Raw genomic sequence first — 111,735 nt, 5'->3', positions numbered from 1 at the left:
TCTGCCAGCCTGGCAACAGGTCTTGAGCGAAGCCGCCGAAGCCGGCTATCACGGCATCGAACTGGGCCCTTACGGCTATTTGCCGCTGGACGCCGAACGTGTTGGCCGTGAATTACACGCCAACAACCTGAAAGTCGTGGCCGGGACCATCTTCGATAACCTGGTAGCACCGGCCAATCTGGCCAATCTGCTGCAACAAACCCATGACATCTGCGCCCTGCTCAAGCAGTTGCCGCAGGTGGCGCCCGAACCCGGCCAGCGCTATGCAACGCCCTATCTGGTGGTCATCGACTGGGGCCATGAAGCCCGCGATTACGCCGCCGGGCATTCGGACCGGGCACAGCGCCTGTCGCCTGAAGCGTGGCAAACGATGATCGGCCATATCCGCGCTATCGCTGAACTGTCATGGCGCGAATACGGCGTGCGCACCGTGGTGCATCCGCATGCCGGCGGGCATATCGAGTTCGCCGATGAGCTGGCGCAACTGGTGCAGGACATTCCCGCCGACGTGGCCGGCCTGTGTCTGGACACCGGGCACCTGTACTACGCCGGTATGGACCCGGTGGCGACCCTGCGCCAATACGCGGCGCGCCTGGATTACATCCACTTCAAGGACATTGACCAGACGGTATTCGATCAGGTGCTGAACGAGCGCATTCGCTTTTTCGACGCCTGCGGCAAGGGTGTGATGTGCCCGATCGGGCGCGGGGTCATCGACTACCCGGCGTTGCACGCGCTGATCGAAGAGATCGGCTACCAGGGCTATATCACCGTCGAGCAGGAGCGCGACCCGCGCAATGCCGGCGGCAGCCTTCAAGACGTCGCCGCCAGCCGCGCTTATCTGGCCAGCAGCGGGTTCTGAATCCCCTTTCGATCATCCAAGGACATCTCCCATGATTAACGGCAGCAAACGCATTGCCTCCCCTATCCGCTGGGCCATGGTCGGCGGCGGCATCCAGAGTCAGATCGGCTATATCCATCGTTCGGCCGCCCTGCGCGACCAGAATTTCGTGCTGGTGGCCGGCGCCTTCGATATCGACCCCGAGCGCTGCCGCCGCTTCGGCGAGCAACTGGGGGTCGACCCCGAACGCTGCTATGCCGACTACCTGAGCCTGTTCGAACAAGAAGCACAGCGCGAAGACGGTATCCAGGCAGTATCGATCGCCACGCCCAACGGCACCCATTACGCGATCACCAAGGCGGCGCTGGAGGCCGGCCTGCATGTGGTGTGCGAAAAACCACTGTGTTTCACCCTCGTCGAAGCCGAATCGCTGCGGGCGCTGGCCACTGCCAGGTCGCGCATCGTCGGCGTCACTTACGGCTATGCCGGTCATCAATTGATCGAGCAGGCGCGGGCCATGATTGCCGCCGGCGACCTGGGCGATATCCGCATGGTGCACATGCAGTTTGCCCACGGCTTTCATAGCGCCCCGGTCGAGGCCCAGAGCCAGGCCACGCAATGGCGCGTCGACCCGCGTCAGGCCGGCCCCAGCTATGTGCTGGGCGATGTCGGCACGCACCCGCTGTACCTCTCGGAGGTGATGCTGCCGAACCTGAAGATCAAGCGCCTGATGTGCAGCCGGCAAAGTTTCGTCGCCAGCCGGGCGCCACTGGAAGATAACGCCTACACCTTGATGGAGTACGAAGGCGGCGCCATGGGTATGGTCTGGTCGAGCGCGGTCAATGCCGGCTCCATGCACGGCCAGAAGATCCGTGTGATCGGCTCGCGCGCCAGCCTGGAATGGTGGGACGAACGTCCCAACCAGTTGAGTTTTGAAGTGCAGGGTCAGCCGGCCCAAGTACTGGAGCGCGGCATGGGCTACCTGCACGCTGACGCCTTGCTGGACGACCGCATCGGCGGTGGCCACCCCGAGGGTTTGTTCGAAGCCTGGTCAAACCTGTACTACCGATTTGCCCTGGCCATGGACGCCGCCACCCGTGGCGACAAGGCTGCGCTGGCCGCCGTGCGCTACCCGGACATCGATGCCGGTGTCGAGGGCGTGCGCTGGGTCGAGCGCTGTGTGGCGTCTGCCGACCAGGACTCAGCCTGGGTCGCTTATTGATTGCGCGTTAACTTTTAATCTGGAGAACAATAATGAAAATAGCCATCGACCCTTACATGCAACGCCACCTGAGCCTGCCAGAACTGTGCCGCAGCACCGCCGAGCAGGGTTTCGAATATCTGGAAATGTCACCACGCGAGGATTTTCTGCCGTGGTGGGTGCACCCGCGCGCACACAAGGAGCGCATCGCCGAGTTCAAGAAAGCGCTGCGCGACCATAACCTGCAACTGGCCTCCATCTTGCCGATGTACCGCTGGGCCAGCCCTCACGAAGACGAACGCCTGACCGCCGTGGAGCACTGGAAAAAAGCCATCGAGGTGGCGGTGGAAATGGGCTGCACGACCATGAACTCCGAATTTGGCCGCGGCCCCTCGCCCGACCGCGGGCACAAGGTCAGTTGCTGTGGCGGCTCCCACAGCCACGAGTCCAGCGAAGCGGCCTGGTGGCGCACGATGGAAGTGCTGGTGCCGATTCTGGAGCGCGAGGGCATCACCCTCAACGTCGAACCGCACCCCGACGACTGGTGCGAAACGCTGAATCCGGCCGTCGACATGCTCAAGACGCTTGGCTCGGACAACGTCAAATTTCTCTATTGCGCGCCGCACACTTTCTACTTTGGCGACGACATGGCGAAGATGATCAGCGATGCAGGCTCGATGATCGGCCACGTGCACATTGCCGACACCTGGAACCACAAGGCCTCGTCAGGGCTGCGCTACATCATCAACCCGCCCGGCGCGAAGGTCTCGGTACACCAGCACATGGAGATGTATCAGGGCGAGATCGACTGGGATCTGTTCTTCAGCTCACTGGCAAAAACCGGTTTCGACGGTATCGTGACGTCGTGCGTGTTCGGCTGGGAAGAACGCGCCGAAGCCTCGGGCAAGTTCATGCGTGAGGAAATCCAGAAGTACGTGGACCGGTATTTCAAGTAATCGGTAACAGCCGGCCCAACGCAATATCCGCGTCTTAAATCCCTTCTACTATGATGATCTCCGCCTTGGCCACGCCCTGGCGGTGACTCATGGCTTCCTGATACTGCGGCGAGTTGTAGCAGGCCAGTGCCTGTTCATAGGACTCGAACTCGATTACCACAGTGCGCTGCGGCGTCTCACGGCCTTCGATGGCTTCGGAGCGGCCGCCGCGTGCCATGAATTTGCCACCAAATAATTTGAACGCTTCGGGTGCGCGCTGGGTATATTCGCTGTACTGCTGAGGGTCAGTCACATCGACGTGGGCAATCCAATAGGCTTTCATCACGATCTCACTGTTTCATTGATAGGGACTTCATGAAATATTCTGTCTTATGGTATACCACGTTTTATTCATCCATAAAACCGAGATCCTGAGCATGCCATTCGACCGTATCGAAGACATCATTGACGACTATCGCCAAGGCAAGATGGTCTTGCTGGTCGATGACGAAGACCGGGAAAACGAAGGCGATCTGCTGTTGGCCGCCGACCGTTGTACCCCGCAGGCAATCAGTTTCATGGCCTGCGAAGCGCGCGGCCTGATCTGCCTGACCCTCACCGATGAACACTGCCAGCGCCTGGGCCTGGAACAAATGGTGCCCAGCAACGGCAGCGTGTTCGCCACCGCCTTTACCATCTCTATCGAAGCCGCCACCGGGGTCACCACCGGCATCAGCGCCGCCGACCGCGCACGCACCGTGCAAGCCGCCGTGGCCGCGAATGCCACGGCCGAAGACCTGGTGCAGCCGGGGCATATCTTTCCGCTGCGCGCCCGCGAAGGCGGCGTGCTGACCCGCGCCGGGCACACCGAGGCCGGTTGCGATCTGGCGCGGCTGGCCGGTTTCAGCCCGGCGTCGGTGATTGTCGAAGTGATGAACGACGACGGCACCATGGCCCGTCGCCCGGACCTTGAAACCTTCGCCGCCAAACACGGCATCCGCATCGGCACCATCGCCGACCTGATCCACTACCGCCTGAGCACCGAACACACGGTCGAGCGCATCGGTGAACGTGAACTGCCGACAGTACATGGCACCTTCCGTCTGTTTACCTATGAAGACCGCATCGAAGGCGGCGTGCACATGGCCATGGTGATGGGCGATATCAAGCGCGACGAGCCGACGCTGGTACGAGTGCATGTCGTCGACCCGCTGCGCGACCTGGTCGGCGCCGAATACACCGGCCCCGCCAACTGGACCCTCTGGGCAGCCTTGCAAAAGGTCGCCGAAGAAGGCCACGGCGTGGTCGTGGTGCTGGCCAATCATGAGTCCTCGCAAGCGCTGCTTGAGCGCGTGCCCCAGCTGACCAAGCCGCCACGCCAGTACACCCGCTCGCAATCGCGCATCTATTCCGAGGTCGGCACCGGAGCGCAGATTCTTCAGGACCTGGGCGTCGGCAAGCTGCGTCACCTGGGCGCACCGCTGAAATACGCGGGCCTGACAGGTTACGACCTTGAGGTCGTGGAGAGCATTCCTTTCACCGGTTAAGCCCGCTTTTCACGGGTAAAGACCGCGCATAAAAAAACGTCGAATGGAGGGGGCCTGAAGCAGGCAAAACGCTTGCAGAAAGTTTGGAATACCATAATATGATATCCCGTAGACCGAGAGTTTTGTCAGAGGCACGCGTCAACACGTAGCCCAATAACAACAGTCCCTGACACGGTCGCCCAGTTTCAAAAGGTCCACTTGGACCTACTGCTCCGAATACGCGGGCGAAAACACAAGCCCGCTCAAAACACAACAAATGAGGGCGTGAAAATGGTGTTGAACAAACGTGCAACTGCAGTGCTGGCCGCTGGTGTGTTGGCATTCTCGAGTGTTGCCGCCATGGCCGCCGAGAGCGTTAACTTCGTCAGTTGGGGCGGCTCGACCCAGGACGCCCAGAAACAGGCGTGGGCCGTACCCTTCCAGAAAACCAGCGGGATCACCGTCGTGCAGGACGGCCCCACTGACTACGGTAAACTCAAGGCCATGGTCGAAAGCGGCAACGTCCAGTGGGACGTGGTTGACGTAGAGGCTGACTTCGCCCTGCGCGCTGCCGCCGAGGGCCTGCTGGAACCGCTGGACTTCAACACGATCAAGCGCGACAAGATCGACCCGCGCTTCGTCTCCGACCATGGCGCCGGCTCGTTCTTCTTCTCCTTCGTGCTGGGCTACAACGAAGGCAAAGTGGGCAAGAGCACCCCGGAAAACTGGTCCGCCCTGTTCGACACCAAAACCTACCCCGGCAAACGCGCCCTGTACAAATGGCCAAGCCCTGGCGTGCTGGAACTGGCCCTGCTGGCCGACGGCGTAGAAAAAGACAAGCTCTATCCGCTGGACCTGGACCGTGCGTTCAAGAAACTCGACACCATCAAGAAAGACATCGTCTGGTGGGGCGGCGGTGCCCAGTCGCAGCAACTGCTGGCCTCAGGTGAAGCGTCGATGGGCCAGATGTGGAACGGCCGCGTCTACGCCCTGCAGCAAGACGGCGCACCGGTTGGCGTGAGCTGGAAACAGAACCTGGTCATGGCCGATTTCCTGGTCGTGCCAAAAGGCGCCAAGAACAAAGACGCCGCGATGAAGTTCATTGCCGAAGCCACCAGCGCCAAAGGCCAGGCCGACTTCTCCAACCTCAGCGCCTATGCCCCGGTCAACACTGACAGCGTGGCCCGCCTGGATTCGACCCTGGCGAAAAACCTGCCGACCAACTACGCCTCCGAGCAGATCACCCTGGACTTCGCCTACTGGGCGAAAAACGGTCCTGACATCGCTACACGGTGGAACGAATGGCTGGTCAAGTAAAAATGGCGGCCACGCTACCCGGCCAACCCTCTGCGTCCGGTGGTGCCTCGCGCACCGCCGGCGCGGTTCACGCCCCGGCCCAGACCTTGCGAGCGAACATGACTATCAAGCCTTCCCTGGCCCAACGCTGGCGCGGCAGCCGCAACCTGTTGCCGGCGCTGCTGTTTCTCGGCGTGTTCTTCTTCGCCCCGCTGATCGGCCTGCTGCTGCGCGGCTTTCTGGAGCCGGTTCCGGGGCTGGGCAACTACGAACAATTGTTTGCCAACTCCGCTTATTCGCGCGTGCTGTTCAACACCTTTTCGGTCGCAGGCCTGGTGACGCTGTTCAGCGTGCTGCTGGGCTTCCCGCTGGCCTGGGCCATTACCCTGGTGCCCCGAGGCTGGGGCCGCTGGCTGCTTAACGTGGTCCTGCTGTCGATGTGGACCAGCCTGCTGGCACGCACCTATTCCTGGCTGGTGTTGCTGCAGGCTTCAGGCGTCATCAACAAGGCCTTGATGGGCATGGGCCTTATCGATCAACCGCTGGAGATGGTGCATAACCTTACCGGCGTGGTGATCGGCATGACCTACATCATGATTCCGTTCATCGTCCTGCCCTTGCAGGCGACCATGCAGGCCATCGACCCGATGGTGTTGCAAGCCGGCTCCATCTGCGGCGCAAGCCCATGGACCAACTTCTTCCGGGTGTTCCTGCCGCTGTGCCGGCCGGGGCTGTTTTCCGGCGCACTGATGGTATTTGTGATGTCGCTCGGTTACTACGTCACGCCAGCCCTGCTGGGCGGTGCGCAGAACATGATGTTGCCCGAGTTCATCGTCCAGCAGGTGCAGTCGTTCCTCAACTGGGGCCTGGCCAGCGCCGCCGCTGCGCTGTTGGTCGCCATCACCCTGGTGATGTTCTATTTCTACCTGAAGCTCCAGCCGGAATCCCCGGTAGGCGCCAGCAACGCGAGGTAAGCGATCATGCTCCTGACCCCCAACGCGATGGGCTCGCGGCTACGGATTGGCCTGTACACCGTCACTGGATTGATCGCCCTGTTTCTCCTGTTGCCCATTGTCTTTATCGTGCTGTTGTCGTTCGGTTCTTCCCAGTGGCTGGTATTCCCGCCACCGGGCTGGACGCTTAAATGGTACGAGCAGTTCTTCTCCAACCCCGACTGGATGGCGGCGGCGATGTCGAGCTTCAAGGTCGCCATCCTGACCACGATCTTCGCCGTCGCGCTGGGACTGCCCACCGCCTTTGCTCTGGTGCGCGGGCGCTTTCCCGGCCGGGACATGCTCTACGGGCTGTTCACCCTGCCGATGATCGTGCCGCTGGTGATCATTGCCGTGGCGGTTTATGCGCTGTTTCTCAAGCTGGGCTACACCGGCACGCTGTTTTCGTTTGTGGTCAGCCATGTGATCGTTGCGTTGCCGTTCACGATCATCTCGATCATCAACTCGCTGAAACTGTTCGACCAGTCCATCGAAGACGCCGCCGTCATTTGCGGCGCCTCGCGGCTGCAGGCGATCTACAAGGTGACCTTTCCGGGCATTCGCCCCGGCATGATCGCCGGCGCCCTGTTCGCCTTTCTGGTTTCGTGGGATGAAGTGGTGCTGAGCGTGATGATGGCCAGCCCCACCCTGCAAACCCTGCCCGTGAAAATGTGGACCACCCTGCGCCAGGACCTGACCCCGGTCATTGCTGTCGCCTCGACCCTGCTGATCGGCCTGTCGGTGCTGGTCATGTTCATCGCCGCGACCCTGCGTCGCCGTAACGAAGCCCGGAGTACCTCATGAGCGCCGTGATCAAAGATTCCGAAACCGCCGGCCAGCCCCTGGTGCGCCTGCGCAACCTGAACAAGCACTACGGCGACTTCGCTGCGGTGGACAATATCGACCTGGATATCAAGGACGGCGAGTTCCTGACCTTTCTGGGTTCCAGCGGCTCGGGCAAGAGCACCACGCTGTCGATGCTGGCCGGTTTTGAAACCCCGAGCAGCGGCGAGATTCTGGTCAATGGCAAATCGCTGATCAACGTGCCGCCGCACAAGCGCGGCATCGGCATGGTGTTTCAGCGCTATTCGCTGTTTCCGCACCTGAACGTGCGCGACAACATCGCCTTCCCGCTCAATATCCGCAAGATGTCGGCCGCCGAGCGCGACAAGAAGGTCGACGCGATGCTCAAGCTGGTGCAACTCGACCAGTTCGCTCATCGTCGCCCGTCGCAAATGTCCGGTGGCCAGCAACAGCGCGTGGCCATCGCCCGTGCCCTGGTCTACGAGCCACGCATCCTGCTGATGGACGAACCGCTGGGGGCGCTCGACAAGAAGCTGCGTGAAGACCTGCAGGACGAGCTGCGCCAGCTGCATCGCCGCTTGGGCATCACCATCGTCTATGTGACCCACGATCAGGAAGAAGCCATGCGCCTGAGCCAGCGCATCGCGATTTTCAGCCACGGCAAGATCGTCGGCCTGGGCACCGGTTACGACCTTTACCAGAACCCGCCGAACGCGTTTGTCGCCTCGTTTCTGGGCAACTCCAACTTCCTGCGCCTCAAGGCCCAGGGCAATGCGGTGGCGACCTTCGAGGGCAAGCCCTTGTCGATTCGCCTGACCGCAGGCCTGAAGACCGATCAGGACATCCTGTTGATGGTCCGCCCGGAAAAAGCCCAGGCCCTGAGCGTCGGCCAGGCCTTGAGCACACCGTTGGCCGAGGGCTGGAACGAAGTCACCGCCAAGGTCACCGAAGTGCTGTTTCTCGGCGAAAGCCAGACCTGCGCGGTGGTCACCGACAGCGGCACGGCCATGACCGTCAAGGCGCTTTCAGCCACCGGCATGCCGCTGCAGGCAGGTGATACGGTAAAAGTCCGCTGGGCTACGGCGGATGCCTGCATCTACACCGAATGGGCCGACGGCGACCTGAACAAGGCCGCTGGCGGGCACTGATTTACCGCCCGTAATTCGTAGGAGATCACTCGCCGCCTTGGCGCAGCGCTGTCGCGCAGCAAACATGGGATCGTAGGAGGGGGCTCTGCCGGAATGCCGGACCACCGCGATCGGCTGCGTTAGCAGTCGTAAAATGTCAGCGTTTCAGAAATTTCTGTGAGCGCTTCGCGCTCAATCGCCAGCAGAGCTGCCTCCTACAGATTGTTGTTTTTAATTCAATAAAATCAATAAGTTATTTTATGTTTGATGAGAGATCACCCGCCGCCATGGCGCCGATGTAGGAGGGAGCTCTGCTCGCGATCGGCTGCACTAGCAGTCGTAAAATGTCAGCGTTTCAGAAATTTCTGTGAGCGCTTCGCGCTCAATCACCAGCAGAGACGGATCGCCGCCCGCTCCCTCCTACAAGTGGTATTTTCAATTCAATAAAATCAATAACTTATTTTATGTTTGATGAGAGATCGCCCGTCGCCACGGCGCCGCGCTGTCGCGCAGCAAACATGGGACCTGTAGGAGGGGGCTCTGCCGGAATGCCGGACCACCGCGATCTGCTGCGCAGCAGTCGTAGATTTGCAGCGTTTAGACGATTTCTGTGAGCGCTTTGCGCTCAATCGCCAGCAGAGCTGCCTCCTACAAGTGGTGTTTTCAATTCAATAAAATCAATAACTTATTTTATGTTTGATGAGAGTGAGGCGGATGGCCGCCCCCTTAGCTCGCGAATGCTGACGATCAGTCACCAAATGGGGTGAAATTGCTGGCCTCTTCGCGAGCTAACGCTCGCTCCTATGGGTTTAGCGTGAAGGCAAACTTGCGCAATTTACCGCCCGGCGCGCCATCTTCGGCAGCATGACACTGACCAATCCCAGCAACGCCATGCCCGCGCCCACCCACAACGGCGCGCGCAGGCCATAGCCGGCCTCGATGGCGGCGCCGCCCGCCCAACTGCCGAACGCCAGCCCTGCGGTGATCACCGAGGTGTGCAAAGTATTGACCAGCGCACCGGGCTCGGCCGCCCTCATTACCCGTGCCACCATGGCCGGGTTCAGCGCCACGCCGGTCAGGCCCAGCGCGATGAAACACGCAAGACTCAGCCAGTGCTGCTCGCCCGACAGGGCAAAACCCGCCAGTGCCAGTACCATCACCGCCAGGCCTGCGCGCAACGCGGTAAACGTATGGCTGTCGGCGATGCGGCCAATGAGCATGTTGCCCAGCAGGTTGGCCACGCCATACAGCGCCAGCAACGGCGCCACCTGGCCGGGCGATATACCCACCTCTTCGATCAGGATTGGTGTGCAATAGCTGAAGGCGGCAAAGGTCGCGCCGATGATCAGCCCACTGGTGATATAGGCGCCCCACAAGCTGCGACTTTTCAAGGTCGCCCACTGCCGCGCCAGCGCCGGTTCGCTGCCGGCCTTGCTGCTCGGCAGGCGCGTGGCGGCCAGTGCGGTGCAGATCAGCGCCAGCCCGACCACCAGCCAGGAACTGGCACGCCAGCCGTAATGATGCTCGACCCAGGCGGTCATCGGCACACCAGCCACCGGCGACAGCATCAGCCCGGCCAGCACCACGGACACCGCCTGGCCACGGCGCTCCAGCGGCACCAGCCCTGCGCACACGGTCATGCACAGGCCGATACAGGCCGCACTGGAAATACCCATGATGATTCGTGCCAGCGCCAGCACCGGATAGCTCGGCGCCACAGCGGCCAGTACACCGGCCGCCACATAGACCGCCAGCAGCCCGACCAGTGCCTGCTTGTTACCAATGCCGCGCGACAGCAGCAACACCGTGACCGGCGGGCCACCCAAGGCCATGCCCAGGGCATAGAAGGCGATGAGATTGCCCACCTGCGCCAGGCTTACCGAGAACGCTTCGGCCAAGGCGGGCATCATACCGGCGACCATGAACTCGGCAGTGACCAGCGAAAAGATGGTCAAGCCCAGCAGGTAGACGGTCGGGGGCAGTTTAGAGCGGTCAGTCATGAGGGTCTCAGGCAGAAAAACGGCCACACACCCTAAGGATTGTTGAACGCCCGGTCAAATAATCATTAGCACATGTTTCAGCATTGCAGCGCTTAAACGCTGTCAAAGTCCCAGCTTTTGCTTGAGTTGAACCTCGCTCCAGACACCGCTGGTCGGGCCGCCCGGCAAGCCATCGTTGGCCCGCGCCAAGGGTAAAAGCACCGGTACAAAGCCTGCATCACGCACCAACCGCGCGCCCATTTCACGGGCCTGGGCATCGTCGGCAAAGGTGGCAATCGCCTTGCCCTTGCCAGACTGGCTGTTCATCGAGGCATAACCGATGGCGTTGAACGCCCGAACCAGATGCACACCTGGCAGATACTGCTGGTCCGCCAGCGCAACGCCTTGCGCCAGCGCCTGGCGACCGACCTCGGCATCGCGGCCGCTGAACGGGTTGCTGGCACTGAGCACCACCTTGCCCGCCAGCACATCCTTGATCTGACTGGACAGCGCCGGTATCGCACCATAGGGCACGCTCAGCACAATCACATCACCCCACGCTGCCGCCTCGCTGACCGAACCTGCCCGTGCAGTGGGCCCGGCGCTCTTGACCAGATCGGTCAACTCCTCGGGATGGCGCGATGAAAACATCACCGAATGGCCGGCCTTGACCCACAAGGTGCCCAGCGTACCGCCGACCTTGCCGGCGCCAATGACACTGATTTTCAGGGGATCGGCCATGGCCTGGCTGGTACACAGGAGCATGGCGGCGAGGAAGACAAACAGGGTTCTGGGCATGTACTGCGCTCCTGGGTCGGGAAAGGGTCCGGTTAGCAACCGTAGTAGAGCTTGCCTTGAAAGGAAAGGGCTGACCCGGCAAGCGCTTTGCCCGGGGCATGCAGTGATAAGCTTGCGACGCCTGCGTCCCCGATGCCCGTTTGCCTGTACCAGAAGGTTGATCAATGTCTTTGAAGGCCCTGCGTTCTCTTGTTGCCATTGCCCGATACGGCAGCTTTGTCAAAGCCGCCGATAGCCTCAGCCTGACCCCCTCCGCGATCAGCCTGCAAATCAAGTCACTGGAAGACGAGCTGCGTGTCAGCCTGTTTGATCGCAGCAGACGCCAGGTCACGCTGACCGAAGCAGGTCAACTGGCGTTGGCGCAGGCTGAAACCATCCTTGCGCAGTACGATGACCTGGCCAACCAGTTGTATTCAGGACCGGGGCTGAGCGGCAAACTCAAGATCGGCGCCATTCAGACAGCCTTGGCAGGCCCTTTGCCTGAAGCTCTGGTCTGGATCAAACAGCACCATCCGCACCTGCACATCAGCGTGGTTTCCGGGATGTCATCGGAACTGGCACGGCGGGTTCAAGACGGCGAACTCGACGCCGCAATCACCACCGAGCCGGTCAAGCCCTTTCCCTCGGGCCTGCACGTCACCCCCCTTTACCATGATCATTTCTGGGCCGTTGCCGCCGAACATCTGCAAGGGCAAAGCCTGCTCGAGCTTTTGACCGACCAACCCTTCTTGCGCTTCGACAAGCGCGCCTGGGCAGGCAGGGTCATTGAGCAAGAACTTAATCGGATAGGTATCGCGGTCACCGAGGCAATGGAGCTCGATAGCCAGGAAGCACTGTCACGCATGGCATCACACGGCCTGGGCGTGGCGGTGGTGCCGATGTCGGATGAAGATCTGCTGAAACTCGAAGGCGTCACCCTGGTGCCCTTTGGCGATCCACAACTCATGCGCCGCGTGGTGCTGCTGGAGCACGAGAAAAGCAGCCGGCGACACCTGAACAGCGTGCTGGTCAGGGCACTGGGCATCTATTGATTTTTTCTCAATCATCCGGTTAAAACACCTCGTTTTTATTTATTAAAGACGTTCATTACTTTGTCTGCACCCTCCAGACAAGGTCCTCCCGATGAGCATTGCACTTGCTTCACCCTCCCCTATTCTGGCCATGGCCAGGCGCGCAGCCGAGCTGAAGGCTGCCGGACACGACATTATCGACCTGACTCTGGGAGAGCCGAATTTCAATCCCCCCGCGCATGTCATGCAGGCCGCTCATGCCGCGCTACAGACACGAAAGCTGGGCTATTCGCCCGCCAACGGTTTACCGGAACTGCGTAACGCTATCGTTGATGCTTTTGAGCGCGACCGGGGTATACGCTATGACGCGAACCAGATTGCTGTCGGTTGCGGTGCGAAACAGATCATTTTCAACGCCTTCCTGGCCACGATCGGGCACGCAGACGAAGTGGTCATCCCCACGCCCTACTGGGCTTCCTATCCCGACATGGTCAATGCCTGCGGTGGCCGGCCCGTCATTGTGCCCTGCCGTCAGGCGCAAGGGTTTCGCCTGACGGCAGGGCAACTTGAAGCGGCGATCACCGAACGAACCCGCTGGCTGATCATCAATGCGCCCGGCAACCCGAGCGGGGTGACCTACAGCGTCGAGGATCTTGAGGCACTGGGCGCGGTGCTGCTCAAACACCCGCACGTCATGATCATGTCAGACGATATTTATGCGCATATCCACTTCCAGGATAACGGCCAACCCTTGCGCACTCTGCTGAGTGTCGTGCCGCCGCTCAAGGAGCGAACACTGACAGTGGACGGCGTCTCGAAAGCCTACGCCATGACTGGCTGGCGAGTCGGCTGGGGCGCAGGCCCCCGGCACCTGATCGAGCGGATAAATGCCGTGCAGTCCCAGAACTGCACGCAAACCTCAACCCTGAGCCAGATTGCCGCTGTGGCTGCGTTACAGGGCCCGCAACAGTGCTTGCGCGAACGCAACGAGATTTATCGCGACCGACGGGACGCCGCATTATCGGTACTGCGGTCATCGAGCGGGCTGACGATCAATAAGCCTCAGGGCGCCTTTTACCTTTTCCCAAGCCTGACGGGTGCCCACAGCGATGGCGATGCCGTGGCGCATCGGTTGCTTCATGACTATGGCGTGGCCGTGGTACCAGGATCGGCCTTTGGCGTGCAAAACGCACTGCGCTTGTCTTTTGCGACAGAGAAAACTGCGCTGATCGAGGGCTGCAAGCGCATCAAGGATTGCCTGGGAGCAATCCGGCCATGATCGCTCTGGTGCTCTCGACCCTTTTCCCGATCATGTTACTGATTGCGCTCGGAGGGCTGATCAAGAACAAACGCCTGGTGCCCGACAATTACTGGCAGGGCGCGGAACGCCTGGGCTATTACCTGTTTCTTCCCGCCTTGTTCTTTTACAGCATGGCCACCGCCGACCTGAAAACAGTGCCCATAAAAGAGATGGCTGGAGTATTACTGGCTTCGACCCTGGTCTGCGCCGCCATCCTGTACCTCCTGGGCCTGCGAACCATTGCGCAGGGCCCAGCCTTTACCTCGGTCTTTCAAGGCGGTATCCGCTTCAACAACTTTATTGGCGTTACGGTAGCGGCTGGGCTGTTTGGCAGCTCGGGCGTGGCAATGGCGGCAGTGGCCAATGCCATTATCGTTCCCACCGTGAACATTCTGTGTGTAGTGGTATTTGCCAAATGTGCAACGGGCGATAAAGCCTTCAACAGCCTGATCAAGTCGATCCTGACCAATCCCCTGTTGTTGTCCTGCCTGTTCGGCGTGGTGTTTCGACTCACTGGCTGGGCGTTGCCGGTTTATCTGTCGCCCATGATCGAGTCATTGGGGCACGCCGCACTGCCATTGGGATTACTGTGCGTCGGCGCCGCCTTGAACCTGCAATCGCTCGGGCTGCACATCAAACCGATTGCCGGCGCATCGCTGTTCAAGTTTCTGCTCATGCCGGCCATGACCTATGCCGCCTGCCGCGCATCGGGGTTTGGCGGTGAAGCCGCCGCCGTGGCCGTGATTTTCCAGGCACTGCCCACCGCTTCTTCGTCTTACATCATGGCCAGGCAAATGGGCGGCGATGCCTTGTTGATGGCCAATATCATTGCCGTTCAAACCGTGTCGGCAGCGGTGGTATTGCCCGTCATCATGGTGTTTGCACTGGGTCTTTAGCATCGACAGCCTGATGCTGATTCTCAAGGTGCTGCGCCAGATACTCGCGCATGAACTCCACCGTCACTCGCACCTTGGCCGAGTTGATCAAGGGCGAGGTGTACACCGCCCAGATATCGGCGTCCTGCCGGTAACCGGCAAGCACCTGCACCAGCCGGCCTGCGGCCAGGTCGGCCTGCACATCCCAGCGTGAACGCAACAGCACGCCGCGCCCGTCGAGGCACCACTGGCGGGCGATTTCGCCGTGGTTGGTGGACAGGCTGCCGGTCACCTTCACGGTTTCCTGGCCCTGCGGGCCTTCCAGATGCCAGATGCCGAACGGCCGGTCGCGCTCCTTGATCAGCAGGCAGTCGTGGCTGCTCAGTTCTGCCAGGTGGGCCGGCGTACCGCGGCGTTGCAGGTACTCGGGGCTGGCACACAGCACCCGCCAGTTGGACGCCAGGTGCCGGGCGCGCAAGTGCGGCGAGATCTCGTTACCGACGCGGATGTCGAGATCGACGCCTTCGTCGAGCAGGTCCACCAGCCGGTCCTGAATATCCAGGCGGATATCCAGCTGTGGGTAACGGACCGCCAGCGCCGACAACGCCGGCGCCACAAAACGCCGGCCGAAACCCTGGCTGCTGACCACGCGCAATACACCGCTGGGTTCACCGTGCAACGCGGCGACCTCATCGCCCATCTGCTGCACCGACTCCAGAATGTTCCTGGCCCAGTCGTAGACCCGCTCGCCATCCTCGGTAATCGACACCTGGCGGGTCGAACGATGCAACAACTGCACGCCCATGCCCTGCTCCAGCAACTTGATGCGCTTACTGATATAGGCCGCCGACATGCCCAACTCATTGGCGGCGGCGACAAAACTGGAACGCCGCGCCACATGCACAAAGACATTGAGGTCATCCAGGCTGGGCAGATTATTCACAGTTCGTGATCCTGTAATTCATAAAGCCGCTAATTATCTTCCAATCGTAAGCCTTATAGCATCCTGTTCACCTCAACCTGAACCCGGAGACGCCACCATGAATAATAAAACCCTGCGCATTGCCGCCATCGCCGGCGACGGTATCGGCCTGGAAGTACTGCCCGAAGGCGTGCGCGTGGTGCAGGCCGCTGCCGAGCGCCATGGCGTGGACATAAGTTTCGAATACTTTGAATGGGCCAGTTGCGACTACTACCTCGCGCACGGGCAAATGATGCCGGACAACTGGCGCGAGCAACTCTCCAGCTTCGACGCGATCTTTTTCGGCGCCGTGGGCTGGCCCGACAAGGTGCCCGATCACATCTCGCTGTGGGGCTCGCTGCTCAAGTTTCGTCGCGAGTTCGACCAGTACGTAAACCTGCGCCCGGTGCGCCTGTTCCCTGGCGTGCCCTGCCCGCTGGCCGGTCGCAAGCCGGGCGACATCGACTTCATGGTGGTGCGCGAGAACACCGAAGGCGAATACTCCTCGGTGGGCGGCATCATGTTCGAGAACACTGAACACGAACTGGTGCTGCAAGAGTCGGTGTTCACCCGTCGCGGTGTGGACCGCATCCTCAAGTACGCTTTCGAGCTGGCCAGCACCCGTCCGCGCCAGCACGTGACCTCGGCGACCAAATCCAACGGCATGGCGATCAGCATGCCGTACTGGGACAAACGCACCGAAGCCATGGCCGCGCAGTATCCGCACATCAGTTGGGACAAGCAGCACATCGACATTCTCTGCGCACGCTTTGTGCTGCAACCTGAGCGCTTCGACGTGGTAGTGGCTTCCAACCTGTTCGGCGACATCCTCAGCGACCTGGGCCCGGCGTGCACCGGCACCATCGGCATCGCGCCCTCGGCCAACCTCAACCCGGAGCGCACCTTTCCGTCACTGTTCGAACCGGTGCACGGCTCGGCCCCGGACATCGCCGGGCGCAACATCGCCAACCCGATCGCGATGATCTGGTCGGGCGCGATGATGCTCGACTTCCTCGGTTGCCGTGGCGCCCATGACGATATTCTGGCGGCTATCGAACAGGTGATCGCTAGTGGTGAGGTCACGCCGGACCTTGGCGGCAAGGCCTCGACCCAGGCGGTGGGTGATGCCATTGCACGCGTTGTGGCACTGAACGGATAAGCCGTCAGGGCGCCTCTTCGCAACTCGGGCTGCCACAGCCCTGCTGGCATAACTGGTTAGCCTTGCTCATGTTTTCGACATCGTTACAGGCATAGACGTTGAACCAGTTTTGCTTGGCAACCCGGCACGCCTCGGTCTTGTAGGGCACGCTGACGCTCTTGGCCGGCTCGTCCGGGCCACACCGGTAGCTGAACTCTTGGGTCTTCATGCCACCGTCGGCGGCCACCTTGCGTACGATGTCGTCCAGTTCCTTGCTGCGCTGGGCCTGGGCGGCACCGTTGGCAACGCCCATGCCGGCCATGTTCTTCAGGCTTTGGTTCAAGGCATCGGCCTCGTTGCGGCTACCTACCGCAGAACTGCCCTTGAGCCCGGCCTGATTGCCCATGCTCGCGCCTTGCAGATTGTGCTGCGCCGTGGCGATGCCGTTGGCCTTGCCGTCGGTGAGAATGTCGGCGGCCATGCCGGTGATCATCTGGTTGCGAATGGTGCTGGAAACACCCGACACCGAACTCACCGCCCCCGCACCAATGCCGATCGCTACCACCTTGCCAAACAGGTCGCCGCTGCCCGCTTCGGCCTGAGCCTGTTGCTGACGTTGAGCGGCCGCTTGCTGGCGGGCCAATTGTTGAGCCTGTTGCGCCTGCTGTTGCTGGCTGGCAGCAATGTCACTGCGCAGACGGTCGTTTTCCAGTCGGGTCTTGTACAGCGCATCGACCCGTTCGCCGGTCAGGTATTCACAGCGCTCGCGGCTGCCGTTGACAGTGCAGATGCCGTTACCGTTGGGGGCAAAACCACTCATCTCGCCTTCATACACCAACGCGCCGCCGACACTGACTTTGGCTTGCGTAAAGCCCAGTGCGCCGTCGCGGGCGATCATGTTGCCCTTCACTTCCAGGTTTGAATCGAACCGTGCCCAACTGACGATGCCGCTGGGCACACCTTTCTCAAAAGTACCGGTGATGCGCTCCTGCCCAGTCGCGTCGTAAGCGTCCACCTCGCCCGACCAGGTGTTCTGCTCGCAGCGGCCACTGACAATCCGCCAGCCGGCAAAACCACAGGCCTGGCCACTGTTGGCCACCTGCGACGCCGCCAGATGCCTGGCCCCAAGCTGACCATCACGAACCTGCGCCACCGACACCTTGCCGTCGGGCGAGGTGATTTTCACCGGCCCGTCGTCCGGTTGCCCCTGATCAAACGTGCCCTCGATCTGCTCGCCGTTGGCCATGCGCATCACTCCCGGACCATTGGCCAGGGTGAAATTGACAATGCCGGCGGCGACAAAGCGGATGACGGTGGGATACGCCTCCAGCCCTGGCAAGTTGTATTTGTAGCCGTCGTAAGTGATGTTCACGTGCTTTGAACGCGTCGGCAGGTTGCACACCCCCGTCCAGGTTTTGCCCTGCGGATCGCCCAATGTGCAGGTGCCGCCCGGCAGCAGCGACACGCCAGCCGTGAAGGACACCATCACGAACTTGTCACTGCGCACCGTCCAGCCGGTGGGCGAGGTGTACACACCGCTAGAGCCGGCCATGCAGCCGCTGCCCATGATCAACGAGCCGATCAGATCGCCTTGAAACAACACACTGCCATCGGGTCGGTAGATTTCCCCCTTGCCGGCCAGGGATGCCGGATAAGGCGTGGTGAAATCGCCCTTGCACGACGCGATGAGTTTTCCAGTGCTGTCATAGTCACGCCCCACACCCTGGCCATTGGGGGAGCTGTTTTTCCACGCCCCCGTGTATTCAAAGGCGCTGAAGTCGGTTTGATAACGATGGAAGTTCTGCCCGTCCGGAATATGGGTTGGAATCGACGCACCGCCTCCGGCGCACCCGGCGAGCAACAGGCAGGCGCCAGACACGCCGGCAAAGGGTTTGAATCGAAAAGTGCGCGCTGTAGCAAACAGGCCCATAGACAGGTAAATCCGGAAAAAAAGCCGAAGGACGCCCGCTCGTGGTCGGCATCCAGAAAGGGGACGACGACGGCAAAGGACGATGAGGATTGGTTAACGCCAGGAATCAGCAATGATTGCACATAGCCACATCGGTTGTATTCAACCAATACAGGGCTTTGGTGGTTTTTGTCGGATAGCGCACGTTATGAAAATTGGCGGAGCTGGTACGTCCTTGTAGGCATTCATAAGAACACACAAGGATCAAAGGAATGGTTTTCACTCGCTGGATAAAAGCGGCAGTACCAGGCAGTACTAGGCGTGTCGATAGCATTGCTGTGCGCAGCGGCCTTTTATCTGGGCGGTATGTTGAATTCGTTTTCCGTACACGATTGCTACGCTCAGGTACTGCTCGATGTGTCTGGCGATGTACAAAACGCTGCCGCCTCACAGGATGCGGCCACGGTGAAGGCGCTGAGCAAGCGGCTGCAGAGGCTGCCGTTACGCGGGTATGAATCGGACTGCCAAAGTATTCTCGCGGCGATTCGCGACAAATAATGACCGACTGGTTTAAAATGCAGCGCTGCTCTTTGTGGCCTGCCTGACACTAGTTCCAAGGCTGCAAAGGATGTCTCTGATGCTTCGTCGTTTCTGCTACTGGCTGGGCGGTATTGTGCTGGCGCTTGTTGTGTTGGTGCTGCTCTCGCCCATGATGATTTATTGGGTGGGTTTACACGGTATTTCGCGCCTTCCCGAACCGCCGACCGAGGTGCTGTCAACTGCGCAGCGGGACTGGGTATGGCGGCTTACCAAAAGCCCGGGCGAACCGGTCATTGAAAAGCGCAATCCCTACAGCTACGTCTACCTCTTTTACATGATGGCTAACACGGACGACGTGGCCAACCTTAAGCAAAGCCTTGGTGGCGACAGAGTTGTGCATTGGATCACTCGCGATTATTTACACACTCTGGAGGCGAGGCCTTCCAACACGTGGTGGCAACTTTCAAATGCTTCACTAAGCATCTGGTTAACGCGCCACTGGACGCAGGAGCAAATCTTCGCGGCGTCATTCAAGGCGCTGCATAACATGCGCGAGGTGTATGACGGCAGTCAATAAATCGAACACAGTTTCATTACAACCCCAGCAAGTCATCATTCACGACATTGCGCACCGCCACACATTTGATCTCCACCAGCAAACCCGGTCTTGCCAGCTCGCTGACGCCAATGCATGTCCATGCGCACGTGTTTCGGGGAAAGACCTTATCCTTGACGATTCTGAACAGCGGCATATGGCGTTGCAGGTCGATGTGATAGGTCGTCATATCCACCACATTTTCAAAACTGCAACCGCCCGCTTGCAGGACAACGCGCAGGTTTTCCCAGGCAGCGAAAAATTGCTGTTCGGGGTCTTCGATCACGTGGAGTTCGGGCGTGCGACCTACCTGCCCTGCGCAATAGAGTGTGGTGCCGACCTTAATGGCGGGCGCGTAGCCGGCACGCTCGGCGAGTAATTTCATGCTGTCCGGGACGATAATCTGACGGTCGCTCATGGTTGTTGAAGCTCAACGATTGATCGGACAAGCAACCTATCCCATGCCCGCCTGTTCAACCAGCCATTCAATCAGCACCTGTAGCCGCCGGGGCAATGTTGCGTGCGGCGGATGAACCAGGTAGTAACCGTGGCCGGTCACTTCCCTGAAGCCACCGAACGGCAGCACCAGTTCGCCGCTGTCGATGTGCCGGCGAACCAGTTGCTCGCGCCCTATCGCCACGCCGGCATGATTGATCGCTGCCAGTGTGCTCAGGTCGGAGCGGTCGAAGGTCATGAAGCGGGCCGGCAGTTCACGGGCAGTGCCTACCGCTTCCAGCCATGAGCGCCATTCGGCATCGAACGCCATGTTTTCCCACGCGGCAACGTCATGCAGCACCGTGCAGTGCGGCAGACATTCGGGATGCGCCATCAGGCCGTGTGCCTCGGCATACTGCGGGCTGCACACCGGTGCGATTCTCTCCGGCATCAGGCGCAGGCTTGCAAGCCCCGGATAGTCGCCATTGGAATAGCACAGCATCAGGTCGATGCGCCGGGTCCGGAAGTCAATCGGCTCGTTACCGACACGAATATCGAGTTGAATGGCGGGATAACGCGCCGTGAAATCGGCCAGTCTTGGCACCAGCCAGCCTTGCGCGACCGAAGGCCTGACGTAAAAGCTCAACTGCCCTTCGATCTGCGCATGCGAACGTTCTTGTACCGCCTCCGACAGCGTATCCATGGTCTGCTGCATGACCTTGAAAATCCGCTCGCCATCGTCGGTGAGTTCGACTTTTCGCGGCAGCCGATGGAACAGTTTGAGCGACAGTTCCTCTTCCAGGCGCGCGATCCGGTGACTGACCGCACTGGCGGTCAGGCATAACTCATCGGCGGCGCGGGCGAAGCTCAAGTGCCGGGCGGCCACTAGAAACGTATGCAGATTGGACAGATGCGCACCATTAAGCCTGGGCGCCGATGCGGGCATGACTGCACTCCTGTTGTATGGTTGTGCGTTCGGGTCAGTGCGCAGGATGTTGCAGCACACGACCCTTTTCAAGGTAGTCCGCGAACTCTGCCACAGGCACCATGCTGCCGCCGGTTCCCCAGATCAGGTGTGTGGCATTGGCCAACCGGGCCGCCGAAATACCCATGCGTTGCAGATACGCCTCGTTGCCAAGCACCCGCACGATACCCGGCGCACCGGCCAGTGCTGAAGGCTCCAGTTTTACCTGCTCAAGTTCATGGGCCAGAAACATCAGGCGATAAAGCTCTTCGTCCGTGACGGTGTAATAACCATCGATAAGCCGTTGCATGGCCCGCCCGACGAAACCGGAGGGGCGCCCTACGGCCAGGCCATCGGCAGCGGTGACGTTGTCGATGCCAAACTCCTGAACACTCACCTCGTCATGCAAACCGGTATAGACCCCGAGCAGCATGCACGGCGAATGGGTCGGTTCGGCAAAGACACAATGCACCGCATCGCCAAACGCGAGCTTCAAGCCAAACGCCACACCGCCTGGACCGCCGCCGACACCGCAGGGCAGATAAACGAACAGTGGATGATCGACGTCCACCTTAACGTTGGCCTGCTCGAACTGCACAGCCAGACGTTCGGCGGCGACGGCATAGCCCAGAAACAAGTGCGGCGAGTTTTCATCGTCGATGAAGTAACACGCCGGATCGCTGAGTGCCTGCAAGCGACCGTTTTCGACCGCCACGCTGTAGTCGGACTCGTACTCGACAACCGTCACGCCACTGGCGCGCAATTTGTCCTTCTTCCACTGGCGGGCATCGGCGGACATATGCACCGTGGCCTGAAACCCCAATGTTGCACTCATGATGCCGATGGATAAGCCAAGGTTGCCGGTAGAACCCACAGCAATCTTGTAGCGACTGAAAAACGCCCGTGCGCTATCACTGGCCAACACTTCATAGTTGTCATCCAGCGTGATCAACCCGGCGTGCAGCGCCAAATCTTCAGCATGCTTGAGCACCTCGTGAATACCGCCACGCGCCTTGATCGAACCGGAGATCGGCAACTCGCTGTCTTTTTTCAGCCACAGCGAACCGCTATTGGTCATACCGGCTTCACTCAACAGCCGTTGCTGCAACGCTTTTAGTGGAACAATCCCGGACTCGATGATGCCGCCCGCTGCCGCTGTTTCCGGGGACACCTTGGCGATGTAAGGCGCGAAGCGGCGCAGGCGTTCACTGGCTGCTTTGACATCGTCGGCTGTGAGACCAACATCGGCCAGTGCCTGTGAGACCGGCGCAATCGCCGGGTTGAACCAGGTGGTTTCCTGCAATGAAACCAGGTCCTGGATAATCGGGTGGCTTTGATACCAGGCGTCGAGTGTTTTGCCGTGGAGCATATGAACGACCTGTCGCGAGAACGTGTGCATGGATTAGAGTTCAAGCTTTTCACGTTCACAAACGATCATTCGTCAGGCGATGGATGACGCCTGTTCACGTATCCTTCACGCCGGCTGCGCCACCGGCTTTGCCGCAGCCGCCGCAGGTGCCGGCGTGATCGACAACACCAGCAATGCCGCGATCAGGCACAACAGCCCCGCAACAAAGAACGCGGGCAGGTAAGTCGCCAGATTCGTCCGTGTCCAGCCAGCGCCGTAGGCCGCACACGCCGCCCCCAACTGGTGGCCGGCAAAGATCCAGCCGAAGACGATATTGGCGCGTTCCGGCCCAAACCGCTGCGCGGTCAGTTTGACGGTGGGTGGCACGGTGGCGATCCAGTCCAGGCCGTACAGCAAGGCAAAGATCGACAGGCCGAACAGGGTGAAGTCCGAAAACGGCAGCAACATCAGGGCAACGCCGCGCAACCCGTAATACCAGAACAGCAGCCAGCGGTTATCAAAGCGGTCCGAAAGCCAGCCGGAGCCCACGGTGCCGATGAAGTCGAAGATGCCCATCATCGCCAGCACCCCGGCGGCGGTGGTCGCGACGATGCCGTAGTCGCCGCACAGGCTGACGAAGTGGGTCTGGATCAGACCGTTGGTGCTGGCGCCGCAGATGAAAAACGTCAGGAACAGCACCCAGAAGGTCCAGCTGAAACTGACCTCGACCAGCACCTTGAGCGGGCTGGCCAGCATCTGCGCCATGCTCGCGGTACGCGCGGTGGGAGGCTCAGGCTTTTCGCCGCCGTAGGCCGGCAGATCAAGATCGGCGGGGTGATTGCGCATCAGCAGAAACACCGCCAGCGCCACCAGCGCAATCGCTACACCGATGTAACCCAGCGCCACGCGCCAGCCGTACGCCTCGGTCAGGCCAGCCATGATGGGCATGAACACCAGTTGCCCGGTGGCCGAGCTGGCCGCCAGCAGTCCTAGCGCCAGCCCGCGTCGCTGGCTGAACCAGCGCGTGGCGACCGTGGCGCCGAGCACCATGGCGGTCAGCCCGGTGCCGAAACCGACCAGCAGCCCCCAGAGCACCACCAATTGCCAGAACTGGGTCATGAATAGCGACAACCCCAACCCGGTGGCGACGATGCCCAGCGCCGTCAGCATGACCCGGCGCACGCCGTAGTAATTCATGAACACCGCCGCGAACGGCCCGATCAGCCCGAACAAGGCAAAGCGCAGCGCCAGCGCGGCCGAGATATCGGCGGTGTCCCAGCCGAACTCCATGCGCAGCGGTGTGATCAACACGCCCGGCGCGCCGATGGCACCGGCCATTACCAGCATGGTCAGGAAGGTAACGGTCAGGGCGACCCAACTGTAGTGGATCTTGCGGCGGGCCAGTGAGGTCGCCAGAGCGGTCGAGAGCATGATGACGGTTCCATTATGTGTGTAATTGCACAGTTAAAAGCAAAAAAATCAATCGACGGCCGAAACCTGCAACGACTCACGAATCGAAACGGCACGTTCCGCGCCCACAAGGTCTTCGTACTCCTGCTGCGCCGCCAGCCAGAACGGCCGGGCCTCTTTGACCTTGAGCCCCCCCTGCTCCGACAGCGACAGCCGCAGCGCGGCACGCGGTCCTTCGGCGCGGCTGTGAATCAATCCCTCGGCCTGCAACGGCTTGAGCGCCCGGACCAGCGTGGTTCTTTCCATGACCATCGCCTCGGCCAGTTCGGCAATGGCGATGTCCGGGTTCCTGCTGACCTGCACCAGGATGGAGAACTGCGAGATCGAGAGGTTGGCGACAGACAAATGCCGGTCGTACAGCCGGGTCAGGAAACGCGCATGGCGCCTGACGGCATGACAGTGGCAGAGCCCGGTAGCTTGAGGTGTATTCATGGGCTGAATCATATGTGCAATTACACAGATGTCAAGATCGATATGACTTCGCCCCATCCTGCCAGCTCGCACAATCGCTGCGCAGAATATCGATCAGCTCACGCAAGCCCGGCGGCATCTGTCGACGGCCTGGGTAATAGAGCAAAAACGGTGGTTCGGTCGGTGCCCAGTCCGGCAGCACTACTTGCAACTGGCCGCGTTGCAGGTAATCGCTGATTCGTGCTTCAAGGCAGTAGGTGATGCCGCGTCCTGCCAGCGCCATCTCGATACCAAGCTGGGTTTCGTTGACGCACAACTGGCCAGGCACCTCAATGGCCCGGTGCTCGCCGGCCTTCTCGAAGTCCCAGCGGTAAATCAGCCCGTAGCCAGTACGGATCTGGATGCAATTATGGTGTTTCAAGTCTTCCGGTACGACAAGGCGTGGCGTGCGCTTCAGATAGTCCGGCGAGGCGGCGGCCACCCAGCGCAGCCGGTCACTGATTGGCACGGCAATCAAGTCTTCAGCGATGGTTCCGCCATAGCGGATTCCGGCGTCGAAACCGGCCGCGAGAATATCGACGATGCGGTCATCGACCGCCACCTCGACCGACATGTCCGGATAAGCGTCCAGAAAGCGCGGCAGCCAGCGGGTGAACAGCAAGCGCGCACCATCGCCCAGCACATTGATACGCAACCGCCCGGCAGGCCGGTCGCGATGCCGGTCGACCTCGGCCAGCGCCGCGCCGATCTCTTGAAAACCACTGGCCAGCCCTTTGGCCAGGGTGGTGCCTGCATCGGTCGGCGAAACCGTGCGGCTGGTGCGGTTGAGCAGCCTGACACCCAGACGGTTTTCCAGATTGCGCACGCTGTGACTGAGCGCCGAGGTGGTAACGCCCAGCTCGACAGCAGCTCTGGAAAAGCTGCGGTGATTTTCGACGGCCAGAAAGGCATTCAGATCGGCCAGGTCGGCGCGAGACAATTTGGTGGTTGGAAGCACCGGCAAAACTGCATCTCCAGCGTTGAGTAATATTCAATAGTCGGTTGAATCAAGCTAAACAAACAGGCAGCGCGCAGAGATTAACATGAGCCGCTATTGCCCTGACGGCGCCATTTTTCTGCGAGTGATCACTGTGTTTAACCTCAATATCCTGGGTTCCATGTAATGGGCTGCTTCGTTTTTGTACGGCTGTGGGCCGAAATCACCGAAATAACCCTGCACACGGGTGCGCAGCGATGAGCGCTGTCACGCCGCCCCATGGCACGACCGCTGCGATCCTGACCCTTGCGCTGGGCGGCCTGTTCATCGGCACCGGCGAGTTTGTGTCGATGAGCCTGCTACCCGAGCTTGCGCACAGTACCGGTGTGTCGATCCCCAGCGCAGGCAACTACATCAGCGCCTACGCCCTTGGCGTGGTGGTCGGTGCGCCGTTGATTGCCATTCTGGCCGCGCGCTGGCCGAGAAAGACCCTGCTGCTCGCCTTGCTGGTGCTGTTCGTGCTCGGCTATGCCGCCAGCGCAGTGGCCAGCAGTCACAGCAGTCTGCTGGCTGCACGTTTCGTTGCCGGCTTGCCACACGGCGCCTATTACGGCGTGGCCTGCCTGGTCGCGGCGGCTATGGCGGGCAAAGGGCGTCAGGCCCAGGCCGCCGGCTACGTGATGGCCGGGCTGGCCGCCGCCAACGTGATCGGCGTGCCGCTGGCGACCTGGATCGGGCACCTGTCTGGCTGGCGAACCACCTTCGCCGCGCTGAGTGTGGCCGGCCTGACCGCGTTGCTGTTGTTCTGGCGTTATGTGCCCGCAATGCCGGCCGACCCGCAGGCCAGCCCTGAAGCCGAACTCGGCGGCCTGAAACGTCCACAGATCTGGCTGACCCTGGCCACCGCCTCGATCGGCTTTGGCGGCATGTTCGCGGTGTACAGCTACATTACCCCGACGCTGACCGAGGTCAGCGGCTTCAATGTCGATCAAGTGCCCATGGTGCTGGCGGTCTGGGGCGCCGGCATGATCGTCGGCAATCTGGTCGGTGGCTGGCTGGCCGACCGCAACCTGCTGCGTGCCATCTTTGTGATCATGGGCTGGAACGTCGTCGTGCTGGCCTTGTTTTCTGTGTTCGCCAGCTCAGCGATGGCAACGCTGGTTGTGCTGTTTCTGGTCGGTACAGGTTTTGCGTTGGTACCCGCCTTGCAGGTACGACTGATGAGCGTTGCAGGCGGCGCGCAGACCCTGGCCGCCGCCCTCAATCACAGCGCCTTCAATATTTCCAACGCCGTGGGCGCCAGCCTGGGTGGTGCTTCCATCGCCATGGGCATGGGCTGGGCGTCGACCGGTTGGGTCGGCAGTCTGCTCGCTACACTGGGCATCGGCATGATGACGCTGTCTGTGCTGTTGCAAAAAATGCAATTGACCAGGCATCAAAAAACCCAGGAAGGTCTCGGTCCTTCCTGCCCAACCCCTAAGTGAGCTTTTCATGACCCAATCCATCATCGACCTGTCCGACGGCAAACAAATCCCGCAACTGGGCCTTGGCGTCTGGCAAGCCAGCCCGGAACAGGCGCGCACCGCCGTCAACCAGGCCTTGCAAATCGGCTACCGGCACATCGACACGGCAGCCATCTACGGCAACGAAGAAGGCGTCGGGGCCGGTATCCGCGACGCCGGCCTCAACCGTGATCAGGTGTTCGTCACCACCAAGGTCTGGAACGCCGATCAAGGCTTCGAGGCCGCAGGCCTGGCGCTGGAACAAAGCCTGACGCGCCTGCAACTGGACTATGTCGACCTGCTGCTGATCCACTGGCCGACGCCGGCCAAAGATCGCTACGTTGACACTTGGCGCGCGCTGATCAAAGCACAGGAGCAAGGCAAGGTGCGCTCCATCGGTGTGTCGAACTTCACCGCTGAACACCTGCAACGGCTGATCGACGAAACCGGCGTCGCCCCGGTGTTGAACCAGATCGAACTGCACCCGTCGCTGCAGCAACGCGAGCTGCGCCGCGTTCACGAACAACTGGGCATCCGCACCCAATCGTGGAGCCCGCTGGGCCAGGGCAAGGCGCTGGATAACCCGGTGATCAAGAAAATCGCCGCCCGGCACAACCGTAGCAGCGCCCAGGTGATCATTCGCTGGCACCTGCAACTGGGGCTGATCGCCATTCCCAAATCGGTGACCGAATCGCGGATTCGGGAAAACGTTCAGGTGTTCGATTTCCAGCTCGATGCCGAGGACCTGGCAGCCATTGCGACGCTCGACAACGGCGAGCGCTTGGGGCCGGATCCTGAGACGTTGAACTGAGTTTCAGAGCGGCAACGGCCGATCCGCGATGACCTGTTTCATCACCAGCGTCGAGGTCAGCCGTTGCACATTGGGCAGGCTGGTCAGGCGCTCGTCATACAGCCGCTGAAAGGCCGGTAAATCCTTGCTGACCACATGCAGCAGGTAATCCGGATCGCCAAACAGCCGCTGCGCCTCGACCACTTGCGCGATGTCTTGCAGCGCTGCTTCAAAGGCAATAACCGCTTCGCTGTTGCCTTCGCGCATGGTCACGAAGACCAAGGCAGAAAAATTCAGGCCTACCGCCTCAGGCGCCAGGTGAGCGCGGTAGCCCTTGATCACCCCGCCCTCTTCCAGCGCCCGTAATCGACGGTGACACGGCGACAGGCTCAAGCCCACCCGCTCGGCCAGTTCGGTGACCGACAAGCGACCGTCAGCTTGCAGCTCGGCAAGAATCTTTCTGTCAGTACGATCCATAAGCAAGAATCTACCCTTTACACGGCTTTTGGCTGGAAGATTTGAAAGCCAATTCTAGCAGCATCTCTTTATCGTTCTTTCTCCATTCATGTTTGCCGGAGAAAGAACTCATGCCGATTTGCATTGCTGCTTTAGCCAACCGGGGTGCTTACAGATGAGCGCCAGTTTGTTGGCCGCATTCTGGGCGGTGTCATTGTTGTTCGTCATCACGCCGGGCGTCGACTGGGCCTACATGATCTCGGCCGGCATGCGCGGCAAGAGTGTGGTGCCGGCAGCCGGCGGGCTGTTATCGGGGCATCTGGCCGCCACGCTGGTGGTCGCCGCCGGGGTCGGCACGGTTGTGGCGGGCACGCCGATGGCGATGGCGGTGTTGACCCTCGCCGGTGCCGGCTACCTGTTGTGGCTGGGCGTCAACCTGCTGCTCAAGCCGGCAACGCCTGCGGCCGGTGATATACAAACATCCATGCCCTGGACGCACTGGACGCTGAAAGGCGCCTGCGTCAGTGGGCTGAATCCCAAGGTATTCCTGCTGTTTCTGGCGCTGTTGCCGCAATTCACCGACCCTGAGGGAAGCTGGCCGATACCGTTGCAGATCGTCGCCATGGGCCTGCTGCACCTATGCAGTTGCGCAGTGGTGTATCTGCTGGTCGGGTACAGCGCCCAGGCGGTGCTGCGGACTCGCCCGGCAGCGGCGCGGATCGTGGGGCGAGTCTCCGGTGCGGCGATGATCGGCATTGCGGCCGCCTTGTTGCTTGAACATCTGGCGGCTTGAACGCAGCCTGCCGTGATAGTGTTTCGCGCCGTGACCATTTCGAGGCGAAGCGCGTGAAGGATATTGCCGGTGTCGACAGTGACGGATTTATTACGATGGTACCGGCCAGGCAGGTTCAGCCTGAATTTACCGCGCTGGTCGAGGACGTCTGCAGCACGCTGACCCGTACGCTCGGCCCGCACGTGGACAGCATTTACCTGTACGGCAGCGTCGCCAACGGCCATGCGCTGCCAGGAGTTTCAGATCTGGATATCACGCTTGTGCTGCTCGACACCGGCGCTCAGGTACGCGAGCGACTGGCAGCCATCAGCGTCGACTTGCAACAACGGCACCCAGAAGTCACCAAGATCGATTTCGATACGGGTCATCGCGACGAGGTTCTGGCCGAAGATAACCGGTTCAGTTGGGGGTACTGGCTCAAGCATCATTGCCGCTGCATCTGGGGCTACGATCTGGGAACTCGCTTCGAACGCTTCAAGCCTTCCCGCGAGATAGCCTGGGCCGTCAACGGTGATTTCGAGACCGTGCTCAACCGCTATCTCGCCGCCTTGGCACAGGAAACCAGCCTTGCGCAGATTCGCCGCCTGCAACGCGAAGCCGCGCGCAAGCTGGTGCGCGCCACCAATATCCTGCGTGATGAATACGAACCTGGCTGGCCGCTGACGCTGGAAGATCATGCTGAGCAATTCATCCAGCGCGCGCCGCAGATGCAGGCGCACATCGATTTTTTTATGACTCAAGCCAGGCAGCCGGACGCGACAGTGGTCGCATTCGCTGCCCGGATGCAGCAGTTTGTCCGCTGGATGCTCGCCCAGACCGCGCCCACCTCTCGATCACGTGATGAATTATGATGGCCCTCCACCTCAAGGAGCCCTCATGGAACTCATCGACTGGCAGGATTTCACCAAGGTCCAACTGCGCGTCGGCCGCATCGTCTCCGCCGAACCGTTCGAGAAGGCGCGCAAGCCCGCCTATATCCTCCACGTCGATTTCGGCGAAGAACTGGGCATCAAAAAATCCAGCGCGCAAATCACCGACCACTATGCCGCTGACGCCCTGATCGGCAAGCTGGTGGTTGCGGTGGTGAACTTCCCCAGGAAGCAGATTGGCCCGATTCAGTCCGAATGCCTGGTCACCGGCTTTCATGACGAAAACGGCGCCGTGGCGTTGTGCGTGCCGGATTTGAATGTGCCGCTGGGTACGCGCTTGTTGTAATCACACCGTAGAATCGCTGACCACTCCACTCACAGGAAGGAAGACATGGCCGACAAACAGCACCACTACCCGGTTCAGGTCGTATGGACCGGCAATCAAGGCACCGGCACGGCTTCCTATCGTGGCTACAGTCGCAACCATGAGATCAAGGTCACCGGCAAGCAGACCCTTGAAGGTTCATCTGACCCCAGCTTTCGCGGCGATCCGACCCGTTGGAACCCTGAAGAACTGCTGGTTGCCTCGCTCTCGGCCTGTCACAAACTCTGGTACCTGGGCCTGTGCGCCGAAGCCGGGATTGTAGTGCTGGCCTACGAGGACAATGCGCACGGTGCCATGGTTGAGCAAGCCGATGGCGCAGGGCAATTCACCTCGGTGGTGTTGAGGCCAAAGGTAGTTCTGGCGCCAGGCTCGGACCTTGAAAAAGCGCGTGAGCTGCATCGGGTCGCTCATGAGAAATGCTTCATCGCCCGCTCGGTGAATTTTCCGGTCAGTCATGAACCTGAGTTGTCCGTGGGTACGACGTTTGCCCCACTCGGCACCGATGGAATATAAAAAATACGCCATGAAAAAAACGATAAGACTCGCCACCGAGACGGATATCAGCGCTATTTTTCATATTCGAACCAGTGTTCAGGAAAACCACCTGTCCCATGATCAGTTAGCCGAAATGGGCATTACACCTGAAACTATTCGGCAGGCGATATCAGAAGCTTCATGTATATGGGTCGCCGAGGTCGAGGGTGTCCCCGCCGGTTTTTCCATGGCGGATATTGAGGATGGTTGTGTGTTTGCCGCTTTCGTTCTTCCTGAATTCGAGGGGCACGGATTGGGGCGCAGACTGATGGATAAAGCAGAAGCTTTTCTGTTTCAACATCACCGGACGATATGGCTGGAAACCGCTGAAGCGAGCCGCGCGAGTGGCTTTTACCGACACCTCGGCTGGCAACCTGTGAAACATTTGCCAGAAGGTGATATTCGCTTTGAGAAGTGCCTGAGTGATAACTAGAACACTCTGCCGATCAGAGGCTTGCGCTTGAGTGGATGCTTACAATGCGGCTGCCAGACGCAACCCTGTTTTATCTACATCAAGGAGTCCCAGACATGGATGTTCAATGCCAATCGCTTGAAGACGTTCGCCAGAATATTGATCGCCTCGACCATGCAATCGTCACATTGCTGGCCGAGCGCGGGCAGTTCGTCAAACAGGCGGCGGCGTTCAAGACCACTCAGCAGGACGTCAGGGCACCGGCCCGCGTCGAACAGGTGATTGCCAAGGTCAAGGCTCTGTCGCATGAGGCCGGAGCCAACCCGCAGGTGGTCGAACAGGTTTACCGGGCCATGATCGCCGCATTTATCGAGGCGGAACTGGCCGAGCATGCAGCCCTTGCGAGCGGGCGCCAGGGCTGACCCCGGTCATTCAGGGCTTGCCCAGATACCCCGGCAGGCCTTCGACCCGTTGCAGCCAGCGGTTCACATGCGGGTAAGGCTGCAGGTCCACGCCGCCTTCCGACGCCAGCGCCACGTACGGGTACACTGCGCAGTCAGCAATGCTTGGCCTGCCGATGGCCAGCCAGTCGTGCTGTTGCAGATGAGCGTCTAGCACCGCCAGGGTTCGCACGGATTTTTCCAGTGCTGCCGCCTTGTCCAGCGCATAGCCGAACTTGTCGACCAGGCGGGCCGCGCACAGGCTGTGTTGCACTTCATTGGCGGCAAACGACAGCCACTGCACGATCTGCGCCTGGGCAGCCGCTTCGCCGGGCCACCAGGCAAGGCCGCCATAAGTGCCGGCAAGGTGTACCAGAATGGCCTGGGAGTCGCGCAGCACTGTTTTACCGTCGACCAGCACCGGCACTTGCGCCAGCGGATTAAGCTCGATAAAAGGCGCGCGCAAATGTTCGCCCGCCGCCAGGTCCACCGGCACGATGTCCAGTTCGATGCGTGCCAGGGCAGCGAGCAGCCGGACCTTGTAGCAGTTGCCGGACAATGTCAGGTCATAGAGTTTCATGCGTCTGCGCCTTCTGCGATCAGTTGATTGAATTCCAGTACATTGCCGTCCGGGTCGCGGATAAACAGCGCGATACGCCGTGGGCCGATGCGATGCGGGCCTTGAGTAATACGGATGCCCTGCTCACCCAGCCAGCCCTGCAAGGCGTCGAGGTCGTCGACGATAAAGGCCGGATGGGTAATGCCCGGCAGCTTGATCGCCGCGTCGAGCAATACGTTATGCGCGGCAGGCAACCGGGCGCCATTGAAGATCAGGTTGATGCGCACGCCGTCCGGGCTGAGCATTTCGTTGGCTTCATGCTCGACAAAGCGGGCGCTTTCGACAAAGCCGAGTGCCTGGTAGAAACTCAGGGCACGCGACTTGTCGCTGACCCGAATGCCGATATGGTCGTAGGCCAGGATTCGTGCCGGGTTGTGAATGGCGGTGTTGTGCATGATCAGGGGATGCTCCGTGGCAATGATTCACCGCCACAGTCTGGCGGCCGAACGCGCCCCCAGCTATGCCGCGCACCTGACAACACTTGTGCATTTACTGCACAGACACGCAGGCGAAAGTGCTCGCCAGTCAGCCTCCCCCTTACAGCAATCGCATCCGCTTGATGTCTCGCTGCGGCGGCTCGCCGAACAGCCGGCTGTATTCGCGACTGAACTGTGACGAGCTTTCGTAGCCCACCAGCCCGCCGGCGCTGCTGGCGTCGACATTCTGGCTGAGCATCATTTGCCGGGCCGCCTGCAGCCGGAGCTGCTTCTGGTACTGCAACGGGCTCATGCCAGTCACCGCCCGGAAGTGTTGTCGAAAGGTAGAGGGGCTCATGCACGCTGCGGTCGCCAGATCGTCAACCCTCAGCGCCTCGCGATAATTAAGCTTCAGCCACTCCAGCGACTTCGCAATATGATGACTGGGCGACCCGGCATTCACGATGTGCAGAAGCTGCGGGCCATGCGGGCCGTTCAGCAGACGGATCACGATCTCTTCGATGATCAGCGGGGCAAGGGTCGTAATCAGGCAGGGTTCGTCCAGCAGTCCGACAAGTCGCTCCAGGGCGTTGAGAATGCTGGCTTCAAGCGCATGCACCGTGACCGGTTTGAATGCCTTGTCTTTCATTCGCTGGGACAACCGCAGGCGCTCGGCGACCCGCACAACCATGGCACCGTCAAACTTCAGGATCATGCCGAGAAAGGGTTTGGTTGCGCTGGCCTTTGTCACGTTGGCGATGACAGGAATGTCGACACTTGTGACCATGGACTCTCCTGGTCCATAAGCCAGAACCTCCTCCCCCACCATGACCTGCTTGCCGCCTTGCAGGGTCAGGCCAAGCCCCAGAACATAGATGCAGTGCAGCGGCACTGTGACTGTGCTGCGCCGATGAAAACTGAGGCCCGGAATATCAGCGAAATGGTCACCATCGTTTCGGGCAATCCGGGCAACCCGTTCGGCCAGGCGGCCCGTGTCTGAGATGGCTAAAGGTTTTATAGAAACTGAGTTCATTAGCTCTTCCAAAGGCTCGGTGCTAAAGCGCATGTTTGCTGATGCCATTGCTCACACGAACAATATCGGCCATTACGGCCAGCGCAATTTCTGCGGGTGTCTTACTGCCAAGATTCAGCCCGATAGGCGCGTGAATACGCTTTACACGCTCATCATCCAGCGCGCCGATGCGCCTGACGCGTTCCAGGCGTTTTTCACTGGTTCGCCGCGACCCCATGGCGCCAATATAGAAGGCTGGCGTTCTGACCGCCTCCATCAGCGTCAGGTCATCCAGGCGAGGATCATGGGTCAATGCCACGACCGCCGTCGCTGCATGACAACCACCGTCTGCGATCCAGGATGCCGGATGCGTTTCAATCAGCGCAGCGCCCGCCACATGAAAACCCGACGTCAGCTCCGGGCGTGGATCACAGACGATGACTTCATACCCCAGCGCCACGGCAAAACCTGCGCAAAACTCCGCAACAGGCGACAGGCCGGCGATCAGCAGCCGTCGTGCGGCGCCGACACGCAGGCGTATTCGGTCAGCCTCGAGCGTGACCGCCGCACACTCCCCTGGCGCCTCTTCAATGCGCATCAGCCGCGTTGCCAATGTCACCTCACGCACAATCCAGCGGCGGCCCCGGAGTGCACTTTGCATCAAAGCGAAGTGCTCACGCGCCACGCAATCCGCTTCGAAATACTCGACCAGCACATCGAGCACCCCGCCACACGGCAGCTCCAGATTGGGCGCAAGCCCGCCCTGCCCATAGCGGATAACCTGATTGATGGGTGCAAACTCACGGCGACCGAGCCTGTCGAGAAAGTCCTCTTCGACGCAGCCGCCAGAGAGTGACCCGCAAAAATCTCCCCGCTCCAGCGCGACCAGCATGGCGCCGGGGCCGCGAGGTGCAGAGCCAAACGTTGAGAGGACCGTGCAGAGCCAGATACCCTGACCCTGCTCCAGCCACGTTGACGCTTGATCGATGACCTGCAGATCGAGACTGTTCATACGTCAGGCGAGCAACTTGTCCAGAGTGATCGGCAGATCCCTGATGCGCTTGCCTGTGGCGTGATAGACCGCATTGTTGATCGCGGCTGCCACGCCCACAATGCCGAGTTCGCCGACCGCCTTGCCGCCCAGAGCGCTGGCCTGAAGATCGGGGATACCGACATCGATGGTGATGATATCCGGCACGTCGGCATTAACCGGAACGACATAGTCCGCAAGGCTTGCATTAACGATGCGGCCATCCCGGCGATCGATGTGGCCCTCTTCGAAAAGCGCCTGGCCGATGCCCATGATCATCCCGCCCATCCACTGACTTTCCGCCAGCTTCGGGTTATAGACCCTGCCACTGTCGAAGGCGGCCACCATGCGCTTGACCTTGACCGTCCCAAAATCCTCATCCACACGCACTTCGACGAAATGCACGCCCCAGCTGTGAGCAGAGACGCCGCCGTGAGTCGCCGGCAGCATCTGGCTGAAACCGTGTGCGGCGGCGCTGCGATCCGCCTCGGTGGCGCCGGCGGTGAAGGTGTCGGTCGATATCTCGACTCGCTCCTTGCCAATGGCTTTGAGCAAGTCACCTAACGAGACGCCTTCGCCCGGGCGTTGCACAGGCTTGATCCGTCCGTTCCTGAATACCAGATGACTAATATCCATGCCGTTCAGAGGGGACCTGGGCTCAGTGACGGCTAACTTCAACAGTTCGCTACGGGCCAGCTTCGCAGCTTTGTAGACCGCACCGGTGAGGTTATTGGCGAGCTGTGAGCCGCCAGCGATGGGGGAACGAGGCAGGTCGGTATCGCCCAAGCTGACTGTCACCGAACGGGTAGGCACATCGAGCACTTCGGCAGCGGTTTGCGCAAGGATGGTGTAAGTGCCCGTGCCCAGATCAGTGCCTGCGCTGAGTACATGGATTCGCCCATCGCGATGGATAACGATTCTGGCCTCACCGGGCGTGCGCCAGATCGGATAAGTACCGGCAGCCATGCCCCAGCCGATCAGCTCGCGGCCTTCACGCATCGAACGAGGTTTCGGGTTGCGGGCGGACCAGCCAAAGGCGTTGGCACCTGCGATGTAACCTTCTCGCAGACGACGGGTTGTCCAGGGAATGTTGGCTTTCGGGTCTTTTGCCGCCCAGTTTCGCAGGCGCAATTCAACAGGATCCAGGCCAAGCTCATAGGCCAGCTCATCCATGGCGGTCTCCAGCGCATAGGTGCTGATACCCTCGCCGGGGGCGCGCATCCAGCCTGGATTGACCGTGTTCACCGGGATGATGCTATGCCGGGCCAGCATATTGGGCGTCGCGTACATCAGCGCCGTCACGCCGGTCGTCGGCTCCAGGTGGGTGTCGTCGATAGCGGTTTCGTTCCAGCCTTCATGCACCACAGACACGAGCATGCCTTCGCGGGTGGCGCCTAACGCCAGCCGTTGGCTGGTACGCGGCCGGCCGCCGTAGCCGGTAAACGTCTGCGGCCGGGTCAATGCCAGTTTCACCGGACGCCCCAGGGCCTTGGCAGCAGCACAGGCCATGGCGACATGAGGATGCGGCGCCACCTTGCAGCCAAACCCGCCACCAATGAACGGCGATACAACGCGCACCCTGGCCATATCTATACCCATCCACTGAGCGATGACATTACGCGCGCCGCCGACCCACTGGCTCGACTCATAAACGGTGAGCCTGTCTTCAATCCAGTGCGCGATACAGCCATGCGGCTCCATCGGCACGTTGTACTCACGGGGCGTGGTGTAGACCCCCTCTATCCTGACCGCCGCCGACGCCAGCGCGGCGGGCGCATCGCCCCATTTGGCTTGCAGATCATCAATAGGCTGCGGCCTGGCGCGCGGGTCATCAGGATCGATGATCGCCGTGCCTTGCTCGTAACTCACCACTAGCAGGCTTGCAGCCTCGGTGGCTTGTTCAAAGGTTTGTGCGACGACCAGGGCAATGTGCTGCCCGTTCCAGCGCACGTGATCGTCCTGCAGCGGGGTAAAGTTTTCAGTCGCCGCGCCGCCCTTGATAAAAGGCGTTGCCGGCTGAATGGCGAGCGGGTTCAGATGCGTATACACCGCAACCACCCCAGGCGCTTTTTCGGCGGCTGCCACATCAATGGCGGTAATGCGCCCTGCGGCAATGGTCGATTGCACGGCGACGCCATACAGCATGCCGTCAATCACGTGCTCGATGGCATAAGGGGCTTGCCCTCTTACCTTGAGACCACCGTCCTGGCGGGTGGCGCGTTCACCAAGGGATCCATTGCGCTCTTTCTCAATCAGGGGTGCCGCTTGGCCGGTCAGTGGATTCAAGGCCAGGCCTGTATAGGCGACCGCCGAGCCTGCTGCCGCTGTTTTCAACAAGGTCCGGCGATCGATTTTCGGGTTAAAAAGATCGTTCATGCCAGACCTCCAACGGTCATCAAGGCGCGTGCAATCACACGCGGTGCCAGCGTGATCTTGAAGCGGTTGTGCTCGCGGGCCTGAGCGCCATCGACAGCGCCGCGAGCCGCCTCGCGAATCGTCTGCTCGGTGAATGCCTTTCCAATCAACGCCTGCTCGACCGTCCGGGTTCGCCAAGGCCGGGGCCCCACGCCCCCCAGCGCAATGCGAATATCCTTGATGGTACGACCGTCCTCTTCGAGTTCGACGCCGACGGCCGCGCTGGCAGCCGCAAATTCATAGGACGCACGGTCCCGTACCTTGAGGTAATGCGAGCGTTTGAGGGCCGCCACCACCGGCACTTCAACGCCGATGATCATTTCGCCGGGCAACAGATCATGCTCAATGTCGGGACGCGCGCCCGGTAGCCGGTAGAATTCTTCGGCCAACACGCGTCGATCCGATGCCCCGCGTAGCAACACCGTGGCATCGAAAGCCACCAGCGCCACCGCCAGGTCGCCGGGATAAATCGCGATACAGCTCTCGCTGGTGCCCAATACCGCATGATTGCGGTTAATCCCGTTCAGCGCCGCACAGCCGGAACCGGGGTTACGTTTGTTGCAGGCAGCATAGGCACTCGGGTCGCGAAAATAGGTACACCGTGTGCGCTGCATGAGGTTGCCGCCAATCGAAGCCATATTGCGCAACTGCGGCGATGCGGCGCGCCACAGCGCTTCACTGATGACGGGGGCCTGTTCCTGAATACGCGCATGGGCCGCGACATGGCTCATTTTCGCCAACGCACCGATACGAATCTGCCGGGCGTTCACATCGATGCCATTCAGGCCTTGCAGATGACTGATATCGACCAGTCGAGACGGGCGCTCGACCCCGCATTTCATCAGGTCCAGCAATGTCGTGCCGCCCGCCAGGAAGCGGCTCTGGGGCATGGCCTGTTCCTGCCGGGCACTGGCGATATCGCTGGGGCGAATATAGTCGAACGCTCTCATGCTTTACCCTCCTGCAAACGTGCAGCGGCCGTGCGTACCGCCGTGACAATGTGCGGGTAAGCGCCGCAACGGCAGATATTGCCGCTCATGTATTCGCGGATTTCATCATCGGACCCTGTATGCCCCTCACGGATGCAGGCAACCGCCGACATGATCTGGCCTGGCGTGCAGTAGCCACACTGGAATGCATCGAATTCGACGAAGGCCGCCTGCACGGCGTGCAACGTACCGTCCGGTTGAGCCAAGCCTTCGATGGTGGTGACCGTGTGGCCTTCAACCTGAGCCGCAAGCGTCAGGCAGCTCAAGACGCGCTCACCGTCGACATGCACCGTGCAGGCACCACACTGCCCCTGATCACAGCCTTTCTTGGTGCCGGGCAGCGCTGCATGCTCGCGAAGCGCATCCAGCAATGTCGTACGCGGATCAAGCTCAAAAGCGCGTGTGGCGCCGTTGACGTTGAGTCGAAGTGTGTGACGGTCTGCCATGCTGGGCATCTCCAATGCTGTCCGACAGCGAGCGCTATGCTGCTCGCCAGTATGCTGTGGCCGTCATCATCAGCAATTGCCTGATCGGCGCTGTTTCTTGCCCAATCCAATGATCAGCCACCCCAGTTCTGCAACCAGTAGGCGTAAGGCGTCGGCAAGACCGAGGCAGGATCGGCAATCTTGAGCACCCGTGCGGCCTCGAAGGGCCAATGGGGATTGGCGAGCAGCGTTCGCGCAAAGCACACCAGGTCGAGTGCGCCGCTGCGGATGAAGGCGTCGGCCTCTTGAGCGTCGGTGATCATCCAGCTGGTGCCTACAGGCAGGCCTGTCTCGGTTCGCACCCGCTCAGCGAAGGGCACCATGAAATTGGGCCCCCAAGGCACAGACTCTCCGGGGACAGTGAGCGCCAGTGAACAGTCGATAAAATCGACGCCACCTTCCTTGAGCCATTTGAGCACCTGGATCGACTCGACCATCGACGCTTCCAGATCCTCATCGAAATCGACGGTGCCGAAACGTATCGTCAACGGCAGATGCTGTGGCCAGACCTGCTTGACCGCCGCGACGGTTTCCAGCAGGAAGCGAGCCCGGTCAGGCAGTGAACCACCGTATTGATCGGTGCGCACATTGGCCTTGGGAGACAGGAAGCTCTGGCCGAGAAACCCGTGGGCAAAATGCAGCTCCAGCCACTCGAATCCGGCACGGTGCGCACGTACAGCAGCGCTGACAAAATCGCCTTGTATCCGCGCAATCTCTTCGACCGTGAGTGCGTCTGGCACATAGGAGGCGTCAGGCACATAAGCCAGAGCGCTGGGTGCGACCGGTGTCCAGCCCTGGCCGTCTGCCTCAGCAATCGGATCGCCCCCGGTCCACGGAGGCGTGCATCCGGCCTTGCGCCCGGCATGGCCCAGCTGAATACCGGGAACGGCCCCCGCGTTGTTTATCAGTGAGGCAATGTCGGCGAAACCGGCGATGTGCTCATCACTCCAGAGACCGGCATCCCCCAACGTAATCCGGCCCTCGGAACTGACCGCGGTGGCTTCCACGACCACCAGGCCAGCGCCACCCTTTGCCAGGGTTTCATAGTGCGTTTTATGCCAGTTATTCAACCGGCCATCGACCGCCTGGTACTGACACATCGGCGACGCAACGATGCGGTTGCGCAGCGTGACGTCCTTCAAGCGGTAAGGCGAAAACAGCGAGGTCATGAGCGTATCCACTGAGTGATTCGAATGGATAAATTATGATCCCGAGCAACGGTGCGCTGGTTGCCTGATAAAAGCGAAACACTGCACAAAATGACGGGCTTTCGAAAATTCGTCATCGATTGGCAAGCACCCTGGCGAGATTCTGGATAGGCTGGCTGCCCTGATTTCAAGCGTCATTCTGGAGAGGATCAATGGACCGGCTCAAGGCCATGGCCAACTTCATACGCATTGTCGACAGCGGCAGCCTGAGCGCCGCCGCCGACAGTAGCGGGCAATCGGTGGCGTCCCTGGTGCGCTCGCTGGCGGCACTGGAGAAACACCTTGGCGTGCGCCTGCTCAACCGCAGCACCCGGCGCATGGCATTGACCGAGGAAGGCACCGAGTACCTGGCCTGGAGCCGGCGCATGCTTGCCGATTTCGATGCGATGGAGCAGCGGCTCGATGCCCGCCACGACTGCCCGGCCGGCCTGTTGCGGCTCACTGCGCCGGTGGAGTTCGGCCAGCGCTACATCGCCCCGCTGGTCAACGACTTTCTCAAGGCGCACGCCGACATGCGCATCGAGCTGACCCTGGATGACCGCATCGTTGACCTGCTCGACGATGGCCTGGACCTGGCGATCCGCATCGGCCGCCTGCCCGACTCGTCGATGGTCGCACGCAGCGTCGGGCGTACCCGGCTGGTTACCTGCGCCAGCCCCGATTATCTGCACAGCGCACCGCCGCTCGACAGCCCCGCAATGCTCTCGCAGCACGCCTGCATCGCCATCGCCGGTCAAGGCCGGCACTGGTACTTTCGCCAGGGTAAAGCCGAACACGTGCATACAGTGCAGCCGCGCCTGACCACCAACCAGACCCGCTCGACGCGCCTGGCCTGCGTGCAGGGCCTGGACATTGCGCGACTGTTGCACTATCAGGTCTGGGAAGAACTGCAAACCGGGCGTCTGCAACGGGTCTTGCAAGACTTCGAGCCCGAAGACCTGCCGGTGCAACTGGTCTACCCGCACGCGCAGATGCTGTCGCCACGGGTGCGGGCGTTTATCGACTGGGCGTGCCCACGATTGCAAACGCAGGCGCCGAACCCCGACCCAAGTGATAGCCAATAGACATCAACCCCTTCAATCTGCATCATGCGCGCCCGGATTAATGACTTTCAAAGGACGAAGCGATGATGTTGCGCAGTACCCTCCTGCTGCTGTTGGCCCTGTTTGCCGACACGGCCACCGCCACCAGCCTCGATTGCAGCCAGGCGGCCAGCTTTGCCGACAAGACGATCTGCCGTGATCAGGTGCTGAGCGAAATGAATGACGCCCTGAACCTGGTGTACCGCGAAGCCTTGCAGGTCATACGCAACCCGGCAGCCTTGCAAAGCGACCAGCAAAAGTGGCTGGCGGCGCAAAACGCCTGCACGGTTGCCAAGTGCGTTGACGACGGCATCACCTCACGCATGAGCGCCCTCAACCAGCTCATCCGTACCGAGCGCGCGCCGGTCAAGGTCAATACCAAAGCCAGCAACCCAGCCCCGGAAAAAGGCCTGTGGCAGCGCTTTGTCGATGGTCCGGCCTGGAAATACGCCATGACCCTGCTGGTGATCGGTGTCGTGGCCTGCGTGTTCCTGCATCGGCGCGAGACACTGACCGTCTATACCAATTTCACCGACGCGCTGGTCACCAACCTTGTGCCGCTTGGCGCGTTGATCGTCTGGGGCTTGCTGGCCTGGCTGGAATTGCCCTCGCCGATCCCGCAGGTCATCGCCGTCTTGATGTTGGTGCTGGCGGCGGTGTTCGCCTGGATCAGCTCATGGAACGCCAACGACGCGCTGTGGAAAGTCGTTGCGTCGTTTCTGTGCAAGATGATGCTGGTCAGCGTCTTTTATGCACTGGTGCTGTTCCTGCTGCTGTTGTTGATGCCGACCCGCAAAAAGGGTGAAACCCGCCGGGAAGCCGAGATTCGCAACTATAACCAGCAGGTTGTCGCTGACGTTGTCGTGCAAGAGATGAGCTACGCCTACACCTTCCTGAGTGTCTGGCTGTGCCGCTATGTCGAGTTCAGTTCCCTCTCGGATTGCATGACGCACTATGCGAGTTACCAAGAGGTTGAAGAACAGGTTTGAGCCCGAGCTGCGGCGTCAGCGATGGCGCAGCAGGTCGATCACCACACCCAGCGCCAGCGAGGGTTGCCGCCGGTTGGGGTAGTACAGGTGATAACCCGGAAACGGCTCGCACCAGTCGCCCAGTACCCTCAGCAAGCGGCCCTCGGCGATGTGTTCGGCGGCCATGTCGTCGGGAATATAAGCCAGGCCGCAGCCTGCCAGGGCGGCGCGCAGCAACGGGCTGCTGCTGTTGAAGGTCCACTGCCCTTGCACCCGCGCCCTGATCTCGCGGCCGTCCTTCTCGAACTCCCACTGCATCAGCCCGCCATAGGTGGGCAAACGCAGGTTGATGCAGCAATGCTCGGCCAGGTCGCCCGGTACTTGCGGTAACGAGCGACCTTCAAAATAAGCGGGTGACGCCACCACGGCCATGCGCATCGGCGCGCTGATGGGCACCGCGATCATGTCCTTGGCCACTTGTTCGCCCAAGCGCACGCCGGCGTCGTAACGCTGAGCGACGATGTCGGTGAGGGTGTAATCGACGCAGACCTCGACCCTGATATCGGGATAATCGGCCAGCCCTGCACTGAGTTTGGGCCACAGAATGTGATTGGCCGCGTGCTCGGAAGCCGTGAGGCGAATGCTGCCGGCCGGCTTGTCGCGAAATGCACTGACGGCCGCCAATTCCAGCTCGATTTCCTCGAAACGGGGCGCCATGGTCAGGTACAGCCGCTCCCCTGCTTCGGTGGGCGATACGCTGCGCGTGGTGCGGGTCAGCAGCCGTATGCCCAGGCGCGCTTCCAGGCCACGAATGGTGTGGCTCAGTGCCGATTGCGACACCCCAAGTTGCGCCGCCGCACGGGTAAAGCTGCCCTCGCGCGCGACAATCACGAACGCTTGCAGGTCGTTAAAGTTCTCTCGTGGCATTGATGAGCCTGTCTCATGATGGCATGCGGATTATTCCATCTAATCATGTAACGCCCGTCTCGGTACATTCCTCGCTTTACTCAGCGGGAGCCGACTATGCGCCAAGGCATCGAACCATCTCAATCCCATGCAGTTGCACGCCGATGAACACGATCATGACGGGGCGTCAGCGCGCAGTGCTGGCGTTGGTACTGGTCAGCTACCTGATCATCCTGCTCGATGTGTCGGTGATCATCACCGGCCTGCCACGCATCGAAGCCGAGCTGGGGTTCAGCCACACCGGCTTGTCGTGGGTGTCCAACGCCTACACCCTGGCCTTTGGCGGCTTGTTGCTGCTCGGTGCACGGGCCGGTGATCTGCTGGGCCGGCGGCGCATGTTTATCATCGGGGTGAGCGTATTTACGCTGGCCTCGGTGTCGATTGCCCTGTCGCCTTCGGCCGCGTGGATGGTCGTGAGCCGCGCCTTGCAGGGCGTGGGTGCGGCGATTCTGGCGCCCTCGACCCTGGCGTTGCTGCAAATGAGCTTTGCCGAAGGCCCACAGCGCACCAAGGCGCTGGCGTATTACGGCGCGACCGCCGGAATCGGCGCCAGTGCCGGCATGGTGCTGGGTGGGGTATTCGCCGACTGGCTGTCGTGGCGCCTGGGCTTTTTGATCAACCTGCCGATCGGCCTGGCGCTGATGTTCGGCGCCTGGCGTTACCTGAGCGAGACCGAACGGCACTCCGGTCGGCTGGACGTACTCGGCGCCCTGACCTCGACCTTCGGCATGTTTGCGCTGGTGTTCGGCATTGTCAGCGCCGCACAAGTGGGCTGGCACGACGGCGCGACCCTCACGGCGCTGGCACTGGGTTGCCTGGCGCTGGTCGGCTTTGTACTGCATGAGTCACGGGCCGCGCAGCCGATCATGCCGCTGCGCCTTTTTGCCAGCCGCGAGCGGGTCGGTGCCTGGCTGGCACGGCTGTTGTTCATCGGCTCCATGTTGGGATTCTGGTTTTTCACCACCCAGTTTCTGCAAGGCGTGTATGGCTTTGGTCCGTTGCAGGCGGGCCTGGCGTTCTTGCCCATGACCCTGGTGAATTTTGTCGTGGCCATGGCCGTGCCGCGCCTGACCCGGCGCTTCGGCAACGCCGCCCTGCTGGCCGCCGGTTTGAGCCTGACGGTGCTCGGCATGGCCTGGCTCACTCGACTGACACCGGACAGCGCCTACCTCAGCGGCATGGCGCTGCCGATGCTGCTGCTCGGCATCGGCCAGGGCCTGACCCTGAGCCCGCTCACCGCCGCAGGCGTCGCCGGCATCGAGCCGCGCGATGCCGGTGCGGCGGCGGGGCTGGTGAACGTGGCACACCAGATCGGCGGATCGCTGGGCTTGAGCGTACTCATCGTGGTGTTCGATGCCGCAGGCAGCTCGGCACGCGATGGCGTCGAGCGCCTGGCGATGCGCGTTGACGCCAGCCTGGAAGCCTCGGCAGTGCTTCTGCTGCTGGCGTTGCTGGTGGTCATGGCCCTGGTGGTACGCAGGCCATTAGCGGCAAAACAGCAGCACACCTGAAACCACCTCCGTCCTGTCGATCAAGGAAACCTCCATGCTGATGCATGCCGTACTCGTCGCCCTGCGACGGCCTTATACCTTTGTGGTCATGGCGCTGTTGATCATGATCGTGGGCGTGCTGGCGGCGTTGCGCACGCCAACCGACATCTTTCCGCAAATCCGTATTCCGGTGATTGCCATCGCCTGGCAGTACACCGGCTTGCCGCCGGACGAGATGGCCGGGCGCATCTCGACGGTGTTCCAGCGCACCCTGACCTCGACGGTCAACGACGTCGAGCACATCGAGGCCAATACCTACCCCGGCATCAGCGTGGTGAAGATTTTCTTCCAGCCGGGGGTCGATATCGCCGTGGCCAACGCCCAGGTGACGGCCGTATCGCAGGTCGCGCTGCGGCAAATGCCGGCCGGTATCCAGCCGCCGCTGATCCTCAACTACAACGCCGCCACGGTGCCCATCGTGCAACTGGCGATGTCCGGCCAGGGCCTCAGCGAGCAGAACCTGTTCGACCTGGCGATGAACACCGTGCGCACCCAGTTGATCACCGTGCCGGGGGCCGTGATTCCGCTGCCCTACGGCGGCAAACAACGACAGGTTCAGCTCGATGTGAACCCGCAAGCGCTGCAGGCGCGCGGGCTGTCGGCGCAGGATATTGCCACTGCGCTGGCGGCGCATAACGTGCTGACGCCGATCGGCACGCAGAAGATCGATGACCTGGAATACACCCTGCAACTCAACAGCGCGCCCGCCGCGCTGGACGACATCGGGCGGATTCCGGTCAAGGTGGTCGACGGGCGCACGATTTACCTGCGCGATGTCGTCGATGTGCGTGACGGTAACGCGCCGCAAAGCAATATCGTGCATGTCGACGGCGGCCGCTCGGTGCTGATGTCGGTGCTCAAGAACGGCTCGGCTTCGACCCTGGAAATCGTCGACGGCATTCGCAGCAAGGTCCCGGCCATGGGCGACTCATTGCCTGAAGCGCTGAAGGTGCTGCCGATCAACGACCAGTCGGTGTTCGTCCGGGCGGCGATCAAGGGCGTGGTGCTCGAAGGCGCCATCGCGGCGACCCTGACCAGCCTGATGATTCTGTTGTTTCTCGGCAGCTGGCGCTCGACGCTGATCATCGCGGTGTCGATTCCGCTGTCGATCCTCGGCTCGATCATCGCCCTGGCGCTGGTCGGCGAAACCCTCAACCTGATGACCCTCGGCGGGCTGGCTCTGGCCATCGGTATTCTGGTCGACGACGCCACGGTGACCGTCGAGAACGTCAACTGGCACCTGGAACAGGGCAAGGACGTCGAAAGCGCGATCATCGATGGCGCCCGGCAAATCGTCACGCCAGCGTTCGTGTCGCTGCTGTGCATCTGCATCGCTTTTGTGCCGATGTTCTTTCTTGAAGGCGTGTCGCGGTTTCTGTTCGTGCCGATGGCCGAGGCAGTGATTTTCGCCATGGTCTGCTCGTTCATGCTGTCACGCACCCTGGTGCCGACCCTTGCCAATTACCTGCTCAAGCCGCATCAGGCGCACGCCGACCACCCGCCTTCGCGCCATCCGCTGGTGCGTCTGCAACTGCGTTTCGAGGTGCGCTTCGAGCAGTTTCGCGCCGCTTACCAGCGCGCATTGACCCGCGCCTTGCAGCAGCCCAAGACGTTTATCGCAGGCTTTATGGCGGTAGTCGCGCTATCGTTCGGGCTGACGCCGTTTCTGGGCAGCAACTTCTTCCCCACCGTCGATTCGGGCCAGGTGTTGATGCACGTGCGCACGCCGGTCGGCACGCGGGTCGAAGAAACCGCCGTGCGCTTTGCCGACATCGAACAGGCGGTGCGGCGGATCATTCCCAGCGAGGAAATCGAAACGCTGGTCGACAACATCGGCCTGCCGGCCAGCCCGACCAACGTGACCTACAACAACACCGGGATGATGGGTTCGCAAGACGGTGACTTCCAGATCGCCCTGCGTGACGGCCACCGGCCCACCGCCGACTATGTGAGGCAACTGCGCGAAACCTTGCCGGCGCAGTTTCCGGACACCACCTTCTCTTTTCCGCCAGCAGACATCGTCAGCCAGATTCTCAACTTCGGCGCGCCAGCCCCCATCGACATTCAGGTGCGCGGCAGCAACCTTGAGGCCAACTACGCCTACGCCCGCGAACTGCTCAAACGCGTGCGTGCGGTGCCCGGCCTGGTCGATGCGCGCATCCAGCAGTCAGACAAGGCGCCGGTGTTCGATGTGCAGCTGGACCGCACCCAGGCCGGCTTGCTCGGCCTGACCACCCGCGATGTCACCAACAGCCTGGTGGTCAATCTGGCCGGCAGCAGCCAGGTGGCACCCACTTACTGGCTCAACCCGGCCAACGGCGTCAGCTACCCGATCGTGATGCAGACCCCGCAACACGCGCTCGACTCTCTGACCGCGCTGGCCAATCTTCCGGTCGGCAGCGGCACCCGCGCCGCCGACACCACGCTGGGCGGCGTGGCCAATGTGCAGCGGCGCACCGGCAATGCGCTGATCAGCCAGTACAACATCCAGCCGATGGTGCAGATTCACGCCGCCACCCAGAACCGCGACCTGGCGGCGGTCGCCGCCGACATTCGCAAGGTGCTGGCCGACACCGCCGACCTGGTACCCAAAGGCTCATCGGTGCATCTACTCGGCCAGGTGCAGACCATGGAGAAAGCCTTCGGCGGACTGCTGCTGGGTCTGCTCGGCGCGGTGGTGCTGATTTATCTGCTGATCGTGGTCAATTTCCAGTCGTGGCTGGACCCTGCGGTGATTGTCTCGGCGCTGTCGGCGGCACTGGCCGGCATCGTCTGGATGCTGTTCGCCACCGACACGCCGCTGTCGGTGCCGGCGCTGACCGGCGCGATTCTGTGCATGGGCGTGGCCACTGCCAACAGTGTGCTGGTGATCAGTTTTGCCCGCGAACGCCTGACCGAACTGGGTGACGCCACCGCAGCGGCGCTGGAAGCCGGATTCGTGCGCTTGCGCCCGGTATTGATGACCGCACTGGCGATGATGCTTGGCATGTTGCCCATGGCCCTGGGCATCGGCGAAGGCGGCGAGCAGAACGCGCCGCTGGGCCGCGCCGTGATCGGCGGCCTGTTGTTTGCCACCGTCGCCACCCTGATGTTCGTCCCGGTGTTGTTCAGCCTCGTCCACCGCCGCGCCGCACACGATTCAGCCCCTTATGCAGCCCCGGCACCACAGCCTGTTTCTGGAGTTTCCTGACATGCCCGACACCCCTTCGCGCTTACCCCGTCACACGCCTGCGCTGGCGATGCTGGGCCTGGCGGCCATCGTCGTCGGCCTGGGGCTCGACACGCGCAGCAGCCGCGCCGAACAACTGCAGCAAGACGCCGAGAAACACAGCATTCGCAGCGTCACGGTGATCTCGCCCACCCCGGTCGAAGGCACGCTGCTGGAACTGCCGGGGCGCATCGAGGCCTGGTCGCGCGCACCGATTCATGCGCGGGTCAGCGGCTACCTCAGCCGCTGGAATGTCGACATCGGCGCCCCGGTAAAGGCCGGACAAGTGCTGGCCGAAATCGAAACCCCGGACCTGGATCAGGAACTGCGTCAGGCCCGCGCCGAGCTGCAGCGGGCGCGGGCCGAGGCGGCACTGGCCGACACCACCGCACAACGCTGGCAATCTTTGCTGGCCAGCAATGCCGTGTCGCAACAGGAAGTCGCCGAACGCACCGGCGAGCAAGCCTCGCGGCGCGCCGCGGTCAACGGCCTGCAAGCCAATGTCGAGCGGGTGCAGGCGCTGCAACGCTTCAAGCAGCTGGTTGCACCGTTCGACGGCATCGTCACCGCGCGCAACACCGACGTCGGTGCCTTGATCAACGTCGGCATGACGCCGGGCAGCGAGCTGTTCGAAATCTGCGATGTGCGTCGCTTGCGGGTCTATGTCAACGTGCCGCAGCGGCAATTGGCAACGATCCGCACCGGTACCGTGGCGACCCTTAGCGTCCCGGAACGCCCAGGCAAAACCTGGACCGCCACAGTGCAGTCGCTGTCGCAGGCAATCGATGCGGATTCGGGCAGCATGCGCGTGCAACTGACCGTCGATAACAGCGCCGCCGAACTGCTGCCCGGCGCCTACGCCACGGTGAACTTTGCCGCCACCGGCGCAGGTGGCCTGGGCTTGCCGGCCAGCGCGCTGATCTTCGGGCGTAATGGCGTGCAGGTGGCGGTGGTCGACGCCCAAGGCCAGGCGCGGCTGAAACCGGTGTCGATTACCCGCGACCTGGGCCGCGTGATCGAACTGGGCCAGGGCGTGGCGAGCGATGACCGGGTGATCGACAGCCCGCCGGATGGCGTGGGCGATGGCGATCGGGTGCGGGTTATCGAGGGCTAGCCAAACACGTGCGAAGGCCTGCGCAGCACCGGGTCGAACGGGTTGACCCGCGCACCGATGGCCTTGGCCTCGCGCTTGAGCAATTCCACCACCGTGGGCATGCGCGCCGGACCCAGGCGGTCGCTGATGGTCGCCACACTCAGCGCCGCCACCGCATGGCCGTTGCGGTCCAGAATCGGCACGGCAAGACCGGCCATGCCATCGAGCACGCCGGTGTTGCGCCCGGCGTAACCCAGGCTGCGCACATTGTCGATTTCAGCGCGCAGCATGACTTCGTCGTAATGATGAAAATCCTTGAGCCGTGGCAGGTTGTAGCGGATCACTTCGTCGCGCTCCTCCTCAGGCAGAAACGCCAGAATCGCCAGGCTGCCCTGCCCCACGCCCAGTGCCACGCGCCCGCCGATGTCGCCGGTGAAGGTACGAATCGGGTACGGCCCTTCGCTGCGGTCCAGGCACACCGCATCAAAGCCTGAACGGGCCAGCAAAAACAGCGAATCACCCAACGATGCCGACAAGCGCAGCAGGCTGGGCCGCACCACGTCGCGCAAATTACCGGCTTGCCCGGCCTTGGCCGCCAGGGCAAAGAAATCCAGGCTCAGCCGATAGCGCTTGCTGGTCGCGCACTGGTCGACCATGCCTTCTTCAATCAGGCTGCGCAGCAAACGGTGGGTGGTGGGCTGCGCCAGGCCAACCCGTTGCGCCAGCTGGCTGACCTTCTCGCCCTCACCGCCGCAATCACCCAATGCCCGCAGCACGGCGAACAGGCGCGACACGGCACTGACGCCGACTTCCTTGACTTCACTATTTCGCTCAATGGAATCCATTTTTGATTAAGTCCATTAAAATTTCATTCAGTGGAATAATTTCAAAATAGCTGTCACTCAGTGAAATTATCGTCTTGTGACCATCCTAATCTTTGCCCTACTCTCCGGTCCATAGGGCGATACCACAACATCGGCCGCCGCCACAGAGCGAGCGCCAACGTCCGTCTAGCATTGCTTTTCGCCGTTGGCGCCTGCCCCCCTGAAAACTCCCGGTTTTTCCAATTCCGGTTCCGTTTGCGTTGGAGCACAGCCATGACCTTCCTGTTGATCGACAAACTCTGTAAGCGCTATGGCGCCATGGAGGCGGTAGCCAGCTCGACACTGGCCATCGAGAAAGGCGAATTCGTGTCCCTGCTCGGCCCCTCCGGCTGCGGCAAGACCACCACCCTGCAAATGATTGCAGGCTTCGTCGAAGTCACCAGCGGCAAGATCCTTCTCGACGGACGCGACATCACCCACAGCAAACCGGCCAGCCGCGGCCTGGGCGTGGTGTTCCAGAGTTACGCGCTGTTTCCGCACATGAGCGTGCGCGACAACGTCGCCTTCGGCCTGCAGATGCGCAAGGTGCCGCGCGCCGATATCGCCCAGCGCGTCGACCGTGCCCTGGCCCTGGTGCGCCTGACCCCACACGCCGAGCGCTACCCGCGAGAATTGTCCGGCGGCCAGCGCCAGCGCGTCGCCCTGGCCCGCGCGCTGGTGAACGAGCCGCCGGTGTTGCTGCTCGACGAGCCGCTGTCGAACCTCGACGCGCACTTGCGCGAAGAAATGCAGTTCGAGATCTGCCGCATCCAGAACGAAGTGGGCATCACCACGCTGATGGTCACCCACGACCAATCCGAAGCGCTGTCGATCAGCGACCGCGTGGTGGTCATGGAAGCCGGGCGCATCACCCAGGTCGACGACCCGTACAGCCTTTATGAGCACCCACGCACGCCGTTCATCTCCGACTTTGTCGGCAAGGCCAACCGCCTGCGCGGAGTGCGTGCGGCGGATGGAACTGCACAGGTCGCCGCCCAAGGCCCGCTGACCCTGAGCCTGCGCCCGGAAAAGATCACCCTGGTACCGGCCGGCAGCGGCAAGCTCGAAGGCACGGTCCGTTGCCGTTACTTTCTTGGCAGCCAGTGGCTGTACCGCATCCATACCGCATTGGGCGAAATCTCGGTGGTGCGTGCCAACGACGGCAGCACGCCGCTGGATGAAGGCCATGCCGTCAGCCTGAGCTGGGCCGATGAACTGCTGCGTGTGCTGGATGCCGGTGAGGTCGCAGCATGAACGACGCCAAACAGCGCAGCAGCGCATGGGGCTACGGCCTGAGCAGCCCGGCCCTGATTCTGTTTATCGCTCTGCTGGTGTTGCCGCTGGGGCTGACCCTGGTGTTGTCGTTCAATGAATTCGACTACGCCACCGGGATCAAGACCGGTGAATACACCCTCAGCCATTACCTGAGCCTGGTGACCGACACTTACTATTACGAAATTTTCTTTCGCACCTTCTGGATCAGCGCGCTGGTCACCGTGCTGTGCGTGCTGATCGGCATTCCCGAAGCCATGGTGCTCAGCCGCATGGGCGCACCGTGGCGCTCGATCTTTCTGATTCTGGTGCTGACCCCGCTGCTGATTTCCGTGGTGGTGCGCGCCTTCGGCTGGAGCCTGTTGCTCGGCGCCGATGGCTTGATCAACCAGGGCATCACCGCACTCGGCGGGCAATCGGTGAAACTGCTGTACACCCCGTTCGCGGTGATCATCGGCCTGGTACACGTGATGCTGCCGTTCATGATCATCCCGGTCTGGACCTCGCTGCAAAAGCTCGACCCTGCCGCTGAACAGGCCGCCCTGTCACTGGGCGCCAGCCAGTGGACGGTGTTCTGGCGCATCGTGCTGCCGCAGATCATGCCCGGCGTGTTGTCCGGCACGCTGATCGTCTTCGGCCTGGCCGCCAGCTCGTTCGCCATTCCCGGCCTGCTCGGCGGGCGACGCCTGAAGATGGTCGCGACCATGATCTACGACCAGTACCTGGCCGAACTCAACTGGCCGATGGGCGCCACCATCGCCGTCGCCCTGCTGCTGATCAACCTGTTGGTGATGCTCAGCTGGAACCGGCTGGTCGAACGCCGCTACAAACGCACCCTTGGAGTCTGATCCATGACCCGTAACGGCCCGTTGGCCCTGTCTTTTCATACCCTGGTGATGCTGTTCATGCTCGCCCCGCTGGTGGTGGTGTGCCTGGTGGCCTTCACACCGGAAAACACCTTGAGCCTGCCCACCAGCGGCTTTTCGCTGCGCTGGTTTACCGCCGTGTTCGAGCGCGCCGACTTTCTCGATGCGTTCTATAACAGCCTGCAACTGGCGGCCTTGTCGGCAACTCTTGCGACCTTGATCGCGGTGCCTGCGGGTCTTGCGATTACCCGCTACAGCTTTCCCGGCCAGGGCTTTCTCAATGGCCTGTTGCTGTCGCCGATCATCATTCCGCACCTGGTGCTGGGCGTGGCGATGCTGCGTCTGTTCGCCGTGCTGGGCGTCAACGGCAGCTTTACCTGGCTGGTACTGGCGCACGTGGTAGTGATTACCCCGTATGTGTTGCGCTTGGTACTGGCGGCCGCCATCGGTATCGACCGCAGCGCCGAGCAGGCCGCGCAAAGCCTCGGCGCCGGCCGGGTGACGCTGTTCTGCAAGATCACCCTGCCGATGATTCTGCCCGGTGTCGCCGGTGGCTGGCTGCTGGCGTTCATCAACAGTTTTGACGAAGTGACCCTGTCGATTTTCATCACCTCGCCAGCGACCCAGACCTTGCCGGTGCGCATGTACGTGTACGCCACCGAGTCCATCGACCCGATGATGGCCGCAGTGTCGGCGCTGGTGATCGCGGTAACGGCACTGACCATGATCGCCCTGGACCGCGTCTACGGTCTGGACCGGGTACTGGTGGGCAAACAATGAATGCCCCCACCCCATTGTTCAAACGCCTGGCCGAACATGACCGTGAACCGGTGGCCTTTATGCTGGATGGCCAGCCCGCTCAGGGCCTGGCCGGCGACACGCTGCTGACCGCCATTCTCACCTGCGAGCAACACCTGCGCGGTAGCGACTTCACGGCAGAACCACGTGCCGGGTTTTGCCTGATGGGTGCCTGCCAGGACTGCTGGGTGCGCCTGGACAACGGCCAGCGCGTGCGCGCCTGCTCGACCTATGTGCAACCGGGCCAGTGCGTCACCCGCGATCCGGGGCGCCGCGCATGAGTGAGATCGTCATCATCGGCGCCGGCCCTGCCGGTATCCGCGCCGCACACACCCTGGTCGCGCATGGCGTGCGCCCGGTGCTGCTGGATGAAGCCAGCCGTGGCGGCGGGCAGATTTACCGCCAGCAACCGGCCAACTTTCGCCGCAGCGCCAAGACCCTGTATGGCTTTGAATCCAGCAAGGCTCAGGCGCTGCATCAAACGCTGGATGAACTGCGCGGGCAGATCGACTACCGCCCCGACACGCTGGTATGGAACGCCGAGCACAAGCGTCTCGACACCCTGCAACAAGGCATTCGTGCCGGGCAGGTGGACTTCGCCAGGGTCATCGTTGCCACGGGCGCCACCGACCGCGTCTTGCCGATTCCAGGCTGGACACTGCCGGGCGTATACACCTTGGGGGCTGCGCAGATTGCGTTGAAATTCCAGGGCTGCGCGATTGGCGAGCGCGTGGTGCTGGCCGGCAGCGGGCCGCTGTTGTATCTGGTGGCTTATCAGTACGCCAAGGCCGGCGCGGCCGTGATGGCGGTACTCGACACCTCGCCCCTCAGCGCTCAGGTGCGTGCCCTGCCGGGGCTGCTGTTACAACCGGCTACTTTCGCCAAGGGCGTGTATTACCGCGCCTGGCTGACCTTCAAAGGCATCCCGGTACACCAAGGCGTCCACCTGCTGGGTATTGACGGTGAGCAACGGGTTTCCGGCATTCGCTGGAGCAAGGCCGGCAAGGAGCATGCGCTGAGCTGCGATGCCATAGCCTTCGCCCATGCCTTGCGCAGCGAAACGCAACTGGCCGACCTGCTCGGTTGCAGCTTTGCCTGGAGCCCGCTGAACCGTGCCTGGTTGCCGGCGCGTGACGACCAGGGCCGCGCCAGCGCCGAGGGCGTGTATCTGGCCGGCGACGGCGCCGGCATTCTCGGTGCCGACGGTGCAGAAATGACCGGCGAACTGACCGCCCTCGCCTTGTTGAGCGACATGGGCCAGCGCATCGACGTGCAGCGGCGCGAGCACCTGCAAAAACGCCTGGCCACCTTGCAGCGTTTTCGCCATGGGCTGGAGCAAGCCTTTCCGTTTCCAGAACACTGGGCGCGCCAGGCGCCGGATCACCTCACCGTGTGCCGTTGCGAGCAAGTCAGCGCCGGTGAAATCCGCGAAACCGTGCGCGCCGGCCATTGGGAAATCAACCGGGTCAAGGCCATGTGCAGGGTCGGTATGGGCCGCTGTCAGGGCCGTGTCTGCGGGGCAGCGGCGGTGGAACTGATCGCCTGCGAAAGCGGCCGGCCGGTCGATCAGGTCGGGCGCTTGCGCGGCCAGGCGCCAATCAAACCGCTGCCTTTTGACCTGGAGATCAGCCCATGACGGTCATTGAAGTGGACGCTGTGGTGGTCGGCGGCGGCATTGTCGGCAGCAGCGCGGCCCTCAATCTGGCGCGTGGCGGCCAGCGGGTCGCGTTGGTCGAGCGCGACTTTTGTGGCTCGCATTCCAGCGGTGTGAACTACGGCGGCGTGCGCCGTCAGGGCCGCACCCTGGTGCAATTACCGCTGTCGACCCGCGCCCATGAAATCTGGGGGCAACTGCGCGAGTGGATCGGCATCGACGGCGAATACACCCGTTCCGGGCACTTGAAGCTGGCACGCAGCGAGGCGGACTTTGCTGCCCTGCAAGCCTATGAACGCACAAGTCGCGAGTTTGGCCTGAACCTGCAACTGCTCGACCGTCGGGAACTGCGCGAGCGCTTCGCCTGGGTCGGCGATATCGCGGTCGGCGCCTCCTATTGCGCCGAAGACGGACATGCCAACCCGCGACTGGTATCGCCGGCGTTTGCCCTGGCGGCCAGGCGCTGCGGTGCGCAGATTTTCGAGCAATGCCAGGTGCTGGACGTCGCGCACGATGGCCAGCGCTTCACCGTGCAGTGCAGCAATGGCGTGACCCTGCGTGCGCCATGGCTGTTGAACTGCGCTGGCGCGTGGTCGGCACAACTGGCCGAGCGTTTTGGCGAACCGGTACCGCTGACCGCCGCGCACCCGGCCATGCTGGTCACCGAACCATTACCGCTGTTCATGACCGCCAGCACCGGCGTTGAAGGCGGCGGTATTTACGCCCGTCAGGTGGCGCGCGGCAACTGCGTGCTCGGCGGCGGGCGCGGCTTCGCCCTCGGCCCGACCACCGCCCGCCCCGGCCAGGCGGCGGTGCTCGATATCCTGCGCAACGCCACCGAACTGTACCCGGCACTGGCCGGCGCCCAGGCGATCAGAACCTGGAGCGGCACTGAAGGGTATTTGCCCGATGACGAACCGGTGATCGGCCCCAGCAGCACCCAGCCCGGCCTGCTGCACGGTTTCGGCTTTGCCGGCGCCGGCTTTCAGATCGGCCCGGCGGTCGGCGAAGCCCTGGCGCAATGCATTCTGCTCGGCGCACCACAGCACAGCCTGGCCGCCTTTTCGATTAGTCGTTTTCAAGCGTTCCCCACCCAGAAGGAAAACCTGTGATGACCCACAAGCACACGCTTCTCGCCTTGTTCTGCTGCCTGCCAGCAATGGCCATGGCCGAACCTACCCTGTACCTGGGCATGAACGGCGGCACCATGGAGCGGCTGTTCACCGACAACATCCTGCCGACATTCGAGAAGGCCAACGGCGTCAAAGTGGTGATCGTGCCCGGCACCTCGGCGGACATTCTGGCCAAGGTCCAGGCCACGCCGAACAAACCGGCCATCCACGTGATGGTGCTCGACGACGGCATCATGTATCGCGCCATCGGCATGGGCCTGTGCAGCACGCTGACGCCCAACCCGACGCTTTCGCAGTTGCCGGAAAAAGCGCTGATCAAGGACAAGGCCGCAGCGGTCAGCCTGGGCGTCACGGGCCTGGCCTACAACAGCCGGATGTTCAAGGAAAAAGGCTGGGCCGCGCCGACGTCCTGGAGTGACCTGGGCGATGTGCGCTTCAAGAACAAGGTGGTGTTCCAGTCGATGGCCTCGTCGACCTTCGGCCTGCACGGTTTTCTAATGTTCAACCGCCTGCACGGCGGCGACGAAACCAATGTCGACCCGGGCTTTACCGCGTGGCCGAAAGTGGTTGGCCCGAACGTGCTGGAATACATCCCCAACTCGGCCAAGCTCTCGGAAATGGTCCAGACCGACGAAGCAGCACTGTTCCCGCTGACGCCAACCCAGGTCACTGCGCTCAAGCTCAAGGGTATTCCGGTGGAGTACGCAGCCCCCAAGGAAGGCGCCGTAGTCCTCAACCAGGCCGAATGCGTGGTCGCCAACAACGACCAGCCAGAGCTGGCGCAAAAGCTCGCGCAATTTCTGCTCAGCCCCGAAGCCCAGGCCCCGGCGCTGGAACTGGGCGACCAGATCCCGTCCAACCCCACCACCCCGACCACCGAGAAGACCCGTGGTCAGGTCGAGGCCATGCAGACCTACCTGCAAACGGCGGTGACCATCAACTGGGATGACGTCAACAAACTGCGCCCGGAATGGAACGCCCGCTGGAATCGCCAGATCGAGCGCTAATTGCCCAATATGCATTCAAGTTCGATATTGGCACGGCACGGGCAGCGATCCTGATGGCAACGCATGGGAACATGACGCTGAAGCGCGTCATGTGGTGCAGGACGGTAAAGCCAAAGGTTTGTCGTTCGGGGTGCGGCAGGCGAGCTATCGTAGTCATGTCTGGAAATTCCCTTCTTGCATCACCGATAGCCTCAGTTGCACTTCACCGTCCAGAGCTGATCAAGCCGCGTCGTGTAGCTCTGGCTCATCATTTCGCGCTTCATGGCCCACTCCGGCTCAAGCGGCACACGGCCTAACCTGACGGTACCTCTTCCCCATCGACTGTTGATCTGGTTGACCACCTTCATCAGTTGATCCATTTCTGCAGTCTGCCGTTTGGCAAACAGATCACCCGTGAACTCACCAGGCTGTCGCAGATCGAGCAGCATCACTTCGGCCTTGCTGTAGCGATAGCCTTGGCGAAAGATCCGGTCGACCGCCTGGTCAGACATACGGGTCAGCAAAAGCGTGTCGTTGGTGAGGTAAGGCAGCTCCACCTGCACACCTTGTGCGTATTTCGCTTCATCCGGGTTGAACATGCCTGTGCGGATACTGATACGCATGCGTCGGCGGATCAGGCTCGCCCAGTTCCAGGCAAGCGGTGCCAGCAAGCTCGCAGCCAAATGGGGTCAGCTTATCGCGCATACTGGTCAGATCGGCAAAGGCCTCATCGATGTAAACCTCAATCGCCGGCACCTTTGATTCGATGATCGACGTCACGCGCTTGCTCATGTCGTCATTTACGTGCAATAGAAAATCAACGGGGATTGTTCGATAGCTGATATTTGAGCACGCAGGCTTGTGTATTCGCAGGCGGGCAGGCGAATGCATTGCCGCTTTCAGCTGGCGATTACGCGTATAAACTGCCAGGCAGCGAATCCCAGCAGGAAGAGGCCTGCGCTGCGGTCGATCCATTGCATGGCGCTAACTCCCAAGCGGTGACGGATACTGGACACCCCGAAACTGAGGGCCAGCCACCAGAGCGCAGAGCCGCAGAATATGCCCAGCACCATCACCAGCCCGTCCGCACCGGACAGTACCTCGCCGCCGGACAGGGTGGCAAAGATGGCAACGAAGGAAAGTATGGTCAGCGGGTTGCTCAGCGTCAGGAGGAACACCGAGGCGAATGCCGGCAGCGCGCGGGCTTGGTCGCTCGCACTGGCGGCTTGTTCCGGTGGTGTGGCGCGCAACATCTTCAATCCCATCCAGGCCAGAAACAGGGCGCCGAAGAGGGCAAGCGGGGTGACCAGCGTGACGAAGACACGGGTGATTGCACCGATGCCAAAGGCGCCCAGCGCACCATAGCAGGCATCCGCCGCCGCAGCGCCCAGGCCGCTGATAAAACCGATGCGCGCACCCTGCCCCAGGGTTCGCTGGATGCACAACAGACCAATGGGGCCAACAGGCGCTGCGATGGACAGGCCGATCAGGACGGATTTGAGAAACAGCAGGGTCGCCATGCGCAGACTCCGGGACAGTGGACATGGGCAATATTCTGCGTTGCAATGCATCGATCCTGAATACAGGGATTACGGTAGTTTCGTGTAATCGCCTGAATAAATTACGAATTTGGAATCGGATGCCTGAAAAAATGGAGCTGGATGCGAAATCCTGGAAAATACTTCAGATCGTACAACGTGAGGGACGTATTTCCCTGACAGATCTAGCACCAAGGGTGACCCTTTCGCTGCCGGCCACCTCCGAGCGCCTGAAGCGCCTGGAAGAGGCCGGAGTGATTGAGGCGTACTGCGCAACGGTGTCCGCCGAAAAGGCCGGTTACGGGGTGATGGCGCTGATCGGCATGACGACTGCGCAATTGAACAAGGCGCGGCTGATCGGCCAGTTGCAGCAGATGCCGGAGGTTCTGGAATGCCTGCACGTGACCGGGCAGGACTCCTTTATCCTGCGGGTGGTGACCCGCGATATTCGCCACCTGGAGCGTTTCGTCGGCAGCATCAACCACTTTGGCGAGACGCGTACGTCCATCGTCATGTCTGCACCCATTCCCATGCGCGGGGTGGCACCGCCACACGATTGATCACTCGAGTTGGACAGAACCTTGAATCGTCCCTGATTTCCTGGACCATTCGATAGACTGTTCAAGTCGTCTTCCGCCTGTGATGACCAGAAGCCAGAGGACTCCTTGTGCAGGTCATGGCCGCGAAACATGCTGGTCAGATCGAATGCAGATGGGGAGTCAAGTCAGTGCAATTTCCCACATCGAGCGAAAGTAAAGACTTCAATCCCGGACGCGTACTTTTCAGCTGCGAAAACCATAGCCGACTTTTTCGACACAGCCGGATAATTTCGGCCATTTGAGCTTCAGGTCGTGGCCAGTGTTGTGTTTCACAAATAGAGCATAAAACTATTTGCCCAATGCTTTTGCTGCACGAGCTACAGAACCCAGGATCTCGTCCGCTTTTTTGTGCCAGCAAGCCAGCCTTAGTCTACCCCGCTTGCTTTATCATGGCGTGGTTACGTAGATGACTGCCATCCTTTCCAGGTTGAGCTATTACTCCTGATACCTGATGCAAAGCCAAGTAGCGACTCAGCTTCAACTCTACCGGCTTGCCGTCTTTGTTCTGCAATTTTATACTGGAGAGCCTCAAGCCTTGTAGAAGGCCCCGCATCTACGGGATGAAAGTTTTTTTGCAAGGCACCCTGGACAGAAGTCTGCTCAGCAGAAAGGTGTCTTATTGACTTACGCTTTTCACTGAGCATTTGCTTTGTAGATTTAACATATCGCCGATGATGCTTAAGCAAATCTTTATATGATCCTTCCAGAAGATACAACTCGCGCGGGGTAGCAGCCAGCCGTTCCTCAGGCAACACTTTCAGTGAGGACGACTCATCCAGATTGGCAATAAGCCGCTGAGAAGCCCTATTGGCTTTAACAAAGCCAGGAGCCATACGAGTTAAACGTGGGGCAGAAACAACTGTACGCGGTTGACGACCTATCAGACCCAAAAACTTACTTGCAGCCTTGAGAACAACAGAAGAATACACATCTCCATCTGGATCCACACGGTTAACCGGGTCACCTCCGCAATATGCATAAGCATTCAACCCTCCACCGCCAAAAGGGCTCAGGCTGTCAGGGCTATTGAACCGCATCAAAACTGGATTAAATGCTCGATAGCCGTTTCCCAGCAAATAGTGCCCGGTGACATCATCAGCGCGCTCGCCATCAAATCGTAATAAACCACCAAAATCACTCGATGAAATATGATACCCATAAGGCATATATCTGAAGGCCTTGCCCGCCTTTGCCCTCAACGCACACAGCGTTGAACCCTGCCTGTCTGTCGCCATTAAAAAACTGTAGTTTTGCGCACCGTACTCTATATGCTCAGCCAACACATTTTTTTCATGCTGAAATACATTACATATTGAAGCTGCATGAACCTCACTGACCAACCGATTCTTTAGATAAAACCGCTGACGGTGTTTATCCAGCCCAACGCTGCTCAGTCTGTCCAAAGGGTCATAACAATATGTACACAGCACCTGATCGGATGCGTTGATTTTGGTGCTCATATGATCGCTCCACACAGCGACTTACCAGACAGTCCATCATCGCCCTGTCAACGTGTCCTGCCTACCTATCAGATTTGATAGGTATTGCGGCTCAAGGCGCTGACATTCGCCTGCAGCGCCCTCAACGCTGCCTGATCGGCAAGGATTACTGCCCGGATATCGAAAACACGACGTCCAACAGTAGCAGAGAGTTCGACGGTTCCTGCAGGGTCCACGCCGACGGTGCCAGTGGCTTCGGGCAATTGCCCGGTACCGCTATTGCAAGCTCCCGCGATGCGCAGCCGGCGAGTGCCTTCAGCAACAACGCGGCGCAGGGTTTCATGTTCGGTTCCCGGGTGTACTTGCGGTCTAGTGCAGCCAATGCCTGCTCGGTACGCTGCTGCATCACTAACGCCTGGCGGCCTGGACGGCCGCTGCTCGGTTACAACTGTGTCTTGAGGCTGCAGTTCGAGGCGAGTAATATTCCTCCCAAAATGGGAGAAACACCTTTTGAGAGTGATCGCACGAGGGACACTGCGAGCGTTTTGGGAAAGCAGCCCGGCCTATGCCGATGCTGAATCCCCTTTTGTGGAGTGGTACAGGCACATGGAGAAGGCAACGTACCGCACGCCTCAGGACCTGAAAGCCGAATTGCGCACCGCCAGCATCCTCAAGGGAGGCCGGGTGGTATTCAACATTGCGGGCAACAAGTATCGCGTCATACTTGGCATCGACTATGAAAGGCAGACTGCCTTTATCCGGTTTGTCGGTACCCATGCCCAATACGACAAAGTCGACGCGGAGACCGTTTAAAAATGGACATCAAACCTATTTACAGTGACGACGATTTGAACGCTGCCCTGGCACGGGTCGAGGTTTTGTGGGGTGCACCACGCCACACTCCCCAAGGTGACGAACTGGAAATACTTTGCATCCTGATCGAGAAGTACGAAGCCGAACGCTTCCCGATGCCCGCCTCCGACCCTATCGAGGCAATCAAGTTTTTGATGGACCAGCAAGGCCTCACCCCCACCGATCTTGAGCCTTATATCGGCACAAGCGGCCGCGTGTCTGAAGTGCTAAACCGTAAACGGAAGCTGAGTCTGGCCATGATCAAGCGCTTGCATGAAGGTCTGCGTATTCCTTACGAAAGTCTCCTGGCCGGCGCCCACTGATCGGCACACTGCCAAGCCGTGATTGAATCCGTCTTGGCAATAAGACCCGCGCAAGGTGGGCGAATACTGATTTGCAAAACTGCGGGATACCCGGTAACGCCAGCAACCCACACAGATAAGTGAGGGGTGACAACCTGAATACAGGATGACGTCGCGGATCAACTTGCAGAGACCAAGATCAGGGAACACATCACGTTTCCAGGCACAACGAAAAAACCCCGCAGACGTTAATCTGCGGGGTCTTTATAGTGGAGGCCGAGGTCGGAATCGAACCGGCGTAAGTGGATTTGCAATCCACGGCATAACCATTTTGCTACTCGGCCTCAAACGCTCGATGTCAATGAAACCAACATCAAACGCATCGTAAACTGGAGCGGGAAACGAGACTCGAACTCGCGACCCCGACCTTGGCAAGGTCGTGCTCTACCAACTGAGCTATTCCCGCGTCGTCTTGATGTGCGCCATTCTATACATTCAAAACTTTTCGTCAACACCTTGATTCTAAAAAAGTTATTTTTTTTCTACCGTGGTTTTCAGATGCGGCCAGGCGGCCTTGAGGTATTGCATCATCGACCACAGGGTCAGGCCCGCTGCGACCAGCAGCAAGGCGTAGCCCAGAAACACCCAGAAAGTCAGTGCCGGCGGGTTGGCCAGCAGGATGACCAGCGCAAGCATTTGCGCCGCTGTTTTCCATTTACCCATGCTGGACACCGCCACCTGGGCACGAGCACCTATTTCGGCCATCCATTCGCGCAGGGCTGAAATCACGATTTCGCGGCCGATGATGACGGCAGCCGGGAGGGTCAACCACAGGTTGGCGTGGGTTTGCACCAGCAACACCAGTGCGACTGCCACCATCAGTTTGTCTGCCACCGGGTCGAGGAAGGCACCAAATGGCGTGCTTTGCTCGAGCCTACGCGCCAGGTAACCGTCCAGCCAGTCAGTGGCCGCCGCAAAGGCGAACACCACACTGGCCGCCATATAGCTCCAGTAATAAGGCATATAGAACAGCAGAATGAAGATCGGAATCAGTAAAACGCGCAATACGGTGATCAGATTAGGGATATTCATCGGCACAACTGGCTACAAGGTGAGCGGGCATTCTACTCGCTATGCAGGTTGGCATAAATCGACTCTGCGAGCTTTTTGCTGATCCCCGGTGCCTTGGCGATTTCTTCGATGCTGGCGCGGGACAGCTCTTGCAGGCCGCCAAAATGCTTGAGCAGGTCGCGCCGCCGGGTCGGCCCCACGCCTGCCACGCCCTCCAGTGTCGATGTACGCCGTGTCTTGCCGCGCCGGGCGCGGTGGCCGGTAATTGCAAAACGGTGGGCTTCGTCGCGAATCTGCTGAATCAGGTGCAACGCCGGTGAGTCGCCGGGCAAGGTGAATTCATGCGCTACATCGTTGAGGTAGAGCGTTTCGAAACCGGCCTTGCGGGTAACGCCCTTGGCCACGCCTAACAGAATCAGGTCTGGAACAGCGAGCTCATCGAGGACCTCGCGCGCCATGTTCAACTGCCCCTTGCCGCCGTCGACCAGCAGGATATCGGGCAGCTTGCTTTCGCCGTCCTTGATCTTGCCGAAGCGCCGGGTCAAGGCCTGATGCATGGCTGCATAATCGTCGCCGGCGGTGACGCCTTCGATGTTGTAACGGCGGTAATCGGACTTGATCGGTCCTTCCGGCCCGAACACCACGCAGGAGGCCACGGTGGCTTCACCGCTGGAGTGGCTGATGTCATAGCATTCCAGGCGCTGCGGCGGCTCATCGAGGTCAAGCGCCTGTGCCAGCGCCTCGAAACGCGAAGCCACATGCAGGCGGTTGGCCAGACGCGCCGACAGTGCCTGCTCGGCATTGGTCACCGCTAATTGCTGCCAGCGCGCACGTGTGCCGCGCACCCGGTGACTGATGCTCAGCTCGCGCCCTCGGGACTCCTGAATCGCATCGATCAGGGTCGGGAAGTCTTCGTGCACCACATTGACGATAATTTCAGCAGGCAATTCGCGATCGACGCCGCCCAGAAAGTACTGAGCCAGGAATGCCGACATGACCTCACCCACCTCCTCTTCTATTCCCACCTGCGGGAAGAAGTTTTTGCTGCCCAGCACACGCCCGCCCCTGACGCTGATCAAGTGCACACAGGCGCCGCCCGGATTGACGAACGCGGCGACGACATCCACATCACCCGTGCCACCTTCCATACTCTGTTGATCCTGAACGCGGCGCAGCAGGGACACCTGGTCACGCAACTCGGCTGCCCGCTCGAAATTCAGCGCCATGGCAGCCTGCTCCATGGCGCTGTTGAGCTCATCGCTCAAGGCGTTGCTACGCCCTTCGAGAAACATCACCGAATGGCGTACATCTTCGGCGTAGACCTCAGGCTCGACCAGCCCGACACAAGGTGCCTTGCAGCGCTTGATCTGGTACTGCAGGCACGGGCGGGTCCGGTTTCTGTAGTAGCTGTCTTCGCACTGGCGTACCTGAAAGGTTTTTTGCAGCAGGCCCAGGCTTTCACGAATCGCGCCTGCGCTGGGATAGGGACCGAAATACCGGCCTTTGCCCTTCTTGGCACCACGATGAATGCTCAGCCGCGCGAAAGCGCCGTCCGACAAATAGACATAGGGGTAGGACTTATCATCGCGCAGCAGGATGTTGTACGGAGGACGGCTCTCTTTGATAAGCGTCTGTTCCAGCAACAGGGCTTCGGTTTCGTTGGCCGTGATAGTGGTTTCGATCTGCGCGATACGCGCCACCAAAGCACCGGTTTTAGGCGCATGGCCAGTCTTGCGGAAATAGCTGGCCAAGCGGTTCTTGAGGTTCTTGGCCTTGCCCACATAAAGCAATTGACCCTGCGCATCGAACATCCGGTAAACACCGGGACGACCGCTGCAGGTCGAAAGAAAAGCACTGTGATCAAACATTTGAGTCATATTCAGGTTCAGGCGCTGGCATCGACCATGCCGTGACGCACCGCCAGCAACGCCAGTTCGACATCACTGCTGATCGAAAGCTTTTCGAAGATACGATAACGGTAGGTGTTGACCGTTTTCGGCGACAGGCACAGCTTGTCGGAAATGGTCTGGACTTTCTGGCAGCCCACGATCATCAAGGCAATCTGGATCTCTCGTTCCGACAACAGATCGAACGGTGAGTTGCTTTGTTCGGGCTGGAATGACTTGAGCGCCAGTTGCTGGGCAATCTGCGGGCTCAGGTAGCGCTGACCGGCAAACACCAGGCGAATGGCCTGAACCATTTCGGTCAGTCCCGCGCCCTTGGTCATATAGCCGGCGGCCCCGGCCTGCAGCAAACGGGTCGGGAACGGATCTTCTTCACAGGCGGTCACGGCCACCACTTTCATCTCCGGGTGGCTGCGCAACAACTTGCGCGTTGCCTCAAGGCCGCCGATGCCTGGCATCTTGACGTCCATCAGCACCACATCAGGCTTCAGATCACGCGCCTTTTTCAACGACTCTTCGCCCGAATCTGCCTGGCCGACGACCTGCAGGCCGTCGATGTCGGCGAGCATGCGGGTGATGCCTGTACGCACGAGATCATGGTCATCGACAACTAGCACCTTAATCAAGGATCTACCTCGCGAAACAGTCATACATGGCGATGCCGGCCACCCTGGCAAAAAACGATGAGTCAGACCTGAACGGGGCATCAACAGGTTGGTACAGGGCAGTGCGGTAAGGATAGCCACCAGCGACGTGGCATAACAGGGTCGCACGACCCGCCACGGGCCCGACTCACCTTCGACAGGTGGATAGCGTTAGCAACAAGCTATCACTCATGTGGCCTGAGATCAGAGAAAAATATGCGATGACGTGCAAAATGCGCCCAATGGGCAGATTCGCCATCAGCTCTCGTCGAGAGCATCAAGTGGAGATTGGTCGGGCAACGACGGGTCGAGCGCAGGCTTGCCGAGCACATTAGTAGTGCACAGCTCGGCCATGGTAGTGGTCAAACGCCGGATTGCATCCTGATCCTCCTTATGCAGGCTTCTGTAGCTGCCCAGCACCTTCTCCTCAGCCACACTAAGATTATCGAGCGGGATGGGCGTCGGTCTTCCGGTCAGCACATAAAGAACATTGACACCTTTGGCCGCAACAGCGGCCAGGTAGTCGGCCTTGGGTGCGCGATCACCGCTTTCGTATTTGCCTTGAGCATTGGCTTCCACGCCACCGATTTCACCGAAGGCTCGCTGGGACAAGCCCAGTCGCTCGCGTTCTTTCCTCAATCGGTACCCTATTCCACTCATTTGAATGCACAACCCTATTGACCCCACCCTTACGAATGGTAAAATCCTGACGAAATTAAACTGACTTGAACGGTTTTGAACTATGCCCGTAATCCGCACCCCTGCACAAGCCAAGGCCTGGCTCGACCAGCAGGGGAAATCTGTTCAGCAATTCGCTCGGGAAAACAGTGTTGACCCGGCAACAACTTATCAGGTGTTGGCTGGCCGCAAGAAGGGACGCCGCGGAGAAGCGCATAAAGTGGCGGTTTTGCTGGGGATCAAGGTAGGCGTCATCCCCCCCGCTGAAGATGAGCCGGAATCGGTCAACGAGTAACCGCGTTTTCCTGATTGTGGGCATAAGAAAGACTTTCCCATTCTCAACGGCATAATCCAGTCATGCAGACCGGCTTTTTCTGACAACGCCTGTCGGCGGCTGAATGAAATTCTGGCAAAAATAGTGTCCTTTTGCCATCATCTAAAAAGCTATCAATTAAGTAAAGCCGATTTAATTCTTCAATTGCCGCGCCATCAAGGCTGAAGTAAGCTCGCTGGCATCAACGGAGACCTATCGATGCTGCATTCCACCCTCACCTTAGCTCAACCGCGTGCCGACGGCGCTTGCCCGGCCATGGTTATTACGGGTGCTATGGCTGAGGTATCTGTCTGCGTACCGGTCAACTTTTATTATGGGTATTGGTTTAGCCACTGGCGCGCCTGATACCCCACATCGGCGCCCTACTCCACGGGACGCCAACCAGAGATTTCCAAACCCCCGGTCGGCTCCCCGACCGGGGGTTTTGTTTTTCCGGCATCTGATAACCGCAAACCTATTTTTCGAGGACACACCCCATGACTTACTTCACTTATTACCGCAACGACTACGGCTTCAACTGGCGATTTAGCAACCTCCGTTCGGGACAACCTGCCGCCTCCGTTCGGTCACTGCCTGGTGGCATTGCGCTCAATACAACCGATACGACCCTTTGTCGAACACCTTTATAGCGGCGCACGCGGGAATTACCCGCCGCCCGGGAAGCCAGCACATGAATTCGTCCGTTGCGATCAAAAACCCTGATATTTCGTCCAGCACTGCCACCCATCTGGACAGCAGTCATTTCCCTCTTCGCTTGCCCAGCACGCTGGAACTCAAGCATCGTTTGCCTCTGACGCCCTCTCTGGCCGATCAGGTCGCCGCCCACCGTCGCGCCGTGCGCGCCATTCTTGACGGTAGCGACTCGCGCCTGCTGATGGTTGTCGGCCCCTGCTCGCTGCATGACCCGAAATCGGCGCTTGAATACGCCGAACGTCTTGCCCGCCTCGCCAGTGAAGTCAGCGACCAGATGCTGCTGGTCATGCGCGCCTATGTCGAGAAACCCCGCACTACGGTTGGCTGGAAAGGCCTGGCCTATGATCCGCACCTCGATGGCAGCGACGACATGGCCGCAGGCCTTACCCTGTCACGCCGATTGATGCGCGACATGCTGGAGATGGGCTTGCCGGTCGCTACCGAGCTGCTGCAGCCCATGGCCGCCGGCTACTTCGACGATGTGCTCAGTTGGGTCGCCATCGGTGCACGCACCACCGAATCACAGATTCACCGGGAAATGGCCAGCGGCCTGAACATGGCGGTCGGCTTCAAGAACGGTACCGACGGTGGCGTGGCGGTGGCGTGCGACGCGATTCGCTCGGCCGCCCACCCGCACCGCCACTTCGGCGTCGACCGCCAGGGTCACCCGGCGATCATCGAAACCCAGGGCAACCCGGACAGCCATATCGTATTGCGTGGCGGCCATCAGGGTCCGAACTACGCTGCCGAGCACGTCGCCAAGGTGCGTACGGCACTGGACAAACAGGGCATCGTCCCACGGATCATGGTCGACTGCAGCCACGCCAACAGCGGCAAGGACCCGTCCCGTCAGCCTCACGTATTGCGCGATGTGCTGGAACAGCGCCTGCAAGGCAACCATTCGTTGATCGGCATGATGCTCGAAAGCCATCTGTTCGACGGCAGCCAGGCGCTGGGTCCGAACCTCAAATACGGGGTGTCGGTGACCGATGGTTGCCTGGGCTGGTCAGCGACCGAGCAACTGCTGCTTGAGGCGGTGGATCGCCTGCGCTACCGCTGAAGGGTCAGGAACTTTCAGGGGAAATGCAGGCCACAATCGGGTAGCCTGTATTTTTTACCAAGAGGAGTATTGTTCCAATGGCTAAAGCCACTGCCCGTCACATCCTGGTTGCCAGCGAAGACAAGTGCAACGAACTCAAGGCCCAGATCGAAGGCGGCGCCGATTTCGCTGAAATCGCCAAGGCCAATTCGAGCTGCCCGTCGAGCCGTCAAGGCGGCGACCTGGGTTCTTTCGGTCCAGGCCAGATGGTCAAGGAATTCGACACCGTGGTGTTCAGCGCCCCGGTCAATGTCGTGCAAGGCCCGGTCAAGACCCAGTTTGGTTATCACCTGCTGGAAGTGACCAGCCGTCAGGACTGATCCTGCCGCGCCGATGACACAGCTCACCTTTATGGTGGGCTGTTTCGTTTTAGCACGTAGGAATATGCACCGTTTGCGCTTGGCGGCCCGTGGCTTTCCCTGTAGAAGGGCATGATCGTTCACCGCGCCTGGTTTGCTTATGGGTTTCGTTCGTTCATCGCTGTTTGTGGCGACACTGGCTTTACTGGCCGTAGTGCAACCCTTGTCCGCTGCCCCGCAGCACGCCTTGACTGTTTACGGTGAAGCGCCTCGCTACCCTGCCGACTTCAAACACTTCGACTACGTCAACCCGGATGCGCCCAAGGGCGGCAGCATGCGCCGTTCCGCGCAGGAAATCGGTCAGTTCGACCACCTTATCCCCTATGTCGACAAGGGCATGGGCGTGGCGCAGATCGAGAAGCTGCTGTATTCGCCGCTGGCGGTGCGCTCGCTGGATGAGCCCTGGACGGTATACGGCCTGATCGCGCAACGGATGGAGCGCGGTGCGGATGGCCTTTCGCTGCGCTTTTACCTCGATCCCGAGGCGCGCTTCGCCGATGGCACCCCGATCACCGCCAGCGATGTGAAGTACACCTTCGAGCTGCTGATGAGCCAGGGCAAGCTGGAATACCGCACTCAGTTCGAAGCGGTAAAACACGTAGAGATCGAATCGCCCACGCAGATTCGCTTCGACTTCAGCAATGCCGAAAACCGTACCTTGCCGCTGGAGCTGGCTTCGCTGCCGGTGCTGCCCGAGCACTGGTGGAAAAGCCGCGATTTTGCCGGTGGCGCAGGCTTCGAGATTCCGCCAGGCAGTGGCCCGTACAAAATTGCCAAGGTCGATGCCGGGCGCAGCATCACCTTCGAACGTGACCCGGACTGGTGGGGGCGCGACAAGCCGGTCAGTCGCGGGCTGTATAACTTCGACACCTTTCGCATCGAATACTTCGGCGACACCGACGTGGCGCGCCAGGTCCTGCTGGGCGGCGGTTACGACTACAACCGCGAATACTCGGCCACCGGCTACACCATCCGCTATAACGGCCAGGCTCTGACCGACGGTTTGTTGCAAAAGGCCCATCTGGCCAAGGGCGCCGTGCAGAACTCCCAAGGGTTTATCTTCAACCTCGACCGTCCAGTGTTTCAGGACCGCCGCGTGCGTCAGGCGCTGGCACTGCTGTGGGACTTCGAGTGGACCAATCGGCAGATGATGCGCAACATGTACATCCGCCAGAGCAGCTTCTTCTCCAACTCGCCGCTGGCCGCCACCGCACTGCCCTCGCCGCGCGAACTGGAAATTCTCGAACCGCTGCGCGGCAAAATTCCCGATGAAGCCTTCGATCAGGTTTTCGAGATACCGAAGACCGATGGCACCGGCTTTATCCGCGACAAACAATTGCAGGCTCTGGCCTTGCTCAAAGAGGCAGGCTGGACACCCAAGGGCGATCAGTTGGTCAATGCCCGTGGCGAGCCCCTGAGCTTTACCTTTCTCAATGCCCAGTCCGGCTTCGAGCGCCTGCTGTTACCGTTCAAGCGTAATCTGGCGCAGATCGGCATCCAGTTCGATATCCGCCGCATCGATGCCGCGCAGTACCTGAACCGGGTGATGGCCCGCGACTACGACATGATCGTCACCGGCTACACAGTCACCAACTCGCCGGGCATGGAGCTGTATAACAATTTCGGCTCGAAAGTCGCCCGCGACCCAGGATCCAACAATGTCATGGTGCTCCAGGACCCGGCAGTCGATGCACTGATCGAAGGGCTGGTCAAGGCTGGCAGCCAGGCCGACATGGTCAACCACGCGCGCTGCCTCGACCGGGTACTGCAATGGGGCTACTACTGGATTCCCAACTACTACCCGCCGGGCGCGTCGACCGTATGGTGGAACCGCTTCGGCATCCCTGCTGTACAGGCGCGCAACAACGAGGCCATCGAGACCTGGTGGGAAATCAGCCCCACGGCCCTGAGCAACGAAGCGTTCACTGCGCGCCGTGGCGCTTCGGCCCTGCCCTGGGAGATGCAGTAAATGCTCGGCTATATCGTAAGGCGCCTGCTGCTGATCATCCCGACGCTGCTGTGCATCCTGCTGGTCAACTTCTTCATTGTTCAGGCCGCGCCCGGTGGCCCGGTCGAGCAAGCGATTGCGCGCCTGCAGGGCATTGGCGGCGCCAGTGTCGGCAGTGCTCCGGCGGAAAGTGCCAGCGCTGGCCAGTCGCGCATTTCACGCGGCCTGGACCCCAAGCTGATCAAAGAGATCGAACGTCAGTACGGCTTCGACAAACCGTTGCACGAGCGGCTGTGGCTGATGCTCAGCAATTATGCACGGCTGGATTTCGGCAACAGCTTCTTTCGCGGCGCCTCGGTCACCGACCTGATCGTGCAAAAGCTGCCGGTGTCGCTGTCACTGGGTTTGTGGGCCACCTTGCTGACTTATCTGGTGTCGATCCCGCTGGGCATCCGCAAGGCGGTCAAGCACGGCAGTCACTTCGATGTCTGGAGCAGTACGGTGATCATCGTCGGCTATGCGATGCCGGCCTTTCTGGTCGCGATGCTGCTGGTGGTGATGTTCTGCGGCGGCACGTCCCTGCACTGGTTTCCGGTGCGCGGGCTGGTGTCGGAGGATTTTGCCCAGCTGTCGTTGACCGGCAAGGTCGCCGATTACTTCTGGCATCTGGTGCTGCCCGTCACCTCTCTGGTGATCGGCGGCTTTGCGGCCCTGACGCTGCTGACCAAGAACGCCTTCCTCAATGAAGTCACCCGCCAGTACGTGACCACCGCGCGGGCCAAAGGCATGACCGAGCGGCGCGTGCTGTACGGTCATGTGTTTCGCAACGCCATGCTGCTGGTGGTCGCCGGTATTCCCCAGGCGCTGATCAGCGTGTTTTTTGCAGGCTCGTTGCTGATCGAGGTGATCTTCTCGCTCGACGGCCTGGGGCGCCTGAGCTATGAGGCGGCGGTGTCACGCGATTACCCGGTGGTGTTCGGCTCGCTGTTCATCTTTACCCTGTTCGGCCTGCTGATCAAACTGGCCGGCGATGTCTGTTACACCCTGGTCGATCCGCGCATCGACTTCAGTGCGAGGAGTGCCTGATGGAGCGCCTGTCACCCGTGGCCCGGCGCCGCCTGGAGCGTTTTCGCAATCACCGCCGCGGCTGGTGGTCGCTATGGCTGTTCTGCGCCCTGTTCCTTGTGACCCTGGGCGGCGAACTGGTCGCCAACGACAAACCGCTGCTGCTCAGTTACAAGCACTCGCTGTATTTCCCGGTGTTCAAGCGCTACACCGAGCAGCAGTTCGGTGGCGAGCTACCGTTCCAGCCGGACTATCGCAGTGACTACGTACGCGGGCTGATCGACAAGGGCGACGGCTGGATGCTGTTCCCGCCCATTGCCTTTGGTGCCGATACGCCCAACTACGATCTCAAGGTCCCCGCCCCCAGCCCGCCGTCGGCGGAAAACTGGCTGGGCACCGACGACCAGGCTCGCGATGTATTGGCCCGCGTGATCTTCGGCACCCGCGTGTCGATTCTGTTTGCTCTGGCACTGACCTTCATCAGCGCGCTGATCGGCATCGCCGCCGGCGCGCTGCAGGGCTATTACGGCGGCTGGGTGGATCTGTTCGGTCAGCGTCTGCAGGAAGTCTGGTCCGGGTTACCGGTACTCTACCTGCTGATCATTCTTTCCGGCTTCGTCGAACCCGATTTCTGGTGGTTGCTGGGCATCATGGCGCTGTTCTCCTGGCTGGCGCTGGTGGATGTGGTGCGTGCCGAGTTTTTGCGCGGGCGCAAGCTGGAATACGTCAAGGCCGCCCGCGCGCTGGGGCTGAGCGACAGCAAGATGATTTTGCGGCACATCCTGCCCAATGCCATGAGCGCCACCCTGAGCTACCTGCCATTTGTGCTGACCGGCGCCATCACGACCCTCACCGCCCTGGATTTTCTCGGCTTCGGCATGCCGGCCGGCAGCGCGTCGCTGGGTGAGCTGATTGCTCAGGGCAAGACCAACCTGCAAGCCCCCTGGCTGGGCCTGACCGCCTTTTGCGCCCTGGCGCTGATTCTCACCTTGCTGGTGTTCATCGGCGAAGCCCTGCGCGATGCATTCGACCCGAGAGCCTGATATGCCGGACAACCTGATCGAAATTCGTAACCTGAGCATCGCCTTCAAGGGTCAGCAAGTGGTCAGCGACCTAAACCTGGACATTCGCGCCGGCGAATGCCTGGCACTGGTCGGTGAGTCTGGCTCGGGCAAGTCGGTGACCGCCCATTCGATCCTGCAACTGCTGCCGCAGGCCGGCACGACCAGCACCGGCAGCATCACCTGGCGCGGCCAGCAACTGCTCGGCGCCGATGCCAGGACACTGCGTCAGTTGCGTGGTAACCGCATCGCGATGATTTTTCAGGAGCCGATGACTTCGCTCAACCCGCTGCACACGGTCGCCAAACAGATCGGCGAAACCCTGCTGCTGCATCGCGGCATCGGCGGTCGTCAGGCTGAGCAGCGGACTCTCGAACTGCTGGAACTGGTCGGCATTCAGCAACCGCAAAAACGCCTCAAGGCCTACCCGCATGAGCTGTCCGGCGGCCAGCGCCAGCGGGTGATGATCGCCATGGCCCTGGCCTGCGAACCCGAACTGCTGATTGCCGACGAGCCCACCACCGCGCTGGATGTCACCGTGCAGCGCAAGATTCTGAAACTGCTCAAGGATTTGCAGCAACGCCTGAACATGTCGTTGCTGCTGATCAGCCACGACCTGAACCTGGTGCACAGCGTGGCCCAGAGGGTCTGCGTCATGCAGGCCGGAAAAATCGTCGAGCACAGCGACTGCCAGAGCCTGTTCAAGAATCCGCAACATCCTTACAGCCGCCTGCTGCTCGATGCAGAGCCGGCCGGCTTACCGGTGCCTCGCGCACCACGCGAAACACTGTTGCAGGTCGACAACCTGCGGGTCTGGTTCTCCCTGACCGGCGGCCTGCTGCGTCGTCACAGCGAATACCTCAAGGCGGTCGACGACATCAGCCTGAGCATCGAGCGCGGCAAGACCCTGGGCATCGTCGGCGAATCCGGCTCGGGCAAATCGACGCTGGGCCAAGCGATCCTGCGCCTGGTGGACTCCAGCGGTGCCATCCGCTTTCGCGGCCAGCCGCTGGACGGCCTGAGCCCACGACAGATGCGCCCCTGGCGCAAGGAAATGCAGGTGGTGTTTCAGGACCCATACGGTAGCCTCAGCCCGCGCATGTCGGTGGCGCAGATCATTGCCGAAGGCCTGGAGGTGCACAGCGAACTGGACGCCCGTCAATGCGACGAGCAGGTGATCCGGGCGCTGGAAGAAGTCGGCCTGGACCCGCAAAGCCGGCACCGCTACCCGCACGAATTTTCTGGCGGGCAACGCCAGCGCATCGCGATTGCCCGGGCGCTGGTGCTCAAACCTGCCTTTATCCTGCTCGACGAGCCGACCTCGGCACTCGATCGTACCGTTCAAAAGCAAGTGGTCGGCCTGTTGCGCCAGCTACAGGAAAAGCACGACCTGACTTACCTGTTCATCAGCCACGATCTGGCCGTGGTTCGCGCACTGGCGCATGACGTGATCGTGGTCAAGGATGGCAAGGTGGTCGAGCGCGGCAGCAACGAGGCGGTTTTCGACGCCCCGCAGCATCCCTATACCCGCGAACTGCTGGCGGCGGCACATCCGGGGTTTGCCTGACAATCGGCCTGTAACCGTCAGGACTGGATCGTCGGGTCCTTGTCGTCATCCTCGACCAACCCCCACTGGTTCATGTTCGGGCTGCTGACCCCGACCGGCGCAGCAGGCGCTTCGGTCGGTCCTGCGACCACCCTGCCTTCGCCGTGCAGCTTCAACCGCAAGCGCACGTTGTTCTTCGAGTCGGCATGCTTGAGGGCCTCTTCTTCGCTGATCGCGCCCTCGACCGCCAGGTTGAACAGCGCCGTATCGAAGGTCTGCATCCCCAGGTTGCCGGACTTCTCCATGATGTCCTTGAGACCGGTCAGCTCATTGCGCTGGATCAGGTCACGGATGGTCGGCGTGCCCATCATCACCTCGACCGCCGCCCGGCGCTTGCCGTCCGGAGTGCGCACCAGACGCTGGGAAACGAACGCCTTGAGGTTGTTACCCAGGTCGTGCAGCAACTGGGCACGGCGCTCTTCGGGGAAGAAGTTGATGATCCGGTCCAGCGCCTGGTTGGCATTGTTGGCGTGCAGCGTCGAGATCGCCAGGTGCCCGGTGTCGGCGAACGCCAGCGCGTGCTCCATGGTCTCGCGGTCACGGATTTCACCGATCAGGATCACGTCCGGCGCCTGGCGCAGGGTGTTCTTCAGCGCCGCATGAAAGCTGCGGGTGTCGACCCCCACTTCACGCTGATTGATGATCGATTTCTTGTGCCGGTGAATGAACTCCACCGGGTCTTCAATCGTGATGATATGGCCGCTGGCATTGCGGTTGCGGTAGTCGATCAACGCCGCCAGCGACGTTGACTTGCCGGAACCGGTAGCGCCCACGAACAGGACCAGGCCGTGCTTTTCCATGACCACATCGAGCAGGATCGGCGGCAGGTGCAAGTCTTCGAAGCGCGGAATATCCAGCTTGATGTTGCGCGCGACCAGCGAGACTTCGTTGCGCTGCATGAAGATATTGATCCGGAAACGACCGATCCCTGCCAGCGACACCGCAAGATTCATCTCCAGCTCGTGCTCAAAGACGCGTTGCTGCTCCGGGTCCATGATCGACTCGGCGATTTTTGCCACTTCGCCGGGCTTGAACGTTTCGCTGCCCAACGGCCTGAGCACGCCGTTGAACTTGGCGCATGGCGGCGCACCGGTGGACAGGTACAGGTCCGATCCATCCTGAGTGGCCAGGGTCTTGAGTAACGCCGGAAAATCCATATTCGACACCGCACACAGAAGGTAAAAATGGCAAATGCATCATTGACTGTAGATGACTGGCATAATGGCAGCCTTTTGCGACAGGTAGCATCGCGACATGAAAGCCCAAGCCCGCCATATTCTGGTCAAGACCGCCGAAGAAGCCGAGCGTCTCAAGCAGCGCATCGCTAAAGGCGAAGCCTTCGATGAACTGGCCAAAAAACACTCGACCTGCCCGTCCGGCAAACGTGGCGGCGATCTGGGTGAAGTCCGCCCCGGCCAGATGGTAGCTATCATCGACCAGGTGATCTTCAAGAAGCCGTTACGTACCGTGCACGGGCCGGTCAAGAGCAAGTTCGGCTATCACCTGGTTCAGGTGTTTTATCGCGATTAAGGCAGCCTGATCAAAGACAGGTGGCGACAGAGGCGCTTCTCAGCTTGAGCTGATTGCCGCCATTGGGGGCATAAAAGCGAACTTCGCTGCCGCCGCCCTGACGCAGGACGTCGACAAAGTAATGAGACTGAGTGGTAAACACCGTGAAGCCGCCGTCATCGAGACGATCAAGAAACACGTCGGCGGTGTCGCCAAACAGTTTCGTGTCTTGCCACGACACCTGTACGCACTGAGCGACTTCGGCGCTGGTTTTCTGGCTGGCCAACGTCTTGACCGGCCCACCGGAGCGCGCCGAACTCGACGGTGCCGCACAACCGGCCATCACTGCTGCGGCCATAAACAGAATGACAAATTTCATGACAGGCCCTTTTCCCTGAAAAGGGCCGAGTCTACCACTGCTGCGCGCTTTCAGCTTTCGGCCAATTGCTCTTTGAACTCTTTCAGATATTTGCCGGCCAACGCATCTTTCTGGCGATCGTCGAGCAGCTTGCCGGCGCTCTGGAAGAACTTCTGTTCTTCTTCCTTCAAGTGGTGATGAACCTTGTGGCTGAGTTTCTTCGCCGTTACCAGCCAGCTCGGGCTGGACATGTCAGTGGCATCGAGTTCCTCCATCAGCTCATCCATTTCATGGTGCTCGGCAATCGCGTGACGGCTCAGGTCGACGCCGTTGTCGTGCTCCATCAAAGGAATGTAAAAATGCCGCTCCTCGGCGGTTTCATGAGCCTGTAATTCGTCCTTGAGTAAACGGTAGGCTTCGGCGCGCTCTTCGCTGGCACCGTGGGTCTGCACCAGGACATCCGCGTAGTGACGTTGGCGGTCATGGCTTTCGCGCAGGGCTTCGAAAATATTCACGGTCATTCTCCCGATGGACAGGTTCAGCCGACAGCGGCTCTGAAAACCTAGACCTTGAGCGGCAGCCGGCAGTTCCAAAGATCTGTTGCTGCGTTAGACTTCCGCGCCTTGAGGACGACCTCACCCATGAAGGGACCGTAACCCGGGACGACCCGGTGCTTGATGCAAGGAGAGCCGCTGGATGGCTTGGGTTTATTTGATGTGCGCAGGCGTACTGGAAGTGGTCTGGGCATTCGCCATGAAACAATCCGAGGGCTTCACCCGCCCTGCCCCGACGATCATCACACTGGTCGCCATGATTGCCAGCTTTGCGCTGCTGTCGGTCGCCATGAAAACCTTGCCGCTGGGTACCGCCTATACGATCTGGACCGGTATCGGCGCAGTCGGAGCCTTTGTGATTGGAATCGGCGTACTGGGCGAACCACTGACCTTCCTGCGCGTACTGGCAGCAGTGCTGATTGTCAGCGGCCTGGTGTTGATGAAGATCGCATCGTGATCATTTCAATGACCGTTCAGGGCAATAGCGGAAATAAAAAATGAATTCCCTCGTCACCCCGCTACTCCAGTTCTATGTACAACGAACCATCTGACGAGGTAACAGCAATGACTATCGAAGCAGAGACCCTTGTGCAACTGACTGAAGCCCTGAAAAAACGCGGGCTGAAACGGGTAGCGGATATTACCTTCATTCGCGCCCCCTACCGGCACGATCACCGCTGGATTTGCAGCGTGAAATAATGTGTCTTTGCAGGTGCCCGGCCAGACGGCCAGGCACCTGTTCTTTTATATGAGTTTCAAACAACTCAATAATTAAATGGCGCCAGAAACAAGTCACCCCGTTGAATCATTGAACTTTTAATGCGCCTCGCCGTACAACTGTCATTGGGCAATGATATAAATGCAGCACGTCTGAAAAAATCAACAACCAAGGCACCGTGTCATGCTGGAAACCCTGCACAATATCAAAAGTGACCTTGAAACGACCGCCGCGCACCTGGAAAGTCTGTCGATGACCATCAGCGGTCATCTGACCTTTCTCAATCAACGCGGCGGTCATGTTGATGGCGTCGATGTGCTGGGTCATATTGCCTCGATCAACTCTTCAGTGCAGACCTTGCGCACCGTCGCCTCAAGGATTGATGAGGTGTGACAGCAATCAACCTGCACCGGCTGGAATACCGTCCTTGTTGAAGTCTTTCAGGCGCTCTTTTTCTTCCTCGGTCGAGTGCGCGGGAATATCGTTTTCTTTTTCCTGATCCTGCTGCTTCTCTTCGCTCATGGTGATGCCTTTTTCGAGTACATGAACAGATTGGGCAGCATCGCAAAGCATCGGTTCAGCGCAATCGTCAGGTGGCAGACCTGCCTATAGTTTCTTGCCAAGATAATAAAAGATGAGGAACTGCGCGGCCATCCAGCCGAGAAACAGCCAGGTGCGGGTTTCGTGATCGATGCCGGGCACCTCATAGGTCACCCAAGCCCCTACCATGATCAAGCCCAAGTGCATGAACAATGAAACCATTGTCCAGAAAAACATCCAGAACACGTGGACGACTTCGTCTTTAATGGACACCTTGAGTCACGCCTCCCTACTGAAAATGGTTTCGATCAGTACCAGCAAAAAGGGAGCGAGAGCGTATCGGCGACAAACGTAAAAGGCACATCAATGACACCCAGCGGCCCTACGCTTTTAATGAACACGGGTTCGTGCTTCATGCCGCCATAACAGGAGTAAGGCGTGAACGGGGTGGACACCGCTCCCGCCCAGGCGCATCCGGTCAGTGGTAATACGAGAAGCAGCAAAACAAGCGTGCGTGACATACAGCTGAATATCGTTCCCTTCGACCCGCTATCGTTCATAAGCACTCGGTTACCCTCATTAATCGTCACTCGGCACCATCCCCAATAGCGCCCGCAGCCGCCACAGGCGATCGGTCAACCATCCCTCGACAGGGCCGCTCGCCGGCCTTAGAGAAAGATCGAAGACCATCATGCGGCTGACGCTGTCCGACGTCCACTCTGTGGTATTGCCCGATATCGCGCCACCATAGAGTTGCAACATGGACAGGCTGGACACGCCACGTATTAAAGACGATCGGTCTCGAACGACGATCCAGCCGGGGGCGTCACTTGCGCTGCCCGGCAGCGCGAACCACATGGGCCGGCGACATACGCTGAGTGTCCACTGCCCGTCCGGGCTGGTTTCGGTCAGGTAAGGATGGTCGTCACACGCAAGCCTGCGCTCCGGAACCAGGGCAAGCACGAGCAGGAACACAGTCAGGCACAGAGCCGCAACCGTCCAGCGAGAGGTCTTCATTCGTACATTCCGACTGCCTGACTAGCGGTGATCCAGGCGAGCCTGGCCACACTCAGTTGTTACGGCTCAGTTGCACGTTTTGAGTAGTGCAATTGGTGTTACTGACAGTGCCCATGAAAGCGTTCATCTGCACAGCGCATTTCTCGATATTGAGACCGTTACGCCCATCACTGGAAATATTGGTGATGTAAGGTCCTGCTGTTGAGCATCCGGCCAATGCCGCAACCAGTAAAAGCAGGCTAATTTTCATTTTCATCGAATCCAATCCTTGTCCCGGCCCCATGCCGGGCTGACGTAATACCTCATCCACTCCCAATTTGCCACTATGCTACTCGGTGCGGATCTTGATACTGAGCCAGCTACGGCGCTTGGCCGGGTTGGCTAACATTCAGTGGCCGCGCAAGCTCATACACCCCTCTTTTTTCGAGAGGCCATCAAATCCTCGCACCTGTCGGATAGCTGTGGATGGATGATCGCAAGATAAGACAGCACCCGGGACATCTCATGCGCATCTGGAAACGGATAAACTTCAAGGCTTAATGCAACCATAAGCTTACGAATATCGCTCCCTTCGACCAGCCATTGCTCAGCAGTGCGGACTATTGATGCGCCATTATCCTCTGTCTGCCATGCCAGGAAGTCGAAGAGTCTGGCGATCTGCTGAAACCCCGTCGATGACGGGATTTCCTGAATCAAGCGTTCTGCCAAGTCGGCCTCTCCAAACTCGGTGACAATGTCTGCAACCGCGTCAAACGCATAATCGTATTGCGCTTGAGCGGACTCCGATTCAAGCAGTGCGAGAGCATGTTCAACTATTGGGTGCATGAGGCCGCCTGCAGGTGGCGCTAAAGATAAAGCGTTGCCAAGCGCAGCCTTTTTCTACTTCAGCTGCTTTTGGGTTTCCCTGGTAATTTCCTGAAGGCCAGCTTCTGTGATTTTCTTCCAGTCGCTCTCAGTGACCGCTTGCATACGCTCGTTTATGCGCGCTACAACCTTAAGATCGGGGGAGCCAAGGCTCTCAATTCTCAGTTGAGATTTGTTATTTACAGCCACCGACCAGAAGCCCGGAGAAAACCAGGACCAGAACTCAATAACATGAACATTGACCGCAATGGCATCGCTTGTACTTTTGTCTGTGACGACCTCATAACCGGCTTCTCTGTAGGCATTGGAAACGGCCTCTCCAACCAGTTGAGAGACGGTACGTCCGGACGGCAAAACCACATCGCCAAAGGCCTTTCCAAAGCCTCCACGCTTACGACCAATAGCACGTTCAGTCACTGATCTATCATTGATCTCGTCGTCCTTCAGAGAAGGAATATCAGCGCTGCGCGGATCAATCTCAAAGGTTCGCTCATCCGTAGCGCGTATCAACACTTTCTTGCCATTACTTGCGGCAGTCACTTGACCAGGGCTGGTGTGAACTGCATTCACGTCTACCTCTGATCGACCCGTTGCACAGCCGGCCAGCACCCCCAATAACAATATCCCTACCGCTATCCGATAACCTGTCACGCACTATCTCCTTATTGCCTTCATTGGCCTGATTCACTAAACATCAGACCCATCTTAACGAAAATCTGATTTTTTGCTGATTGATCCTCATTAGGAAACAGATGCCTGCGCAGGCGCGACCAATTGCCACGCCCTCTCAAAGCCCCCAGTCTTCGCAGCCTCTAGATCTCTGGAGATTGCCGCCCGGCAAAGGCGGGATGTGGATTCAGCAGTCAGGTGTTACAATCCGCGCCCTCAAACCTGTGCTCGAAGCCCTCGGTATTCAAAAGCGCCGTCGATATGACACGTGCCCTACCTGCGCAACCCTATGCCTGATGTCCGGGATGAACCCTGCGTTCATTGCTGGCCAGCTGGGTCATAGCGTCGAGAGGCTGCTTTCCACTTATGAAAATGGATCAGCTCACCCTCCGGATGGAGAGAGCTGGATAAGCTGGCAGCTCGCGCGTGATTGACCCGAATGTGGCCCAAATTTGGGTAAAGCCTGGCAATGACACAGAAATAAAGCTCTGAAACCCTACAGGACAAGCAATTGATTTCAACTGCGAATATCACCATGCAATTCGGCCCAAAACCCTTGTTCGAGAACGTCTCGGTCAAGTTTGGCGCCGGAAACCGTTACGGCCTGATCGGTGCCAACGGCTGTGGTAAATCCACTTTCATGAAGATCCTGGGCGGCGATCTGGAGCCTTCGGGCGGTCAGGTGATGCTCGAGCCGAACGTGCGCCTGGGCAAGCTGCGTCAGGATCAGTTCGCCTATGAAGAATTCACGGTGCTCGACACTGTGATCATGGGCCATGAGGAGCTGTGGAAGGTCAAGGCCGAGCGCGACCGCATCTACTCGCTGCCGGAAATGACCGAAGAAGATGGCATGGCCGTGGCCGAGCTGGAAACCGATTTCGCCGAGATGGACGGTTATACCGCCGAATCGCGCGCCGGCGAGTTGCTGCTGGGCCTGGGTATCGGCATCGAGCAGCACAATGGCCCGATGAGCGAGGTATCGCCCGGCTGGAAACTGCGTGTACTGCTGGCTCAGGCGCTGTTCTCGGACCCTGAAGTGCTGTTGCTCGACGAACCGACCAACCACCTGGACATCAACACCATCCGCTGGCTGGAAAACGTTCTGACCCAGCGCAACAGCCTGATGATCATCATCTCCCACGACCGTCACTTCCTGAACAGCGTGTGCACGCACATGGCTGACCTGGATTACGGCGAGCTGCGCCTGTTCCCTGGCAACTACGATGAGTACATGACCGTGGCGACCCAGTCACGTGAGCAGTTGCTGTCGGACAACGCCAAGAAGAAGGCGCAGATTTCCGAGCTGCAATCGTTCGTCAGCCGCTTCTCGGCGAACGCCTCGAAAGCCAAGCAGGCCACCTCGCGTGCCAAGCAGATCGACAAGATCCAGCTGGCCGAGGTCAAGCCTTCCAGCCGTGTCAGCCCGTTCATCCGTTTCGAACAGACCAAAAAGCTGCACCGTCAGGCCGTGGTCGTCGAGCGCATGGCCAAAGGCTTCGATGGCGTGACTTTGTTCAAAGACTTCAGCTTCACCATCGAAGCCGGCGAGCGCGTAGCGATCATCGGTCCTAACGGTATCGGCAAGACCACCCTGCTGCGCACCCTGGTCAGCGAGCTGGCCCCGGATGCCGGCAGCGTCAAATGGACCGATGCCGCAGAAATCGGCTACTACGCCCAGGACCACGCCCACGACTTCGAAGACGACAGCACGCTGTTCGACTGGATGGGGCAATGGACTCAGGGCGGCGAGCAACTGGTGCGCGGCACGCTGGGCCGCATGCTGTTCTCCAACGACGAGATCCTCAAGTCGGTGAAGGTGATTTCCGGTGGTGAGCAAGGCCGTATGCTGTTCGGCAAGCTGATCCTGCAAAAGCCCAACGTACTGGTGATGGACGAACCGACCAACCACCTGGACATGGAATCGATCGAGGCATTGAACCTGGCGCTGGAGAACTACCCCGGTACGCTGATTTTCGTCAGCCATGACCGCGAGTTCGTGTCGTCGCTGGCCACGCGCATCATCGAGCTGAGCGCCGATGGCGTGATCGACTTCAGCGGCACTTACGATGACTACCTGCGCAGCCAGGGCGTTACGTTCTGAGTCAATACCTCTGAGTCAATACCTCTGAGTCAATGCCAACCCCGCCTGCATGGCGGGGTTGGCGTTTCAGGTGTCAGGCGTCGGGCACCTGGACCATTTCGATCCACACCGCCCCTTTGCCTGACGGCGCCTCGCCTACCCGCTGCAGCGCCCCGTTCTCACCAATGGCATAGCTGCCAACGGTGTCACTCTTTTCTCCGGTTACCAGCAACCAGCGCCCGCTTGGCGCCACGGCAATGTTACGCGGCTGTTTTTCCTGCATTGCATAGTTGTTCAGGTAACTGACCTGGCCGCTGTCGGGTTCGACCTTGAACACCGATACCGTGCTGCTGGTGCGCTCACTGATGAACAGCAAGCGGCCATCCGGCGAGATACGAATATCTGCCGCCCAGATGCGTGGGGTCGGGTCGTCCTTGAGGTCGTTGTTGCGAGCATCGCGAACCTCGCCATGCGCCAGTTTCAAGCGTTCGGGAATGCCTTCGGCCTGGCCGACCTGAGTCAGCGCACCGCTGCTCTGATCGATGGCAAAGCCGGTCACCGTGCCGCTCATTTCACCCACCACATACAGAAACTTGCCGTTTGGTGAGAACGCCAGATGGCGTGGCCCGCTGTTGGCCGTCACGGCGACCTTGCCGGTGCCGATGGGTGTCAGGCTGCCCTGTTCTTTGTCGAGTCGATATTGCAGCACCTGATCGACGCCCAGGTTGCCAGCGTAAACGAAGCGGTTGCTCGCATCGGTACGCGCCGAGTGGGCGTGCAGGCCGGTCTTGTAGGTGTTGATCTGTGTGCTCTGGGTGGCATCCACCGGCTGTACGCTGAGCAGATCGCCGCCATAGGAGGCGCCGAGCAAGTATCGGTTGCTACGGTCGAGGGACAGGTAAGCCAGACTTTCGGCCAGCGGTGCTTCGGAGAGTGCCTGCAAATGACCACTGCCCGGCTCGATACGATAGCCCACGACCTTGTACGGCTTGACGCGCAAGGCGGCGTACAGTCGGCTGCCATCGTGCGCTGCGGCCAGCGGATTGACCTGATCACCGGCCCTGGTCTGGGTCACCAGACTCAGCGAACCATCGCTTTCATCGAGTCGATATTGCGAAATCAAGCCATCGGCAGGGCTGGAGATGTAGGCAAAGGTTGCCGCTTGAGCGCTGACACTCAGGCCTGCTGCAATGGCCAGTACGAGGGGTTTGATCATGGAGTCGCCTTTGTTGTTGTGGTTGTTATCAGTCATCCTATGACTATTCCCGGCGAGTCGGCAATAACTGCCCGGTAAAATAGATAGCCTGCTTTCATTTACCTCCATCACGCGCCATCATGAAGCACGCCCACCCCACCGCCCGTGGACCCACCTTATGTCTTTGAGCTCCAAACCCTCAGGTCCTTCCTCTGCCGTCGCTCAACCCGGTAACACCGCGATTACCCTGCAAATCGTCGGTATTGTCCTCTACACCTTCATTGCCTTTCTGTGCGTTGGTTTGCCGGTGGCCATCCTGCCGGGCTATATCCATGACCAGCTGGGATTCAGTGCCGTGGTGGCGGGCCTGGCGATTGGTGCGCAGTACCTGGCCACACTGATCAGCCGGCCCTTTGCGGGTCGGATAACCGATAACCTCGGCAGCAAGCGCGCCATCGTCTATGGGCTGGCGGGCTTTGTCATTGGCGGTGTGCTGACCCTGATCGGCACCTTGTGCGAAACGTTTCCAACGGCCAGCCTGACCCTGTTGATCGTCGCGCGGCTGTTCATGGGCGTAGCCCAAGGCTTCATCGGCGTCGGCACCATCAGTTGGTCGATTGCCAAGGTCGGCGTAGAACACACGGCCCGTTCGATTTCCTGGAACGGCATCGCCTCCTATGGCGCTATCGCCATCGGCGCGCCGCTGGGGGTCTGGATGATCGGCGAAGTCGGCTTCCATAGCCTGGGCATCGCCCTGGTTCTGCTGGCCGGCGCCGGCTTGCTGTTGATCCGGCACAAACCATCGGTGCCGGTGATCAAGGGCGAACGCATGCCTTACTGGTCAGTATTCGGCCGCGTCTCACCCTTTGGCCTGGCGCTGACCCTGGCGTCGATCGGCTACGGCACCCTGACCACCTTTATTACCCTGTTCTATATCAGCCGTGGCTGGGAAGGCGCAGCGTACTGCCTGACGCTGTTCGGGGTGTGCTTCATCGTTTCGCGCCTGTTGTTTATCGGCGCGATCAATCGCCTGGGCGGCTTTTTGGCTGCGATGGCGTGCATGGGCGTCGAAATCGTCGGCTTGGCACTGCTGTGGCTGGCGCCCAATACCGGTATTGCATTGATCGGCGCGGGCCTGACCGGGCTGGGCTTGTCGCTGGTTTATCCGGCGCTGGGCGTGGAGGCGATCAAGCGGGTGCCGGTCGCCAGTCGCTCGGCCGGGTTGAGTGCGTATGCGGTGTTCTTCGATCTGGCCATGGCGATTGCCGGACCGTTGATGGGCGCCATAGCCCTGGGTCAGGGCTATGGGCTGATCTTCTTCTACAGTGCGGTGTTGTCGCTGTTGGCCCTGGCGCTGACCTGGTGGCTGTCGCGCCGGCCACAGCCGGTCAGTGCGATCAACACCTGAGCCGCCACTACCTGGCTGCCATTACTTGGCGGCTTCACGTGAGGCTTGCAGCCATTGATCGAACTGCGCGCGGTGGGCGGCCACCCATTGCTGGGCATGGCGACGGATATCGGCGGGCTTGTTTTCACCCTGCTGCATCTTCAGGTTCTGCGCGCTTTCATCGGCGGTGGTGATTTGCATCACTGACAAAAACTTAAGCGCTGCCGGGTTCTTCTCGGCGAAGTCACGGTTCAGGACGGCCTCTACCTTGTCCACCGCAAAGCCCAGGTTCTTGCCCTTGTACAGCGTGTCGACATCGTTTTTACCGCCCGGCAGATCGGTCCTGGGCACCTCGAGCCAGACAACATCGCGGTCCTCGACCAGCACGCCGGCGATCCATTGCGGAACCCAGGTGTAATAGAGGATGGGTTTTCCTTCCTTGAAGCGGGCAATGGTGTCGGCCATCAGCGCAAAGTACGAACCACGGTTGGCAACCACGGTTTTTTCCAGATCATAGGCCTTGAGATGGTGATCGATCACCAGCTCGCAGCCCCAGCCCGGATTGCAACCGGTCAGGTCAGCCTTGCCATCGCCATTGGTGTCGAACAGCCTGGCGATTTCGGGCTTTTGCAGATCGGTCAGGTATTTGATGTTGTATTTGTCAGCGGTTTTCTTGTCGATCAGGTAACCCTGAAGCACGCCAGGCATGATGTCCCCGGCCTTGACCATGCTACGGTCGCCACCCGCTTTCTGATAGAAATCATCGTGCAGTTTGTCCCACAGGTTCACGGTGAAATCAGCATCGCCATAGGCGACCGCCAGCACCATCGTGGCGTACTCGGTTTCCTTGGGCTCCTGGACCTTGTAACCCAGCTCGCGCAGACCTGCCATGGCGATTTCTCCGCGAAACCGCTCTTCAGCGACCGAAGGAAAAATCCCGGTCACCTTGGTGCCATCCCCAGGCTTGTCAGCCGAAGCGCTGGCATACAGGGCTGTTACACCCAGCACCAAGGCCGAAGCACAGAGCATAAAACTACGAGCGAGCGTGTTCATCGTTGCATACCTTCTTCTGGTTTTTATCTTCAAGTACGGCAGATCGAGAAAAGGGATTGCTCAGGCGGTCTTGCGCCGCCCTGCAGGGTGTTTCGCGCCACAGGCACGCAGGACGACACCCACCGGGCCGGTCTGGTACCAGCGCAGGCTCGGGTCGGCGCCGGTGCGCTCGCCCATGGCCTGGGTCAGGCGGTCGAGGAAAATCGCTAGCAGCACCAGGCCGACGCCGCCCACGGTGGCCAGGCCCATGTCCAGGCGGCCGATGCCGCGCAGGACCATCTGGCCCAGACCGCCGACCGAAATCATTGAGGCGATGACCACCATCGACAGCGACAGCATCAAGGTCTGGTTCAGGCCGGCCATGATGGTCGAGGTGGCCAGCGGCAACTGCACGCGCTTGAGCATCTGCCACGGCGTGCAGCCAAAGGCGCGGGCGGCTTCTATCTTGTCTTCCGGCACCTGGCGAATGCCCAGGTTGGTCAGGCGTACCAGCGGCGGCAAAGCAAACACGATCGTGACCAGTACGCCGGGCACGTTACCGATGCCGAACAGCATCACCACCGGCACCAGATAAACGAACGCCGGCAAGGTCTGCATGGCATCGAGCATGGGCCGCACCACCCTTTCCAGGCGGTCGCTGCGGGCACACAGAATGCCCAGCGGAATACCGATCACCGCACAGAAGAACACCGCCGTGAGCACCAGTGACAGGGTGGTCATCGACTCCGACCACACGCCGATCAGGCCCAGCAGCGTTAACGTGACAAACGACAGCAGCGCCATGCGCTTGCCTGCCAGTTGCCAGCCCAGCAGCGTCGAAAGCAGGATGCCGATGCTTGGCGGAATGCTTTGCAGGGTGTACTCGATACCGTTGAGTACCTGATCGATGGGCCAGCGAATGGCGCGAAAGACATCGCGAAAGTTGTGTACCAGGTAATTAAGGATGCTTTCTACCCAGTCGCCTAATGGAATGGTGGCGGACTGGAACGGGTCGAGAAGACTGAATTCAGACATGGTGGGGCGACCTCTTTTTCTGGCAGCGGGTGCTTAGTGGCGGCTCAGGGTCTGCAACAGCTGGTTCTTGGACAGCGTGCCCTTCAGCGTGCCGGCACGGTCAAGAACCGGCACCGGGTACGGCAGCGATGCAACAATGCCCAGCACTTCATGCAACGGCGTGTCGACGAAGACGGGGTGCTGCTCATGCAACCGATGGCGATCCGGCGCGGCGGCGCCGCAGGCATCAGTGTCGACCACACCCAGCAGGTGGCCCTGTTCATCGACCAGATAGCCATAGCCGGCAGAGGCCTTGAACTGCGGCGCCTTGCCGTTGAGCCGACAGACAAGCTCCGGGTCGAGACGCGCCACATCACCGGCCTTGAGCACACGCGAGCTGTCAAAACCCTTGAAAAAGGTGCGCACATACTCGTTGGCCGGCTGGTTGATCAATTCTTGCGGCGTACCAATCTGCACCACCCGGCCACCTTCCATGATCGCGATGCGATGGCCGATGCGGATGGCTTCTTCGATGTCGTGCGAGATGAAAATGATCGTGCGCTGTTGCTCGGCCTGCAGGCGAATCAGTTCACCCTGCATCTCGCTGCGAATCAGCGGGTCGAGGGCCGAGAAGGCTTCGTCCATCAGCAGAATGGTCGGGTCGTTGGTGAGGGCGCGAGCCAGACCGACACGCTGCTGCATGCCGCCGGACAACTGATGCGGATAGCTGTGCTCATGCCCGGCCAGGCCGACCTGGCTCAAGGCTTCGCTGGCACGGCGGTGACGCTCCTTTTCGGATACACCGGAGATTTCCAGGCCGAAAGCGGTGTTTTCCAGCACGCTCATGTGCGGCATCAGGGCAAAGGACTGGAACACCATGCCCATGTCCTTGCGCCGCACATCGAGCAACTCTTTATCGGACAGGCCGGTGATTTCGCGGCCATTGAGGTGGATGCTGCCCGAGGTCGGTTCGATCAGGCGGTTGAACAACCGCACCATGGTCGACTTGCCGGAACCGGACAGGCCCATGATGACGAAGATCTCGCCGCGCTTGACGGAAAAACTGGCGTCGAATACGCCGACCACATGACCGGTCTTGCTGAATATCTCGTTCTTGTCGGCGCCCTGACGCAACATATCCATGGCCCGCTGCGGATGCGGACCGAATATCTTGAATATAGTGGAGACAGAAAGAATGGCCTCGTTACTTATGCTCATACGACCCTCATTATTATCTTTATCACCAATAACAGCATCGACGCCTGATAAAAGCGCTGTGGTGCAATCACTATTGGCAGTACGCTCAAGAAAGAGCGCGAGTCGGTGGTAATACGGATGCGGCCTGAGTCATTGGCTACGAATGATCAATGCCTTGGAGTGGGCTTACTTTACGCTTGACGGTACGGAGGGAATTGTACGGGCGGGTCAATTTCTATTATGTCGGCGCGGTATTACAAGGACGGCACCTGCGCGATTATGCAATCGCGCAGGTGCCTTATGCGCTCTAGCCCTTAGGCTTGAGGATCAGCACCGCCAAGGGTGGCAGGTTCAGTAATAGTGAAGCGGGTTGACCGTGGCTTTGCACATCGGTGGCGCGAACTTCGCCACCGTTGCCCTTGTTGGAGCCGGCATAGGTTTCAGAGTCGCTGTTGAGCAATTCGGCCCACGCCCCGGAAAACGGCACACCGACGCGATAGTCATCGCGTGGCACCGGCGTCAGGTTGCACACCACCAGCAGCGGCTCGCCCTGCTTGCTCCAGCGCAGCCAGGCGTAAACGCTATTGGCGTGGTCGTCGCCGATCAGCCACTGGAAGCCCATTGGCTCGGTGTCGCGTTCGTGCAGGGCTTTTTCTTCGCGGTACAGGCGGTTGAGATCGCCGACCAGTTTCTTGACCCCGATATGCTCGGCGTACTGCAACAGGTACCAGTCCAGTTGCTCGTCGTGGTTCCATTCGCGCCACTGGCCGAACTCGCAACCCATGAACAGCAGCTTCTTGCCCGGATGGGTCCACATGAACGTCAGGTAGGCGCGCAGGTTGGCAAATTTCTGCCAGCGATCACCGGGCATCTTGTCGATCAGCGAGCGCTTGCCGTGCACCACTTCGTCGTGGGAAATCGGCAGAATGAAGCGCTCGGACCAGGCATACACCAGGCCAAAGCTCAGCTCGTTATGGTGATGGCCACGGTGGATCGGGTCTTGCTGGATGTAATGCAGCGAGTCATGCATCCAGCCCATGTTCCATTTGTAGGCAAAGCCCAGACCGCCCTGTTGAGTGGTCTGGGTGACGCCCGGCCAGGCCGTAGACTCTTCGGCGATCACCAGCGCGCCCGGTGCTTCCAGCGCTACGACATCGTTGAGGTGGCGCAAAAAGTCGATAGCCTCAAGGTTTTCGCGGCCGCCAAAGCGGTTGGGCACCCATTCGCCGGCCTTGCGCGAATAGTCGCGATACAGCATCGAAGCCACGGCATCGACGCGCAGGCCGTCGATGTGGAAATGCTTGAGCCAGAACAGCCCCGAGGCCAGCATGAAGCCGTGCACTTCGGTACGCCCCAGGTTGTAGATCAGCGTGTTCCAGTCCTGATGAAAGCCTTCATGCGGGTTGCCGTATTCGTAGAGTGCGGTGCCGTCGAATTCAGCCAGGCCGTGAGTATCGGTAGGGAAATGTGCCGGCACCCAATCGAGAATCACACCGATATTGGCCTGGTGGCAGGCGTTGACGAAGAACGCGAAATCTTCCGGCGAACCGTAGCGTGCAGTCGGTGCAAATTGCGCCAGCAGTTGATAGCCCCAGGAGCCGCCAAACGGGTGCTCCATGATCGGCATCAGCTCGATATGGGTAAAGCCCAGCTCCTGAATGTACGGAATCAGCCGCTCGGCCAGTTCACGCCAGTTGTACTGGCGCCAGGCGGTACCGTCTTCGTTCTGTTCCATTTGCCAGGAGCCTGCGTGCAGCTCATAAATCGACAGCGGTGCAGACGGCGCATGAAAGTCACCGCGTACCTCCATCCACTCGCGATCCTGCCACTCGAACTGCAAGGGGCCTGCGACTTTTGAGGCGGTTTCGGGCGGCAAGGTCGTGGCCCGCGCCACCGGGTCGCATTTGAGCGGCAGGATGCCGTGCTGACCCAGGATCTCGTACTGGTACTTTTCGCCCGGCTGCAGGCGCGGCACGAAGATTTCCCAGATGCCCGAAGAGTGCAGCAGGCGCATCGGGTGGCGGCGACCGTCCCAGTTGTTGAAGTCGCCGACCACCGAGACGCGTCGGGCATTGGGAGCCCAGACGGCAAAGCGCACGCCCTGGACGTTATCGACGGTCTGCACCTGTGAGCCCAGGCAACTACCCAGATCACGGTGATTACCCTCGGAAAACAGGTAGATGTCCATCTCGCCAAGCAATTGCCCGTAGCTGTACGGGTCTTCGGTGATCTGCTCGCCGCCGGCCCACTGCACTTTAAGCAAGTACGGCTGAGCTTGAGGAAACTGGCCGGCGAAAAAGCCCGGTACCTGGGTCATCGGCAGCTCGCCCAGTTCCTGTTCACTGCCACGCGCCAACACCCGCACACTCAGCGCACCCGGCAAGTAGGCACGTATGATCTGCCCGCCGTTACCATCGTCGTGCGGGCCCAGGATGGAGAATGGATCACGGTGTTCGGCACGGATCAAAGCGTCCGTGTCGACAGCATCGGGCAGTGGCTGGCGGCCCGTGCCGCGTTTATCAGGCGCATTCATGTTGACTCTCCATCGTTCAATTCCAGCAATCCACGCAAGCCTTGCAAAGGCACGGCCAACCAGTCCGGGCGGTTCTCGGCTTCATAGATTACTTCATAGGCGGTTTTTTCAAGGGTAAATAATTCAAGGGCCGCACGCTCTCCTTGCGGGTCTTTCCAGGCATGAGCAATGCCTGCACTCGCCTGCCGGTAACCGTCGATAAATGCCTTGCGTGCCTGCTCCAGATACGCGTGGGCCACGTGCCGGCGAGCGGCAATCGCTTCCTGTGAGGTATCGGCGCTCTGGGCACTGCGCACGGCCATCGCCGCAGCGTAGTCGAAAGATCGCAACACGCCGCCGACATCCTTGAACGGGCTGTATTTGCCGCGCCGTTCTTGCAAGGGACGCACCGGCTCGCCTTCGAAATCGATCAGGTAGGCATCGCCTTTAACCACCAGAATCTGCCCCAGGTGCAGGTCACCGTGCACACGCATGCGCAGCCCGCCTTCCGATGCGAGCGCCAGCGACAGCACGTGGGCTTCGATGCGTTTACGCTGTGCGAGCAAGTCATCGACCAATTGACGGTCTTCAGGTTGCAGGCCGGCTTTGCGCTGTTCGAGCAATTTCAGGGCGCGTTCGATCTGTGCCTGCACCTGTTCGGCGGTGGCCTTAGCCTCATCAGCCGTGGTGGTTTCCACGGCAAAGTCGGCGTTGTCGGTGGGCGCTGCCAGCACCTGGTGCATCTCGCCCAGGCGCAAGCCAAGGTTGTGCGAAAAATCGGCCAGTTCGGTCAGGGCGTTATAAGACGACTCCTGGCCGGCAGTGCCATGCGCCAGTTGATCGCGCACCGCCCGCTCCAGATTATTCTGCGTCCACTCCCAGGCATCGCCCTGATTGCTCAGGTAACCCTGGGCAATCATCAGCAAATGCGGCTGGCCGTCAGCATCGACGCGCAATAACGCCCCCAGCAACGGCGAAATGTACTGATAGCCGGCACCGGTCAGGTAAGCGCCCATTTCCAGCTCCGGGTGAACCCCGGCGCTGACCTTGCGGATCATTTTCAGCACCAGAGCGTCGCCGACAACCACCGAACTGTTGGACTGCTCGGCCGACAGGTAGCGCACCTGCGATTGCTGATCGAGCCCCAGCGGCGCGAGCTTTTCAGTCGCCTCGAAACGCAATTGACCGTGTACACCGTCAATATCGATAACGGTTTGGGCCTGCATGGCCTGGATCACGTCGCGGATGCAATGCTCCAGGGTAAAGCCATCGGTGATCAGTCCGACCTGCGGCCCGCGACGTACCCGACTCAGGGCCAGTTGCTGCGGCAGCGCACTGCTGAAATCTTCTTCAGCCAACAGGCCGAACGGCAGTTGATAGCGCTCTTGCTGACCGCCTGCGATCACATCGATCTCGCTGAGCAGCACCGGACGATCACCATTGCTCAGGCGCACCGCATAGGCGATGTGGACGCTCTCGACGGGTTTGTCCTTGCTGGCAAACCAGCGCCGTTTGGGCAGATAGACAGCCAGGGCGGTGTTTTCGATGATGTCGCGCAGGGGCTCTTCGAGCAATTCTTCCAGGCGCTTCTTGAGCACCAGGGTCGGGAAATCCGGCATGCTTTGCGCCGGTTCAATGTGCCAACTGGGCATCTGATTCTCCGCTGCAAGTAGAAACCAATGAAAGCCATAGGGCGTAAAGGTCAGCAGGTAATTGAGCTGGCCAATGGGCGGAAAGGCACTGCCACCGAGCATCTCGACCGGTACCCTGCCGGCATACGCTGACAGCTCCAGCTCGACCGCTTGCGCTGCGCTGGACATGTTGGCGACGCACAAAATGGTCTCGGTGTGCCCGTCGCTCCCTGTGTACTCACGGATATAGGCCAGAATGCGGCGATTGCTCGGTGACAACATATGCAGCGTGCCGCGGCCAAAGGCTTTTTGCTGTTTGCGCACCGCCAGCATGCGCCGGGTCCAGTTCAGCAACGAGTGCGGATCGGCGTCCTGGGTTTCGACGTTGACCGACTGGTAACCATACAGCGGGTCCATGATCGGTGGCAGCACCAGGCTGGCCGGGTCGGCGCGAGAAAAGCCGCCGTTGCGATCGATCGACCACTGCATCGGCGTGCGCACACCATCGCGATCGCCCAGGTAGATGTTGTCGCCCATGCCCAGTTCGTCGCCGTAATACAAGGTCGGCGTGCCGGGCATGGACAACAGCATGCTGTTCAGCAGCTCGACCCGGCGTCGGTCACGCTGCACCAGGGGCGCCAGGCGCCGGCGAATACCCAGGTTGATCCGCGCCCGGCGGTCGGCCGCGTAATGGTTCCACAGGTAATCGCGCTCACGACTGGTGACCATTTCCAGGGTCAGCTCATCGTGGTTGCGCAGAAAAATCGCCCACTGGCAATTGGCCGGAATTTCCGGGGTCTGGCGCAGGATATCGGTGATCGGAAAACGATCTTCTTGCGCCAGGGCCATGTACATGCGCGGCATCAGTGGAAAGTGAAATGCCATGTGGCATTCATCGCCGTCCGGGCCTTTGCTGTCGCCAAAGTACATCTGCGTGTCTTCCGGCCATTGATTGGCCTCGGCGAGCAGCATGCGGTCAGGGTAATGGGCATCGATTTCGGCGCGGATGCGCTTGAGCACCTGGTGGGTCTCGGGCAGGTTCTCGTTGTTGGTGCCATCGCGTTCGATCAGGTACGGAATGGCATCCAGACGCAAACCATCGACACCCAGGTCCAGCCAGAAACGCATGACGCTCAACACCGCTTCCATCACTTGCGGGTTGTCGAAGTTCAAATCCGGCTGGTGCGAATAAAAGCGGTGCCAGAAGTACTGACCCGCCACGGGGTCCCAGGTCCAGTTGGATTTCTCGGTGTCGAGAAAGATGATCCGCGTGCCCTGATACTTCTGATCGGTATCGGACCACACATAAAAATCACGGGCTTTGGAGCCCTTTTTGGCATTGCGCGCACGCTGAAACCACGGGTGCTGGTCGGAGGTATGGTTGATCACCAGCTCGGTGATCACCCGCAAACCGCGCTTGTGTGCCTCGGCGATAAAGCGCCTGGCGTCGCCCATGCTGCCGTAGTCGGGGTGCACCGCACGGTATTCGGCAATGTCGTAACCGTCGTCGCGACGCGGCGAAGGATAGAACGGCAACAGCCAGATGGTGTTCACGCCCAGCTCGGCAATGTAATCGAGCTTGGCGATCAGGCCGGGAAAGTCGCCGATGCCGTCGTCATTGGAATCGAAGAACGATTTGACATGCACCTGATAGATCACCGCATCCTTGTACCAGAGCGGGTCGTTGATAAAGCTGGCGTTTCTGGACTTCTTCGCCATGGCGATCTCCCGGCAGCGTGGATTAGGTCGCGCTGATGCGCCAGATACCAAAGGGCTGGTAATGCGGGTCGATACGCATCCACTGCGTCTTGCCGTACCAGGTCCAGCGGTGCCCTGTCATCAGGTCTTCACCCTGAGTCTGGGCATCGTCGGGCAGACCCATTTCCCACAGCGGCAACTCGAAATGCGCTTCCTGTACGTTGTGCGGATCAAGGCTGACCGCAACCAGAATGAAGTTGCTACCATCCGCGGTGCGCTTGCCGAAGTACAGAATGTTGTCGTTCCAGGCGGTGTACAGCTTGAGCCCCAGATGCGTCTGCAAGGCCGGGTTCTGCCGACGAATGCGGTTGAGCTGTGCGATTTCGGCAATGATATTGCCCGGTGCCGTGAAGTCGCGGATGCGGATCTGGTACTTCTCCGAATCCAGATACTCTTCTTTGCCTGGCAGCGGCGCCGACTCGCAAATTTCAAACCCTGAATACATGCCCCACAAGCCTGAGCCCATGGTCGCCAGCGCGGCGCGGATCAGAAAGCCCGGCCGCCCGTTGTTGTGCAGAAAGTGCGGGTTGATGTCCGGCGTGTTCACGAAGAAGTTCGGCCGGTAGCAATCGCGCAACGGCACATCGTTGAGCTGGGTGAAATACTCCGACAGCTCGGCCTTGTTATTGCGCCAGGTGAAATAGGTGTAGCTTTGCGAATAACCGACCTTGCCCAGGCGCGCCATCATCGCAGGCTTGGTGAATGCCTCGGCGAGAAACATTACATCGGGATCGCGACGACGAATGTCATCGATCAGCCACTGCCAGAACGGCAGCGGTTTGGTATGCGGGTTGTCGACGCGGAAGATCTTGACCCCCTCCTCGACCCAGCCCCACACCACATCGCGCAGTTCCAGCCAGAGGCCTGGAATGGCATCGGGCGCGTAGAAGTCGACGTTGACGATGTCCTGATATTTTTTCGGCGGGTTTTCCGCATAACGGATCGTGCCGTCCGGGCGCCAGCTGAACCAGCCCGGATGCTCCTTGAGCCACGGGTGGTCCTGGGAACACTGGATGGCAAAGTCCAGCGCCAGTTCCAGGCCATGCTCGGCCGCCGCCGCAACCAGTGCGCGAAAGTCCTCGCGGGTGCCCAGTTGTGGATGAATCGCCTCATGGCCGCCGTCCGCGCTGCCGATGGCATACGGGCTGCCCGGATCGTCGGGGCCTGCGGTCAGGGAGTTGTTCGGCCCCTTGCGATGGGCACGACCGATAGGATGGATCGGCGGGAAATACAGCACATCAAAGCCCATGTCGCGAATGATCGGCAGGCGCGAGTGCACATCGTTGAAGGTGCCATGACGGTTGGGATCATCAGTGATCGAGCGCGGAAACAGCTCGTACCAACTGGCAAATTGCGCGCGTTCACGCTCGACATCCAGCGGGTATTCACCGCTGACGCTCAGGTAGCTGTGGTTATCGGCCTGCGCCATCAGCGCCGCCGTTTCGCTGTGCAATAACAAGGCGACACGCGACTGGGCGTCCTTGCCTTCGAGTTGCGCCAATACCTGTTCGATCTGCTGGCGCAGATCGCCCTGGCTGCGCTCGGCACCGTGTTGCAAATGAATACGACCTTCTTCCAGCTCAAGCTCGATCGGCACTCCGGCGCCATGCTTCTTGTCGAGTTCGTAGCGATAGCTGGCGTACAGGTCGATCCAGGCCTGCAGACGGAACACATAGCGGTCCACCGTTACCGGCGTGAAGCTGCCGGTCCAGCTGTCATTGCCCAGCTCCTGCAACACCGTACTGTGCCACTGCGCTTCACCTTCGGCACGCCAGTCAAGCCGGACAGCCAGCTTGTCGTGACCATCGGCATAGACCTTGGCGGTCACCGTGACCGGCTGGCCAATGATCGCCTTGGCCGCGAACTGGCCACCGTCAAGCACCGGTGTCACGTCTTCTATGGCAATACGCGGCAATTGCAGTGCCTGGGTCAGGGACAGCGGACCATGGGACGGCGAGGTTTGGAAAGCGTGAGAATCCGGACTGTATGACTGTTCATTCATCGAGCATCACTCCTTACGCCCCGGGGACGCGGCGGTGCGGTCCATAGCATTGACTGCTTTGAATGGGTTGAACGACAGCCGTCAGGCTCGGGCCTGCGGTGCCGACTGCAAAGATTCCGAACGACGCTCCAGGGTAAAGTTCAAAGCTTTACCCGCAGCACCATGGCCGGTACAGACACATGCAACAGCACGCTGGGCAAGCATAGGCGGGACTGAACGGAAAATGCCGTGTTTTTCCCAAGCAATGTGCAGCGACCTGCCTATATCCTTGTGCCACGCGCCATTTCAGGAATCGGGAAGTACAGCTTGATGCAGGGAAGCCAGCAACAATCATCCAGCAATGACCGGCACACGCCGCTGGCCGCAGACCGGGAACGCGCCACCACCCTGTTTCGCCTGACCGTCAGCTTCATGATCGTGGTGATCATGACCTTTCTGACGGTCGAGGGCTGGCGTGCCTGGCGCGATTACCGCCAGGCCTTTGCGATGGCCGAAGACTCGGTCACCAACCTGGCCCAGGCCACGGCCCAGCACGCCGAGGACGCGATTCGCCAGGTAGACATCCTGACCTCGGTGCTTGCCGAACGGGTCGAGGGCGACGGGCTGGCGCACATCGACATTGCCCGCATGCACCAGTTGATGGTGCAGCAGACGCGGATCATGCCGCAGCTGCACGGGCTGTTCATTTATGACGCCGATGGCAGATGGATCGTGACCGACAAGCTCGGCACACCGGAGTCGGCCAACAATGCCGACCGCGATTACTTCATTTATCACCGCACCCACGCCGATCGCGATGTGCGCATCAGTAATGTGGTGAGCAGCCGCTCGACCAAAGAGTTGATCATTCCGGTCTCGCGGCGTCTCAACAACCGCGACGGTTCGTTTGCCGGGGTGATGCTGGGTACAGTCAGGGTCAGCTATTTCGTCGACTATTACGGTGACTTCAAGATCGATGACAAAGGCGCACTGGTGCTGGCCATGCGCGACGGCAGCATTCTGGTCCGGCGCCCGTTCATCGCCAAAACCATCGGCCAGAGCCTGTCGCAAAGCGAAATCTTTACCCACTACCTGCCTTGGTCGAATGCCGGCGTTGCGCAGGTAAAAGCCGTGGTCGACGGCACTTATCGCCTGTACGGTTACCGGGCGCTGAGCCGCTACCCGCTGGTGGTCGAAGCCGGCATTTCCCGCGACTCGATCATCGCGCCCTGGCGTCTGGATCTGATCAAGACCGGTTTGATTCTGCTGTTGCTGATTGCCGGACTGGTCGGTTTCGGGATCATCGTGCTCAAGCAATTACGCGCCCGCATGGCCATGGAAACCGAACTGCGCCGCGTGCATCGACAGGTTCAGGACATGGCCCTGACCGACAGCCTGACCGGCCTGGGCAACCGGCGGCGTCTGGACAGCGTACTGAGTGAAGAAGTCGCACGGGCGAAACGGCAAAACACCCGCCTGGCGTTGATCATGCTGGATGTCGACTACTTCAAGCGTTTCAACGACCGTTACGGCCACTCGGCGGGCGATGAATGCCTGCGCCAGGTGGCCCAGGCGATCCAGCAAACACTGCAACGCCCCGCCGACCTGGCCGTGCGCTATGGCGGTGAAGAGTTTACGGTTCTGCTGCCCGATACCGACCCGACAGGCGCCGCGCATGTAGCGAACAATCTGCTTGAAGCCATTCGCGCCTTGAACATCGAACACGCCGACCATCCCGCCGGGCACGTCACCGCCAGCGCCGGGGTGACCATCAATGCACCGAGGCTTGAAGAGGTCACCCCCGCGAGCATGATCAAGGCCGCAGATGCGTTTCTGTATGTCGCCAAGCACAAGGGCCGGGATCAGTGGCACGCGCAACTGCCACTGCACAATCCTGTGGAGGCAATCTGACCGGGTAAATCTTGCGGAATTTTGCCGGGCACCCTGCATCAGATACTGAACCAACCCTTTGGAGGTGCTCCCATGAATATCCCGATTCCGCCAGAACCCGAGGATCCAAACATCGATGAGCCGCCGTTGCCGGTACCGCCACCCGAAGAAGTGCCGCCCATCACCCCGCCGGGTACTCAACCGCCGATAGGCGACCCGCCCAGCCATGAACCACCCGCCAGGCTGTAAGCGCCCTAAGGCTCAGGGCAGTTCCTGACTGTCCCTGGCCGGTATTTCCTGCTTGTCCCTGGGCGGCAGTTCGTCCTCGGATTTATGCTTGTGCTCATGACGGTCCACTACATGCGGCACCAGGCTGAGAATACCCAGGGCCAGCACCGTGCTGAGCACGGCAGTGGCTTCGCGGCCCACGCCCGCCGCCACGCCGATGGCGGCGGTCATCCACAGTCCGGCCGCAGTGGTGAGGCCTTTGACCTGGGAAACGTTTTTGGCGTGTTCCTTGAGAATGGTGCCGGCACCGAGAAAACCGATGCCCGCGACCACCCCCTGAATGACCCGGCTCAGGGCTGCATCGTCGGCACCGCCCATACGGGGTACCAACACGAACAGCGCAGCGCCCATGCACACCAGCATGTGGGTGCGCACGCCTGCAGCCTTGCCGCGATGTTCGCGTTCAAAACCCAGAATGCCGCCCAGCAACGCGGCAATCGACAAACGTACGGTGACCCGGGTCAGTTGCGAAACATCGGTGATATCGGAAAACTCTGACTGCAACGTCGTTACCACTTCCTGCCACCACGTAGTCATCCATGATCCTTAAAAGGTTTTCGCAACGAAATATCTGGACAGCGGCAACGTGTCAGCGTGCTATCTGCCGCCGGCCATATCGATAAAGGTACCGGTCGCGTACGAGGCTTTATCCGACAGCAGCCACAGAATGGCTTCGGCCACCTCCTCAGGGGTGCCGCCACGGCGCATCGGCAATTCGCCTTCAAGCTTGCTGACCCGGAACGGATCGCCGGACTGTACGTGAAAATCGGTAAAGATATACCCCGGCCGCACCGCATTGACGCGGATGCCGTCTGGTGCCACTTCCTTGGCCAGGCCAGTGGTGAAGCTGTCGATCGCGCCCTTGGAGGCTGCGTAGTCGACGTACTCGTTGGCCGCCCCCAGGCGCGCCGCTGCAGAGCTTACGTTGACGATACTGCCACCCTGGCCGCCGTGCCGGGGCAACATACGCAGCAGCGCATGCTTGCTGCACAGAATCGGCCCGACCACGTTGCTCATCATGACTTTCAGCAGACGAAACTCCGACATGTCCTCGACTTTCGAGGCATGGGCAATGGTCGCGGCATTGTTGACCAGGTGCGTGATCCGTCCAAGCTCTGCGTCGATGCGTGCAAACAGACGGATAATTTCGTCTTCGTTGCTGACATCGGCCTGTACCGCAATCGCTTGCGCGCCCAACGCCCGGACCTGGCTGCAGACCCGTTCTGCGGCGGCATGATCGGACAGGTAATTGATGCAGATTCGATAGCCTTGCGTTGCTGCCGCCAGTGCCGTGGCCGCGCCGATTCCGCGAGAGCCGCCAGTAATGAGGAGAACTTTTTCCATTTGTTTTTCTCGTAACCCGATTCAAAGACTGGAGATTGAAAAATACCGGTCGTCAGTCGTTGACGCTGACCACCTTTCTGGCCTGCACACGCCGCTCCGAGCTATGGATGTCCTGCATGAAGCGCTCGGCCGGTTGCGGATGGCCCAACAGATAACCTTGCAGCGAGTCACACCCCAGGCTGGTCAGGAAGCTCTGCTGTACATCGGTTTCGACCCCTTCGGCGACGATACGCAAATCCAGTGCCTGACCCAGGGCAACGATGGCCGAGACAATCGCCGCATCATCACTGTCGTGCTCAAGATCGCGAACGAAGCCACGGTCGATCTTGATCTCATTGGCCGGCAGACGCTTCAAGTACATCAGGCTGGAGTAGCCGGTCCCGAAGTCGTCGATGGACAGATCGACGCCCATCTGCGAAAGCTGGTTGAGCACTGCCATGCTGGCATCGGCATCGTTCATGGCCGTGGTTTCAGTAATTTCCAGGGTCAGGCAGTTGGCCGGCAACCCATGGCGAACCAGAGTATCGGCGACGATATCGACCAGCCCCGCGTGACAGAACTGCAACGCCGAGAGGTTCACCGCCATGCGCCAGTGGTCGTAACCCTGCACGACCCACTGTCTCATCTGCTGGCAGGCCTCATTGAGCACCCATTCGCCTATGGGAATGATCAGCCCGGTTTTTTCTGCCAGGCCAATGAACGTGTCCGGCGACAACAGGCCGCGCTCCGGATGATTCCAGCGCAGCAAGGCCTCGGCACCCACGGCCATGCCACTCAGTGCATCGAACTTGGGCTGATAGTGCAGACAAAACTGGCCGGCGGTGATCGCTACGCGCAGTTCCTGAAGCAGTTGCAACTGATTGCGCGCATCGGTGTTCATCGAGGCTTCAAAGAAGCTGTAGCCATTTTTGCCGCTGGCCTTGGCGTGATACATCGCTGCATCGGCGTTCATCAGCAATTCGTGCTGGTCCAGGCCATTACCCGGATACAGACAAATGCCCACACTCATCGACACCTGTAACAGGTGACCACTGACTTCAAAGGGCTGCGCGACCACACTGACCAGCCGCGAGGCCACGGTCACTGCCTCATCAACATCGCGCAACTCCATGAGCAGGACGAATTCGTCACCGCCGATACGCGCCAGCGTGTCATGCCGATGCAGATTACCGCGCAGGCGCAGGGCCACGTCACGCAGCAACTGATCACCGATGTGATGGCCAAAAGCATCGTTGACCGGCTTGAAGCCGTCCAGGTCCATGAACATCAGCGCAAAGGCACTGTTGTTGTCTTGTGCCGTGTTGATGGCCTGATTGATGCGATCAGAGAGCAGAATCCGGTTGGGCAGGCTGGTCAGGGTGTCATGCAGCGCCAGATGAGTCAGCTCGCGGTTGGCCTCGGACAGGGAGCTGGCCAGGAGCGCAGTGCGTGCTTCCAGACGCGCATCGAGAATCGAGGTCAGCAGCGCGATGGTCAATACGGCCAGGGTGGTCACCAGCACCAGTTTGTCCAGCCCGTCGGTCTGCAAGCCGCCGGCGTGCGCGCCGCAGAAGCTGTTGTCGGCAAAGTTGGCCGCCGCCATACCGGTGTAATGCATGCCGACAATCGCAAAGCCCATAACGACGGCTGCGGCGGCACGGGCCAGGAAAACATGCGGGGTGTTCTGGCGCAGGTGAAAGGCGATCCACAAGGCAGCGGCCGAGGCACCCACTGCGATCAACAGCGACAGGCCGAACAAACCAGGGTCGTAATCGATACCCGGCTGCATGCGCATCGCTGCCATGCCCAGGTAATGCATGCAACTGATGCCCGCGCCCATCAACAAGGAACCCAATGCCAGTTGCAGCAGCGGCAGCACCGGCTGGCTGACCACCCACAGGGCAAACCCTGAAGACAGCATGGCAATCAGCAGCGAGCACAACGTCAGGAACAGGTCGTAGCCCAGATTGATGGGCAACACTAAGGCCAGCATGCCAATGAAGTGCATCGACCAGATACCGATGCCCATCGCCAGGGCACCGCCGCCGATCCACAGATAAACGCTGCGCCCTTTTGCGGACGAGACTCGTCCGGCCAGGTCCAGAGCGGTATAGGACGCCAGCATGGCGACAAGAATGGAAATGATGACCAGCGAAGGAATGTAACTGCCAATCAACTTGAAATGCCTCAGGACGTGGACCGGTGAACGCATCCATGCCAATCGTATTGAGCCGATTCTACTCTCATCCTTGGCAAATGGTGCTGCCACAGGGAAGAAATATGGCAGTTAGCCATAAATATTCTGGCGCAGGCACCTGCTATTCGTTTTTGGCCACCTCAATGCCCTGCCAGCCCCCGCCCAGCGCCGCGACCAGTTGCACGCTGGCGACCAGCCGGCTTTGCAGTACATTCAGCACGCTGCGCTCGTTGCTCAGGGCAGTGGCCTGCACATTGACTACATCGAGGTAGTCGATCAGCCCGGCCTTGAACTGGTTCTCGGTCAGGCGCATGGACTCACGCGCCGCCGCCAGGGCTTCGTCGCGCACCGCCGCTTCGCGCTCGTAGACTTCGAGCTGGACCATGTAGTTTTCCACCTCCTGGAAGCCATTCAGCACGGTCTGCCGGTACTGGGCCACGGTCTGGTCGTAGACCGCCTCGACCCGATCGACCTCGGCCGAGCGCTTGCCCGCATCGAACAGGGTCAGGGCCAGTTGCGGACCAACCGACCAGAAGCGGTTGGGTGTGGTGATCCAGCTGGAAAACGCGCTACTGCTGTAGCCACCGCTGAGGCTCAGGGTCAGATCAGGAAAGAAAGCGGCCTTGGCCACGCCGATATTGGCGTTGGCGGCCATGACCGAACGTTCGGCGGCGGCGATGTCCGGACGGCGCTCAAGCAAGGTCGACGGCACGCCCACCGGAATGGCCGGCAGTTGCGGAATGTCGGTGCTGGCTTGCAGATTGAATTCGGCCGGCGACAGGCCCATCAGCACGGCAATCGCGTTCTCGTACTGGGCGCGCTGCCAGGCCAGATCGATCAGATCGGCCTCGGTGCTTTTGAGCTGGGTCTGGGCCTGAGCCACCGACTCGCGCCCAATAATGCCGGCGCGGTACTGGTTCTGAGTCAGTTTGAGGGAGCGCTCATACGCCTTGACCGTGGCTTCAAGCAGACGCTTTTGTTCGTCGATGACGCGCAATTGCAGGTAGTTTTGCACCAGTTCCGACTGCAGGCTCAGGCGCATGGCCGCCAGATCTGCCTGGCTTGCGTCGGCGCTGGCGCTGTCGGCCTCGTTAGTGCGGCGTAACTTGCCCCAGACGTCAGCCTCCCAGCTCACGCCCAGTTGCGCGTTGTAGGTATCGCGAATGCCGCTGTTGCTGCTCGACAGGCTCGAACTGCTGCTGCCGGTGCCTTGCGCCGAACGGGTCTTGCCCGTGGTCAGGTCCAGGGTTGGAAACAGCGAAGCGCGAGAGCTGCGCACCAGCGCCTGGGCCTGACGGTACTGGGCTTCGTACTGCGCGACCGTCTGGTTCGAGCGGTTAAGCCGCTCGACCAGTTGATTGAGCTGCGCATCCTGGTAAATCTGCCACCAGGCACCACGGGCCAGGGCGTCGCTGGGATTGGCCTGACGCCAGCCTTCTGCGGCCTTGAACTGCGCCGTGGTGTCGAATGTCGGCTTTTGATAATCGGGCCCGACCGTACAGGCACCGAGCAGCAGCACGCACAGGCCTGCGGCTAACGGGCGCAACAGCCAGCGTGGCGAGGAAGAAGTGGCCGGGCGATGGGTCATAGCGGAGTTTCCAGGGCAGCATCGGTACGCACGCCACGCCAGTGGTTGAAGCGGTGGCGCAGGTTGTCCAGGTAGAGGTAAACCACCGGGGTGGTGTAGAGGGTCAGGATCTGGCTGAACACCAGACCGCCGATAATCGTCAGGCCCAGCGGCTGGCGCATTTCCGACCCTTCGGCAGTGCCCAGCAGCAACGGCAAGGCGCCAAGGATCGCGGCAATGGTGGTCATCAGAATCGGCCGCAGGCGCTGCAGGCACGCGCGGCGGATCGATTCCTGCGGGCTCATGCCCTGCTCACGCTCAAGTTGCAGCGCCAGGTCGATCATCATGATGGCATTTTTCTTGACGATGCCGATCAACAAGAACAGGCCCAGCAAGGAAATAAGGCTGAAGGCCGAGCCGACCGCGAAGATACTCAGCAAGGCGCCCACCCCCGCCGACGGCAGGGTCGACAGAATCGTCAGCGGGTGAATATAGCTTTCGTAAAGAATCCCCAGCACCAGATAGACCAGCACCAGCGCGCCCAGAATCATCCATGGCTGGCTCTTTTGAGTCGCAGCGAAGGCATCGCCGGTGCCTGCCATCTTCGAGATCACTTCGGTCGGCAAGCCCACTGTCGCCACTGCACGTTCGATGGCCGCCGTGGCCTGATCCAGAGTCACGCCCTCGGCCAGGTCGAAGGAGATATCATCCGAAGCGAACAGCCCCTCGTGCGACACACGGTCATCTTCGAGGCTGTTCTGATAATGGGCGATGGTCGACAGCGGCACGCGGTCGCCATTGGCGGTGATCACCTTGATCTGGTCCAGCGTGCTCGGGTCCTGGGAGTACCTGGTATTGACCTCCATGACCACCTTGTACTGGTTCAGGGCGTCATAAATGGTCGACACCTGGCGCTGGCTGTAGGCGTTGTTGAGCACGGCAGTGACCATCTGCATGTCGATACCCAGGCTCTTGGCCCGGTCGCGGTCGACAATCAGGGTGATCTGCGGCGCGCCACGGCCTTCGCGGGCATCGATGGCGGTCAGTTGCGGCAGGGCACGGAATGCGGCCACCACCTTGGGGTACCACTCGCGCAGGCTGGCCAGGTCGCCACTTTGCAGCACGTACTGGTACTGGGAACTGGCCTGATCGCGCACGCCGCCAAGCTGAATATCCTGATCAGCCTGCAGGAACAGCCGGCCGCCAGGAATCTGCGGCAGGTTCTTGCGCAACCGCTCGACGATTTTCTCCGATGACAATTTGCGCTCGCTGAGCGGCTTGAGGCGCACGATCATGAAAGCGTTGTTGGTGCCGCCGCTACCGCCGATAAAACCTGCCACGCTCTGCACGGCAGGGTCGGCCAGCATCGAGCGACGGAAGATCTCCATCTTTGGCTGCATCACTGTGAACGACAGGCCGTCGTCACCACGAATGAAGCCCATGATCTGCCCGGTGTCCTGCTGCGGCAGGAAGGTCTTGGGCACCATCACGTACAAGGCGATATTCACCGCGATGGTGACCAGCAGGCTGGCCAGGGTCAGGCGCGGATGGCGCAATACCCAGCCCAGGCTGCGGTCGTAGCCGGCCACCATGCGTTCGTTGACCCGGTCGCTCCAGCGCTGCATGGCGTTACGCTTATGCTCAGCCTGCGGCTTGAGCCAGCGACCGCAGAGCATTGGCGTCAGGGTCAGCGAGACCACCAGCGACACCAGGATCGCCACCGACAGGGTGATGGAGAACTCGCGGAACAGGTTTTCCACCAGCCCGCCCATGAACAGAATCGAAATGAACACCGCAACCAGCGATACGTTCATCGACAGCAGCGTGAAGCCCACTTCCTTGGCACCAATGTAAGCCGCCTGCATCGGCGTCTTGCCGTCATCGATGTGCCGGGTAATATTCTCCAGCACCACGATGGCATCGTCGACCACCAGCCCCGTCGCGAGGATCAGCGCCATCAACGACAGGTTGTTCAATGAAAAGCCGCACAGGTGCATGACCGCAAAGGTGCCGATCAACGAGACCGGCACCGCCAGGGTCGGAATCAGCGAAGCGCGCAGATTACCCAGAAACAGGAACACCACCATGATCACCAGCACCACGGCGATCAACAGGGTCAACTCGGCCTCGTGCAGCGTGGCCTTGATCACCGGCGAGCGGTCCTGGCCGACATCCAGGCTGACACTGGCCGGCAACACAGCGCGCAGGGCCGGCAACTGGTCCTTGATGTCCTGCACGGTCTGGATGATGTTGGCGCCCGGCTGGCGGTTGATGACCAGCAACACCGCCGAGCGATCATTGTAGAAGCCGCTGTTGTAGCGGTTCTCGACCGCATCGCTGACCTTGGCCACATCGCTGAGGCGTAACGCGGCACCGTTCTGATAGCGAATGATCAGCGGCGCGTAGTCCTTGGCCTTTTCCAGCTGGTCGTTGGCCTGCACCTGCCAGTTGAACTGATCGGTTTCGACAAAGCCCTTGGGCCGGCGCACGTTGCCATTGCTGATGGTGGTACGCACTTCGTCCAGCGACACACCGTACTGCTCCAGCAGATGCGGCTCCAGTTCGATACGCACCGCCGGCAGCGAACTGCCACCGATCTGCACCTCGCCCACGCCCTGCACCTGGGCCAGGCTTTGCGAGAGGATGGTCGAGGCCAGGTCGTAGAGCTGGCCTTTGCTCAGCACATCGGAGGTCAGCGCCAGCACCATGATCGGCATCTGCGACGGGTTGACCTTCTTGTAGGTCGGCATGCTGCGCATACCGCTGGGCAGCAGGTTACGCGCGGCGTTGATGGCGGCTTGCACTTCGCGGGCAGCGGCATTGATGTCGCGGCCCTGCTCGAAAACCAGGTTGACCCGCGTCGAGCCCTGACTGGAACTGCTGGTCATCGTGGTCACGCCGGCAATGACGCCCAGCGAGCGCTCCAGCGGTGTGGCGACACTGGAGGCCATGATCTCCGGGCTGGCACCGGCCAGGCTGGCGGTGATGGTGATCACCGGAAAATCCATGTTCGGCAGCGGCGCGACCGGCAGCAGGCGAAAGCTGAACGCACCCAGCAACATGATCGCCAGGCTCAGCAGCATGGTGGCGACCGGACGACTGATAAACGGCGCCGACAGATTCATGCGTCGACCTGTGGTGCAGTGTGCGCGGTTTCAGGCTTGCGACCCCAGCGCCGTCCCAACCGGTCAAAGTACAGGTAGATCACCGGCGTGGTGAACAGCGTAAGCACCTGGCTGACCAGCAGCCCGCCGACCATCACCAGACCCAGCGGCTGACGCAATTCGGCACCGGAACCGGTGGCCAGCATCAGCGGCACGGCGCCAAACAGCGCGGCCAGCGTGGTCATCAGAATCGGCCGGAAGCGCAACAGCGCTGCCTCATAGATGGCCGTGCGCGGGTCGATGCCACGGTTGCGCTCGGCCTCCAGGGCAAAGTCGATCATCATGATGGCGTTTTTCTTGACGATGCCGATCAGCAGGATGATGCCGATAATGGCGATCATCCCCAGGTCGTTGCCGGTCAGCAGCAGCGCCAGCAAGGCACCGACCGCAGCGGACGGCAGGGTCGAAAGAATGGTGATCGGGTGAATGTAGCTCTCGTAAAGCACCCCGAGCACGATGTACATGGTCACCACGGCAGCGAGCACCAGCAACAGCGTGCTCGACAACGAGGCCTGGAAGGCTTCGGCCGCGCCCTGGAAGCGCGTCTGCACGCCCAGCGGCATGCCGATATCCTTTTGCACTTGCTCGATGATTTTGACCGCTGCGCCCAGTGATACATCGGGCGCCAGGTTGAACGACATCATCACCGCCGGAAACTGCCCCAGGTGACTGATCGCCAGTTGCGCCTGGCGCTGTTCGATACGCGTCAGGCTCGACAGCTTGACCTGTGTGTCATCGCTGGTCTTGACGTGGATCTGCTCCAGCGCCGCCGGGCCCAGTTCGTTGGCATAAGCGGACTGCAACACCACCCGGTACTGGCTGGCCTGGGTATAGATCGTCGAAATCTGCCGCTGGCCAAAGGCATCGTACAGCGCGTCGGTGATGGCGGAGACGCTGACGCCCAGACGGCTGGCGGCATCGCGGTCGATGGCCAGGTACACCTGCAAACCCTTGTCTTGCAGGTCGGTGGCGACATCGGTCAATTCCGGGCGCTGCTGCAAGGCTTGTTGCAGGCGCTCGCTCCACTCGCCGAGCAGGTCGGCATCGGGTGACGACAGGCTGAACTGGTACTGGGTACGGCTGACCCGGTCTTCGATGGTCAGGTCCTGCACCGGCTGCAAATACAAGCGGATATCGGCCAGTTGATCCAGTTGCGGTTGCAGGCGCTGGATCACCTGGCTGGCAGTCAGGTCGCGCAGCTTGTGCGGCTTGAGATTGATCAGCATACGCCCGCTGTTAAGCGTGGCGTTATCGCCGTCGACGCCGATGTAGGACGACAGGCTTTCGACCGCCGGGTCCTGAAGAATAATCGCAGCCAGCGCTTGCTGGCGCTCACTCATGGAGGTGAACGACACCGATTGCGGCGCTTCGCTGATGCCCTGGATCACGCCGGTGTCCTGCACCGGAAAGAAGCCCTTGGGCACGGCCATGTACAGCACCACGGTCAGCGCCATGGTGCCGATGGCCACCAGCAGGGTCAGTGCCTGATGGTTCAATACCCATTTCAGCTTGCCGGCGTACACCTCGATCAGCCAGTCGATCCAGGCGCCGCTGGCACGGTAGAACCTGCCCTGCTCTTCTTCCCTGGGTTCACGCTTGAGCAGGCGCGCGCACATCATCGGCGTGAGGGTCAGCGACACCACAAGGGAAATCAGGATGGCCACGGCCAGGGTAATGGCAAATTCGCGGAATAGCCGGCCGACCACATCGGCCATGAACAACAGCGGAATCAGTACGGCAATCAGCGACAGGGTCAGCGAGATCAGGGTGAAACCGATCTGCTTTGCCCCCTTGAGCGCCGCTTGCATCGGCGTAGCGCCTTCCTCGATGTGCCGGGAAATGTTCTCCAGCATGACAATCGCATCGTCCACCACAAAGCCGGTGGCGATGGTCAGGGCCATCAAGGTCAGGTTGTTGATCGAAAAGCCGGCCAGGTACATGACGCCAAAGGTGCCGATCAACGACAGCGGTACGGCAATCGACGGAATGATCGTGGCGCTGATACGGCGCAGGAACACGAAGGTGACCAGCACCACCAGCATGACGGCGAACACCAGTTCATGCTGGACATCGGTGACCGCCGCGCGGATGGTCTGGGTGCGGTCGGTCAGCACGATCACATCCAGCCCGGCCGGCAGGTTGTCGGTGACGCTGGGCAACATGGCCTTGATGTCGTCGACCACCTGAATGACGTTGGCACCCGGCTGGCGCTGGATATTGAGCAGCACCGCCTGATTCTGGTTGGCCCAGGCCGCCAGACGATCGTTCTCGGCACCGTCGGTGATCTGTGCAACGTCCTTGAGGCGCAAGGGCGCGCCGTTGCTGTAGGCCAGAATCAGGTTGGCGTACTCGTCGGCCGACTTGAGCTGGTCGTTGGCGTCGAGCATCGAGGTGCGAATCGGGCCGTCGAAGTTGCCCTTGGGCTGGTTGACGTTGGAGGCGCTGATCAGGCTGCGCACATCGCTCAGGTTCAGGCTGTTGGCCGCCAGCGCTTGCGGGTTGACCTTGATCCGTACCGCCTGACGCTGACCACCGGCAATACTGACCATGCCGACGCCGCTGACCTGAGAGATCTTCTGCGCCATGCGCGTGTCGACCAGCTCATTGAGCTGCGGCAGCGGCATGACTCTGGAGGTGATTGCCAGGGTCAGCACCGGGGTATCGGCCGGGTTGACCTTGTTGTACACCGGCGGCGCCGGCAAGTCGGTGGGCAGCAGGTTAGTGGCGGCATTGATCGCGGCCTGCACTTCCTGCTCGGCGACATCCATGCTCAGGTCCAGACTGAAGCGCAAGGTGACCACCGAGGCACCGCCGGAACTGGTCGAGGCCATCTGGGTCAGGCCGGGCATCTGCCCGAATTGCCGCTCCAGCGGCGCAGTTACCGCACTGGTCATCACTTGCGGGCTGGCGCCGGGGTACAGGGTAATGACCCGGATGGTCGGGTAATCGACCTGCGGCAACGCCGAAACCGGCAGCAAGGTGTAGGCAATCAGACCTGCCAGCACCAGAGCCAGCATGCTCAGCGTGGTGGCGACCGGGCGCAGGATGAACAGGCGCGACATATTCATGCTTGAGTCTTGCCTGCTGTGCTGGCAGCGGCCGAGCTGTCAGGCCCCTTGGCTGGCTGGCCCTGCAGCTTCTGACCGGGCGTTACCGGCACATCCTTGCTGTCGCTGACCACCTCGACGGTGCTGCCATCGCGCAGGCGGTCGGTGCCTTCGAGCACCACCTGGGTGCCGGCGGCCAGGCCTTCGGTGACCACCGTGAACTGCTCGTTACCGGGGCCGGTCTTGAGCTTGCTGATCCTGACCTTGTTGTCACCGTCCAGGGCATAGACAAAGGTACCCTGGGTGCCGAACTGAATGGCGGCGGTCGGCACCAGTACGGCTTGTTTCAGGGTATTGGCCAGCAGACGCACATTGACGAACTGGTTGGGCAGCAAGGATTCGTCACGGTTATCGAAACGCGCCTTGAATTTCAGGGTGCCAGTGGTGGCATCGATCTGGTTATCGAGGCTGGCCAGTACGCCGGTGGCCTGCTGTTTCTTGTCACCACGGTCCCAGGCTTCGACCGGCAGTTGATCGCCACTGCGGTAACGGCTGATGACCGGCGGCAGCTCGGTTTCAGGCAGGGTAAAATTCACCGAAATCGGTTGGGTCTGGGTGATGACCACCAGGGCTGTGGTGTCATTGGCGGCCACCAGGTTGCCCATGTCGAGCTGTTTGAGGCCTACACGCCCGGCAATGGGTGCACGAATGCGGGTGAATTCCAGGTTCAGGCGCGCTTCATTGACCGCCGCCTGATTGGTCTTGATCGTGCCCTGGTACTGATTGACCAGCGACTCTGCGGTGTCCAGGGTCTGCTTGGCGATGCTGTCTTCGGCAAACAGGCCGCGATAACGCTGCACGTCGATCTGGGCATTTTTCAGCAATGCCTGATTGGTCGCCAGCGTGCCTTCAGCCTGCTGCAAGGCAATCTGATAAGTGCGTGGGTCGATCTCGGCCAGCAAATCGCCCGCCTTGACCCTCTGCCCTTCCTCGAAATGAATCTTGACCAGTTCGCCGGCGACGCGGCTGCGCACATTGATGGTGTTGGTTGCGGTGACCGTGCCCAGCGCCTTGTAGTAGATCGGGAAGTCTGCCTGAGTAGCAGGCGCCACGCGCACCGGCACCGCCTGGGTCGAAGCGCCGAAGCCTGGGCGCCCGGCACCACGAGCGGGACTGCCTGCGCCGGGTCCGCCTGCCGCACCGGGCCGTCCGGCCTGCGCGGTGTTCTGCGCTGTCGAGGCAGGCCAGAACCACCAGCACAGGCCAATGATCGCCAACAGGACCAACAGACTTACCAACCAGCGACGAGAGTTACGAGGACCAGACGATTGCATGAATAAATCAACCATTGCAGGTGGGGCTTGTTCGGAGGCTGAACAATAAGCACAGACGGGTTACAAGCAAAGCGCCTTTACCAAGCGCTTACCTTCGTTAAGCTTTTGAGGCACAAGTGAAAACGGCCTGAACAATACAGGCCGTTGCGTAACGCGAGGGTCTTACTTCAGAACGGACAAGGCCGCTTCATAATTAGGCTCTTGACCGATCTCGGCTACCAGCTCGCTGTGCAGGACGTTGTCGTTTTCGTCCAGCACCACAACAGCGCGAGTGGTCAGGCCGGTCAGCGGACCGTCAGCGATGGCCACGCCGTACTGGCTGGCGAAATCGGCGCTGCGGAAGGTTGACAGGTTCTTGACGTTTTCCAGACCTTCGGAACCGCAGAAGCGCGCCTGAGCAAACGGCAGATCGGCCGATACGCACAGCACGACGGTGTTTTCAAGTTTGTTGGCTTCGGCGTTGAAGGTGCGCACCGAGGTGGCGCAGGTCGGGGTGTCGACGCTAGGGAAAATGTTCAACACCTTGCGCTGGCCGGCAAAGTCAGCCAGTGCCACGTTGGCCAGGCCCGCGCCTACCAGTGTAAAGGCCGGGGCAGTGCTGCCCACTGCCGGCAGTTCGCCCTGGATGCTGACCGGGTTGCCCTTGAGGGTTACTTGAGCCATGAAGCGGAGTCCTTTTGGAGAAGAAAAGAACCGGCAGTTAAGCATGAAAATGCTTCGCGATATAGCGCGGATGGCTGCCAGTTCTGTCTCTTATTATCTCTCGTCAAGCTCCGTCGGTCAGAAGTCCCTCTTGTAGAAGATATCCAGCGAACTGGCCAGGCCACTGGCCGCCTCCAGGTACACCCGTTTACTCAGCAGATAACGCAGGGCAATGGTATTGGCCGGCTCGAACACCCCGACACCGTAGCGCAGGCTCAGCTTGTCGGTGATCTTGCCGCTGGCCACCACACTGGTCTTGTCACCGGAACCCGAGGTGTCCAGCTCGAAGTCCTTGATGCCCAGGTTACTGGCCAGTTTGCCGGTCGCCCCGGAACTGCCTGCCACCCCGAGCGCCAAGGCGGCCTGGGCAACCATATTGCTGTCTTCGCTGTTAGTGCCCATCGGCCGCCCCATGACCAGATAGGACAGCGCCTGCTCCTGGCTCATGGCCGGCTCCGAGAACACCTCAGTGGTGGGCTGTTCGGCACTGCCGGTCAGGCGGATACCGGCCACCACTTCATCGACCTGGCGAATCGCTTCAATGTCCAGGTAGGGCTGATCGACAGGTCCTGCAAACAACAACCGCGCTTTGCGAATCGTCAGGCGCTGGCCGTAAGCCCGGTAGCGACCATCATTGAGGTTAAGCTCGCCACGGGTGTCCATGTTGTCGCCGATGTGCACACGACCTGCCAGATTAGCGGTCAGACCAAAGCCGGAAAAGGCCAGTTGCTCCTTGCCCACCAGCACATCGATGTCCATCGCCATGGCGAGTGGCGGCGTGCCCTGCTCG

108 protein-coding genes, 2 tRNA genes and 1 pseudogene (2 of these 111 cut by a window edge) are annotated in these 111,735 nt (G+C 60.5%); 53 read left to right on the top strand and 58 right to left on the bottom strand.

Going from position 1 to position 111,735, the window contains the following annotated elements:
• The 3 genes in view from ACYP2A_RS13635 to ACYP2A_RS13625 are tightly spaced (at most 32 nt apart) and all read left to right on the top strand, a layout consistent with a single transcriptional unit that may run on beyond the window.
• A protein-coding gene (locus ACYP2A_RS13635) for a sugar phosphate isomerase/epimerase family protein (RefSeq protein ID WP_459745641.1) crosses the window boundary here: on the top strand, positions 1-862 show its 3' portion. The gene continues 62 nt to the left of window position 1, outside the view; the window shows 862 of its 924 coding nt (coding positions 63-924); its start codon lies beyond the left edge, outside the window; it ends in the stop codon at positions 860-862.
• Between the two features lie 31 nt (positions 863-893).
• Complete coding sequence (locus tag ACYP2A_RS13630; RefSeq protein WP_459745640.1) at positions 894-2,063, top strand: Gfo/Idh/MocA family protein; 1,170 nt, start codon at positions 894-896, stop codon at positions 2,061-2,063.
• 32 nt (positions 2,064-2,095) lie between these two features.
• Positions 2,096-2,998 (top strand): sugar phosphate isomerase/epimerase family protein, encoded by a 903-nt coding sequence (locus ACYP2A_RS13625; protein WP_459745639.1) that lies wholly within the window; start codon positions 2,096-2,098, stop codon positions 2,996-2,998.
• A 34-nt stretch (positions 2,999-3,032) separates the two neighbouring features.
• On the opposite strand, the gene ACYP2A_RS13620 is transcribed toward ACYP2A_RS13625, so the two are convergent.
• Positions 3,033-3,320, bottom strand: a complete 288-nt coding sequence (locus tag ACYP2A_RS13620) for a DUF1330 domain-containing protein (RefSeq protein WP_459745638.1) — start codon at positions 3,318-3,320, stop codon at positions 3,033-3,035.
• Between the two features lie 94 nt (positions 3,321-3,414).
• On the opposite strand from ACYP2A_RS13620, the gene ribBA reads away from it, so the two are divergent.
• From ribBA to ACYP2A_RS13595, 5 genes are all read left to right on the top strand, one after another.
• Positions 3,415-4,524, top strand: coding sequence for a bifunctional 3,4-dihydroxy-2-butanone-4-phosphate synthase/GTP cyclohydrolase II (gene ribBA / locus ACYP2A_RS13615; protein WP_459745636.1), 1,110 nt, complete (start codon positions 3,415-3,417; stop codon positions 4,522-4,524).
• A 270-nt stretch (positions 4,525-4,794) separates the two neighbouring features.
• Positions 4,795-5,820 (top strand): ABC transporter substrate-binding protein, encoded by a 1,026-nt coding sequence (locus tag ACYP2A_RS13610; protein ID WP_459745634.1) that lies wholly within the window; start codon positions 4,795-4,797, stop codon positions 5,818-5,820.
• On the top strand, positions 5,805-6,773 hold the full coding sequence (locus ACYP2A_RS13605; protein WP_459745632.1) for an ABC transporter permease: 969 nt from the start codon (positions 5,805-5,807) through the stop codon (positions 6,771-6,773). The genes ACYP2A_RS13610 and ACYP2A_RS13605 overlap by 16 nt, the downstream gene beginning before the upstream one ends.
• 6 nt (positions 6,774-6,779) lie before the next feature.
• Positions 6,780-7,595, top strand: coding sequence for an ABC transporter permease (locus ACYP2A_RS13600; RefSeq protein ID WP_459745631.1), 816 nt, complete (start codon positions 6,780-6,782; stop codon positions 7,593-7,595).
• The gene (locus ACYP2A_RS13595; RefSeq protein WP_459745629.1) at positions 7,592-8,743 is read left to right on the top strand and encodes an ABC transporter ATP-binding protein; all 1,152 of its coding nucleotides are present in this window, start codon (positions 7,592-7,594) and stop codon (positions 8,741-8,743) included. The genes ACYP2A_RS13600 and ACYP2A_RS13595 overlap by 4 nt, the downstream gene beginning before the upstream one ends.
• A gap of 788 nt (positions 8,744-9,531) precedes the next feature.
• On the opposite strand, the gene ACYP2A_RS13590 is transcribed toward ACYP2A_RS13595, so the two are convergent.
• Positions 9,532-10,722 carry an MFS transporter gene (locus tag ACYP2A_RS13590; RefSeq protein ID WP_459745628.1) on the bottom strand — a complete coding sequence of 397 codons (1,191 nt, stop codon included), beginning with the start codon at positions 10,720-10,722 and terminating at the stop codon, positions 9,532-9,534.
• A gap of 102 nt (positions 10,723-10,824) precedes the next feature.
• Positions 10,825-11,499, bottom strand: a complete 675-nt coding sequence (locus tag ACYP2A_RS13585) for an NADPH-dependent F420 reductase (RefSeq protein WP_459745626.1) — start codon at positions 11,497-11,499, stop codon at positions 10,825-10,827.
• Positions 11,500-11,663: 164 nt separating this feature from the next.
• Between ACYP2A_RS13585 and ACYP2A_RS13580 the strand changes: the two genes are divergently transcribed.
• The 3 genes from ACYP2A_RS13580 to ACYP2A_RS13570 all read left to right on the top strand — a co-directional run bounded on the left by ACYP2A_RS13580 (position 11,664) and on the right by ACYP2A_RS13570 (position 14,705).
• Positions 11,664-12,530, top strand: a complete 867-nt coding sequence (locus tag ACYP2A_RS13580; protein WP_459745625.1) for a LysR family transcriptional regulator — start codon at positions 11,664-11,666, stop codon at positions 12,528-12,530.
• A 91-nt stretch (positions 12,531-12,621) separates the two neighbouring features.
• The gene (locus ACYP2A_RS13575) at positions 12,622-13,788 is read left to right on the top strand and encodes a pyridoxal phosphate-dependent aminotransferase (protein ID WP_459745623.1); all 1,167 of its coding nucleotides are present in this window, start codon (positions 12,622-12,624) and stop codon (positions 13,786-13,788) included.
• A complete protein-coding gene (locus tag ACYP2A_RS13570; RefSeq protein ID WP_459745621.1) occupies positions 13,785-14,705 on the top strand; it encodes an AEC family transporter in 921 nt (306 codons plus the stop codon). Before ACYP2A_RS13575 ends, ACYP2A_RS13570 begins: the two co-directional genes overlap by 4 nt.
• Here the strand turns inward: ACYP2A_RS13570 and ACYP2A_RS13565 are convergent.
• Positions 14,680-15,627 carry a LysR substrate-binding domain-containing protein gene (locus ACYP2A_RS13565; RefSeq protein WP_459745620.1) on the bottom strand — a complete coding sequence of 316 codons (948 nt, stop codon included), beginning with the start codon at positions 15,625-15,627 and terminating at the stop codon, positions 14,680-14,682. The genes ACYP2A_RS13570 and ACYP2A_RS13565 overlap by 26 nt on opposite strands.
• Positions 15,628-15,724: 97 nt before the next feature.
• Here ACYP2A_RS13565 and ACYP2A_RS13560 point away from each other — a divergent pair, with 97 nt between their 5' ends.
• The gene (locus ACYP2A_RS13560) at positions 15,725-16,804 is read left to right on the top strand and encodes a tartrate dehydrogenase (protein ID WP_459745618.1); all 1,080 of its coding nucleotides are present in this window, start codon (positions 15,725-15,727) and stop codon (positions 16,802-16,804) included.
• A gap of 4 nt (positions 16,805-16,808) precedes the next feature.
• Here ACYP2A_RS13560 and ACYP2A_RS13555 read toward each other — a convergent pair whose 3' ends face one another.
• Positions 16,809-18,713 carry a hypothetical protein gene (locus tag ACYP2A_RS13555; RefSeq protein ID WP_459745617.1) on the bottom strand — a complete coding sequence of 635 codons (1,905 nt, stop codon included), beginning with the start codon at positions 18,711-18,713 and terminating at the stop codon, positions 16,809-16,811.
• A 300-nt stretch (positions 18,714-19,013) separates the two neighbouring features.
• Between ACYP2A_RS13555 and ACYP2A_RS13550 the strand changes: the two genes are divergently transcribed.
• Entirely contained in the window at positions 19,014-19,250 is a 237-nt protein-coding gene (locus ACYP2A_RS13550; protein ID WP_459745616.1) for a hypothetical protein, read from the top strand.
• A gap of 79 nt (positions 19,251-19,329) precedes the next feature.
• On the top strand, positions 19,330-19,809 hold the full coding sequence (locus ACYP2A_RS13545) for a hypothetical protein (protein WP_459745614.1): 480 nt from the start codon (positions 19,330-19,332) through the stop codon (positions 19,807-19,809).
• A 16-nt stretch (positions 19,810-19,825) separates the two neighbouring features.
• Here ACYP2A_RS13545 and ACYP2A_RS13540 read toward each other — a convergent pair whose 3' ends face one another.
• From ACYP2A_RS13540 to ACYP2A_RS13515, 6 genes are all read right to left on the bottom strand, one after another.
• A complete protein-coding gene (locus ACYP2A_RS13540; protein WP_459745613.1) occupies positions 19,826-20,245 on the bottom strand; it encodes a RidA family protein in 420 nt (139 codons plus the stop codon).
• Positions 20,246-20,281: 36 nt separating this feature from the next.
• Positions 20,282-21,208: a DNA-binding transcriptional regulator DsdC gene (dsdC, locus tag ACYP2A_RS13535; protein ID WP_459745611.1), complete on the bottom strand. Its 927-nt coding sequence runs from the start codon at positions 21,206-21,208 to the stop codon at positions 20,282-20,284.
• Positions 21,209-21,242: 34 nt separating this feature from the next.
• Positions 21,243-22,595 (bottom strand): D-serine ammonia-lyase, encoded by a 1,353-nt coding sequence (locus ACYP2A_RS13530; protein WP_459745609.1) that lies wholly within the window; start codon positions 22,593-22,595, stop codon positions 21,243-21,245.
• Between the two features lie 105 nt (positions 22,596-22,700).
• Positions 22,701-24,005 carry an MFS transporter gene (locus tag ACYP2A_RS13525; protein ID WP_459745608.1) on the bottom strand — a complete coding sequence of 435 codons (1,305 nt, stop codon included), beginning with the start codon at positions 24,003-24,005 and terminating at the stop codon, positions 22,701-22,703.
• 48 nt (positions 24,006-24,053) lie between these two features.
• Positions 24,054-24,476 carry a MarR family winged helix-turn-helix transcriptional regulator gene (locus tag ACYP2A_RS13520; protein ID WP_459745606.1) on the bottom strand — a complete coding sequence of 141 codons (423 nt, stop codon included), beginning with the start codon at positions 24,474-24,476 and terminating at the stop codon, positions 24,054-24,056.
• 31 nt (positions 24,477-24,507) lie between these two features.
• Positions 24,508-25,458: a LysR family transcriptional regulator gene (locus tag ACYP2A_RS13515; protein WP_459745604.1), complete on the bottom strand. Its 951-nt coding sequence runs from the start codon at positions 25,456-25,458 to the stop codon at positions 24,508-24,510.
• 230 nt (positions 25,459-25,688) lie between these two features.
• On the opposite strand from ACYP2A_RS13515, the gene ACYP2A_RS13510 reads away from it, so the two are divergent.
• Both ACYP2A_RS13510 and ACYP2A_RS13505 read left to right on the top strand, forming a co-directional pair.
• Positions 25,689-26,915 carry an MFS transporter gene (locus tag ACYP2A_RS13510; protein WP_459745603.1) on the top strand — a complete coding sequence of 409 codons (1,227 nt, stop codon included), beginning with the start codon at positions 25,689-25,691 and terminating at the stop codon, positions 26,913-26,915.
• Between the two features lie 7 nt (positions 26,916-26,922).
• Complete coding sequence (locus ACYP2A_RS13505) at positions 26,923-27,744, top strand: aldo/keto reductase (protein ID WP_459745602.1); 822 nt, start codon at positions 26,923-26,925, stop codon at positions 27,742-27,744.
• Positions 27,745-27,747: 3 nt separating this feature from the next.
• On the opposite strand, the gene ACYP2A_RS13500 is transcribed toward ACYP2A_RS13505, so the two are convergent.
• The gene (locus ACYP2A_RS13500) at positions 27,748-28,200 is read right to left on the bottom strand and encodes an Lrp/AsnC family transcriptional regulator (protein ID WP_459745601.1); all 453 of its coding nucleotides are present in this window, start codon (positions 28,198-28,200) and stop codon (positions 27,748-27,750) included.
• A 154-nt stretch (positions 28,201-28,354) separates the two neighbouring features.
• Here ACYP2A_RS13500 and ACYP2A_RS13495 point away from each other — a divergent pair, with 154 nt between their 5' ends.
• The 6 genes from ACYP2A_RS13495 to ACYP2A_RS13470 all read left to right on the top strand — a co-directional run bounded on the left by ACYP2A_RS13495 (position 28,355) and on the right by ACYP2A_RS13470 (position 31,594).
• Positions 28,355-28,972 (top strand): LysE family translocator, encoded by a 618-nt coding sequence (locus ACYP2A_RS13495; protein ID WP_459745599.1) that lies wholly within the window; start codon positions 28,355-28,357, stop codon positions 28,970-28,972.
• 95 nt (positions 28,973-29,067) lie between these two features.
• The gene (locus tag ACYP2A_RS13490) at positions 29,068-29,823 is read left to right on the top strand and encodes a nucleotidyltransferase domain-containing protein (RefSeq protein WP_459745724.1); all 756 of its coding nucleotides are present in this window, start codon (positions 29,068-29,070) and stop codon (positions 29,821-29,823) included.
• A gap of 25 nt (positions 29,824-29,848) precedes the next feature.
• On the top strand, positions 29,849-30,187 hold the full coding sequence (locus tag ACYP2A_RS13485; protein WP_459745598.1) for a tRNA-binding protein: 339 nt from the start codon (positions 29,849-29,851) through the stop codon (positions 30,185-30,187).
• Between the two features lie 45 nt (positions 30,188-30,232).
• Positions 30,233-30,739 carry an OsmC family protein gene (locus ACYP2A_RS13480; protein ID WP_459745596.1) on the top strand — a complete coding sequence of 169 codons (507 nt, stop codon included), beginning with the start codon at positions 30,233-30,235 and terminating at the stop codon, positions 30,737-30,739.
• A 10-nt stretch (positions 30,740-30,749) separates the two neighbouring features.
• Positions 30,750-31,193 (top strand): N-acetyltransferase family protein, encoded by a 444-nt coding sequence (locus tag ACYP2A_RS13475; RefSeq protein ID WP_459745595.1) that lies wholly within the window; start codon positions 30,750-30,752, stop codon positions 31,191-31,193.
• 95 nt (positions 31,194-31,288) lie between these two features.
• Positions 31,289-31,594 (top strand): chorismate mutase, encoded by a 306-nt coding sequence (locus ACYP2A_RS13470; protein WP_459745593.1) that lies wholly within the window; start codon positions 31,289-31,291, stop codon positions 31,592-31,594.
• 10 nt (positions 31,595-31,604) lie between these two features.
• Here the strand turns inward: ACYP2A_RS13470 and ACYP2A_RS13465 are convergent, their stop codons facing one another.
• From ACYP2A_RS13465 to ACYP2A_RS13430, 8 genes are all read right to left on the bottom strand, one after another.
• Positions 31,605-32,192, bottom strand: a complete 588-nt coding sequence (locus ACYP2A_RS13465; protein ID WP_459745591.1) for a glutathione S-transferase family protein — start codon at positions 32,190-32,192, stop codon at positions 31,605-31,607.
• Positions 32,189-32,626 (bottom strand): VOC family protein, encoded by a 438-nt coding sequence (locus ACYP2A_RS13460; protein ID WP_459745590.1) that lies wholly within the window; start codon positions 32,624-32,626, stop codon positions 32,189-32,191. Before ACYP2A_RS13460 ends, ACYP2A_RS13465 begins: the two co-directional genes overlap by 4 nt.
• Before the next feature lie 142 nt (positions 32,627-32,768).
• Complete coding sequence (locus ACYP2A_RS13455; RefSeq protein ID WP_459745722.1) at positions 32,769-33,680, bottom strand: AraC family transcriptional regulator; 912 nt, start codon at positions 33,678-33,680, stop codon at positions 32,769-32,771.
• Positions 33,681-33,702: 22 nt separating this feature from the next.
• Positions 33,703-34,671 (bottom strand): XdhC family protein, encoded by a 969-nt coding sequence (locus tag ACYP2A_RS13450; protein WP_459745589.1) that lies wholly within the window; start codon positions 34,669-34,671, stop codon positions 33,703-33,705.
• Between the two features lie 3 nt (positions 34,672-34,674).
• A complete protein-coding gene (locus ACYP2A_RS13445; protein WP_459745587.1) occupies positions 34,675-37,065 on the bottom strand; it encodes a xanthine dehydrogenase family protein molybdopterin-binding subunit in 2,391 nt (796 codons plus the stop codon).
• Positions 37,062-38,054 (bottom strand): FAD binding domain-containing protein, encoded by a 993-nt coding sequence (locus tag ACYP2A_RS13440; RefSeq protein WP_459745585.1) that lies wholly within the window; start codon positions 38,052-38,054, stop codon positions 37,062-37,064. The genes ACYP2A_RS13445 and ACYP2A_RS13440 overlap by 4 nt, the downstream gene beginning before the upstream one ends.
• Complete coding sequence (locus tag ACYP2A_RS13435) at positions 38,051-38,539, bottom strand: (2Fe-2S)-binding protein (protein ID WP_459745584.1); 489 nt, start codon at positions 38,537-38,539, stop codon at positions 38,051-38,053. Before ACYP2A_RS13435 ends, ACYP2A_RS13440 begins: the two co-directional genes overlap by 4 nt.
• Before the next feature lie 113 nt (positions 38,540-38,652).
• Positions 38,653-39,747 carry an NADH:flavin oxidoreductase/NADH oxidase gene (locus ACYP2A_RS13430; RefSeq protein ID WP_459745583.1) on the bottom strand — a complete coding sequence of 365 codons (1,095 nt, stop codon included), beginning with the start codon at positions 39,745-39,747 and terminating at the stop codon, positions 38,653-38,655.
• A 191-nt stretch (positions 39,748-39,938) separates the two neighbouring features.
• On the opposite strand from ACYP2A_RS13430, the gene ACYP2A_RS13425 reads away from it, so the two are divergent.
• Entirely contained in the window at positions 39,939-40,850 is a 912-nt protein-coding gene (locus ACYP2A_RS13425) for a LysR family transcriptional regulator (protein WP_459745582.1), read from the top strand.
• 62 nt (positions 40,851-40,912) lie between these two features.
• On the top strand, positions 40,913-41,857 hold the full coding sequence (locus ACYP2A_RS13420) for a lysozyme inhibitor LprI family protein (protein WP_459745580.1): 945 nt from the start codon (positions 40,913-40,915) through the stop codon (positions 41,855-41,857).
• Between the two features lie 15 nt (positions 41,858-41,872).
• Here ACYP2A_RS13420 and ACYP2A_RS13415 read toward each other — a convergent pair whose 3' ends face one another.
• Positions 41,873-42,763 (bottom strand): LysR family transcriptional regulator, encoded by an 891-nt coding sequence (locus ACYP2A_RS13415; RefSeq protein ID WP_459745578.1) that lies wholly within the window; start codon positions 42,761-42,763, stop codon positions 41,873-41,875.
• A 143-nt stretch (positions 42,764-42,906) separates the two neighbouring features.
• Here ACYP2A_RS13415 and ACYP2A_RS13410 point away from each other — a divergent pair, with 143 nt between their 5' ends.
• Genes ACYP2A_RS13410 through ACYP2A_RS13400 form a run of 3 tightly spaced genes read left to right on the top strand, consistent with a single transcriptional unit; the run spans position 42,907 to position 48,674 of the window.
• Positions 42,907-44,313, top strand: coding sequence for an MFS transporter (locus ACYP2A_RS13410; protein WP_459745576.1), 1,407 nt, complete (start codon positions 42,907-42,909; stop codon positions 44,311-44,313).
• A gap of 37 nt (positions 44,314-44,350) precedes the next feature.
• Positions 44,351-47,542, top strand: coding sequence for an efflux RND transporter permease subunit (locus ACYP2A_RS13405; RefSeq protein ID WP_459745721.1), 3,192 nt, complete (start codon positions 44,351-44,353; stop codon positions 47,540-47,542).
• A gap of 1 nt (position 47,543) precedes the next feature.
• Positions 47,544-48,674 (top strand): efflux RND transporter periplasmic adaptor subunit, encoded by a 1,131-nt coding sequence (locus ACYP2A_RS13400; RefSeq protein ID WP_459745574.1) that lies wholly within the window; start codon positions 47,544-47,546, stop codon positions 48,672-48,674.
• On the opposite strand, the gene ACYP2A_RS13395 is transcribed toward ACYP2A_RS13400, so the two are convergent.
• Positions 48,671-49,498: an IclR family transcriptional regulator gene (locus tag ACYP2A_RS13395; protein WP_459745572.1), complete on the bottom strand. Its 828-nt coding sequence runs from the start codon at positions 49,496-49,498 to the stop codon at positions 48,671-48,673. The genes ACYP2A_RS13400 and ACYP2A_RS13395 overlap by 4 nt on opposite strands.
• A gap of 252 nt (positions 49,499-49,750) precedes the next feature.
• On the opposite strand from ACYP2A_RS13395, the gene ACYP2A_RS13390 reads away from it, so the two are divergent.
• Genes ACYP2A_RS13390 through ACYP2A_RS13355 form a run of 8 tightly spaced genes read left to right on the top strand, consistent with a single transcriptional unit; the run spans position 49,751 to position 56,547 of the window.
• Entirely contained in the window at positions 49,751-50,770 is a 1,020-nt protein-coding gene (locus ACYP2A_RS13390; RefSeq protein ID WP_459745571.1) for an ABC transporter ATP-binding protein, read from the top strand.
• Positions 50,767-51,636 (top strand): ABC transporter permease, encoded by an 870-nt coding sequence (locus ACYP2A_RS13385; RefSeq protein WP_459745569.1) that lies wholly within the window; start codon positions 50,767-50,769, stop codon positions 51,634-51,636. Before ACYP2A_RS13390 ends, ACYP2A_RS13385 begins: the two co-directional genes overlap by 4 nt.
• A gap of 3 nt (positions 51,637-51,639) precedes the next feature.
• Complete coding sequence (locus ACYP2A_RS13380; RefSeq protein ID WP_459745567.1) at positions 51,640-52,434, top strand: ABC transporter permease; 795 nt, start codon at positions 51,640-51,642, stop codon at positions 52,432-52,434.
• Positions 52,431-52,733 carry a (2Fe-2S)-binding protein gene (locus ACYP2A_RS13375; RefSeq protein WP_459745565.1) on the top strand — a complete coding sequence of 101 codons (303 nt, stop codon included), beginning with the start codon at positions 52,431-52,433 and terminating at the stop codon, positions 52,731-52,733. The genes ACYP2A_RS13380 and ACYP2A_RS13375 overlap by 4 nt, the downstream gene beginning before the upstream one ends.
• Positions 52,730-54,088 (top strand): FAD/NAD(P)-dependent oxidoreductase, encoded by a 1,359-nt coding sequence (locus ACYP2A_RS13370; protein WP_459745563.1) that lies wholly within the window; start codon positions 52,730-52,732, stop codon positions 54,086-54,088. Before ACYP2A_RS13375 ends, ACYP2A_RS13370 begins: the two co-directional genes overlap by 4 nt.
• On the top strand, positions 54,085-55,218 hold the full coding sequence (locus ACYP2A_RS13365; protein WP_459745561.1) for an NAD(P)/FAD-dependent oxidoreductase: 1,134 nt from the start codon (positions 54,085-54,087) through the stop codon (positions 55,216-55,218). The genes ACYP2A_RS13370 and ACYP2A_RS13365 overlap by 4 nt, the downstream gene beginning before the upstream one ends.
• A complete protein-coding gene (locus tag ACYP2A_RS13360) occupies positions 55,218-56,246 on the top strand; it encodes an ABC transporter substrate-binding protein (RefSeq protein ID WP_459745559.1) in 1,029 nt (342 codons plus the stop codon). The genes ACYP2A_RS13365 and ACYP2A_RS13360 overlap by 1 nt, the downstream gene beginning before the upstream one ends.
• On the top strand, positions 56,185-56,547 hold the full coding sequence (locus ACYP2A_RS13355) for an OprD family outer membrane porin (protein WP_459745557.1): 363 nt from the start codon (positions 56,185-56,187) through the stop codon (positions 56,545-56,547). The genes ACYP2A_RS13360 and ACYP2A_RS13355 overlap by 62 nt, the downstream gene beginning before the upstream one ends.
• Here the strand turns inward: ACYP2A_RS13355 and ACYP2A_RS13350 are convergent.
• From ACYP2A_RS13350 to ACYP2A_RS13340, 3 genes and pseudogenes are all read right to left on the bottom strand, one after another.
• Positions 56,438-56,854 (bottom strand): annotated as a pseudogene (locus ACYP2A_RS13350) (DUF4113 domain-containing protein); the annotation flags it as partial. The gene ACYP2A_RS13355 and the pseudogene ACYP2A_RS13350 overlap by 110 nt on opposite strands.
• Entirely contained in the window at positions 56,808-57,017 is a 210-nt protein-coding gene (locus tag ACYP2A_RS13345; RefSeq protein WP_459745726.1) for a hypothetical protein, read from the bottom strand. The gene ACYP2A_RS13345 and the pseudogene ACYP2A_RS13350, both read right to left, overlap by 47 nt.
• A gap of 107 nt (positions 57,018-57,124) precedes the next feature.
• Complete coding sequence (locus ACYP2A_RS13340; RefSeq protein WP_459745556.1) at positions 57,125-57,745, bottom strand: LysE family translocator; 621 nt, start codon at positions 57,743-57,745, stop codon at positions 57,125-57,127.
• A 23-nt stretch (positions 57,746-57,768) separates the two neighbouring features.
• Between ACYP2A_RS13340 and ACYP2A_RS13335 the strand changes: the two genes are divergently transcribed.
• Positions 57,769-58,323: an Lrp/AsnC family transcriptional regulator gene (locus ACYP2A_RS13335; RefSeq protein WP_459745555.1), complete on the top strand. Its 555-nt coding sequence runs from the start codon at positions 57,769-57,771 to the stop codon at positions 58,321-58,323.
• A 437-nt stretch (positions 58,324-58,760) separates the two neighbouring features.
• Here the strand turns inward: ACYP2A_RS13335 and ACYP2A_RS13330 are convergent, their stop codons facing one another.
• A complete protein-coding gene (locus ACYP2A_RS13330) occupies positions 58,761-59,822 on the bottom strand; it encodes an RHS repeat-associated core domain-containing protein (RefSeq protein WP_459745553.1) in 1,062 nt (353 codons plus the stop codon).
• 145 nt (positions 59,823-59,967) lie between these two features.
• Positions 59,968-60,207 carry a lysis system o-spanin lipoprotein Rz1 gene (gene rz1 / locus ACYP2A_RS13325; protein ID WP_459745552.1) on the bottom strand — a complete coding sequence of 80 codons (240 nt, stop codon included), beginning with the start codon at positions 60,205-60,207 and terminating at the stop codon, positions 59,968-59,970.
• Positions 60,208-60,311: 104 nt separating this feature from the next.
• On the opposite strand from rz1, the gene ACYP2A_RS13320 reads away from it, so the two are divergent.
• Together ACYP2A_RS13320 and ACYP2A_RS13315 are read left to right on the top strand one after the other, a co-directional pair.
• Positions 60,312-60,614: a type II toxin-antitoxin system HigB family toxin gene (locus ACYP2A_RS13320; protein WP_459745551.1), complete on the top strand. Its 303-nt coding sequence runs from the start codon at positions 60,312-60,314 to the stop codon at positions 60,612-60,614.
• Between the two features lie 2 nt (positions 60,615-60,616).
• Positions 60,617-60,976, top strand: coding sequence for a helix-turn-helix domain-containing protein (locus ACYP2A_RS13315; protein WP_459745549.1), 360 nt, complete (start codon positions 60,617-60,619; stop codon positions 60,974-60,976).
• A gap of 249 nt (positions 60,977-61,225) precedes the next feature.
• Here the strand turns inward: ACYP2A_RS13315 and ACYP2A_RS13310 are convergent.
• The 6 genes from ACYP2A_RS13310 to ACYP2A_RS13285 all read right to left on the bottom strand — a co-directional run bounded on the left by ACYP2A_RS13310 (position 61,226) and on the right by ACYP2A_RS13285 (position 65,234).
• Positions 61,226-61,299, bottom strand: a tRNA-Cys gene (locus ACYP2A_RS13310).
• A gap of 46 nt (positions 61,300-61,345) precedes the next feature.
• Positions 61,346-61,421, bottom strand: a tRNA-Gly gene (locus ACYP2A_RS13305).
• 65 nt (positions 61,422-61,486) lie between these two features.
• Complete coding sequence (pgsA, locus tag ACYP2A_RS13300; RefSeq protein ID WP_459745548.1) at positions 61,487-62,047, bottom strand: CDP-diacylglycerol--glycerol-3-phosphate 3-phosphatidyltransferase; 561 nt, start codon at positions 62,045-62,047, stop codon at positions 61,487-61,489.
• A 32-nt stretch (positions 62,048-62,079) separates the two neighbouring features.
• Positions 62,080-63,903 (bottom strand): excinuclease ABC subunit UvrC, encoded by a 1,824-nt coding sequence (uvrC, locus tag ACYP2A_RS13295; RefSeq protein ID WP_459745547.1) that lies wholly within the window; start codon positions 63,901-63,903, stop codon positions 62,080-62,082.
• 8 nt (positions 63,904-63,911) lie between these two features.
• Entirely contained in the window at positions 63,912-64,556 is a 645-nt protein-coding gene (gene gacA / locus ACYP2A_RS13290) for a response regulator transcription factor GacA (RefSeq protein WP_459745545.1), read from the bottom strand.
• Between the two features lie 276 nt (positions 64,557-64,832).
• On the bottom strand, positions 64,833-65,234 hold the full coding sequence (locus tag ACYP2A_RS13285) for a helix-turn-helix domain-containing protein (RefSeq protein ID WP_459745544.1): 402 nt from the start codon (positions 65,232-65,234) through the stop codon (positions 64,833-64,835).
• An 82-nt stretch (positions 65,235-65,316) separates the two neighbouring features.
• On the opposite strand from ACYP2A_RS13285, the gene ACYP2A_RS13280 reads away from it, so the two are divergent.
• From ACYP2A_RS13280 to ACYP2A_RS13250, 7 genes are all read left to right on the top strand, one after another.
• Positions 65,317-65,547, top strand: a complete 231-nt coding sequence (locus ACYP2A_RS13280; protein ID WP_459745542.1) for a DNA-binding protein — start codon at positions 65,317-65,319, stop codon at positions 65,545-65,547.
• A gap of 709 nt (positions 65,548-66,256) precedes the next feature.
• Complete coding sequence (locus ACYP2A_RS13275) at positions 66,257-67,339, top strand: 3-deoxy-7-phosphoheptulonate synthase (protein ID WP_459745541.1); 1,083 nt, start codon at positions 66,257-66,259, stop codon at positions 67,337-67,339.
• A gap of 77 nt (positions 67,340-67,416) precedes the next feature.
• Positions 67,417-67,698, top strand: coding sequence for a peptidylprolyl isomerase (locus ACYP2A_RS13270; protein ID WP_459745539.1), 282 nt, complete (start codon positions 67,417-67,419; stop codon positions 67,696-67,698).
• 139 nt (positions 67,699-67,837) lie between these two features.
• Positions 67,838-69,706 (top strand): extracellular solute-binding protein, encoded by a 1,869-nt coding sequence (locus tag ACYP2A_RS13265; protein ID WP_459745537.1) that lies wholly within the window; start codon positions 67,838-67,840, stop codon positions 69,704-69,706.
• On the top strand, positions 69,707-70,771 hold the full coding sequence (locus ACYP2A_RS13260; protein ID WP_459745535.1) for a microcin C ABC transporter permease YejB: 1,065 nt from the start codon (positions 69,707-69,709) through the stop codon (positions 70,769-70,771).
• The gene (locus ACYP2A_RS13255) at positions 70,771-71,793 is read left to right on the top strand and encodes an ABC transporter permease (RefSeq protein ID WP_459745533.1); all 1,023 of its coding nucleotides are present in this window, start codon (positions 70,771-70,773) and stop codon (positions 71,791-71,793) included. The genes ACYP2A_RS13260 and ACYP2A_RS13255 overlap by 1 nt, the downstream gene beginning before the upstream one ends.
• Before the next feature lies 1 nt (position 71,794).
• Complete coding sequence (locus tag ACYP2A_RS13250; RefSeq protein ID WP_459745532.1) at positions 71,795-73,378, top strand: ABC transporter ATP-binding protein; 1,584 nt, start codon at positions 71,795-71,797, stop codon at positions 73,376-73,378.
• Positions 73,379-73,395: 17 nt separating this feature from the next.
• Here the strand turns inward: ACYP2A_RS13250 and ACYP2A_RS13245 are convergent, their stop codons facing one another.
• Entirely contained in the window at positions 73,396-74,574 is a 1,179-nt protein-coding gene (locus ACYP2A_RS13245) for a PilT/PilU family type 4a pilus ATPase (protein ID WP_459745530.1), read from the bottom strand.
• Positions 74,575-74,671: 97 nt separating this feature from the next.
• Between ACYP2A_RS13245 and ACYP2A_RS13240 the strand changes: the two genes are divergently transcribed.
• Positions 74,672-74,947: a peptidylprolyl isomerase gene (locus tag ACYP2A_RS13240; protein ID WP_459745529.1), complete on the top strand. Its 276-nt coding sequence runs from the start codon at positions 74,672-74,674 to the stop codon at positions 74,945-74,947.
• A gap of 10 nt (positions 74,948-74,957) precedes the next feature.
• Here the strand turns inward: ACYP2A_RS13240 and ACYP2A_RS13235 are convergent, their stop codons facing one another.
• Both ACYP2A_RS13235 and ACYP2A_RS13230 read right to left on the bottom strand, forming a co-directional pair.
• Positions 74,958-75,305 carry a 2-oxoacid ferredoxin oxidoreductase gene (locus tag ACYP2A_RS13235; RefSeq protein WP_459745527.1) on the bottom strand — a complete coding sequence of 116 codons (348 nt, stop codon included), beginning with the start codon at positions 75,303-75,305 and terminating at the stop codon, positions 74,958-74,960.
• A 50-nt stretch (positions 75,306-75,355) separates the two neighbouring features.
• Complete coding sequence (locus ACYP2A_RS13230; protein WP_459745526.1) at positions 75,356-75,799, bottom strand: hemerythrin domain-containing protein; 444 nt, start codon at positions 75,797-75,799, stop codon at positions 75,356-75,358.
• 181 nt (positions 75,800-75,980) lie between these two features.
• Here ACYP2A_RS13230 and ACYP2A_RS13225 point away from each other — a divergent pair, with 181 nt between their 5' ends.
• From ACYP2A_RS13225 to ACYP2A_RS13215, 3 genes are all read left to right on the top strand, one after another.
• The gene (locus ACYP2A_RS13225; RefSeq protein WP_459745524.1) at positions 75,981-76,295 is read left to right on the top strand and encodes a DMT family transporter; all 315 of its coding nucleotides are present in this window, start codon (positions 75,981-75,983) and stop codon (positions 76,293-76,295) included.
• Positions 76,296-76,402: 107 nt separating this feature from the next.
• Complete coding sequence (locus ACYP2A_RS13220; protein WP_459745523.1) at positions 76,403-76,537, top strand: hypothetical protein; 135 nt, start codon at positions 76,403-76,405, stop codon at positions 76,535-76,537.
• 202 nt (positions 76,538-76,739) lie between these two features.
• Positions 76,740-76,949, top strand: coding sequence for a hypothetical protein (locus ACYP2A_RS13215; protein ID WP_459745521.1), 210 nt, complete (start codon positions 76,740-76,742; stop codon positions 76,947-76,949).
• A gap of 6 nt (positions 76,950-76,955) precedes the next feature.
• Here ACYP2A_RS13215 and ACYP2A_RS13210 read toward each other — a convergent pair whose 3' ends face one another.
• The 6 genes from ACYP2A_RS13210 to ACYP2A_RS13185 form a co-directional block, all read right to left on the bottom strand.
• Positions 76,956-77,078 (bottom strand): hypothetical protein, encoded by a 123-nt coding sequence (locus tag ACYP2A_RS13210; RefSeq protein ID WP_459745520.1) that lies wholly within the window; start codon positions 77,076-77,078, stop codon positions 76,956-76,958.
• Positions 77,079-77,162: 84 nt separating this feature from the next.
• Complete coding sequence (locus ACYP2A_RS13205) at positions 77,163-77,369, bottom strand: hypothetical protein (protein ID WP_459745519.1); 207 nt, start codon at positions 77,367-77,369, stop codon at positions 77,163-77,165.
• A gap of 306 nt (positions 77,370-77,675) precedes the next feature.
• Positions 77,676-78,113: a hypothetical protein gene (locus ACYP2A_RS13200; RefSeq protein ID WP_459745518.1), complete on the bottom strand. Its 438-nt coding sequence runs from the start codon at positions 78,111-78,113 to the stop codon at positions 77,676-77,678.
• 52 nt (positions 78,114-78,165) lie between these two features.
• The gene (locus ACYP2A_RS13195) at positions 78,166-78,369 is read right to left on the bottom strand and encodes a hypothetical protein (RefSeq protein WP_459745517.1); all 204 of its coding nucleotides are present in this window, start codon (positions 78,367-78,369) and stop codon (positions 78,166-78,168) included.
• A 149-nt stretch (positions 78,370-78,518) separates the two neighbouring features.
• Positions 78,519-78,938 carry a hypothetical protein gene (locus ACYP2A_RS13190; RefSeq protein WP_459745516.1) on the bottom strand — a complete coding sequence of 140 codons (420 nt, stop codon included), beginning with the start codon at positions 78,936-78,938 and terminating at the stop codon, positions 78,519-78,521.
• A 54-nt stretch (positions 78,939-78,992) separates the two neighbouring features.
• Complete coding sequence (locus ACYP2A_RS13185) at positions 78,993-79,547, bottom strand: flagellar biosynthesis protein (protein WP_459745515.1); 555 nt, start codon at positions 79,545-79,547, stop codon at positions 78,993-78,995.
• Between the two features lie 610 nt (positions 79,548-80,157).
• On the opposite strand from ACYP2A_RS13185, the gene ACYP2A_RS13180 reads away from it, so the two are divergent.
• Complete coding sequence (locus ACYP2A_RS13180; protein WP_459745514.1) at positions 80,158-81,747, top strand: ABC-F family ATPase; 1,590 nt, start codon at positions 80,158-80,160, stop codon at positions 81,745-81,747.
• Between the two features lie 73 nt (positions 81,748-81,820).
• Here ACYP2A_RS13180 and ACYP2A_RS13175 read toward each other — a convergent pair whose 3' ends face one another.
• Positions 81,821-82,942 (bottom strand): lactonase family protein, encoded by a 1,122-nt coding sequence (locus ACYP2A_RS13175; protein WP_459745512.1) that lies wholly within the window; start codon positions 82,940-82,942, stop codon positions 81,821-81,823.
• A gap of 157 nt (positions 82,943-83,099) precedes the next feature.
• Here ACYP2A_RS13175 and ACYP2A_RS13170 point away from each other — a divergent pair, with 157 nt between their 5' ends.
• A complete protein-coding gene (locus tag ACYP2A_RS13170; protein ID WP_459745510.1) occupies positions 83,100-84,329 on the top strand; it encodes an MFS transporter in 1,230 nt (409 codons plus the stop codon).
• 21 nt (positions 84,330-84,350) lie between these two features.
• On the opposite strand, the gene proX is transcribed toward ACYP2A_RS13170, so the two are convergent.
• The 6 genes from proX to ACYP2A_RS13140 all read right to left on the bottom strand — a co-directional run bounded on the left by proX (position 84,351) and on the right by ACYP2A_RS13140 (position 95,454).
• A complete protein-coding gene (gene proX / locus ACYP2A_RS13165) occupies positions 84,351-85,337 on the bottom strand; it encodes a glycine betaine/L-proline ABC transporter substrate-binding protein ProX (protein WP_459745720.1) in 987 nt (328 codons plus the stop codon).
• An 84-nt stretch (positions 85,338-85,421) separates the two neighbouring features.
• Positions 85,422-86,375, bottom strand: a complete 954-nt coding sequence (gene proW, locus ACYP2A_RS13160) for a glycine betaine/L-proline ABC transporter permease ProW (RefSeq protein ID WP_459745508.1) — start codon at positions 86,373-86,375, stop codon at positions 85,422-85,424.
• A 33-nt stretch (positions 86,376-86,408) separates the two neighbouring features.
• A complete protein-coding gene (proV, locus tag ACYP2A_RS13155; protein ID WP_459745507.1) occupies positions 86,409-87,572 on the bottom strand; it encodes a glycine betaine/L-proline ABC transporter ATP-binding protein ProV in 1,164 nt (387 codons plus the stop codon).
• Between the two features lie 286 nt (positions 87,573-87,858).
• On the bottom strand, positions 87,859-90,084 hold the full coding sequence (gene glgB / locus ACYP2A_RS13150) for a 1,4-alpha-glucan branching protein GlgB (RefSeq protein WP_459745505.1): 2,226 nt from the start codon (positions 90,082-90,084) through the stop codon (positions 87,859-87,861).
• Positions 90,081-93,413 (bottom strand): maltose alpha-D-glucosyltransferase, encoded by a 3,333-nt coding sequence (treS, locus tag ACYP2A_RS13145; protein ID WP_459745503.1) that lies wholly within the window; start codon positions 93,411-93,413, stop codon positions 90,081-90,083. Before treS ends, glgB begins: the two co-directional genes overlap by 4 nt.
• A gap of 22 nt (positions 93,414-93,435) precedes the next feature.
• Entirely contained in the window at positions 93,436-95,454 is a 2,019-nt protein-coding gene (locus tag ACYP2A_RS13140; RefSeq protein ID WP_459745502.1) for an alpha-1,4-glucan--maltose-1-phosphate maltosyltransferase, read from the bottom strand.
• Positions 95,455-95,763: 309 nt separating this feature from the next.
• Here ACYP2A_RS13140 and ACYP2A_RS13135 point away from each other — a divergent pair, with 309 nt between their 5' ends.
• Together ACYP2A_RS13135 and ACYP2A_RS13130 are read left to right on the top strand one after the other, a co-directional pair.
• Complete coding sequence (locus ACYP2A_RS13135) at positions 95,764-97,344, top strand: sensor domain-containing diguanylate cyclase (protein WP_459745719.1); 1,581 nt, start codon at positions 95,764-95,766, stop codon at positions 97,342-97,344.
• Between the two features lie 72 nt (positions 97,345-97,416).
• The gene (locus ACYP2A_RS13130) at positions 97,417-97,572 is read left to right on the top strand and encodes a hypothetical protein (RefSeq protein WP_459745500.1); all 156 of its coding nucleotides are present in this window, start codon (positions 97,417-97,419) and stop codon (positions 97,570-97,572) included.
• A gap of 12 nt (positions 97,573-97,584) precedes the next feature.
• Here the strand turns inward: ACYP2A_RS13130 and ACYP2A_RS13125 are convergent, their stop codons facing one another.
• From ACYP2A_RS13125 to ACYP2A_RS13085, 9 genes are all read right to left on the bottom strand, one after another.
• Complete coding sequence (locus ACYP2A_RS13125; RefSeq protein ID WP_459745498.1) at positions 97,585-98,148, bottom strand: MgtC/SapB family protein; 564 nt, start codon at positions 98,146-98,148, stop codon at positions 97,585-97,587.
• A gap of 60 nt (positions 98,149-98,208) precedes the next feature.
• Complete coding sequence (locus tag ACYP2A_RS13120; RefSeq protein WP_459745496.1) at positions 98,209-98,955, bottom strand: SDR family oxidoreductase; 747 nt, start codon at positions 98,953-98,955, stop codon at positions 98,209-98,211.
• A gap of 52 nt (positions 98,956-99,007) precedes the next feature.
• Positions 99,008-101,059, bottom strand: a complete 2,052-nt coding sequence (locus ACYP2A_RS13115; RefSeq protein ID WP_459745717.1) for a putative bifunctional diguanylate cyclase/phosphodiesterase — start codon at positions 101,057-101,059, stop codon at positions 99,008-99,010.
• A 193-nt stretch (positions 101,060-101,252) separates the two neighbouring features.
• Positions 101,253-102,719, bottom strand: a complete 1,467-nt coding sequence (locus ACYP2A_RS13110) for an efflux transporter outer membrane subunit (RefSeq protein ID WP_459745494.1) — start codon at positions 102,717-102,719, stop codon at positions 101,253-101,255.
• Positions 102,716-105,823, bottom strand: a complete 3,108-nt coding sequence (locus ACYP2A_RS13105) for an efflux RND transporter permease subunit (protein ID WP_459745492.1) — start codon at positions 105,821-105,823, stop codon at positions 102,716-102,718. Before ACYP2A_RS13105 ends, ACYP2A_RS13110 begins: the two co-directional genes overlap by 4 nt.
• Positions 105,820-108,930 (bottom strand): MdtB/MuxB family multidrug efflux RND transporter permease subunit, encoded by a 3,111-nt coding sequence (locus ACYP2A_RS13100; protein ID WP_459745490.1) that lies wholly within the window; start codon positions 108,928-108,930, stop codon positions 105,820-105,822. Before ACYP2A_RS13100 ends, ACYP2A_RS13105 begins: the two co-directional genes overlap by 4 nt.
• The gene (locus ACYP2A_RS13095) at positions 108,927-110,258 is read right to left on the bottom strand and encodes an MdtA/MuxA family multidrug efflux RND transporter periplasmic adaptor subunit (RefSeq protein WP_459745488.1); all 1,332 of its coding nucleotides are present in this window, start codon (positions 110,256-110,258) and stop codon (positions 108,927-108,929) included. Before ACYP2A_RS13095 ends, ACYP2A_RS13100 begins: the two co-directional genes overlap by 4 nt.
• A 147-nt stretch (positions 110,259-110,405) precedes the next feature.
• Positions 110,406-110,906 (bottom strand): thiol peroxidase, encoded by a 501-nt coding sequence (gene tpx, locus ACYP2A_RS13090; protein WP_459745487.1) that lies wholly within the window; start codon positions 110,904-110,906, stop codon positions 110,406-110,408.
• A gap of 117 nt (positions 110,907-111,023) precedes the next feature.
• Positions 111,024-111,735 carry the 3' end of a translocation/assembly module TamB domain-containing protein gene (locus ACYP2A_RS13085; RefSeq protein WP_459745485.1) on the bottom strand. 2,975 nt of this gene lie beyond the right edge of the window, so only the last 712 of its 3,687 coding nucleotides appear in the window; the start codon falls outside the window, past its right edge; the stop codon is at positions 111,024-111,026.

This window comes from Pseudomonas sp. 3A(2025) (genome assembly GCF_054589175.1).
The sequence above is the reverse complement of the archived record's forward strand: the minus strand, read 5'-3'. Positions and strand labels throughout refer to the sequence as shown.

Excerpts from the sequence above, each read along its gene's own strand:
- ACYP2A_RS13630 (WP_459745640.1), top strand. The coding sequence starts at position 894 with ATGATTAACGGCAGCAAACGCATTGCCTCCCCTATCCGCTGGGCCATG.
- ACYP2A_RS13625 (WP_459745639.1), top strand. The coding sequence starts at position 2,096 with ATGAAAATAGCCATCGACCCTTACATGCAACGCCACCTGAGCCTGCCA.
- ACYP2A_RS13620 (WP_459745638.1), bottom strand. The coding sequence starts at position 3,320 with ATGAAAGCCTATTGGATTGCCCACGTCGATGTGACTGACCCTCAGCAG.
- ribBA (WP_459745636.1), top strand. The coding sequence starts at position 3,415 with ATGCCATTCGACCGTATCGAAGACATCATTGACGACTATCGCCAAGGC.
- ACYP2A_RS13610 (WP_459745634.1), top strand. The coding sequence starts at position 4,795 with ATGGTGTTGAACAAACGTGCAACTGCAGTGCTGGCCGCTGGTGTGTTG.
- ACYP2A_RS13605 (WP_459745632.1), top strand. The coding sequence starts at position 5,805 with ATGGCTGGTCAAGTAAAAATGGCGGCCACGCTACCCGGCCAACCCTCT.
- ACYP2A_RS13600 (WP_459745631.1), top strand. The coding sequence starts at position 6,780 with ATGCTCCTGACCCCCAACGCGATGGGCTCGCGGCTACGGATTGGCCTG.
- ACYP2A_RS13595 (WP_459745629.1), top strand. The coding sequence starts at position 7,592 with ATGAGCGCCGTGATCAAAGATTCCGAAACCGCCGGCCAGCCCCTGGTG.
- ACYP2A_RS13590 (WP_459745628.1), bottom strand. The coding sequence starts at position 10,722 with ATGACTGACCGCTCTAAACTGCCCCCGACCGTCTACCTGCTGGGCTTG.
- ACYP2A_RS13585 (WP_459745626.1), bottom strand. The coding sequence starts at position 11,499 with ATGCCCAGAACCCTGTTTGTCTTCCTCGCCGCCATGCTCCTGTGTACC.
- ACYP2A_RS13580 (WP_459745625.1), top strand. The coding sequence starts at position 11,664 with ATGTCTTTGAAGGCCCTGCGTTCTCTTGTTGCCATTGCCCGATACGGC.
- ACYP2A_RS13575 (WP_459745623.1), top strand. The coding sequence starts at position 12,622 with ATGAGCATTGCACTTGCTTCACCCTCCCCTATTCTGGCCATGGCCAGG.
- ACYP2A_RS13570 (WP_459745621.1), top strand. The coding sequence starts at position 13,785 with ATGATCGCTCTGGTGCTCTCGACCCTTTTCCCGATCATGTTACTGATT.
- ACYP2A_RS13560 (WP_459745618.1), top strand. The coding sequence starts at position 15,725 with ATGAATAATAAAACCCTGCGCATTGCCGCCATCGCCGGCGACGGTATC.
- ACYP2A_RS13555 (WP_459745617.1), bottom strand. The coding sequence starts at position 18,713 with ATGGGCCTGTTTGCTACAGCGCGCACTTTTCGATTCAAACCCTTTGCC.
- ACYP2A_RS13545 (WP_459745614.1), top strand. The coding sequence starts at position 19,330 with ATGCTTCGTCGTTTCTGCTACTGGCTGGGCGGTATTGTGCTGGCGCTT.
- ACYP2A_RS13540 (WP_459745613.1), bottom strand. The coding sequence starts at position 20,245 with ATGAGCGACCGTCAGATTATCGTCCCGGACAGCATGAAATTACTCGCC.
- dsdC (WP_459745611.1), bottom strand. The coding sequence starts at position 21,208 with ATGCCCGCATCGGCGCCCAGGCTTAATGGTGCGCATCTGTCCAATCTG.
- ACYP2A_RS13530 (WP_459745609.1), bottom strand. The coding sequence starts at position 22,595 with ATGCTCCACGGCAAAACACTCGACGCCTGGTATCAAAGCCACCCGATT.
- ACYP2A_RS13525 (WP_459745608.1), bottom strand. The coding sequence starts at position 24,005 with ATGCTCTCGACCGCTCTGGCGACCTCACTGGCCCGCCGCAAGATCCAC.
- ACYP2A_RS13520 (WP_459745606.1), bottom strand. The coding sequence starts at position 24,476 with ATGAATACACCTCAAGCTACCGGGCTCTGCCACTGTCATGCCGTCAGG.
- ACYP2A_RS13510 (WP_459745603.1), top strand. The coding sequence starts at position 25,689 with ATGAGCGCTGTCACGCCGCCCCATGGCACGACCGCTGCGATCCTGACC.
- ACYP2A_RS13505 (WP_459745602.1), top strand. The coding sequence starts at position 26,923 with ATGACCCAATCCATCATCGACCTGTCCGACGGCAAACAAATCCCGCAA.
- ACYP2A_RS13500 (WP_459745601.1), bottom strand. The coding sequence starts at position 28,200 with ATGGATCGTACTGACAGAAAGATTCTTGCCGAGCTGCAAGCTGACGGT.
- ACYP2A_RS13495 (WP_459745599.1), top strand. The coding sequence starts at position 28,355 with ATGAGCGCCAGTTTGTTGGCCGCATTCTGGGCGGTGTCATTGTTGTTC.
- ACYP2A_RS13490 (WP_459745724.1), top strand. The coding sequence starts at position 29,068 with ATGGTACCGGCCAGGCAGGTTCAGCCTGAATTTACCGCGCTGGTCGAG.
- ACYP2A_RS13485 (WP_459745598.1), top strand. The coding sequence starts at position 29,849 with ATGGAACTCATCGACTGGCAGGATTTCACCAAGGTCCAACTGCGCGTC.
- ACYP2A_RS13480 (WP_459745596.1), top strand. The coding sequence starts at position 30,233 with ATGGCCGACAAACAGCACCACTACCCGGTTCAGGTCGTATGGACCGGC.
- ACYP2A_RS13475 (WP_459745595.1), top strand. The coding sequence starts at position 30,750 with ATGAAAAAAACGATAAGACTCGCCACCGAGACGGATATCAGCGCTATT.
- ACYP2A_RS13470 (WP_459745593.1), top strand. The coding sequence starts at position 31,289 with ATGGATGTTCAATGCCAATCGCTTGAAGACGTTCGCCAGAATATTGAT.
- ACYP2A_RS13465 (WP_459745591.1), bottom strand. The coding sequence starts at position 32,192 with ATGAAACTCTATGACCTGACATTGTCCGGCAACTGCTACAAGGTCCGG.
- ACYP2A_RS13460 (WP_459745590.1), bottom strand. The coding sequence starts at position 32,626 with ATGCACAACACCGCCATTCACAACCCGGCACGAATCCTGGCCTACGAC.
- ACYP2A_RS13455 (WP_459745722.1), bottom strand. The coding sequence starts at position 33,680 with ATGAACTCAGTTTCTATAAAACCTTTAGCCATCTCAGACACGGGCCGC.
- ACYP2A_RS13450 (WP_459745589.1), bottom strand. The coding sequence starts at position 34,671 with ATGAACAGTCTCGATCTGCAGGTCATCGATCAAGCGTCAACGTGGCTG.
- ACYP2A_RS13445 (WP_459745587.1), bottom strand. The coding sequence starts at position 37,065 with ATGAACGATCTTTTTAACCCGAAAATCGATCGCCGGACCTTGTTGAAA.
- ACYP2A_RS13440 (WP_459745585.1), bottom strand. The coding sequence starts at position 38,054 with ATGAGAGCGTTCGACTATATTCGCCCCAGCGATATCGCCAGTGCCCGG.
- ACYP2A_RS13435 (WP_459745584.1), bottom strand. The coding sequence starts at position 38,539 with ATGGCAGACCGTCACACACTTCGACTCAACGTCAACGGCGCCACACGC.
- ACYP2A_RS13430 (WP_459745583.1), bottom strand. The coding sequence starts at position 39,747 with ATGACCTCGCTGTTTTCGCCTTACCGCTTGAAGGACGTCACGCTGCGC.
- ACYP2A_RS13425 (WP_459745582.1), top strand. The coding sequence starts at position 39,939 with ATGGACCGGCTCAAGGCCATGGCCAACTTCATACGCATTGTCGACAGC.
- ACYP2A_RS13420 (WP_459745580.1), top strand. The coding sequence starts at position 40,913 with ATGATGTTGCGCAGTACCCTCCTGCTGCTGTTGGCCCTGTTTGCCGAC.
- ACYP2A_RS13415 (WP_459745578.1), bottom strand. The coding sequence starts at position 42,763 with ATGCCACGAGAGAACTTTAACGACCTGCAAGCGTTCGTGATTGTCGCG.
- ACYP2A_RS13410 (WP_459745576.1), top strand. The coding sequence starts at position 42,907 with ATGAACACGATCATGACGGGGCGTCAGCGCGCAGTGCTGGCGTTGGTA.
- ACYP2A_RS13400 (WP_459745574.1), top strand. The coding sequence starts at position 47,544 with ATGCCCGACACCCCTTCGCGCTTACCCCGTCACACGCCTGCGCTGGCG.
- ACYP2A_RS13395 (WP_459745572.1), bottom strand. The coding sequence starts at position 49,498 with ATGGATTCCATTGAGCGAAATAGTGAAGTCAAGGAAGTCGGCGTCAGT.
- ACYP2A_RS13390 (WP_459745571.1), top strand. The coding sequence starts at position 49,751 with ATGACCTTCCTGTTGATCGACAAACTCTGTAAGCGCTATGGCGCCATG.
- ACYP2A_RS13385 (WP_459745569.1), top strand. The coding sequence starts at position 50,767 with ATGAACGACGCCAAACAGCGCAGCAGCGCATGGGGCTACGGCCTGAGC.
- ACYP2A_RS13380 (WP_459745567.1), top strand. The coding sequence starts at position 51,640 with ATGACCCGTAACGGCCCGTTGGCCCTGTCTTTTCATACCCTGGTGATG.
- ACYP2A_RS13375 (WP_459745565.1), top strand. The coding sequence starts at position 52,431 with ATGAATGCCCCCACCCCATTGTTCAAACGCCTGGCCGAACATGACCGT.
- ACYP2A_RS13370 (WP_459745563.1), top strand. The coding sequence starts at position 52,730 with ATGAGTGAGATCGTCATCATCGGCGCCGGCCCTGCCGGTATCCGCGCC.
- ACYP2A_RS13365 (WP_459745561.1), top strand. The coding sequence starts at position 54,085 with ATGACGGTCATTGAAGTGGACGCTGTGGTGGTCGGCGGCGGCATTGTC.
- ACYP2A_RS13360 (WP_459745559.1), top strand. The coding sequence starts at position 55,218 with ATGACCCACAAGCACACGCTTCTCGCCTTGTTCTGCTGCCTGCCAGCA.
- ACYP2A_RS13355 (WP_459745557.1), top strand. The coding sequence starts at position 56,185 with ATGACGTCAACAAACTGCGCCCGGAATGGAACGCCCGCTGGAATCGCC.
- ACYP2A_RS13345 (WP_459745726.1), bottom strand. The coding sequence starts at position 57,017 with ATGAGCAAGCGCGTGACGTCGATCATCGAATCAAAGGTGCCGGCGATT.
- ACYP2A_RS13340 (WP_459745556.1), bottom strand. The coding sequence starts at position 57,745 with ATGGCGACCCTGCTGTTTCTCAAATCCGTCCTGATCGGCCTGTCCATC.
- ACYP2A_RS13335 (WP_459745555.1), top strand. The coding sequence starts at position 57,769 with ATGGGCAATATTCTGCGTTGCAATGCATCGATCCTGAATACAGGGATT.
- ACYP2A_RS13330 (WP_459745553.1), bottom strand. The coding sequence starts at position 59,822 with ATGAGCACCAAAATCAACGCATCCGATCAGGTGCTGTGTACATATTGT.
- rz1 (WP_459745552.1), bottom strand. The coding sequence starts at position 60,207 with ATGCAGCAGCGTACCGAGCAGGCATTGGCTGCACTAGACCGCAAGTAC.
- ACYP2A_RS13315 (WP_459745549.1), top strand. The coding sequence starts at position 60,617 with ATGGACATCAAACCTATTTACAGTGACGACGATTTGAACGCTGCCCTG.
- pgsA (WP_459745548.1), bottom strand. The coding sequence starts at position 62,047 with ATGAATATCCCTAATCTGATCACCGTATTGCGCGTTTTACTGATTCCG.
- uvrC (WP_459745547.1), bottom strand. The coding sequence starts at position 63,903 with ATGACTCAAATGTTTGATCACAGTGCTTTTCTTTCGACCTGCAGCGGT.
- ACYP2A_RS13285 (WP_459745544.1), bottom strand. The coding sequence starts at position 65,234 with ATGAGTGGAATAGGGTACCGATTGAGGAAAGAACGCGAGCGACTGGGC.
- ACYP2A_RS13280 (WP_459745542.1), top strand. The coding sequence starts at position 65,317 with ATGCCCGTAATCCGCACCCCTGCACAAGCCAAGGCCTGGCTCGACCAG.
- ACYP2A_RS13275 (WP_459745541.1), top strand. The coding sequence starts at position 66,257 with ATGAATTCGTCCGTTGCGATCAAAAACCCTGATATTTCGTCCAGCACT.
- ACYP2A_RS13270 (WP_459745539.1), top strand. The coding sequence starts at position 67,417 with ATGGCTAAAGCCACTGCCCGTCACATCCTGGTTGCCAGCGAAGACAAG.
- ACYP2A_RS13265 (WP_459745537.1), top strand. The coding sequence starts at position 67,838 with ATGGGTTTCGTTCGTTCATCGCTGTTTGTGGCGACACTGGCTTTACTG.
- ACYP2A_RS13260 (WP_459745535.1), top strand. The coding sequence starts at position 69,707 with ATGCTCGGCTATATCGTAAGGCGCCTGCTGCTGATCATCCCGACGCTG.
- ACYP2A_RS13255 (WP_459745533.1), top strand. The coding sequence starts at position 70,771 with ATGGAGCGCCTGTCACCCGTGGCCCGGCGCCGCCTGGAGCGTTTTCGC.
- ACYP2A_RS13250 (WP_459745532.1), top strand. The coding sequence starts at position 71,795 with ATGCCGGACAACCTGATCGAAATTCGTAACCTGAGCATCGCCTTCAAG.
- ACYP2A_RS13245 (WP_459745530.1), bottom strand. The coding sequence starts at position 74,574 with ATGGATTTTCCGGCGTTACTCAAGACCCTGGCCACTCAGGATGGATCG.
- ACYP2A_RS13240 (WP_459745529.1), top strand. The coding sequence starts at position 74,672 with ATGAAAGCCCAAGCCCGCCATATTCTGGTCAAGACCGCCGAAGAAGCC.
- ACYP2A_RS13235 (WP_459745527.1), bottom strand. The coding sequence starts at position 75,305 with ATGAAATTTGTCATTCTGTTTATGGCCGCAGCAGTGATGGCCGGTTGT.
- ACYP2A_RS13225 (WP_459745524.1), top strand. The coding sequence starts at position 75,981 with ATGGCTTGGGTTTATTTGATGTGCGCAGGCGTACTGGAAGTGGTCTGG.
- ACYP2A_RS13220 (WP_459745523.1), top strand. The coding sequence starts at position 76,403 with ATGACTATCGAAGCAGAGACCCTTGTGCAACTGACTGAAGCCCTGAAA.
- ACYP2A_RS13215 (WP_459745521.1), top strand. The coding sequence starts at position 76,740 with ATGCTGGAAACCCTGCACAATATCAAAAGTGACCTTGAAACGACCGCC.
- ACYP2A_RS13210 (WP_459745520.1), bottom strand. The coding sequence starts at position 77,078 with ATGAGCGAAGAGAAGCAGCAGGATCAGGAAAAAGAAAACGATATTCCC.
- ACYP2A_RS13200 (WP_459745518.1), bottom strand. The coding sequence starts at position 78,113 with ATGAAGACCTCTCGCTGGACGGTTGCGGCTCTGTGCCTGACTGTGTTC.
- ACYP2A_RS13195 (WP_459745517.1), bottom strand. The coding sequence starts at position 78,369 with ATGAAAATGAAAATTAGCCTGCTTTTACTGGTTGCGGCATTGGCCGGA.
- ACYP2A_RS13190 (WP_459745516.1), bottom strand. The coding sequence starts at position 78,938 with ATGCACCCAATAGTTGAACATGCTCTCGCACTGCTTGAATCGGAGTCC.
- ACYP2A_RS13175 (WP_459745512.1), bottom strand. The coding sequence starts at position 82,942 with ATGATCAAACCCCTCGTACTGGCCATTGCAGCAGGCCTGAGTGTCAGC.
- ACYP2A_RS13170 (WP_459745510.1), top strand. The coding sequence starts at position 83,100 with ATGTCTTTGAGCTCCAAACCCTCAGGTCCTTCCTCTGCCGTCGCTCAA.
- proX (WP_459745720.1), bottom strand. The coding sequence starts at position 85,337 with ATGCTCTGTGCTTCGGCCTTGGTGCTGGGTGTAACAGCCCTGTATGCC.
- proW (WP_459745508.1), bottom strand. The coding sequence starts at position 86,375 with ATGTCTGAATTCAGTCTTCTCGACCCGTTCCAGTCCGCCACCATTCCA.
- proV (WP_459745507.1), bottom strand. The coding sequence starts at position 87,572 with ATGAGCATAAGTAACGAGGCCATTCTTTCTGTCTCCACTATATTCAAG.
- glgB (WP_459745505.1), bottom strand. The coding sequence starts at position 90,084 with ATGAATGCGCCTGATAAACGCGGCACGGGCCGCCAGCCACTGCCCGAT.
- treS (WP_459745503.1), bottom strand. The coding sequence starts at position 93,413 with ATGGCGAAGAAGTCCAGAAACGCCAGCTTTATCAACGACCCGCTCTGG.
- ACYP2A_RS13140 (WP_459745502.1), bottom strand. The coding sequence starts at position 95,454 with ATGAATGAACAGTCATACAGTCCGGATTCTCACGCTTTCCAAACCTCG.
- ACYP2A_RS13135 (WP_459745719.1), top strand. The coding sequence starts at position 95,764 with ATGCAGGGAAGCCAGCAACAATCATCCAGCAATGACCGGCACACGCCG.
- ACYP2A_RS13130 (WP_459745500.1), top strand. The coding sequence starts at position 97,417 with ATGAATATCCCGATTCCGCCAGAACCCGAGGATCCAAACATCGATGAG.
- ACYP2A_RS13125 (WP_459745498.1), bottom strand. The coding sequence starts at position 98,148 with ATGACTACGTGGTGGCAGGAAGTGGTAACGACGTTGCAGTCAGAGTTT.
- ACYP2A_RS13120 (WP_459745496.1), bottom strand. The coding sequence starts at position 98,955 with ATGGAAAAAGTTCTCCTCATTACTGGCGGCTCTCGCGGAATCGGCGCG.
- ACYP2A_RS13115 (WP_459745717.1), bottom strand. The coding sequence starts at position 101,059 with ATGCTGGCGTCCTATACCGCTCTGGACCTGGCCGGACGAGTCTCGTCC.
- ACYP2A_RS13110 (WP_459745494.1), bottom strand. The coding sequence starts at position 102,719 with ATGACCCATCGCCCGGCCACTTCTTCCTCGCCACGCTGGCTGTTGCGC.
- ACYP2A_RS13105 (WP_459745492.1), bottom strand. The coding sequence starts at position 105,823 with ATGAATCTGTCGGCGCCGTTTATCAGTCGTCCGGTCGCCACCATGCTG.
- ACYP2A_RS13100 (WP_459745490.1), bottom strand. The coding sequence starts at position 108,930 with ATGAATATGTCGCGCCTGTTCATCCTGCGCCCGGTCGCCACCACGCTG.
- ACYP2A_RS13095 (WP_459745488.1), bottom strand. The coding sequence starts at position 110,258 with ATGGTTGATTTATTCATGCAATCGTCTGGTCCTCGTAACTCTCGTCGC.
- tpx (WP_459745487.1), bottom strand. The coding sequence starts at position 110,906 with ATGGCTCAAGTAACCCTCAAGGGCAACCCGGTCAGCATCCAGGGCGAA.